The 110,915-nt window shown below is 69.9% G+C and carries 112 protein-coding genes and 1 tRNA gene (2 of these 113 only partly in view); 56 read left to right on the forward strand and 57 right to left on the reverse strand.

Annotation, left to right across the window (positions count from 1 at the left end):
- Both ABZ911_RS02390 and ald read left to right on the forward strand, forming a co-directional pair.
- On the forward strand, positions 1-68 hold the end of the coding sequence (locus tag ABZ911_RS02390; protein WP_358050755.1) for an aspartate aminotransferase family protein. 1,327 nt of this gene lie to the left of the window's left edge; 68 of the gene's 1,395 nt are visible here — the last part of the coding sequence; its start codon lies off the left edge, out of view; its stop codon occupies positions 66-68.
- Positions 69-96: 28 nt separating this feature from the next.
- The gene (gene ald, locus ABZ911_RS02395; protein ID WP_358050758.1) at positions 97-1,212 is read left to right on the forward strand and encodes an alanine dehydrogenase; all 1,116 of its coding nucleotides are present in this window, start codon (positions 97-99) and stop codon (positions 1,210-1,212) included.
- 63 nt (positions 1,213-1,275) lie between these two features.
- On the opposite strand, the gene ABZ911_RS02400 is transcribed toward ald, so the two are convergent.
- The 5 genes from ABZ911_RS02400 to ABZ911_RS02420 form a co-directional block, all read right to left on the reverse strand.
- Entirely contained in the window at positions 1,276-2,679 is a 1,404-nt protein-coding gene (locus ABZ911_RS02400; RefSeq protein WP_358050761.1) for a tetratricopeptide repeat protein, read from the reverse strand.
- Between the two features lie 87 nt (positions 2,680-2,766).
- Complete coding sequence (locus ABZ911_RS02405) at positions 2,767-3,672, reverse strand: sulfite exporter TauE/SafE family protein (protein ID WP_358050764.1); 906 nt, start codon at positions 3,670-3,672, stop codon at positions 2,767-2,769.
- Between the two features lie 2 nt (positions 3,673-3,674).
- The gene (locus ABZ911_RS02410; protein WP_358050767.1) at positions 3,675-3,875 is read right to left on the reverse strand and encodes a hypothetical protein; all 201 of its coding nucleotides are present in this window, start codon (positions 3,873-3,875) and stop codon (positions 3,675-3,677) included.
- A 107-nt stretch (positions 3,876-3,982) separates the two neighbouring features.
- Positions 3,983-4,630, reverse strand: a complete 648-nt coding sequence (locus ABZ911_RS02415) for a response regulator transcription factor (RefSeq protein WP_358050769.1) — start codon at positions 4,628-4,630, stop codon at positions 3,983-3,985.
- Complete coding sequence (locus ABZ911_RS02420; protein WP_358050772.1) at positions 4,627-5,739, reverse strand: histidine kinase; 1,113 nt, start codon at positions 5,737-5,739, stop codon at positions 4,627-4,629. Before ABZ911_RS02420 ends, ABZ911_RS02415 begins: the two co-directional genes overlap by 4 nt.
- Before the next feature lie 107 nt (positions 5,740-5,846).
- On the opposite strand from ABZ911_RS02420, the gene ABZ911_RS02425 reads away from it, so the two are divergent.
- Complete coding sequence (locus ABZ911_RS02425) at positions 5,847-7,574, forward strand: gamma-glutamyltransferase family protein (RefSeq protein WP_358050774.1); 1,728 nt, start codon at positions 5,847-5,849, stop codon at positions 7,572-7,574.
- Between the two features lie 393 nt (positions 7,575-7,967).
- Here the strand turns inward: ABZ911_RS02425 and ABZ911_RS02430 are convergent, their stop codons facing one another.
- The gene (locus ABZ911_RS02430) at positions 7,968-8,138 is read right to left on the reverse strand and encodes a hypothetical protein (protein ID WP_358050777.1); all 171 of its coding nucleotides are present in this window, start codon (positions 8,136-8,138) and stop codon (positions 7,968-7,970) included.
- A 106-nt stretch (positions 8,139-8,244) separates the two neighbouring features.
- Here ABZ911_RS02430 and ABZ911_RS02435 point away from each other — a divergent pair, with 106 nt between their 5' ends.
- Positions 8,245-9,033 (forward strand): SURF1 family protein, encoded by a 789-nt coding sequence (locus tag ABZ911_RS02435; protein ID WP_358050780.1) that lies wholly within the window; start codon positions 8,245-8,247, stop codon positions 9,031-9,033.
- Between the two features lie 5 nt (positions 9,034-9,038).
- Positions 9,039-9,344 carry a DUF3817 domain-containing protein gene (locus ABZ911_RS02440; RefSeq protein WP_358050783.1) on the forward strand — a complete coding sequence of 102 codons (306 nt, stop codon included), beginning with the start codon at positions 9,039-9,041 and terminating at the stop codon, positions 9,342-9,344.
- A 37-nt stretch (positions 9,345-9,381) separates the two neighbouring features.
- Here the strand turns inward: ABZ911_RS02440 and ABZ911_RS02445 are convergent, their stop codons facing one another.
- On the reverse strand, positions 9,382-9,576 hold the full coding sequence (locus ABZ911_RS02445; RefSeq protein WP_358050786.1) for a hypothetical protein: 195 nt from the start codon (positions 9,574-9,576) through the stop codon (positions 9,382-9,384).
- 241 nt (positions 9,577-9,817) lie between these two features.
- Here ABZ911_RS02445 and ABZ911_RS02450 point away from each other — a divergent pair, with 241 nt between their 5' ends.
- Positions 9,818-10,870: a Fic family protein gene (locus ABZ911_RS02450; RefSeq protein ID WP_358050789.1), complete on the forward strand. Its 1,053-nt coding sequence runs from the start codon at positions 9,818-9,820 to the stop codon at positions 10,868-10,870.
- A gap of 26 nt (positions 10,871-10,896) precedes the next feature.
- Here the strand turns inward: ABZ911_RS02450 and ABZ911_RS02455 are convergent, their stop codons facing one another.
- From ABZ911_RS02455 to ABZ911_RS02465, 3 genes are all read right to left on the reverse strand, one after another.
- Complete coding sequence (locus ABZ911_RS02455) at positions 10,897-12,201, reverse strand: protein kinase (RefSeq protein WP_358050793.1); 1,305 nt, start codon at positions 12,199-12,201, stop codon at positions 10,897-10,899.
- Positions 12,202-12,417: 216 nt separating this feature from the next.
- Positions 12,418-12,579 carry a hypothetical protein gene (locus ABZ911_RS02460; protein ID WP_358050796.1) on the reverse strand — a complete coding sequence of 54 codons (162 nt, stop codon included), beginning with the start codon at positions 12,577-12,579 and terminating at the stop codon, positions 12,418-12,420.
- Positions 12,563-13,402, reverse strand: coding sequence for an arylamine N-acetyltransferase (locus ABZ911_RS02465; RefSeq protein WP_358050799.1), 840 nt, complete (start codon positions 13,400-13,402; stop codon positions 12,563-12,565). Before ABZ911_RS02465 ends, ABZ911_RS02460 begins: the two co-directional genes overlap by 17 nt.
- A 72-nt stretch (positions 13,403-13,474) precedes the next feature.
- On the opposite strand from ABZ911_RS02465, the gene ABZ911_RS02470 reads away from it, so the two are divergent.
- Together ABZ911_RS02470 and ABZ911_RS02475 are read left to right on the forward strand one after the other, a co-directional pair.
- Positions 13,475-14,158 (forward strand): response regulator transcription factor, encoded by a 684-nt coding sequence (locus ABZ911_RS02470; RefSeq protein ID WP_358050802.1) that lies wholly within the window; start codon positions 13,475-13,477, stop codon positions 14,156-14,158.
- Entirely contained in the window at positions 14,155-17,772 is a 3,618-nt protein-coding gene (locus ABZ911_RS02475; protein ID WP_358050805.1) for a DUF4153 domain-containing protein, read from the forward strand. The genes ABZ911_RS02470 and ABZ911_RS02475 overlap by 4 nt, the downstream gene beginning before the upstream one ends.
- Here the strand turns inward: ABZ911_RS02475 and ABZ911_RS02480 are convergent.
- On the reverse strand, positions 17,769-18,962 hold the full coding sequence (locus ABZ911_RS02480; protein WP_358050808.1) for a glycosyl hydrolase family 8: 1,194 nt from the start codon (positions 18,960-18,962) through the stop codon (positions 17,769-17,771). The two genes, ABZ911_RS02475 and ABZ911_RS02480, sit on opposite strands and share 4 nt — an antisense overlap.
- 124 nt (positions 18,963-19,086) lie before the next feature.
- Here ABZ911_RS02480 and ABZ911_RS02485 point away from each other — a divergent pair, with 124 nt between their 5' ends.
- The 4 genes from ABZ911_RS02485 to ABZ911_RS02500 are packed head-to-tail and all read left to right on the forward strand — an operon-like array spanning position 19,087 to position 23,332.
- Positions 19,087-20,625, forward strand: a complete 1,539-nt coding sequence (locus ABZ911_RS02485) for an amidohydrolase family protein (protein ID WP_358050810.1) — start codon at positions 19,087-19,089, stop codon at positions 20,623-20,625.
- A gap of 15 nt (positions 20,626-20,640) precedes the next feature.
- On the forward strand, positions 20,641-21,738 hold the full coding sequence (locus ABZ911_RS02490) for an alanine racemase (RefSeq protein WP_358050815.1): 1,098 nt from the start codon (positions 20,641-20,643) through the stop codon (positions 21,736-21,738).
- 9 nt (positions 21,739-21,747) lie between these two features.
- Positions 21,748-22,128, forward strand: coding sequence for a Rid family detoxifying hydrolase (locus ABZ911_RS02495; protein ID WP_358050819.1), 381 nt, complete (start codon positions 21,748-21,750; stop codon positions 22,126-22,128).
- A gap of 16 nt (positions 22,129-22,144) precedes the next feature.
- A complete protein-coding gene (locus tag ABZ911_RS02500; protein ID WP_358050823.1) occupies positions 22,145-23,332 on the forward strand; it encodes a hypothetical protein in 1,188 nt (395 codons plus the stop codon).
- Here the strand turns inward: ABZ911_RS02500 and ABZ911_RS02505 are convergent.
- The 3 genes from ABZ911_RS02505 to ABZ911_RS02515 are packed head-to-tail and all read right to left on the reverse strand — an operon-like array spanning position 23,325 to position 25,462.
- On the reverse strand, positions 23,325-24,230 hold the full coding sequence (locus ABZ911_RS02505) for an alpha/beta hydrolase family protein (protein ID WP_358050826.1): 906 nt from the start codon (positions 24,228-24,230) through the stop codon (positions 23,325-23,327). The two genes, ABZ911_RS02500 and ABZ911_RS02505, sit on opposite strands and share 8 nt — an antisense overlap.
- A 52-nt stretch (positions 24,231-24,282) precedes the next feature.
- Positions 24,283-24,837, reverse strand: coding sequence for a TetR/AcrR family transcriptional regulator (locus tag ABZ911_RS02510; RefSeq protein WP_358050829.1), 555 nt, complete (start codon positions 24,835-24,837; stop codon positions 24,283-24,285).
- 10 nt (positions 24,838-24,847) lie between these two features.
- The gene (locus tag ABZ911_RS02515; protein ID WP_358051438.1) at positions 24,848-25,462 is read right to left on the reverse strand and encodes a LysE family translocator; all 615 of its coding nucleotides are present in this window, start codon (positions 25,460-25,462) and stop codon (positions 24,848-24,850) included.
- Positions 25,463-25,581: 119 nt separating this feature from the next.
- Here ABZ911_RS02515 and ABZ911_RS02520 point away from each other — a divergent pair, with 119 nt between their 5' ends.
- Positions 25,582-28,326: an AAA family ATPase gene (locus ABZ911_RS02520; RefSeq protein ID WP_358050832.1), complete on the forward strand. Its 2,745-nt coding sequence runs from the start codon at positions 25,582-25,584 to the stop codon at positions 28,324-28,326.
- Positions 28,327-28,552: 226 nt separating this feature from the next.
- Here the strand turns inward: ABZ911_RS02520 and ABZ911_RS02525 are convergent, their stop codons facing one another.
- Positions 28,553-28,939 (reverse strand): response regulator, encoded by a 387-nt coding sequence (locus ABZ911_RS02525; RefSeq protein WP_358050835.1) that lies wholly within the window; start codon positions 28,937-28,939, stop codon positions 28,553-28,555.
- A gap of 116 nt (positions 28,940-29,055) precedes the next feature.
- Here ABZ911_RS02525 and ABZ911_RS02530 point away from each other — a divergent pair.
- A tRNA-Arg gene (locus ABZ911_RS02530) sits at positions 29,056-29,127 on the forward strand.
- 135 nt (positions 29,128-29,262) lie between these two features.
- Here ABZ911_RS02530 and ABZ911_RS02535 read toward each other — a convergent pair.
- The 19 genes from ABZ911_RS02535 to ABZ911_RS02625 form a co-directional block, all read right to left on the reverse strand.
- Complete coding sequence (locus ABZ911_RS02535; RefSeq protein ID WP_358050837.1) at positions 29,263-30,627, reverse strand: site-specific integrase; 1,365 nt, start codon at positions 30,625-30,627, stop codon at positions 29,263-29,265.
- An 8-nt stretch (positions 30,628-30,635) separates the two neighbouring features.
- The gene (locus tag ABZ911_RS02540; protein WP_358050840.1) at positions 30,636-30,830 is read right to left on the reverse strand and encodes a helix-turn-helix domain-containing protein; all 195 of its coding nucleotides are present in this window, start codon (positions 30,828-30,830) and stop codon (positions 30,636-30,638) included.
- A 136-nt stretch (positions 30,831-30,966) separates the two neighbouring features.
- The gene (locus ABZ911_RS02545) at positions 30,967-32,178 is read right to left on the reverse strand and encodes a DUF3631 domain-containing protein (protein ID WP_358050843.1); all 1,212 of its coding nucleotides are present in this window, start codon (positions 32,176-32,178) and stop codon (positions 30,967-30,969) included.
- A complete protein-coding gene (locus ABZ911_RS02550; protein WP_358050846.1) occupies positions 32,175-33,128 on the reverse strand; it encodes a bifunctional DNA primase/polymerase in 954 nt (317 codons plus the stop codon). The genes ABZ911_RS02545 and ABZ911_RS02550 overlap by 4 nt, the downstream gene beginning before the upstream one ends.
- A complete protein-coding gene (locus tag ABZ911_RS02555) occupies positions 33,125-34,198 on the reverse strand; it encodes a phosphoadenosine phosphosulfate reductase family protein (protein WP_358050849.1) in 1,074 nt (357 codons plus the stop codon). Before ABZ911_RS02555 ends, ABZ911_RS02550 begins: the two co-directional genes overlap by 4 nt.
- Positions 34,199-34,484: 286 nt before the next feature.
- Positions 34,485-34,778, reverse strand: coding sequence for a hypothetical protein (locus tag ABZ911_RS02560; protein ID WP_358050851.1), 294 nt, complete (start codon positions 34,776-34,778; stop codon positions 34,485-34,487).
- 50 nt (positions 34,779-34,828) lie between these two features.
- The gene (locus ABZ911_RS02565; protein ID WP_358050854.1) at positions 34,829-35,086 is read right to left on the reverse strand and encodes a hypothetical protein; all 258 of its coding nucleotides are present in this window, start codon (positions 35,084-35,086) and stop codon (positions 34,829-34,831) included.
- A 37-nt stretch (positions 35,087-35,123) separates the two neighbouring features.
- Positions 35,124-35,378, reverse strand: coding sequence for a hypothetical protein (locus tag ABZ911_RS02570; RefSeq protein ID WP_358050857.1), 255 nt, complete (start codon positions 35,376-35,378; stop codon positions 35,124-35,126).
- The gene (locus ABZ911_RS02575) at positions 35,375-35,869 is read right to left on the reverse strand and encodes a hypothetical protein (RefSeq protein ID WP_358050859.1); all 495 of its coding nucleotides are present in this window, start codon (positions 35,867-35,869) and stop codon (positions 35,375-35,377) included. The genes ABZ911_RS02570 and ABZ911_RS02575 overlap by 4 nt, the downstream gene beginning before the upstream one ends.
- Positions 35,870-36,141: 272 nt before the next feature.
- Positions 36,142-38,205 (reverse strand): hypothetical protein, encoded by a 2,064-nt coding sequence (locus tag ABZ911_RS02580; protein ID WP_358050862.1) that lies wholly within the window; start codon positions 38,203-38,205, stop codon positions 36,142-36,144.
- Positions 38,205-38,612, reverse strand: a complete 408-nt coding sequence (locus tag ABZ911_RS02585) for a hypothetical protein (protein ID WP_358050865.1) — start codon at positions 38,610-38,612, stop codon at positions 38,205-38,207. The genes ABZ911_RS02580 and ABZ911_RS02585 overlap by 1 nt, the downstream gene beginning before the upstream one ends.
- Complete coding sequence (locus tag ABZ911_RS02590) at positions 38,609-39,028, reverse strand: hypothetical protein (protein ID WP_358050869.1); 420 nt, start codon at positions 39,026-39,028, stop codon at positions 38,609-38,611. Before ABZ911_RS02590 ends, ABZ911_RS02585 begins: the two co-directional genes overlap by 4 nt.
- A 5-nt stretch (positions 39,029-39,033) precedes the next feature.
- Entirely contained in the window at positions 39,034-39,327 is a 294-nt protein-coding gene (locus tag ABZ911_RS02595; protein ID WP_358050872.1) for a hypothetical protein, read from the reverse strand.
- On the reverse strand, positions 39,324-40,292 hold the full coding sequence (locus ABZ911_RS02600) for a DUF2637 domain-containing protein (protein ID WP_358050875.1): 969 nt from the start codon (positions 40,290-40,292) through the stop codon (positions 39,324-39,326). The genes ABZ911_RS02595 and ABZ911_RS02600 overlap by 4 nt, the downstream gene beginning before the upstream one ends.
- Positions 40,289-40,552, reverse strand: coding sequence for a hypothetical protein (locus ABZ911_RS02605; protein ID WP_358050878.1), 264 nt, complete (start codon positions 40,550-40,552; stop codon positions 40,289-40,291). The genes ABZ911_RS02600 and ABZ911_RS02605 overlap by 4 nt, the downstream gene beginning before the upstream one ends.
- Positions 40,549-40,932: an RRQRL motif-containing zinc-binding protein gene (locus ABZ911_RS02610; protein WP_358050881.1), complete on the reverse strand. Its 384-nt coding sequence runs from the start codon at positions 40,930-40,932 to the stop codon at positions 40,549-40,551. Before ABZ911_RS02610 ends, ABZ911_RS02605 begins: the two co-directional genes overlap by 4 nt.
- The gene (locus ABZ911_RS02615) at positions 40,929-41,168 is read right to left on the reverse strand and encodes a hypothetical protein (RefSeq protein ID WP_358050884.1); all 240 of its coding nucleotides are present in this window, start codon (positions 41,166-41,168) and stop codon (positions 40,929-40,931) included. The genes ABZ911_RS02610 and ABZ911_RS02615 overlap by 4 nt, the downstream gene beginning before the upstream one ends.
- Entirely contained in the window at positions 41,168-41,500 is a 333-nt protein-coding gene (locus ABZ911_RS02620; protein ID WP_358050887.1) for a WhiB family transcriptional regulator, read from the reverse strand. The genes ABZ911_RS02615 and ABZ911_RS02620 overlap by 1 nt, the downstream gene beginning before the upstream one ends.
- Positions 41,501-41,718: 218 nt before the next feature.
- On the reverse strand, positions 41,719-41,889 hold the full coding sequence (locus ABZ911_RS02625; protein WP_358050890.1) for a hypothetical protein: 171 nt from the start codon (positions 41,887-41,889) through the stop codon (positions 41,719-41,721).
- A 113-nt stretch (positions 41,890-42,002) separates the two neighbouring features.
- On the opposite strand from ABZ911_RS02625, the gene ABZ911_RS02630 reads away from it, so the two are divergent.
- From ABZ911_RS02630 to ABZ911_RS02645, 4 genes are all read left to right on the forward strand, one after another.
- On the forward strand, positions 42,003-42,413 hold the full coding sequence (locus ABZ911_RS02630; RefSeq protein WP_358050893.1) for a GntR family transcriptional regulator: 411 nt from the start codon (positions 42,003-42,005) through the stop codon (positions 42,411-42,413).
- Between the two features lie 86 nt (positions 42,414-42,499).
- Positions 42,500-43,675 (forward strand): hypothetical protein, encoded by a 1,176-nt coding sequence (locus ABZ911_RS02635; protein ID WP_358050896.1) that lies wholly within the window; start codon positions 42,500-42,502, stop codon positions 43,673-43,675.
- 4 nt (positions 43,676-43,679) lie between these two features.
- Entirely contained in the window at positions 43,680-44,240 is a 561-nt protein-coding gene (locus ABZ911_RS02640) for an isochorismatase family cysteine hydrolase (RefSeq protein ID WP_358050899.1), read from the forward strand.
- An 82-nt stretch (positions 44,241-44,322) separates the two neighbouring features.
- Entirely contained in the window at positions 44,323-44,814 is a 492-nt protein-coding gene (locus tag ABZ911_RS02645) for a hypothetical protein (protein WP_358050901.1), read from the forward strand.
- Positions 44,815-44,894: 80 nt separating this feature from the next.
- On the opposite strand, the gene ABZ911_RS02650 is transcribed toward ABZ911_RS02645, so the two are convergent.
- Positions 44,895-45,515 carry a hypothetical protein gene (locus ABZ911_RS02650; RefSeq protein ID WP_358050904.1) on the reverse strand — a complete coding sequence of 207 codons (621 nt, stop codon included), beginning with the start codon at positions 45,513-45,515 and terminating at the stop codon, positions 44,895-44,897.
- Positions 45,516-45,895: 380 nt separating this feature from the next.
- The gene (locus ABZ911_RS02655) at positions 45,896-46,972 is read right to left on the reverse strand and encodes a DUF3578 domain-containing protein (protein ID WP_358050907.1); all 1,077 of its coding nucleotides are present in this window, start codon (positions 46,970-46,972) and stop codon (positions 45,896-45,898) included.
- Positions 46,973-47,780: 808 nt separating this feature from the next.
- On the opposite strand from ABZ911_RS02655, the gene ABZ911_RS02660 reads away from it, so the two are divergent.
- The 3 genes from ABZ911_RS02660 to ABZ911_RS02670 all read left to right on the forward strand — a co-directional run bounded on the left by ABZ911_RS02660 (position 47,781) and on the right by ABZ911_RS02670 (position 50,305).
- Positions 47,781-48,182, forward strand: a complete 402-nt coding sequence (locus ABZ911_RS02660) for a hypothetical protein (RefSeq protein WP_358050910.1) — start codon at positions 47,781-47,783, stop codon at positions 48,180-48,182.
- A gap of 176 nt (positions 48,183-48,358) precedes the next feature.
- Positions 48,359-48,895 (forward strand): hypothetical protein, encoded by a 537-nt coding sequence (locus tag ABZ911_RS02665; protein WP_358050913.1) that lies wholly within the window; start codon positions 48,359-48,361, stop codon positions 48,893-48,895.
- An 864-nt stretch (positions 48,896-49,759) separates the two neighbouring features.
- Positions 49,760-50,305, forward strand: a complete 546-nt coding sequence (locus ABZ911_RS02670; RefSeq protein ID WP_358050916.1) for a hypothetical protein — start codon at positions 49,760-49,762, stop codon at positions 50,303-50,305.
- Between the two features lie 723 nt (positions 50,306-51,028).
- Here the strand turns inward: ABZ911_RS02670 and ABZ911_RS02675 are convergent.
- From ABZ911_RS02675 to ABZ911_RS02685, 3 genes are read right to left on the reverse strand one after another with little or no spacing between them, the layout of a single operon-like run.
- Complete coding sequence (locus tag ABZ911_RS02675) at positions 51,029-52,405, reverse strand: tyrosine-type recombinase/integrase (RefSeq protein ID WP_358050919.1); 1,377 nt, start codon at positions 52,403-52,405, stop codon at positions 51,029-51,031.
- A 2-nt stretch (positions 52,406-52,407) separates the two neighbouring features.
- On the reverse strand, positions 52,408-52,638 hold the full coding sequence (locus ABZ911_RS02680; protein ID WP_358050922.1) for a helix-turn-helix domain-containing protein: 231 nt from the start codon (positions 52,636-52,638) through the stop codon (positions 52,408-52,410).
- 12 nt (positions 52,639-52,650) lie between these two features.
- Positions 52,651-54,102, reverse strand: a complete 1,452-nt coding sequence (locus ABZ911_RS02685) for a YfjI family protein (RefSeq protein WP_358050925.1) — start codon at positions 54,100-54,102, stop codon at positions 52,651-52,653.
- Here ABZ911_RS02685 and ABZ911_RS02690 point away from each other — a divergent pair.
- Both ABZ911_RS02690 and ABZ911_RS02695 read left to right on the forward strand, forming a co-directional pair.
- Positions 54,067-55,092: a P1 family peptidase gene (locus tag ABZ911_RS02690; protein ID WP_358050928.1), complete on the forward strand. Its 1,026-nt coding sequence runs from the start codon at positions 54,067-54,069 to the stop codon at positions 55,090-55,092. The genes ABZ911_RS02685 and ABZ911_RS02690 overlap by 36 nt on opposite strands.
- A 292-nt stretch (positions 55,093-55,384) precedes the next feature.
- Positions 55,385-56,005 (forward strand): hypothetical protein, encoded by a 621-nt coding sequence (locus ABZ911_RS02695; RefSeq protein ID WP_358050931.1) that lies wholly within the window; start codon positions 55,385-55,387, stop codon positions 56,003-56,005.
- Between the two features lie 10 nt (positions 56,006-56,015).
- Here the strand turns inward: ABZ911_RS02695 and ABZ911_RS02700 are convergent, their stop codons facing one another.
- Positions 56,016-57,110 (reverse strand): winged helix DNA-binding domain-containing protein, encoded by a 1,095-nt coding sequence (locus ABZ911_RS02700; RefSeq protein ID WP_358050934.1) that lies wholly within the window; start codon positions 57,108-57,110, stop codon positions 56,016-56,018.
- A 177-nt stretch (positions 57,111-57,287) separates the two neighbouring features.
- Here ABZ911_RS02700 and ABZ911_RS02705 point away from each other — a divergent pair, with 177 nt between their 5' ends.
- A complete protein-coding gene (locus ABZ911_RS02705; RefSeq protein WP_358050937.1) occupies positions 57,288-58,235 on the forward strand; it encodes a nitronate monooxygenase in 948 nt (315 codons plus the stop codon).
- 81 nt (positions 58,236-58,316) lie between these two features.
- Here the strand turns inward: ABZ911_RS02705 and ABZ911_RS02710 are convergent, their stop codons facing one another.
- Together ABZ911_RS02710 and ABZ911_RS02715 are read right to left on the reverse strand one after the other, a co-directional pair.
- Positions 58,317-59,414 (reverse strand): P1 family peptidase, encoded by a 1,098-nt coding sequence (locus ABZ911_RS02710; RefSeq protein ID WP_358050940.1) that lies wholly within the window; start codon positions 59,412-59,414, stop codon positions 58,317-58,319.
- Complete coding sequence (locus ABZ911_RS02715; protein ID WP_358050943.1) at positions 59,414-60,031, reverse strand: TetR family transcriptional regulator C-terminal domain-containing protein; 618 nt, start codon at positions 60,029-60,031, stop codon at positions 59,414-59,416. The genes ABZ911_RS02710 and ABZ911_RS02715 overlap by 1 nt, the downstream gene beginning before the upstream one ends.
- Positions 60,032-60,142: 111 nt before the next feature.
- Here ABZ911_RS02715 and ABZ911_RS02720 point away from each other — a divergent pair, with 111 nt between their 5' ends.
- The 4 genes from ABZ911_RS02720 to ABZ911_RS02735 all read left to right on the forward strand — a co-directional run bounded on the left by ABZ911_RS02720 (position 60,143) and on the right by ABZ911_RS02735 (position 63,621).
- Positions 60,143-61,537 carry an APC family permease gene (locus ABZ911_RS02720; RefSeq protein ID WP_358050946.1) on the forward strand — a complete coding sequence of 465 codons (1,395 nt, stop codon included), beginning with the start codon at positions 60,143-60,145 and terminating at the stop codon, positions 61,535-61,537.
- A gap of 52 nt (positions 61,538-61,589) precedes the next feature.
- Positions 61,590-62,489, forward strand: a complete 900-nt coding sequence (locus ABZ911_RS02725; protein WP_358050949.1) for a cation diffusion facilitator family transporter — start codon at positions 61,590-61,592, stop codon at positions 62,487-62,489.
- A gap of 63 nt (positions 62,490-62,552) precedes the next feature.
- Positions 62,553-63,182 (forward strand): TetR/AcrR family transcriptional regulator, encoded by a 630-nt coding sequence (locus ABZ911_RS02730; RefSeq protein WP_358050952.1) that lies wholly within the window; start codon positions 62,553-62,555, stop codon positions 63,180-63,182.
- A 1-nt stretch (position 63,183) separates the two neighbouring features.
- Positions 63,184-63,621 (forward strand): thioesterase family protein, encoded by a 438-nt coding sequence (locus tag ABZ911_RS02735; RefSeq protein WP_358050955.1) that lies wholly within the window; start codon positions 63,184-63,186, stop codon positions 63,619-63,621.
- 34 nt (positions 63,622-63,655) lie between these two features.
- Here the strand turns inward: ABZ911_RS02735 and ABZ911_RS02740 are convergent, their stop codons facing one another.
- Positions 63,656-64,657: an SDR family NAD(P)-dependent oxidoreductase gene (locus ABZ911_RS02740; protein WP_358050958.1), complete on the reverse strand. Its 1,002-nt coding sequence runs from the start codon at positions 64,655-64,657 to the stop codon at positions 63,656-63,658.
- Between the two features lie 92 nt (positions 64,658-64,749).
- On the opposite strand from ABZ911_RS02740, the gene ABZ911_RS02745 reads away from it, so the two are divergent.
- Complete coding sequence (locus tag ABZ911_RS02745; protein WP_358050961.1) at positions 64,750-65,352, forward strand: helix-turn-helix domain-containing protein; 603 nt, start codon at positions 64,750-64,752, stop codon at positions 65,350-65,352.
- 7 nt (positions 65,353-65,359) lie between these two features.
- Here the strand turns inward: ABZ911_RS02745 and ABZ911_RS02750 are convergent, their stop codons facing one another.
- Complete coding sequence (locus ABZ911_RS02750) at positions 65,360-65,764, reverse strand: MerR family transcriptional regulator (RefSeq protein WP_358050963.1); 405 nt, start codon at positions 65,762-65,764, stop codon at positions 65,360-65,362.
- 46 nt (positions 65,765-65,810) lie between these two features.
- Here ABZ911_RS02750 and ABZ911_RS02755 point away from each other — a divergent pair, with 46 nt between their 5' ends.
- The 3 genes from ABZ911_RS02755 (at position 65,811) to ABZ911_RS02765 (ending at position 71,046) form a co-directional block, all read left to right on the forward strand.
- Positions 65,811-66,785 (forward strand): NAD(P)/FAD-dependent oxidoreductase, encoded by a 975-nt coding sequence (locus ABZ911_RS02755; protein WP_358050966.1) that lies wholly within the window; start codon positions 65,811-65,813, stop codon positions 66,783-66,785.
- Complete coding sequence (locus tag ABZ911_RS02760) at positions 66,775-68,181, forward strand: DHA2 family efflux MFS transporter permease subunit (protein ID WP_358050969.1); 1,407 nt, start codon at positions 66,775-66,777, stop codon at positions 68,179-68,181. The genes ABZ911_RS02755 and ABZ911_RS02760 overlap by 11 nt, the downstream gene beginning before the upstream one ends.
- Positions 68,182-68,442: 261 nt before the next feature.
- Positions 68,443-71,046 (forward strand): hypothetical protein, encoded by a 2,604-nt coding sequence (locus tag ABZ911_RS02765; protein ID WP_358050972.1) that lies wholly within the window; start codon positions 68,443-68,445, stop codon positions 71,044-71,046.
- 577 nt (positions 71,047-71,623) lie between these two features.
- Here ABZ911_RS02765 and ABZ911_RS02770 read toward each other — a convergent pair.
- The gene (locus tag ABZ911_RS02770) at positions 71,624-71,800 is read right to left on the reverse strand and encodes a hypothetical protein (protein WP_358050975.1); all 177 of its coding nucleotides are present in this window, start codon (positions 71,798-71,800) and stop codon (positions 71,624-71,626) included.
- A gap of 67 nt (positions 71,801-71,867) precedes the next feature.
- Between ABZ911_RS02770 and ABZ911_RS02775 the strand changes: the two genes are divergently transcribed.
- Positions 71,868-72,710, forward strand: a complete 843-nt coding sequence (locus ABZ911_RS02775) for a hypothetical protein (protein WP_358050978.1) — start codon at positions 71,868-71,870, stop codon at positions 72,708-72,710.
- A gap of 25 nt (positions 72,711-72,735) precedes the next feature.
- Here ABZ911_RS02775 and ABZ911_RS02780 read toward each other — a convergent pair whose 3' ends face one another.
- Both ABZ911_RS02780 and ABZ911_RS02785 read right to left on the reverse strand, forming a co-directional pair.
- Complete coding sequence (locus tag ABZ911_RS02780; RefSeq protein WP_358050981.1) at positions 72,736-75,087, reverse strand: DUF4132 domain-containing protein; 2,352 nt, start codon at positions 75,085-75,087, stop codon at positions 72,736-72,738.
- Positions 75,080-75,472, reverse strand: a complete 393-nt coding sequence (locus ABZ911_RS02785; RefSeq protein ID WP_358050984.1) for a hypothetical protein — start codon at positions 75,470-75,472, stop codon at positions 75,080-75,082. The genes ABZ911_RS02780 and ABZ911_RS02785 overlap by 8 nt, the downstream gene beginning before the upstream one ends.
- Positions 75,473-75,600: 128 nt before the next feature.
- On the opposite strand from ABZ911_RS02785, the gene ABZ911_RS02790 reads away from it, so the two are divergent.
- Complete coding sequence (locus ABZ911_RS02790) at positions 75,601-75,957, forward strand: nucleotide pyrophosphohydrolase (RefSeq protein ID WP_358050987.1); 357 nt, start codon at positions 75,601-75,603, stop codon at positions 75,955-75,957.
- 105 nt (positions 75,958-76,062) lie between these two features.
- Entirely contained in the window at positions 76,063-77,928 is a 1,866-nt protein-coding gene (locus tag ABZ911_RS02795) for a DUF2075 domain-containing protein (RefSeq protein WP_358050990.1), read from the forward strand.
- 10 nt (positions 77,929-77,938) lie between these two features.
- On the opposite strand, the gene ABZ911_RS02800 is transcribed toward ABZ911_RS02795, so the two are convergent.
- Genes ABZ911_RS02800 through ABZ911_RS02810 form a run of 3 tightly spaced genes read right to left on the reverse strand, consistent with a single transcriptional unit; the run spans position 77,939 to position 79,864 of the window.
- Entirely contained in the window at positions 77,939-78,376 is a 438-nt protein-coding gene (locus tag ABZ911_RS02800) for a hypothetical protein (RefSeq protein ID WP_358050992.1), read from the reverse strand.
- A gap of 37 nt (positions 78,377-78,413) precedes the next feature.
- Positions 78,414-79,160: an ABC transporter permease gene (locus tag ABZ911_RS02805; protein WP_358050995.1), complete on the reverse strand. Its 747-nt coding sequence runs from the start codon at positions 79,158-79,160 to the stop codon at positions 78,414-78,416.
- A complete protein-coding gene (locus tag ABZ911_RS02810; protein WP_358050998.1) occupies positions 79,157-79,864 on the reverse strand; it encodes an ABC transporter ATP-binding protein in 708 nt (235 codons plus the stop codon). Before ABZ911_RS02810 ends, ABZ911_RS02805 begins: the two co-directional genes overlap by 4 nt.
- Before the next feature lie 122 nt (positions 79,865-79,986).
- Between ABZ911_RS02810 and ABZ911_RS02815 the strand changes: the two genes are divergently transcribed.
- Together ABZ911_RS02815 and ABZ911_RS02820 are read left to right on the forward strand one after the other, a co-directional pair.
- Positions 79,987-81,114, forward strand: a complete 1,128-nt coding sequence (locus tag ABZ911_RS02815) for a sensor histidine kinase (protein ID WP_358051001.1) — start codon at positions 79,987-79,989, stop codon at positions 81,112-81,114.
- Entirely contained in the window at positions 81,111-81,761 is a 651-nt protein-coding gene (locus ABZ911_RS02820; protein WP_358051004.1) for a response regulator transcription factor, read from the forward strand. The genes ABZ911_RS02815 and ABZ911_RS02820 overlap by 4 nt, the downstream gene beginning before the upstream one ends.
- Before the next feature lie 4 nt (positions 81,762-81,765).
- Here the strand turns inward: ABZ911_RS02820 and ABZ911_RS02825 are convergent, their stop codons facing one another.
- The 3 genes from ABZ911_RS02825 to ABZ911_RS02835 all read right to left on the reverse strand — a co-directional run bounded on the left by ABZ911_RS02825 (position 81,766) and on the right by ABZ911_RS02835 (position 84,778).
- On the reverse strand, positions 81,766-82,716 hold the full coding sequence (locus ABZ911_RS02825; protein WP_358051007.1) for a TAXI family TRAP transporter solute-binding subunit: 951 nt from the start codon (positions 82,714-82,716) through the stop codon (positions 81,766-81,768).
- The gene (locus ABZ911_RS02830; RefSeq protein WP_358051010.1) at positions 82,713-83,948 is read right to left on the reverse strand and encodes a HAMP domain-containing sensor histidine kinase; all 1,236 of its coding nucleotides are present in this window, start codon (positions 83,946-83,948) and stop codon (positions 82,713-82,715) included. Before ABZ911_RS02830 ends, ABZ911_RS02825 begins: the two co-directional genes overlap by 4 nt.
- Positions 83,949-84,115: 167 nt before the next feature.
- Entirely contained in the window at positions 84,116-84,778 is a 663-nt protein-coding gene (locus ABZ911_RS02835; RefSeq protein WP_358051011.1) for a response regulator transcription factor, read from the reverse strand.
- A gap of 292 nt (positions 84,779-85,070) precedes the next feature.
- On the opposite strand from ABZ911_RS02835, the gene ABZ911_RS02840 reads away from it, so the two are divergent.
- On the forward strand, positions 85,071-85,763 hold the full coding sequence (locus ABZ911_RS02840; protein ID WP_358051014.1) for a response regulator transcription factor: 693 nt from the start codon (positions 85,071-85,073) through the stop codon (positions 85,761-85,763).
- Positions 85,760-86,392 (forward strand): GPP34 family phosphoprotein, encoded by a 633-nt coding sequence (locus tag ABZ911_RS02845; RefSeq protein ID WP_358051017.1) that lies wholly within the window; start codon positions 85,760-85,762, stop codon positions 86,390-86,392. Before ABZ911_RS02840 ends, ABZ911_RS02845 begins: the two co-directional genes overlap by 4 nt.
- A gap of 6 nt (positions 86,393-86,398) precedes the next feature.
- On the opposite strand, the gene asnB is transcribed toward ABZ911_RS02845, so the two are convergent.
- Complete coding sequence (gene asnB / locus ABZ911_RS02850; RefSeq protein WP_358051019.1) at positions 86,399-88,201, reverse strand: asparagine synthase (glutamine-hydrolyzing); 1,803 nt, start codon at positions 88,199-88,201, stop codon at positions 86,399-86,401.
- Between the two features lie 346 nt (positions 88,202-88,547).
- Here asnB and ABZ911_RS02855 point away from each other — a divergent pair, with 346 nt between their 5' ends.
- The 16 genes from ABZ911_RS02855 to ABZ911_RS02930 all read left to right on the forward strand — a co-directional run bounded on the left by ABZ911_RS02855 (position 88,548) and on the right by ABZ911_RS02930 (position 106,358).
- Positions 88,548-88,724: a thiomuracin/GE37468 family thiazolyl RiPP peptide gene (locus ABZ911_RS02855; protein WP_358051021.1), complete on the forward strand. Its 177-nt coding sequence runs from the start codon at positions 88,548-88,550 to the stop codon at positions 88,722-88,724.
- Between the two features lie 35 nt (positions 88,725-88,759).
- Positions 88,760-88,927 (forward strand): thiomuracin/GE37468 family thiazolyl RiPP peptide, encoded by a 168-nt coding sequence (locus tag ABZ911_RS02860; protein WP_358051024.1) that lies wholly within the window; start codon positions 88,760-88,762, stop codon positions 88,925-88,927.
- Positions 88,928-89,130: 203 nt separating this feature from the next.
- Positions 89,131-89,304 (forward strand): thiomuracin/GE37468 family thiazolyl RiPP peptide, encoded by a 174-nt coding sequence (locus ABZ911_RS02865; RefSeq protein ID WP_358051027.1) that lies wholly within the window; start codon positions 89,131-89,133, stop codon positions 89,302-89,304.
- Between the two features lie 328 nt (positions 89,305-89,632).
- Positions 89,633-91,573, forward strand: a complete 1,941-nt coding sequence (locus tag ABZ911_RS02870) for a hypothetical protein (RefSeq protein WP_358051030.1) — start codon at positions 89,633-89,635, stop codon at positions 91,571-91,573.
- The gene (locus ABZ911_RS02875; RefSeq protein ID WP_358051032.1) at positions 91,566-93,491 is read left to right on the forward strand and encodes a TOMM precursor leader peptide-binding protein; all 1,926 of its coding nucleotides are present in this window, start codon (positions 91,566-91,568) and stop codon (positions 93,489-93,491) included. The genes ABZ911_RS02870 and ABZ911_RS02875 overlap by 8 nt, the downstream gene beginning before the upstream one ends.
- Before the next feature lie 9 nt (positions 93,492-93,500).
- Positions 93,501-95,030: a SagB family peptide dehydrogenase gene (locus ABZ911_RS02880; protein ID WP_358051035.1), complete on the forward strand. Its 1,530-nt coding sequence runs from the start codon at positions 93,501-93,503 to the stop codon at positions 95,028-95,030.
- Positions 95,031-95,049: 19 nt separating this feature from the next.
- A complete protein-coding gene (locus tag ABZ911_RS02885) occupies positions 95,050-97,671 on the forward strand; it encodes a lantibiotic dehydratase (protein ID WP_358051038.1) in 2,622 nt (873 codons plus the stop codon).
- Positions 97,664-98,638: a lantibiotic dehydratase C-terminal domain-containing protein gene (locus tag ABZ911_RS02890; RefSeq protein WP_358051041.1), complete on the forward strand. Its 975-nt coding sequence runs from the start codon at positions 97,664-97,666 to the stop codon at positions 98,636-98,638. Before ABZ911_RS02885 ends, ABZ911_RS02890 begins: the two co-directional genes overlap by 8 nt.
- Positions 98,639-98,640: 2 nt before the next feature.
- Positions 98,641-99,747 carry a thiopeptide maturation pyridine synthase gene (locus tag ABZ911_RS02895; protein WP_358051044.1) on the forward strand — a complete coding sequence of 369 codons (1,107 nt, stop codon included), beginning with the start codon at positions 98,641-98,643 and terminating at the stop codon, positions 99,745-99,747.
- Positions 99,744-101,171: a SagB family peptide dehydrogenase gene (locus ABZ911_RS02900; RefSeq protein ID WP_358051047.1), complete on the forward strand. Its 1,428-nt coding sequence runs from the start codon at positions 99,744-99,746 to the stop codon at positions 101,169-101,171. The genes ABZ911_RS02895 and ABZ911_RS02900 overlap by 4 nt, the downstream gene beginning before the upstream one ends.
- Entirely contained in the window at positions 101,168-102,499 is a 1,332-nt protein-coding gene (locus ABZ911_RS02905) for a YcaO-like family protein (protein ID WP_358051050.1), read from the forward strand. Before ABZ911_RS02900 ends, ABZ911_RS02905 begins: the two co-directional genes overlap by 4 nt.
- Position 102,500: 1 nt before the next feature.
- Positions 102,501-103,139, forward strand: a complete 639-nt coding sequence (locus ABZ911_RS02910) for a TfuA-like protein (RefSeq protein WP_358051053.1) — start codon at positions 102,501-102,503, stop codon at positions 103,137-103,139.
- Positions 103,136-104,176, forward strand: a complete 1,041-nt coding sequence (locus ABZ911_RS02915) for an LLM class flavin-dependent oxidoreductase (RefSeq protein WP_358051056.1) — start codon at positions 103,136-103,138, stop codon at positions 104,174-104,176. The genes ABZ911_RS02910 and ABZ911_RS02915 overlap by 4 nt, the downstream gene beginning before the upstream one ends.
- A gap of 19 nt (positions 104,177-104,195) precedes the next feature.
- A complete protein-coding gene (locus ABZ911_RS02920; protein WP_358051059.1) occupies positions 104,196-105,131 on the forward strand; it encodes an ABC transporter ATP-binding protein in 936 nt (311 codons plus the stop codon).
- Positions 105,128-105,853, forward strand: coding sequence for an ABC transporter permease (locus tag ABZ911_RS02925; protein WP_358051061.1), 726 nt, complete (start codon positions 105,128-105,130; stop codon positions 105,851-105,853). The genes ABZ911_RS02920 and ABZ911_RS02925 overlap by 4 nt, the downstream gene beginning before the upstream one ends.
- Positions 105,854-105,866: 13 nt before the next feature.
- Positions 105,867-106,358 (forward strand): flavin reductase family protein, encoded by a 492-nt coding sequence (locus tag ABZ911_RS02930; protein WP_358051065.1) that lies wholly within the window; start codon positions 105,867-105,869, stop codon positions 106,356-106,358.
- 73 nt (positions 106,359-106,431) lie between these two features.
- On the opposite strand, the gene ABZ911_RS02935 is transcribed toward ABZ911_RS02930, so the two are convergent.
- Entirely contained in the window at positions 106,432-107,139 is a 708-nt protein-coding gene (locus ABZ911_RS02935) for a Sir2 family NAD-dependent protein deacetylase (protein WP_358051067.1), read from the reverse strand.
- A gap of 266 nt (positions 107,140-107,405) precedes the next feature.
- Between ABZ911_RS02935 and ABZ911_RS02940 the strand changes: the two genes are divergently transcribed.
- On the forward strand, positions 107,406-109,292 hold the full coding sequence (locus ABZ911_RS02940; protein WP_358051072.1) for an N-6 DNA methylase: 1,887 nt from the start codon (positions 107,406-107,408) through the stop codon (positions 109,290-109,292).
- A gap of 281 nt (positions 109,293-109,573) precedes the next feature.
- On the opposite strand, the gene fmdA is transcribed toward ABZ911_RS02940, so the two are convergent.
- Both fmdA and ABZ911_RS02950 read right to left on the reverse strand, forming a co-directional pair.
- Complete coding sequence (gene fmdA / locus ABZ911_RS02945) at positions 109,574-110,824, reverse strand: formamidase (protein WP_358051075.1); 1,251 nt, start codon at positions 110,822-110,824, stop codon at positions 109,574-109,576.
- Positions 110,817-110,915, reverse strand: partial view of an AmiS/UreI family transporter gene (locus tag ABZ911_RS02950; RefSeq protein ID WP_358051078.1) — the 3' end only. It continues 519 nt past the right edge of the window; the window shows 99 of its 618 coding nt (coding positions 520-618); its start codon lies off the right edge, out of view — the gene reads right to left on this strand; its stop codon occupies positions 110,817-110,819. The genes fmdA and ABZ911_RS02950 overlap by 8 nt, the downstream gene beginning before the upstream one ends.

Here is a 110,915-nt window from a genome sequence, read left to right on the forward strand (position 1 = left end):
CGAAGGAGTTCGACGAGATCGAGTCGATTCTCCGAGGCGTCCTCAAGGAAGCCTGGGCTCGGCTCTAACCCCCCAATTCCGAAAGGAAAAGAGCACATGAAGATCGGCGTTCCCGCTGAGGTGAAGAACCACGAATACCGTGTCGCCGCCACCCCGGCGGGCGTACACGAACTGGTTCGGAACGGCCACGACGTCCACGTCCAGCGGGGCGCCGGTCTCGGCTCACACGTCACCGACGAGGAGTACCTCGCGGCAGGCGCGAAGATCATCGACACCGCCGACGAGGTGTGGGCGGAATCCGAGATGATCCTCAAGGTCAAGGAGCCGATCGCGGCGGAGCACCACCGTATGCGCGAGGGCCAGCTCCTGTTCACCTACCTGCACCTGGCCGCCTCCCGTGAGTGCACCGACGCGCTGCTCGACCGCAAGGTCACCGGCGTCGCCTACGAGACCGTGCAGATCGGCAACGCCCTGCCGCTGCTCGCCCCGATGTCGGAGGTGGCCGGCCGGCTGGCCCCGCAGGTCGGCGCGTACAACCTGATGCGCTTCAACGGCGGCCGCGGCGTGCTGCCCGGCGGCGTGCCCGGTGTCGCCCCCGCCAAGATCGTCGTCATCGGCGGCGGCGTGTCCGGCCTGAACGCCGCGCAGATCGCGGTCGGCATGGGCGCCGACGTCACCGTCCTGGACACCAACGTCGACCGCCTGCGCTTCATCGACGCCATCTACCAGGGCCGCCTCAAGACGCTCGTCTCCACCTCCTACGCGATCGAGCGCGAGGTCCTGCAGGCTGACCTGGTCATCGGCGCGGTGCTGATCCCCGGCGCCAAGGCCCCGACGCTGGTCTCCAACGAGCTGGTCGCGCGGATGAAGCCCGGCTCGGTGCTCGTCGACATCGCCATCGACCAGGGCGGCTGCTTCGAGGACTCGCGTCCGACCACGCACGCCGACCCGACCTACACCGTGCACGGCTCGGTGTTCTACTGCGTGGCCAACATGCCCGGCTCGGTGGCCAACACCTCCACCTACGCCCTGACCAACGCCACCCTGCCGTACGCGGTCAAGCTGGCCAACCTGGGCTGGAAGGAGGCCCTGCGCGCCGACGCCGCGCTGGGTTCCGGCCTCAACACGCACGCGGGCCTGCTGACCAACGAGCCGGTCGCGGACGCGCTCGGCCTGCCGTACACCCCGGTGGCTGAGGTCCTGGCCGTCTGACAGACAACCACGAAGGGGTACGGCGCGCCGCGCCGTGCCCCTGTTCCGCCTCGGACGGCGCGACTAACGCACGCCGAGGCGCCGGCGCAGCTCGCGGGCGGTGGCCAGCACCTTCTCCACCTCGGCGGGACCAGGCCACGGGGCGGTGCCGGGGCGCAGCAGCGCGCCGCGGACCGAGGCCAGGTGCTCGATCGCGGCGGCGGGCAGACCGCCGCGCTCGGCCAGCCAGGCCACCACGTCCGACAGGTCGCGCAGCGGCCTGATGAGCAGGTCCCAGGTGCCGAGGATCTCGGTCAGGTCCGGCACCGGCGGCGTGACCCCGCCCCTGCGCCCGGCGGAGGCGACGGCGAGTTCGGCGCGGGCGCTCAGCTCGGGCTCGGCGGGACGGTCCCAGGAGGGCGGCGGCGGGTCGGCCAGCCACTGCTCGGCCTCGCTCGCCTGGCCGATCGCCGTCAGCAGGCCGCCCAGCTCCAGTGCCGCCTTGTGGTGCCCGGCCAGTGCGGCCTGGCGGAACCAGTGCTGGCCGCCTTGCAGGTCGCCGAGCTCGGCGATGAGCAGCAGGCCGAAGTTGAAGGCCGACTCCGCGTCGCCGCCCGCCGCCGCGCTGCCGAACCAGTGGCTGGCACCCTGGGAGTCGCTGAGCTCCACGCAGACGAACCCGGCCATCCGCTGGTCCTCCAGCCGCCCGGCGTGCGCGGCCCGCTCGAACCAGCCGCGGGCCGTCCGCAGGTCCCGGCGCGACAGCGCGATGCCGCCGAGCTGCGAGGCGGCGCCCGCGTGGTCACTCTTGGCGGCGAGCCGGAAGTACGCCTCGGCGCCCTCGGGGTCGCGCCCGGCCTGCAGCAGCAGGCCCAGATGGTAGGCGGCCTCGGCGTGGCCGCCGCGGGCGGCGAACTCCCAGCACTGGTGCGCCTCGTCCTCCTCACCCGCCTGGTAGGCGAGGAATCCGAGGTCGTACGCCGAGGCCATGTCGCCGTCGCCGGCCGCGTCGCGGTGCCAGTCGCGGGCCGCGGGGATCTCGCCGGCGTCCTCGCAGATGAGCGCGAGCCGCCGCGCGGCGGGCCGCGAGCCCGCCCGCGCGGCGCTCTCGAACCAGTGCCTGGCCTTGGCCACGTCGCCGCGCTGCTCCAGCAGCATCGTGGCCAGGTTGACCGCGGCCTCCACGTCGCCGGTGCCGGCGGCCATCTCGTACCACCGCACGGCCTCCTCCAGGGTGCCGTGCTTCTCGTGCCAGACGCCCAGGTTGTAGGCGCTGTCCACGTTGCCGCCGGTGGCGGCCCGCTCCCACCAGTGCCGCGCCGCCACACGGTCGCCGCGCTGCGTGCAGAGTTTGCCGAGCTGGTGCGCGGCCTGCGCGTCGCCGCACTCGGCGGCCACGATCAGCTCGGACTCGGCCGCCTCCCCGCTGTTGCGTGGCGACGGTACGGCCGGCGCCGCCACCCTCTGATCGCTCTGCCACCACGTCATGTGCCCTCCCCGGGTCCCGAAGCCTCAGGGTGGCATGTAATCACCTGATCGCGGAACGTAATCGGCGGGGTAATTCGGGGTCCATGGTCAGTGGAAGGTGATGAATCCCACGTACATCCCCATGGAGCAGACGAACCTCAGCTGACCCGGAGGTTGCGCCGGAAGGCTGACGATCCGCTCCCCGCCGGCCGGGAGGTCGATCTCCTGGCCCAGGAGACTCAGGTGACGGGTGCAGGCATGCCCGTCAAGGGTCCGGAAGATCAGGTCGACCGGGAGTCCCGCGCGAGCCTCGGACATTCCGGGCCGGTAGCCGCGGTCCGTCGCCCAGATCGTGATCTCCTGGACGCCTCGGGCGTCGAGTCTGGCCGTCGCGGAGGCGGGCGGCGCGTCGGCGGGCAGCCAGCCGCCCAGGCTCAGCCCCGAGCCGATCGTCCACACACCCACCGCCAGCGCCGCTATCCCCGCCAACGCGGCCAGCCTGGACGCCGCGCCACGCCGCAGGACGAACCCCAGCACGGCGAACGCGGGGGCGGTGCCGGCCACGAACCCGCCCATCACGGCCGCCCCGCCGAGCGCGGAGCCGCTGGAGACGGCGACCAGCTCCATGCCGATCGTCACGCCGCACGGGATGAGGATGGTGGCGGCCCCCAGCAGCGGCGCCGCGGCCGCTCGCCGGGGAGTGGGGGGATGCCGGGCGCAGTCACCCCCCGGGCGGCGGAGCAGCCTGACCGCGAACCAGATGACCAGGGCCCCCGCGGCGACCAGCAGCACCGCGCGCGCCTGCGGCGGCAGCCGTACGGCTGAGCCGAGCAGGCCGAGCAGTGCCCCGGCCAGGATGTGTGAGGCGAGTCTGCCCAGCAGGAAGTGCGCGAGCGCCCGCGGTGGAGCGCCCGCCAGACCTGCCAGCAGGCCGCCCTGCACGGCCGTGCACGACGCGGTCCCCGCCAGCAGCCCGGCGGCGAGGCCGCTGGCGAACAGGGCGGCCGGCTGCACGCTCAGCGGGCGAGCGCCAGGTCGTCCAGCGATCCGTTCTTGGCGGCCTCGACGATGGAACCGAACTGGTCCAGGCTCATCTCGACCCGCTGGCCGAAGTCGTCGGTGATGACCACCTGACGTTCTTCGGGTGCCGCGGGGTCGACGAACAACTCGGGGCAGCCACAACTGCACTGGCCGCAGAATCGGGCGATCGACCGCATACGATTCCCCACTCTCGAAGGAGTCCTGTACGGAACGTAACGTCGCTCGCCGAACGCGGCCAGTAACAGTTCCTTCACCTCGGGAGGAGGTTTTGGGTGCGGCGGGTTCAGAGCCAGCCGGGCCGGACGAGCCCCGACTCGTAGGCGATGACGACGAGCTGGGCCCGGTCCCTGGCGTGCAGCTTCATCATGGCCCGGCTCACGTGCGTCTTCGCCGTCGCCGGCGACATGAACAGCCTGGCGGCGATCTCGTCGTTCGTCATGCCGGTGCCGACCAGCGACAGCACCTCCCGCTCGCGGTCGGTGAGCTGGTCCAGGCCGTCGGCGGCCAGCGGCTCCTTGGCCCTGGTCGCGTACTCGGCGATCAGCCGCCGCGTCACGCTCGGCGACAGCAGCGCCTCACCGGCCGCCACCACCCGCACCGCCTGGATCAGCTCGGCCGGTTCGGTGTCCTTGACCAGGAAGCCGCTGGCGCCGCCGCGCAGCGCCTCGAAGACGTACTCGTCCAGCTCGAACGTGGTCAGGATGATCACCTTGGGCCCCGGTGGCATCGCGCGGGTCGCGGTCAGGCCGTCGGTGCCGGGCATCCGGATGTCCATCAGGACCACGTCGGGCCGGTGTTCGCGGGAGAGCTTCACGGCCTGGTCCCCGTCGCCCGCCTCGGCCACCACCGTCATGTCGGGCTGGGCGTTGAGCAGGGCCTTGAAGCCCGCCCGTACCAGTGCCTGGTCGTCGGCCAGCAGCACCTTGATCATTCGGACTCCTCGGGTATGGGCAGGCGGGCCTCGACCTCGAAGCCGCCGCCCGAAGGACCGGCCACCAGCGTGCCGCCCAGCGCGGTGGCCCGCTCGCGCATGCCGGGCACGCCGTTGCCGCCGCCCGCCTCGGACAGTACGGCGGGCGAGGCGGAGCCGGAGTCGGTGACCGCGATCAGCAGTTCGCGCGCACCGTACTGCAGGCGGACCGTCACCGTGGCGCCGGGGGCGTGTTTGGTGACGTTGGTCAGTGACTCCTGGACGATCCGGTAGGCGGCCCGTTCCACCCCGGTGGGCAGCGGGCGGGCGCCCGTACGGTTCAGCGTGACCTTCAGGCCCGAGCGTTCGATCAGGTCGTCGAGCCGGTCGAGGCCGGCGGTGGGGGAGCGGGGGGCGCCCTCGCGCAGCACGTTCAGCACCGAGCGCATCTCGCCGAGCACGTCCTTGGAGGCGGCCTTGATCGTGGTGAGCGCGGTACGGGCCTGCTCGGGGTGGTCGTCGATGAGGTGCAGCGCGGTGGACGCCTGCACGTGGATCAGCGAGATGTTGTGCGCCAGCACGTCGTGCAGCTCCTGCGCCATCGTCAGGCGCTCCTCGCTGGCGCGGCGCCGGTTCTCCTCCTCCACGGTCTGCTGGTGCTCGGCGCGGCGCTCGTTCCTCGCCCTGATCAGCTCGGCGGCCACCAGGATCAGCGTGATGACCGCCGCGACCGACAGGTTGTGCCACCAGCCCGCGGGCGGCCCGCGGTGCAGCCAGGTGGCGTAGATGACGAAGAACGCCAGGGTCAGCCCCGCGGTGATCCACGCCGCCCGCCTGCGGCCCTCGACGACCGTGGTGAACAGCAGGATGACCGGGCTGAAGAAGATCGGCCCGTAGGCGTAGCCGCGCCACACGAAGACGACGGTGACCAGGGCGGTGACGGCCAGGGCGGCGATCGGGTACCGGCGGCGCACCAGCAGCATCAGCGGCCCGACCAGCAGCAGCGCGTAGCCGAGCGCGTCGAGTTTGATCCGTTCCGACTGGTAGCCCTGCGCCCCCTGCGTCATCAGCACCTGCGCGACCGCGACCACGACGGCCAGGTGGGGGCTCAGGGACTGTCTCGCGCGCACCGTCCCACGCTAGATCACCGGCCTGACCAGCGCATCCTCCCTGCGTGTGACCGGCGGCTACCACGAGGGGTGTAGCCGGGAACGACCTTGTGCGTCATGGTGAAGGGATGCGTCGTCTCTTCCTCCCCGCGGTCGCCGCCTCCGTCGTCCTCATCGCCCCGCCCGCGCTGGCGGAGCACCAGCAGAAGGTCCCTGTCGCCGAAGGCCGCGGCGGTGCCGTCGCCACCGTCGACCTCGATGCCAGCAAAGCCGCGTTGGCGGTGCTCAAACAGGGCGGCAACGCGGTGGACGCCGCCGTGGCCGCGGGCGCCGTACTCGGCGTGACCGAGCCCTACTCCGCCGGTCTGGCGGGCGGCGGTTTCATGGTCGTCTACGACGCGAAGCGTCGCCGGGTGGACACCATCGACGGCCGCGAGACCGCCCCGGCCGCGATGAAGCCGACCTCCTTCGAGGGCATCCCGTTCGAGGAGGGCGTCACCAGCGGCCTGTCCACGGGCGTCCCCGGCGCGGTCGCCCAGTGGGACCTCGCCCTGCGCCGGTACGGCACGCTCTCGCTCCGCCAGGCGCTCAAGCCCGCCATCGAGGTCGCCGACAGGGGCTTCGTCGTCGACCAGACCTTCTACGACCAGACCGCCGCCAACGCCGCCAGGTTCAAGGACTTCACGTCCACCGCCAAGCTGTACCTGCCCGGCGGCTCCCCACCGGCGGTCGGCTCCACCTTCAGAAACCCCGACCTCGCCGCCACCTACCGCGAACTGGCCAGACGCGGCCCCGGCTGGCTGTACGGCGGGCACCTCGGCCGCGAGGTCGTCGCCACCGTCAAGCAGCCGCCCCTGACCCCCGGCGCCACCCGCAACGTCCGCCCCGGCCTGATGGAACTGTCCGACCTGCGCGACTACCGCGCCCTGCGCCGCGACCCCACCCGCGTCCGCTACAACGGCCTGGAGGTCTACGGCATGGCCCCGCCCTCCTCGGGCGGCTCCACGGTGGGCGAGGCGCTCAACATCCTGGAGGCGCTGCCCAAGGTCGGGCTGCACGAGTACCTGGAGGCCTCCCGGCTGGCCTTCGCCGACCGCAACGCCTACGTCGGCGACCCGCCGCTGAAGCCGGTCAGCGAGCTGCTGAGCGACGGCTTCGCCAAGGAGCGCGCCTGCCTGGTGGGCGGCACGGCGATGGCCCACCCGGCCGGCCCCGGCGACCCCGACGGCTCCTACGACCCGTGCCCGGCCCCGCTGGCCCCGACCGCCGAGCGCACCCAGCAGGAGGGCCCGGAGACCACCCACCTGGTGGTCGCCGACCGGTGGGGCAACGTGGTCGCCTACAACCTGACCATCGAGTCCACCGGCGGCAGCGGCATCGTGGTGCCGGGCCGCGGCTTCCTGCTGAACAACGAGCTCACCGACTTCACCTTCGGCCCCGCGCCCGCCGACCCGAACCTGCCCGGTCCGGGTAAGCGGCCGAGGTCGTCGATGGCGCCGACGATCGTGTTCGACCATGGCAGGCCGGTGCTCGCGGCCGGTTCGCCGGGCGGCGCGACGATCATCACGACCGTGCTGCAGATCCTGGTGAACCGCTACGAGCTGGGCATGAACCTGCCCGACGCGCTGGCGGCCCCCCGGGCCTCGCAGCGCAACGCCGCCACCACGCAGGCCGAGCCCGCCTTCCGGCAGGCCCACGAGGCGGAACTGACCGCGATCGGGCACCAGTTCTCCGCCACGCCGGAGATCGGCGCGGCCACGGCGCTGGAGTTCCTCGGCCGGGGCAGGATCCAGGCGGTCGCCGAGCCGACCAGGCGCGGCGGCGGCAGCGCGATGGTGGTCTCGCCTAGTAGATGAGCCGGTAGGCGCCGGGCTTCACCGTACGGGTGCGTGCCCAGTACTCGAAGTTGACATCCTCCACCTGCCTGATTGGCGGGGGATTCCAACGGCGACTACCCCACGGGGAGGAGGTCGTGTTGAGGTTCACGGTTCGCGGGCTGTACCCAGCCGACCTTCGGGACCCTCACCTCACCCACGTTGCGCGACACCCGGCGCACATCGCCCGCCTTGACCGCGACGATCCGGAAACCCTCACCCCGCCCGCGCCTACGCCACCTCGGCCTGCGATGCGTTCCGCCGAAGAAGCTCGCCGACGCCTTTCCTCCTGGGGAAACGCCGAAGTCGACCACCTGTCTCTTGGACAGTGGCCGTTCGTCCGATCAGGACCGCCTCCTGATCAGCGGTGCCCGGTCAGGCGAGCAGGAGGTAGGCCACCACGGCGATGATGGCGACGCCCAGGACGACCGCGATGATCGGCAGGGCGGCGGACCGCTTCGGAGCGGCGGCCTCCTGTTCGGACCCCTGGGCGAAGGCGCGGAACTGCTGGGTGTTCCCCGCTGGATCGATGTGCTGGTCAGACATGCGTTGAACTCTAGCCGGATCACCTGGTGGATTTGTGCCCTTTCGCATGACTCGGTGGGTGCGGGCTGGTTAACGGACCGGCCGGGCGGGCGGATAACTTGGTGGCATGCTCAGAACCCTGTTCTCTCCCCGCCTGCTCGGGCTGCACGCGCTGGTGGTCGGGGTTCTGATCGCGTTCAGCCTGCTCGGCCGCTGGCAGCTCGGCGTCTTCGAGGACTCGGGCAAGCCGGAGGCGACCAGCGATCCCGCCCCCGTGGCGGTGACCGGTCTCGCCCAGGTGGGCGTCCAGCTCGGCAACGACGCCGTGCGGCGGCAGGTCTCGGCCGAGGGCGTCTACGACGCTCGGCGGCAGTTGCTGGTGGCCGACCGGAAGCCCGACGTCGACCAGCCTGGCGGCAACGTGTCGAGGGGCGAGGGCTACTGGGTGCTCACCCCGCTGAGGTTCGAGGACGGCACGATGATCCCGGTCGTACGCGGCTGGGTGGCCAAGGCGGACGACCCGGCCGCGGTCGCCGTACCCGCCGGGCGGGTCGCGGTGAGTGGGCGGCTGCAGGCCTCGCAGGGCACCGACAGCGTGCAGCGGCGGGCCGAGGGCGTGCCCGAGGGGCAGGTGCAGACCGTCTCGACGGCCGAGCTGATCAACATCTGGCGCGGGGAGAAGGTACGCAACGGCTTCGTCGTCGCGCAGGACGCCCCCGCCGGGCTCACCGCGGTGAAGACCGCCCCGCCGCTGCAGGGGGGCACCCTGACCTGGCGCAACCTGGCCTACGCGGTCAACTGGTGGATCTTCGCGATGTTCGCCGTCTTCATGTGGTTCCACTTCGTCCGGGACGCGGTGCGGTCGGACAGGGAGAGGGACCAGAGCAAGTCCCCTGAATTGGTTCTGGAAGGTTGAAAACAGTGGAGTCCGCCCTCAAGCCCTTCCGGGTCCTCGCCTACATCGTCGGTGTCATGCTGCTCGTGCTCTGCACGGCGATCGTGCTGCGCTACGGGTTCGACGTCGAGGGCCCGTCGAAGGTCATCTCGCCGATCCACGGTTTCCTCTACATGCTCTACCTGGTCGCGGTCCTGAACCTGGGCATGAAGGGACGCTGGAGCTGGGGCTACATGGTCGGCGTCATGCTGGCGGGCACGGTGCCGTTCCTGTCGTTCTACTTCGAGCGACGGGTGACCAAGCGGGTGCAGACCTCGCTCGCCACCGCCTGAGCGGGGGCCCTGGTACGGGCCCCCACCTCAGGACGGGTCAGTGGCCGATGCCGCGCCTGCGTGCTCTCTTGAGCCGCTCACGCTGCGACGGGTCCAGCATCAGGTAGGCCGCGACCGGGGCGCCGACCACGCCGAGGACCACGAGCAGGGTGATGAGTCCGGTCCCGAAGAAGATCAGCGAGAGCAGGACCGCGGCACCGGCGCCGATGGCGTACTTCTGGATGGGCGACATCCTCTATCCCTCCGAAACGCGGAGCCTGTGCCCCGCCTCTCCCATTCTGCGTCGCCCGTTCAACTCTTGGACGGGTCGCCGCGGTTCCTTCCGAGATATATCGCAAATGCCGCACCACCGCCGTCGGCTCCGAGCACCCCTCTCTGTCGAGCGGATACTCAGAGATTCGCCCCCGGTCTCCATTAAACTACTTAATAACGAGACTGAATTAGGTAGTTTAGCGGCGGATTGGTGGGATCTTATGCGCAGCTTCGTGGACCTGGACGCGGTCGTGGGTCGCGTGCCCGCGTCGGTCGTGGTCCTCCTCAGCCAGGTGGACAGCGGGCGCGGCAGCGAGGCGATGTACCGGGACCAGATGCCCGGGCTCCTGTGCGAGCTGGCCCACCTCGCCAGGGTGGCCAGCATCACGACGTCCTCGGCGATCGAGGGAGTCGTCGTTCCCGACGAGGGGCGGGCGAGGCGGATCATCAACGGCGCGGTGACCTCGCTCCGGACCCGGAACGAGCAGGAGCTCGCCGGCTACCGGGACGCCCTCGACTACCTGTTCCAGCAAGAATGGCGCCCGGTGAACACCGGGTTGCTGCTGCACCTGCACCGCCTGCTCTTCGCGCACACGGCCGTGCCCGGAGGGACGTTCAAGCGGCAGGACAACCTGGTCGTCGATCGGTCTCCCGCCGGGGAGATCACCGTGAGGTTCCGCCCCGTTCCCGCCGTCGAGACGGACTTTCACGTGGGCGAACTCGTCCAGCGATACCTTCACGCCATGCGGGGCCGATGCCACCATCCGGTCCTGCTCGTCGGGCTGTTCGTCCTCGATCTGCTGGTCATCCATCCGTTCGAGGACGGCAACGGCAGGGTGGCGAGAGTCCTCACCAACGCCTTGCTCGCCGATGCCGGCTACGGCGTGGTGACCTACGTGAGCATGGAGGGCGCCATCGCGGCCTCCGAGGCGAACTACTACCGAGCCCTGCTCGAATCGACGCATGGCTGGCACGAAGGCCGCTTCGACCCTTGGCCATGGCTGACCTACTTCGTCGCCACCCTGGCAGGCGCCTACGCCACGTTCGCCGAACGAGCCGCCGCGGGGCCCGCCACCGGGAACAAGCAGCAGCGGGTGCGTGACTTCGTCCTGCGCCTCGGCCCGAGCACGGTGACCGTGTCCGACATCAGGGCCGCTCTGTCCGGGGTGAGCGACCAGACCATTCGTCTCGTCCTCAGCGGGCTTCGCGACGAGGGGCTCATCAGAGCGGACGGCACCGGGCGGTCGGCGAAGTGGCAGCGTCTGACGTCCTGAACCCCCGCTGCCTCTGTACGGCCCTGTCAGGACGACCTGTGGCGTGAGCGGTACGAGCGGGGAGTCGCGGCCACGGACTCCAGGTCGCGGCGTAGCGCGTCGGGGGTGGGGCGCTGGGCGGGGTCGCCGGACAGTAGCCGGAACAGCACCGGCGCCAGCGTTCCCGCCCTGGTGATCGGGGCGCCAGGAGACGGTGACACGCCCTCGACGGCGGCGAAGAGCGTGGCCCCCAGCGACCACAGGTCGGCGGCCGGACCCGTGCTGCCCTCCGGGGCGGTGTAGGAGGAGATGCCGGTCGGCATCACCGGGTCGGCCAGGCTGGCCACGCCGACGGGGTCGACCATGATGCTGCCGGGCCGTACATCGCCGTGGTGCCTGCCCTGCGCGTGCAGCGCGACCAGCCGGTCGAGCACGGCCAGCCCGATGACGGCGGCTCGTTCGGGCTCCAGCGGGCCGCCCTGGGACAGGATCCGGTCGAGTAGCTCCGGCGGCTCGTTCAGGAGATCGGGCACCTGGGGGGCGCCTGCGGGGGGCTGGGAGGTGGCGCGGCGGCGTTTGAAGGCGCGGCGGAGGGATGCGCCCGACAGCAGCGGCGCGTGGCCCCGCTCGGCCGCCGGAGCCGTGAGCGAGGCCGGGCGCCCGTGGGCCAGGTCGTCGAAGGCCGCCGCCACCACGCCCATGGGCGGCCTGGCCGAGGCGTCGGGCTGGAGCATGGCGTCCAGGACCGTTCCCAGCGGCCCCGCCGGCGGGTTCCCCGGCTCCGGCGGGCGGCCCTCCACGCCGAAGTGCAGGGTCGCCGCCAGCGACCACAGGTCGGCGGCCCGCCCGATGCCCGGCCGCTCGAACGCCGCGGCCAGCCCGAAGCGGGTGAGCACGGCCCGCCCCGCCTTGGTCAGCAGGACGGTGCCGGGCTGCACGTCACCGTGCACGATGCCCGCGCCGTGCGCCACGTCCAGGGCGGCGACGAGGTGGGAGCCGATCCTGGCGACCTGGGACGGCGGCAGCGGATGCCGTTCGGTGACGGCCTGCTCCAGCGTGCGGCCCGAGGGCAGGTCGGTCACCAGCCACGGGTGCCCGTCCTCGACGACCACCTCGTGCACGGTCTCGATCGACGGGTGCCGCAGCGCCGCCGCGAAACGCACCTCGCGTACGGTGGCCTCGCACAGCCGGGTCCGCTCGGCGGCCGGGATGCCGGGCGCGAGCCGTACCTCGTTGACGGCCACGTCGCGGCGCAGCAGGTCGTCGGCCGCGAGCCAGACGGGTCCCAGCCCACCCTCGCCCAGAGGGCTGAGCAGCCGGTAGCGCCCGGCCAGCCGGGGGTGGCCGTTCATGGTGTTCTCCCGTCGGACCGCATGTGGCGAACAGCACGATAGCGGTATGTCATGACACCCGCCCATTGGCGGCGGATCCAGATTCCGCAGTGTCGCGGCATTCACCCACGGCCTGACATCGACGGCACCTTCGTGGTGTCCGCCTAGGTCAGGTCCTCCACGCGTATGGCAGTCACGCGGTCGTGTCCGTCGACGCTTTGGCCGCCGCGCGCGGGCTCATGTGTCGCCCCATTCGGCGCGGGCCGCTGAGAGCTCTTGCTCGGTCGGTGGACCGAACTCCCCGGTCAGATCGTCGACGAGCTCGACGAGGCGATCATGGTCGAGCTGTAGCGCCGCCTCTCCCATGGAGAAATCTTCCTGCTCATTGCTTTCTGTCATGGCTCAGCCACTCCTCGTGAGATCGCCGCACCCGCTTCCACAGCATTCCCTTCTCCGTGGTCGTCAGGTCGTCGAGCGGGAGGTGGAAGACGTCGGCGAGGGCCGCGTAGTAGTCGGGTTCGGATTCCAGGGTCACTGCGGTGGAGCGGGTGCCGAGGCGGGACAGGACGGCGCCGCGGAGGAGGTCGACGCCCATGGCGTCGCGGCGCAACACGCTCAGGACGCGGACGAAGCCCGAGTCGGGAGAGGTGCACAGATGGTCGTGCATCTTCGTGAAGGCCGACATCTCCGCTGGTGCCGGGGCGAAGTCCATGCCGAGGAAGGAACCGCTCGGGTCGTGGTCGAAGCGCCAGCCGCCGGGGGCGACCTGGGAGGGGCGCAGGCCGTACTCGAAAGGGCCTTGCCGGTAGCGGCCCTCGGTGAGGGGCAGGGGCTCGTGCAGGGCGTCGCCCAGGCCCAGGTCGACCAGCCAGTCGCCGTCGGGGAGACGGACCGTGAGCGCCAGGTGGTTGCCGGTGACGCCGGGCTCGGCGCCGCGGTTCTGCACCCCGCCGACATGCCTGGTCACCTCGTACCCGAGGCCGCGCAGCAACTCCGCGAACGCCCCGTTGAGGTGGTAGCAGTAGCCGCCGCGCCCGCGCAGGATCCGCGCCGCCGACTCGAACGGATCGACGCTCGTCGTCCGCCCGAGCCAGATCTCCAGCGTCTCGTACGGCACCCGCTCGACATGGCCGACGTGCAACTCGCGCAGCGCCTCCGCGCTCGGCGGAGCGCCGAGGAGACCGGGCAGGCCGATGCGCCGCAGGTACCCAGGAATGTCCACGGGGACCAGTCTGCACGGGATGTTCACAAATTGGGCAGTGCCCTCTGCACGCCGCGCTTCTAGGCTGCGAACGTGGCAGACCAGCGACGCATCCTCCTGGTCGAGGATGACGAGACGATCGCGCTGGCCGTACGTAACCGGCTGGCCGCTGAGGGGTTCGACGTCCGGGTGGCGGGCGACGGCGAGGCGGCCCTGGTGGCGTACGGCAGGGCGGAACCAGACCTGGTGATCCTCGACCGGTTACTGCCCGGACTGGACGGCCTGGAGGTGTGCCGCAGGATGCAGGCCGCCAGGCCGGTGCCCGTCCTGATGCTGACCGCGCTCGGTGAGGAGACCGACGTGCTCGTCGGGCTCGGCGTGGGCGCCGACGACTACCTGGCCAAGCCGTTCAGCATGCGCGAGCTGGTCGCCAGGATCCACGCGCTGCTGCGCCGGGTGGAGCGGGCCGCGCAGCTCGCCGTCGAGGACACCGTGCTCAGAGTCGGCGAAGTGGAGATCGACACGGCCGCCCGGCGGGTGTTCGTCAGAGGCCTGGAGGCGCAGCTCACCAGGACCGAGTTCGACCTGCTGCGCCGCCTCGCCGAGCGGCCGGGCCAGGTCTTCGAGCGCGACCAACTGCTGTCGGACGTGTGGGGCTTCTCCGAGGCCGCCGCCACCAGGACCGTCGACAGCCACGTACGCGCGCTGCGCCGCAAGCTCGGCTCCGACGTCGTGCGCACCGTCCACGGCGTCGGCTACGCCCTGGTACGCCGATGAGACCGCTCGACTTCCTCGGCCGGATCAAGGTTAAGCTGGGGCTCGTCATCGTGCTCGCGGTGGCGACCGCGTTCGTGGTCAACGAGGTCGGCATCAACTCCGGCCTCTCCCGCGAGGTGCGCATCGCCGTCGCCGTGGCCCTCGCCCTGATCATGGTGCAGGTGCTGGCGCGCGGCATGACCAAGCCGCTGCGCGAGATGGCCGCGGCCGTCCAGGTCGTCGCCAAGGGCCGCTACGAGCTGCGGGTACGGTCCACCTCCAGGGACGAGGTGGGCGAGCTGGCCAGGGCGTTCAACGCGATGGCCGCCGATCTCGGCGAGGTCGACCGGCAGCGCCGCGAGCTGATCGCCAACGTCAGCCATGAGCTGCGTACCCCGATCACCGGCCTGCGCGCGGTGCTGGAGAACGTCGTCGACGGCGTGTCCGCGCCCGACCCCGGCACGCTGGGCACCGCCCTGGCCCAGACCGAACGCCTGAGCCGCCTGGTCACCCAACTGCTCGACCTGTCCCGGCTCGACTCCGGCGCCCGCCCCATCGAACCCGAGGCGGTCGCGCTCGGCCCGCTGTTCGACCAGGTGGTCCGCGAGGCCGCCCTGGCTCGCGACGACGTGCGCTTCGCGCAGTCGGCCCCCACCGGCCTCGCCGTCCGCGCCGACCCCGACATGCTCGCCCAGGTGCTCGCCAACCTCCTCGACAACGCGGTACGGCACAGCCCGCGCGACGGCGTGGTGACCCTCACCGCGAGCGCCGAGGGGACGGGCATCAGGATGGTCGTCGCCGACCAGGGGACGGGGATTCCCGAAGCGGCCAGGTCCAGGGTCTTCGAACGCTTCTCCCGGCTGGACGCCGCCCGAGCGGCCGACGCCGGGGGCTCGGGGCTGGGGCTGGCCATCGTCAAAGAGATCATCGAGCTGCACGAGGGGTCCATCCACATCGACGGCGGCGCGGGCTGCCGCATGGTCGTCGACCTGCCACGGAGGCTGATGGTGGAATCACCGCCCGAACACCCGCCCGCACTGGAACCGGTGCTCCTCGCCCCGGACACGACCATGCGCGCGAAGGACACCACTCCACGCGTGAAGGACACCACCGCACCAGAACCGGAGTCCACGCCTGTGCTCGTGTCCAGCACCGCACCGGATTCCCCGCTCGCACCGGAGTCCACGCCCACGCAGGGTTCCCTGATCGCGGCTGATTCCATGCTCGCGCAGGACTCCCCGCTCGCGGCTGGTTCCCCCTCCGCGATTGAGGCCGAGTCCGCGCCATCGCCCGAGTCCGAACCTGTGCCGGAGTCCGCGCTGGTGCCAGGGGCCGCACCCGCGCCGGTGCTCGGCATCGCAGCCCCACGGGCACCCGGGGACGATCACGTAGGTGCTCACCACCCCGGCCAGGCCGGCCTGAGAGATCTCGCGTCGGCGTCCGCCCTCCCGCCCGCGCCCGCGCTCGGGTCCGGGTCCGGGACCGAGCTTGAGCTCACCCAAGCGGCTGTGCTCGCACCCACGCTTGCCCCCGCTGGGGAAGTCGTGGCCGGGCCCGCGACCGTGCCCGCGGTGCCTGTACTCGTCGGGCCACCGCACTCCGCGCCCCTGTCCGTCTCGGGGGCGGGCAGGGTTCTGGGGTGGGGGTTCGCGGGGCTGGGCCTCGGGTTCCTCGGCGGGATCGTCGTCGCCTTCTTCGTCGGGCTGTACATCGGCGGGATAGCGGCGCTGATCACTTTGCTCCTGGCCACGATGGGCGGCGGAGCGGTGGGGGCCTCCTTGGGCTCCTCCCGCCACGATCTGCTCACCCGCCAGCGCCAGGCCGAAGCCCTGCAACGCGACATGGCAGCAAGCCGTGCCTCCCAGGGAGGCCCAGTAGGCCACACCGTCCCAGTAGGCCACGGCATCCCAGCAGGCCAGGGCATCCAAGGTGGCCAGGGCATCCAAGGTGGCCAGGGCATCCAAGGTGGCACGGGGAGCCATGTCGCCCAAGGTGGCGCGGCGGCGGGCCATATCGCCCAAGGCGACACATCACCGGGGGAGGTCCAGCAGGGCGGCGCCCCCGAGGGCCACACCCCGGCGGGAAGCGTCTCGCCCCCGTACCCCCCGAAACCGCCCACCTCCCCGTCCTTCCCCCCGCCCCCGCCGTACGTGCCGCCGCCGCTCTTCCCCAAGCCTGACCTGCCCGACGCCCCCCGCTGGCTGCTGGCCGCCGTCGCGGGGGTGGGTGCCTTCGCCGCCGTGGCGCTGCCGTACGCGCGGGCAGGGCTGGGGATCGCGCTGGTCGCCGTGGTGATGGCGGTCGCGGTGCTGCCCGCGATGCGCAGGCGGTTCACGCCGTGGACGGTGGCGTTCGGGCTGACGGGGCTCGCCCTGGTGGCCATGGTGGCGCTGCGGGACGCGGACTGGCTGGTCTTCCCGCTGGTGCTGGCGGGGTGGGTGCTGGGCGCGCTGGCCGTGTCGGGCGCGGGCGGCGGATGGCTGGGCGCGATCCGGGGCGGCCTGTCGGTGCTGATCGCGATGCTCCCGGTGCCGTGGTTCCTGGGGCAGCCGCTGAAGTCGCTGAGCGCCAACCGCAAGGTGACGCCGACCCTCGTCGCCACCGCGATCACCGTGGTGCTGCTGGTCGTCTTCGGCCTGCTGTTCGCCTCGGCCGACGCGGTCTTCGCCTCGTTCGTGGACCGCCTGCTCACCGCTCCCGACTGGGCCGAAACCCTGCCGACCCGGGTGTTCATCTTCGCCCTGTTCGCGGTCATGATGGCCGCGGCGGTGCTGGTGGCGATGCGGCCGGTCGACGACCCGGCCACGCCGTCGTTCAAGACCACGGTGAGCCGCAGTATCTGGATGGTGCCGCTGGTCGCGCTGAACCTGCTGTTCGCCGCGTTCGTCGCCGTCCAGGTGACCGCGCTGTTCGGCGGCAACGCCAAGGTGCTGCGGACGGCGGGGCTGACCTATGCCGACTACGCCAGGCAGGGGTTCTTCCAACTGGTCGTGGTGAGCGTGTTCGTGCTGGTGATCGTGGGTGTGGCGAGCGGGGTGGTGCGGACCGGCAAGAGCGACCGGGTGCTGCTGGCCTGCCTGCTGGGCGTGCTGTGCGCGTTCACGCTGGTCATCCTGGCTTCGGCGCTGCACCGGCTGGGGCTGTACACCGGCGCCTACGGGCTCTCAAGGTTGCGCGCCTCGGTGGGGGCGACGATCTGGTGGCTGGGCGCGGTGTTCGCCCTGGTGCTGATCGCGGGCGCGGTGCGGATGCGGGGCGGCGGTTCGGGCTGGCTGCCGAGGGCCGTGGTGCTGGTCACCGGGGTCGGCCTGGTGGTGTTCGCGGTGTGGAACCCCGACTTGCGGGTGGCCGAGACGCAGGTGGCGATCAGGGGCGTGGAGCGCATGGACCAGGACTACGTGGGCGATCTGGGCGCCGAGGCGGTGCCCGCGCTGGACCGGCTGCCGGAGCCGCTGCGCAGTTGCGTCCTGGCGGACGTGGTCGACGCGAACGGCCTGGCGGGCGGCGACGCCTGGAACGGCTGGAACCTGGCCAGGGTTGAGGCCAGGGCCCTGCTCGCTCAGCGCCCGATCGTGCGGGCCGGGACGTGCCCCGGCGTCGCCGACCGCTGGGCGACCATCCCCGACCAGGACTAGGGCACCCAGTGGTTCCCGGTCGCCGTGATCATTGACTGGAGTGTCACGGTGGCGGCGAAGTAGTCCTTCTTGTTCAGCTTGGTCGCCGTCACCGTCTTCCAGAGCGCGTCCAGCCACGCCTGGCCGGACGGGTCGGTGAGGGCGGCGACGGTGAACGGGGCGACGAAGGCGGGCTCGGGGCCCTCCTCCAGCGGGGTGCCGTCCAGCCGGTACCCGGCGGCGATCTTGGCGGGGTCGCCGCCGGTGGTGGTGGAGATCCACCTGCTGAGCTTGCGGGCCGCCGCCAGCGAGGCCGGGTCCCCGCTGGTCACCGCGTCGGCGCCGATCCGCCACGGGTCGCGCAGCGCGTTCCAGTTGTAGTCGCCGTCGTGCGCGTCCTCCAGCACCTCGCCCTTGACCGGCTTGCCGTTCTTCACGAAGTCGGGCAGCAGGCCGGTCTCGCCGGGGATGTCCGCGATCAGCTTCTGGTGCGCCTGCCGGATCGCCGCCCACGACGGGTCGACCTTCTCGAACGCCCGGAAGTGGTCGATCATCCAGTCGGAGGTGCGCGACACCTTCGACAGCGGCTCCTCGGCGGTGGCCCAGTCGCCGAGCTTGAGCAGCTTGGTGTCCGGGTTCACCTCCTCCGCCTTGATGGCCGCGATCCGCCGCTCCGCCTTGGCGCGGTAGTCGCCGCCCCACTGCCTGGCCGCCATGAGCAGGCCGTACGCGACGTCGAGGTCGCCGTCGGTCGCCGAGTCGGAGCCGTTGACGCTCTTGCACGAGGAGTTCTGCTCGGCGGCCAGCAGGTCGGGGTTGTTGACCGACGGGTGCGCCTCGACGTACCGGAGCAGGTCGTCGAACAGCTCGCGGTCGCCCATCGTGGCGGCGATCACCAGCCCGTACCCCTGCGCCTCGCCGACGTAGGGATGGTCGGCGTCGGGCGAGATCACCTGCCGCGAGCCGCACTCGGAGGTGACGAACGCCGCCTTCCACCGGCCGTAGTACTCCCGCACCTGCGCGTCCAGCGCCTTCTGGTCACCGGAGGGCCGCAGCGAGCCCGCCGCGTACGGCAGAGCGTGCGACCCGAACGGCACCCCCCGGTCGGCTCTCGGCACCTCCCGCGTGGCCTCCCTCGGTGCCTCCCGCATGGCGCATCCGGCCATCACCAGCACGGCGACGGACAGGGCGATGGTACGGCTGACACGCACAGAGATCCCCTTTCACCAACAAAGTCACAGGCTAGGGCGTTAAGGCCGCACCCCATGACGAGAACGGGCGAAATGGGTACCCGGCAACGAACCTGCCATTCCGGGATAGTGATTGAATCCTGGGGTGGCGTTCGACGTGGTCATCAGAGGCGGACGGGTGCTCGACGGCACGGGGGCTCCGGCCTTCCCGGCCGACATCGGGCTGACAGGCGACCGGATCACCGCCGTCGGGCGGCTCGACGGCGCCGAGGCGGGCCTGGAGATCGACGCCGAGGGGCGCTTCGTCGCCCCCGGGTTCGTCGACTGCCACGCGCACGGCGACGCCCTGGTCTTCGACCGGGAGGTGCAGCTCGCCGCGCTCCGCCAGGGCGTGACCACGTTCGTGCTCGGTCAGGACGGCCTCTCCTACGCCCCCGGCTCGGCCGCCACCGTCGACTACGCCACCCGCTACTTCGCCGCCGTCAACGGCGCCCACCCCGCCCTGCGCGGCGCGGTCTCGGTGGGCGAACTGCTCGACGGCTACGACGGGGCCACCGCGCTGAACACCGCCTACCTCCTGCCGCACGGCACGATCCGCTACGACGTCATGGGCCCCTCCACCGCCGCGGCCACGCCGGACGAACTGGCCAGGATGCTCGGACACGTCGAGCGCGGGCTGGCCGAAGGGGCCGTCGGACTGTCCAGTGGCCTGGAGTACCTGCCCGGACGGCACGCCTCGGCCGGCGAGCTGGCCGCCCTGTGCGCGCCGCTCGGCGGCCTGCCGTACGTCACCCACATGCGCGCCTACGGGACCAACGCCGAGGTCGGGATGGCCGAGGTCAGGGAGATCGCCGACCGATCCCGGGCGGCCGTCCACGTCTCCCACCTGCACGGGCCGGCCGACGTGCTGCTGCCGCTGGTCGAGGACCTGATCGCGCGGGACGTCGACCTCACCTTCGACACCTACCCCTACCTGCGCGGCAGCACGATCCTGGCGATGGTCGTGCTGCCCGGCTCGGTGCCCGCGGCGGAGGTCGACGCCGCCCTCGACATGCTGGCCTCGCGCGCCCTCGACGACTGGTGGCCGACGCTGGAGAGCTCCTGGCCGCGCATCACCGTCTCGCACGCGCCAGGCGAGGAGTGGGCCGAAGGACTCACCATGGTCGAGGCGGCCGAGCTGAAGGGGCTGGCCCCCGCGGAGTTCTGCCGCAGGCTGCTCGCCGACACCCGCCTGGAAGCCGGATGCGTGCTGGCCAGGCCCGACGAAGGCCCCGAAGGCGAGGAGTCGGTACGGCGGATCCTGCGCCACCCCGTGCACACCGGCGGCTCCGACGGCATCTACGTGGGCGGCCACCCGCACCCGCGCGGGTTCGGCGCCTTCGCCCGCTTCCTCGGCAGGCACGTGCGCGAGCTGGGCGACTGGACCTGGGAACAGGCCGTCGGCCACCTCGCCGCGCACCCCGCGCGCCGGTTCGGGCTGGCCGACCGGGGGCTGCTACGGCCCGGCCTGGCTGCCGACGTGATCGTCTTCGACCCGCGTACGGTCGCCGACCGCGCCACCTACGCCGAACCGCGCACGGTGGCCACGGGCGTCGACGAGGTGTTCGTGTCAGGGGTACAGGTGCTGTCGGGCGGCGGGCTCACCGGGGCGACTCCGGGGCGTGCGCTGCGCTCCCGGGCGTAGATAGGGTCGATTGCTGTGAAAGGGATCCTGCCTGGTGAGGATTGGCTCGGCCGCTCGCTGTTCGACGGGCCGTTCAGCTTCCCGCTGATGGTCGTGCACCGTGACGCGATCGAGCACAACATCGCCACCATGGCCGCCTTCACCCGCGACCACGGCATGCTGTTCGCGCCGCACGCCAAGACGCACCTGTCGCCGGAGATCGCCGCCCGGCAGCTCGACGCGGGCGCCTGGGCGCTGACCGCCGCGACGCCGAGCCAGGCGATCACGCTGCGCGGTTTCGGCGTGCCGCGCGTCCTCGTCGCCAACCAGGTCGCCGACCCGGCGGGGCTGCGCTGGCTGGCCGCCGAGCTGGAGCGGGACCCGGACTTCGAGTTCCTGTGCTTCGTCGACTCCGTCGCGGGCGTGGACCTGCTGGCCGCCCACGCGGGGGCTCGCCCCTTCCAGGTGCTGGCCGAACTCGGGCACGCGGGCGGGCGGGGCGGCAGCCGTACCCTCGGCGGGTTGCTGGAGGTCGTCGGGCGCGCCCAGGAGGCCGCAGGCGTGGAGCTCGTGGGCGTGGCCGGGTACGAGGGCGGGCTGAAGTCGGCCGAGGAGGTCGTCGGGTATCTCAGGCGGCTGCAGGAGGCCGTGGAGCACCTCAGGGTTAGGAACCCGATCCTGTCCGTGGGCGGCAGCCAGTGGTTCGACGTGATCGGCAGAGAGCTCGTCGCCACCCAGGCCAGGATCGTGCTGCGGGCGGGAGCGTACGTCTCGCACGACGACGGCTACTACCGCGAGCGGACCCCGTTCAACCGGATCGACGGGTCGCTGCGTCCCGCCTTCGAGGTCTTCGCGCACGTGCTGTCCACCCCCGAACCCGGGCTGGCGATCGTCGCGATGGGCAAGCGCGACGCGCCGTACGACGAGGGGCTGCCCATCCCCAGGCGCGAGGGCGTGACCGTGGTCGCCATGCAGGACCAGCACACGATCCTCCGCGACACCTCCGGACTGCGGGTCGGAGACCTGGTCTCGTTCGGCATCTCGCACCCGTGCACGGCCTTCGACAAGTGGCGCACCCTGCTCACCGTCGATGAGAACTACACCGTAGTCGGCACGATAACCACACATTTCTAGGGAGATCCCATGAAGAAGGAGCTCAGGACCACCGAAGGCGCGGCCCCGGTCGGCGCCTACTCGCAGGGCCTGGTGGTCGGCGACTTCGTCTACACCTCCGGCGCGGGCCCCCTCGACCCGCAGACCGGCGAGGTCGTCGGCGACGACATCGTCACCCAGACCCACCAGGTCATGCGGAACCTCGGCGCGATCCTGGCCGCGCACGGCCTGGGGTTCGACGACGTGGTGAAGTCGACCGTCCACCTGCAGCACGTCAAGCGGGACTTCGCCGCCTACAACGAGGTCTACCAGTCATACTTCACCCAGCCGTACCCCGTCCGCACGACCGTGGGCTCGGACCTGCTGGACATCCTGGTGGAGATCGACTTCGTCGCACACAAGAGCGTCTGACGCCGGAGGTCGGCCTGTGGACAGTTCCGTTTACGTCTTCGTCGAGGACCTGCGTGGCGAGGGCATGGAGAAGGTGCTCGACCGCGTCCGCGGGCTCGGCGTGACGGGCGTGACGGTCGGCGCGGTGCACCATGCCACCAGGGACGTCACCCCGCACGGTCTGTCCAGGCTGACCCTGCGCCAGGACGGCGCGCACTTCCCGCTGCCCGAGGACCTGTTCGCCGACCTGCGGCTGCGGCCCCCGGTGGGGTACACCGACGTCTTCGACGGGCTGCGCGCCGCCTGCGCCGAACGCTCGCTGAAGCTGCACGCGTGGACGGTGTTCCTGCGCAACGAGACCATCGGCGCCGAGCATCCCGACGTCACCGTGCGCAACTGCTTCGGCGACCGCGGCTACCCGACCGACCTCTGCCCGGCCCATCCCGACGTACGGCTCTACGCCGTGGCGCTGGCCAGGGCGGTGGCCAGGCTCGGCGTGAACAGCGTGGTCGCCGAGTCGCTGCACTACCGCCCGCTCAAGGCCGAGCGCTCGTTCGTCCCGCTCGGCCCCATGGACGCCTACCTGATGGCCCTGTGCTTCTGCGACTACTGCATGCGCAGGGCCGCCGACCTGGGCGTCAACGCCGAGGTGGCGCGCGAGGAGTGCGTCAGGATCGTCGGCGCCGTGTTCGACGGCCAGCCGCCCGCGCAGGGCGAGGTCACCCGGGCCGCGCTGACCGCCTACGCCGGGCCCGACGTCGTCGCCTACGCCCGCGCCCGCTCCGAGACCGTCACCTCGCTCGTCTCCGACGTCTCGGCCGCGGTCGCCGCCGAGGGCTCGCAGCTCGTCTTCCTCGACTACACCGGCTCGGTCAAGGGCTACAAGCACGGCCTGCCCTCGCCGGGGCTGGCCGCGCACGACGCCTGGCAGCTCGGCGTCGACCTGGTCGCGCTCGGCGACCTGGTGCCGTCCTTCGCCGTGCTCGCCTACGCGCGCGACGCCGCGCGGGTGGCCGACGACGTGGGCGCCTACCTGCGCTCGGTGGGCAAGGAGCGGGAGGTGCGGGCGGTGCTCAGACCCGGCTACCCGGACAGCGACACGGTCGACCGGCTGGTCGCGAAGGTGCGCGGGGCCAGGGCGGCCGGGGCGACGGCGGTCGACTTCTACGCCTACGGGCTGGTTCCGTATCCCGTGCTCGAACGGATCGCCACCGCGCTCAGCTGATCGCCCTCACCAGCATCGGCAGCGCGGCGCGCAGCTCTCTCGACCAGTACGGCCAGGAGTGCCTGCCCGGGCCGTACAGGTTCGCGGTCACCTTCACTCCCGCCTTGCGGGCGGCGGCGATGAACGCGCGGTTCTCGTTCAGGATGAAGCGCTCGCCGTCGTCGCGCCCGGCGCCCCTCGCGTCGAACGGGCCGGGGGTGCCGTCGCCGCACGAGACGTAGACGGGGATGTCCTTCAGTCTGGCCACCAGGGCCGTCGGGTTGTGCTCGGCGACGCGCGCGCTGTCCGGGCCCCACAGGTCGGCCGGGTCGTCGGGGGTCTGGCCGACGATGTGGCGCACGTCCTGGTCGCTGACGTCGACGAGGCCGGAGAAGGAGGCCGCCGCCTGGAACATGCCCGGGTGGCGGGCGGCGTAGGACAGCGCGCCGAAGCCGCCCATGGACAGGCCCGCCACCGCCCGGCGGTCGCTCGCGCCGTACTTGCCCTCGACCAGCTTCCTGACCTCGGTGAGATGGAAGGTCTCCCACTTCGGGCCGTTGAGCCAGTCGGAGTAGAAGCCCGCGTAGCCGCCCTCCGGGATCACCACGATGACGCCGGCGTCCTCGGTGATCTCGTCGGCGCCGCCCTCGCTGACCCAGCCGGGTCCGCCGCTGCCGCAGCAGCCTTCGAGCAGGTACAGGACCGGCCAGACGCCCCCGGGGCGCCACCCCTCGGGCAGCAGCACCTCGACCTGCGCGGTACGGCCCAGCGCGGGCGAGTCGATCTCCAGCTCGACCAGCCGCCCCTGCCTGCTCTCGCTGACCACCACCGCCTGCTTGGGTGCCGGGGGTTCGGCCGGACCGGAACCGCAGCCGGAGACCAGCAGCAGGAGGGAGGCGAGAAGCAGGCGAATCGGCAAGGCGGCTCCCCGAACGAGGGTGTCTCAGCGACCAATCCTGATTTATCAGCCTCTATCGCGCTAGAGGGAAGACCCCGTCGAGCACCGCCGACACCGCCCGCTCCGCGAAGTCGTCATCCAGGTCGAAGCCCCGGAACACCGCCCGCATCCATACCGCCCCGCCCAGCAGGTCCACGATCAGCATGGGGTCGGCGTCCGGCGCCAGCTCGCCTCGCCGTACCGCGCGCTCGAAGATCTGGCCCTCCCGGGTGAGCCGGTCGGTGAAGAAGCGGCGCGCATCGAGCTCGGGGTGGTGCACGGCCGCGCCGAGCGCGGCCACCGCCACGTCCTTGGCCGGGGGCCTGGTGAGCAGTCGGCGCACGTTCTCCACCAGGGCCGTCAGGTCGCCGCGCAGGCTGCCGGTGTCGGGCGCGTCGTAGGCGAGCAGGTCGGCGTCCACCAGGGCCGCGCCGAGCAGCGCCGCCTTCGACGGCCACCAGCGGTAGATGGTCGTCTTGTTGACCCCCGACCGCTCGGCCACCCCCTCGATCGTCAGCCGCTCATACCCCCGGTCCGCCAGCAGGTCCAGCGTCGCGGTGAAGATCTCGCGCTGCTTCCTCGGTGCCATGGCAGAGATGCTAGGCGGCCTTCCTGCCGGTGAACGCCGTGAGCACGCCGAGGCCCAGGTAGACGAAGCCGCTGATGTACCTGATGGTCTTGGCCTTGCGGGCCAGCCGCTCGCTGAAGGCGCCCGCGGTGAACGCGTAGAGCATGTCGGACAGCAGCCCGAGCGTCAGCGTGGTCAGGCCGAGGACGACGATCTGCAGCGTGGGCGAGCCGGCCGACGGGTCCACGAACTGCGGCAGGAACGCCAGGAAGAACAGGATGACCTTGGGGTTGAGCACGTTCACCAGCACGCCCTCAAGGAACACCGAGCGCAGCGGCTGTGGCTCGGGCGTCCGTCCGGCCACCTCGTCCTTGCTGGTCAGCGTACGGATGCCCAGGTAGACCAGGTAGGCGACGCCCGCCCACTTCACCACCCCGAACAGCGCGGCGGAGTTGGCGATGAGGTAGCTCAGCCCGGCGGCGGCCGCGGCGATGTGCACCAGCGTGCCCATCTCCACCCCGAACGCGCTGGCCAGCCCCGCGGCCCGGCCCTGGGCCAGGCCGCGCGCCGTGATGTACAGGTGGTTCGGGCCTGGGATCACGACCAGCGCGAGCGAGGCGCCGATGAACAGCACGAGCGTCGACATGGAGATCACGGCACCTGACCGTAGGGCTCTTTGGTCCGTCCGGTAAGGCCAATAGGGTCAAGGTTTCCTGGGCCAATAGGGATGTCCCGATAGCGTGGGATAGTGGCGTGGTGACCGGGGTGCTGATTGGCCGAACCGCTGAGCTGGGCGGACTGGTCCGCGTGCTCGAATCCGCCGCGACCGGCCTGGCGGGCGTCGCGCTGATCGGCGGCGACGCGGGGATCGGCAAGACCCGGCTGGTCGCCGAGGTGGTCGCCGAGGCTCGCGAGCGCGGCTTCCGCGTCATGCTCGGGCAGTGCGCCGAGCTGGGGGACGCGCTGCCGTACCTGCCGCTGAGCGACGCGCTGCGCGGCGCCGAGCCGATGATCCGCGCGGGGGTCGAGGCGCGGCCCATCCTCGGGCGGCTGCTGGAAGGGGAGGGCGCCGAGGCGGGGTCGGCGGGGCTGACGCAGCAGCGGCTGTTCGGGTCGCTGCTCGGGCTGCTCGCCGACGTACAGCCCGTGCTGTTCGTGATCGAGGACCTGCACTGGGCCGACCGCTCCACCCGCGACCTGCTGGTCTTCCTCAGCCGCATGGCGCAGAACGAGCAGGTCTGCCTCGTCGGCACCTACCGCACCGACGACCTGCACCGCCGCCACCCCCTCCGCTCCGTCCTCGCCGAACTCAAGCGCCTCCCCACGGTCACCCCCCTCGAACTCCGCCCCCTCAACCCCGCCGACATGTCCGACTATCTCGCCACGTTGGGTGACATAGGGGCTCGGGCGCTGGGGGAGGTCATCGACCGCGCCGAAGGCAACCCGTTCTACGCCGAGGAGCTGTTCGCCGCCGCCAGCGAAGGCGAGGCGCTGCCCGACGGCCTGGCCGGACTGCTGATGTCCCGCGTCGAGCTGCTGTGCGAAGCCGGGCAGGGCGTGCTGCGCGCCGCCGCGGTGGCGGGCCGCCGCGTCGCCGACGACCTGCTGCGCGAGGTCACCGGGCTGCCCGTCGGCGACTTCGAGGACGCCGTCCGGGAGATCGTCTCGCGCGGCCTGCTGCTCCCCGACGGGTACGGCTACGCCTTCCGCCACGCCCTCCTCCAGGAGGCCGTGTACACCGACCTGCTGCCCGGCGAACGCACCCGCCTGCACGCCGCCTTCGCCCGGCGGCTCACCTCACCCGCCGAACTGGCCCACCACCACCTCGCCGGACACGACCTCGCCGGAGCCCTCACCGCCTCCGCCGAAGCCGGACGCATCGCCGAACGCCTCGGCGCCCCCGCCGAAGCCCACAGCCACTACGACCAGGTACTCGGCCTCTGGGACCGGGTCGACGACCCCGCCGGGCTGGCCGGCGAGAGCCGGGTCGCACTCGCCCTGCGCAGCGCCGTCATGGCCGCCACCAGCGGCGACAACCACCGCGCCGTCACCCAGCTCCGCGCCCTGATCGGCACCGAGGCGCCACAGTCCGAGGTGCACGAACGCCTTGCCTACTACCTCCTCGACCTCGACCAGCAGCCCGCCGCCATCGCCGCGGCCGACACCGCCGTGAGCCTGGCCGCCGACGACCCGGCGCTCGCCCGCGCGCTGGCCACCCTCGCCCGCTGCCTGTCGTGGAGCTCCAGGCACCCCGAGCTCGAAGGCCACGCCCGCCGCGCCCTCCAACTCGCCCGCGCCTGCGGCGCCCGCGACGCCGAGGTCAGCGCCCTGATCACGCTCGCCTCCGCCGCCGAACTCCAAGGCGACTTCGCCCGCGCCGAAGAACTGTTCGCCACCGCCTGGCAGCAGAGCTCCGGCGACCTGGCCACCGACCTGCGCGCCCACTTCAACCGCGCCCGCATCCAGTACGAACTCGGCGACCTCGACACAGCCGCCGACTCCGCCGCCGCAGGCGTCAAACTCGCCTTCGAAACCGGCCTGGCCTGGAGCACGTACGGCACCGACCTGCGCTTCCTGCGCTTCATCATCCACTACGTGTCAGGAGAGTGGGACCAGGCCCAGGAGATGGCCCGCGGGTTCGGCGCCCGAGCCGGGACCGTCCCCGAAGCCCTCCTGTCCGCGTACGCGCTGTTCGTCGAAGTGGCCCGCGGACTGCCGACCGTCGAAGACCGGCTCGCCTGGCTGCGGCCCTTCTGGACCGACAACTTCACCGCCTACATCTCGCGCGGCCTGGCCGCCGAACACGCCCTGTGGCGCGGCGACCCCGCCACCGCCCTGGAACACGTCGAAGCCGTCCTCGCCATCCTCGCCCCCGGCGACCCCGGCGTCATCCGCATCTGCGCCGTCGGCCTGTCCGCCCTGTCCGCCCTCGGCACCCCCGCCGGAGCCGACGCCCTGATCGCCCGCGCCCGGTACGCCGCCGCCAACGGCCCCACCGGCGCCCGCGGCGACATGGGCCTCGAAGGCCGTGCCTGGCGCCTGCGCGCCGAAGCCGAATGGCACCGCGCCTGCGGCCGCCACGACCCCACCACCTGGCAGACAGCCGTCACAGCCTTCGAGTACGGCTTCGCCTACGAACAGGCACGCTCCCAATGGCGCCTCTCCGAAGCCCACCTGGCCACCGGGAACCGACCCGAGGCGCTGACCGCCTGGACCGCCGCCCGAGCCACCGCCGCAGGCCTGGGGGCCAGACCGCTGGAAGCCGCTCTGGTGGAGCTCGGGAAACGAGCCCGGTTCGTGGGCGGGGGAGTCGCGGGCGGGCTGACGGCTCGGGAAGTGGAAGTGCTGGCGCTGGTGGCCGAAGGGCTGGCCAACCGGGAGATCGCGGCGCGGCTGTTCATCGCGCAGAAGACGGTGAGCGTGCACGTATCCAACATCCTCGGGAAGCTGGAGGTCTCCACCCGGACCCAGGCTGCGGCGGTGGCGCGTCAGCAGGGGCTGCTGCCTTGAGGGGGCTGTTGGACCCGGCGATGTAACGGCGGCCAGCCGACGCGCCCGAGTAGCGTCGGACAGGCGGGGCCCGGCCCCGTGCCGGGCGGGGGAGGGTGGGGTGGCTTGCCGTATCTTGCGGATCCCCTGGCCCCGCGCGGGAACGCAGCGCGGTTCGACCTGCGAGGTCGCCCAGACCGACCTGCGGGGTCCGTCCAGACCGAATCGCGGGTCGCCCAGAGGTGGTTCAGGCGCGGGCCGTGGCCGCCAGATCGCGGACCACCTGGATCAGCTCCGCCGGATCGAACGGCTTCGTCAGATAGGCGTCGACCCCGATCCCGAGCCCGCGCCGCCGATCATCCTCCTGCGCCCTGGCGGTGATCAGCACCACCTTGATGTGGCTGGTGTCCTCCTCGCCGCGCAACCGCGACGCCGTCACCCACCCGTCCAGGCGCGGCATCATCACATCCAGCGTGATGACATCAGGCATCACATCCCGCACCCGATCCAGACAGTCCTGCCCATCGGTCGCGGTCGCCACCTCAAACCCCTCAAGGGTCAGATTGACCGCGATGAGCTGCCGGATGACCTCATCATCGTCTACAACCAGAACTCTGCCCAGATCCTCGCCCACGGCCACGAAGCTAACCCCTGGAAGGGGGGTCACGTGCGGTTTTCGAGGGATGTCCGAGCAGAGCTTCATGTGGTGCGGACCGGCCCCCGTTTACTGGTAGCCTTATGACGCGTCGCGCCCCCTTAGCTCAGGGGATAGAGCACCGGCCTCCGGAGCCGGGTGCGCAGGTTCGAATCCTGCAGGGGGCACACGATCCAGACCAGCGTCTTCTAGGCGCTGACCAGGGTGAACGGCATAGGAACGGGCGGGTCTCCAGTCTCACGGAGTCCCGCCCGTTCTCATTGGCGCTCACTGGCTGTGGGCCACCTGTGGGCCAACTTCGATCACGTCTTGAGTGCCGCTTCTATGCGCTGGTTGATCTGCTCGTCTCGCCCGTCCAGGCACTTGGCGTAGCGCTTGAGCAGAACTTCCACACTGTTGCCGGCGCGTTCGGCCACCGTCGTCGGGTCGACTCCCACGTTGAGCCAGGTGGACAGGGCCGCGTGCCGCAGGTCATAGGGCTTCCCCGCGAGAGGGGATGCGACCTGTTGCGGGGTGAAGGCGAAGCGTCGGGACTCCTCCCACGCTCGTGAGTAGGTGGAGGCGCCGAGTACGCCGCCGCGTTCGTTGCGGAAGAGCCGGCCGTCCGGGGCCGTGCCGAACTCTTCCAGGTGGGCGCACAGTATGGCCACGAGTTCGGGCGGGATCGGCACGAACCGTACGGCGCGTTCGTCGCGCTGCTTGAGTCCGCGTTTGTCGTGGACGTCCCCGCTGTCGGTCCATTGCTTCCCGCTGCTGGGACGCGTGATTTCGAGGGTGAGAAGTCCCCATCCGTTCTCGGGCAATTGGCAGTCGGCTTTCCTGAGTCCAACAGCCTCGGCGGGCCTTACGCCCGCGTAGTAGAGCGTGGCGAAGAATGCCATCAGGCGGCGGCCTCGGGCGCGGCGCCAGCTCCCGACGTAGGACGCGCTGATGAGCAGTTCGCGAGCCTGCGCAGGGTTGACCACGCAACGTCGGTCAATCGAAACGTCTCGGACGATCTTCTTTCGTTTCACGCGCTTGAGCGGGTTCTCTGACAGTTCATCGAGGTCAATGGCGTATTCGAGGGCGGTGTTCAGTCCTCGGCGGCGTCGTGCCGTAGTGTCAGCCGCGGCGCGTTTGCCGTCGCGTGTGAGAGCGAGTTCCTCACTCACCCGGCGTATGACGATGGGGTCTTCCAGCTCTCTCACGGCTAGCGTGCCCTTTCGGAGAAGCCGCACAGCGACCTCAATGCGGGGAGGAACGGCCGCGTCTTCCTCCCGTGGGATCAGTGCCCATTGCATCGCAGCTCTGATGTCCTTCTTAGGCAGGTCGGACGCTTCCCCGTCGAGCAGGGCGAATGTGGTGACGGTGAGGCTGTCCACGATGCTTTCCCTGGTCTTTGCGGCGGCGTCTTTCCAGCGCATGGCCACGTACTTGTGGGCGAAGTCGTACCAGCTCATGACAGCCTTTTCCGTCTTGAGCATGGATGCGGGCAGGCCGGTGACGGTATCGAACGACTCGCCCTTCTTAGCGGCCTTGAGCAGGTCGGCGCGGAAGTGGTCAGCCAGCGCACGTGTCAGAAACGACTTGGACTTCGGTTCGCTGCCGACCTTCCAACGAAGTTCGTACGGCTTCGCCCTGCCCTTGCGGTGCCTGATGTTCCAGATGACAACGTCCAAGGTCTCCATGGGGCCTCCTAGGCTGCGGTCTGCTCGAAGGTGGTAAGCCAGGCGTCCAGGTCGCCACGGCGGATCTTGCGCTTGCCGTTGGGGAGCTTGAGGGACTTGGGTCCGCGCCCTGTGTTCAACCAGCGGTAGAAGGTGGACTTCGGGACGTCGATCTCATCGAGAACGTCAGCGATGGTGAGCATGGTCTTGGCTCGCGTTGTCATGGTCGCGACTGCCTTTCGGGCGGGAGTCGGTACGTCTTGGACCGCGCAGGGGAGCTTTTGGCAGGGGTAGCCGTACCTGCCGTACCAGCCCTGTTTTGGCTGGTCAGGGCTGGTACGGCCTTTTCGGTGGTACGGCTTAAGCCGTACCGGGGATGTAAGCCTCATCGCCCTGACCTGCGCTGTTGACCGTGGTACGGCCGGTACGGCTTCCCCGGGTGAAGTTGAGCAACTCCCCCTCGGGAAGGGGGGCAATGGCCGGGCAGTATCGTGTCCAGGCGTCGGCGAAGTCGATGCGCTGGTAACCCTTGGCCTGCCCGGTGGGGAAGCGGATCGTGGCCGATCTGATGTCGTACTCGCGCAGGATCACGCCCAGCTTCATCGCGGTCAGTCCAGCGGGCCCGTAGTCGGCCCATGGGGCTTCCGGGTCGGCTTTGAGCCGCTCCAACAGGGTCGCGGTGGGTAGGGCGGTGTCGGTGGCGAACGCGGTGCGGCAGTCGGCCAGCAGCCGTACTCGGTTGGAGGTTTCGCCGTTGTCGTCGGCCTCGGCGGTGAGTGCGAGCACTGCGGCGCGGGCGCGGTCGGGCCAGTGTCCGCCGGCGTGGTCGGCGACGGCGACCAGGGGTTCCCAGGTGTCGGCGGCGCGGTCTTCGACGGGCATGGGCGGTTCGGCCTGTTCCAGGGTGGCCAGGTCGGCGCGTAGCCACAGATTGAGGTCTTCGGCGAGCTGGCGCAGCGCGGGCCGGTCGCGGCGGTGGCGGTAGGGGGCGACGGTTTCGCCGGGGCCGCGGCGGCGCATGCGGACGACGACGGCGCGGTCTTCGATGGTGTCGGGCATGGCGCCGATGCCGGCGAGTGCGGCCATGGCGAAGGTGGGGATGGATTCCACTCGGTTGGCGTTGGCGTCGTAGCGTTTGGCGGGCCGGTTGCGCTGGTGGCCGGCGTTGAGAAGGCCGCGCAGGTCCTCGTTCCCGTCGGCTTTCGGCCCGAAGATGGTGTCGGCTTCGTCTACGAGCATGGTGGGCGGGTCCTCGCTGATCGAGCGGTATACCGCGGCGGACGAGGAGTTGACGGTGATGAACGGTGCGTGGCAGCACGCCTCGACCACGTCGAGCAGCCGGGATTTGCCGCACCGCTTTTCCGGGGCGCGGATGACCAGGCGGGGGGCGTGTGCCCAGGCGGGTTGGGCGTGGGTGGCGGCGATCCACAGCACCACTGCGTCGGCGGCCTCAGGGCTGGGCAGGATGACGTAGCGGGTGAGCGCGGCGAGCAGGGCGTCCAGCAGGGTCGCGCCGTGGCGCTCGGGTTCGGGCATGGGGTCGGCTCCCGTGTGCGTGGGCGGGGTGGTCATGCGGCGACCGTCCGGGGGCGTTTGGCGCCGGCGCGTAGGCCGGAGGCGACGGTGCGGAGCGTTTCGGCGGGGCTCAGCCCGGCGGCGCCCCCCTCCTGTTCCAGCAGGGTTGTCACCTCGGACTCGGAGAGCGAGCCGCCGGCGACGAGTTGTCCCAGGGCGATGGCGGCGAGGTAGAGCGATCCGTTGCGCTGGCCTATCGGAGCGTCGGCGACGCGTCGCAGTTCGCGGGTGATGGCCGCGCGCAGGTAGGCGCCCTGCCGGGTGTCGGGCAGGGACATCCGTGCCGGTTGGGATGCCGGTCGGGGTGGGGGGACAAGCTGCTGAAACAGGAGGGGGGGTAGTGGGGCGGGGGTGGTGTTGTGTAGTACCTCGTAGGTGCCGGTGCCGTCGGGGAGGTTGACGTAGCTGCCGGGGCCGAGGACGTAGCCGCCGCATGCGCGGGTGTCGATCAGCCATCCGAGCCCGTTGCCCTGGTCGCCTTCGGTGTTGCCGAGCCGGATGTTGTCGGGGGCGCTGTAGTAGAGGTGGGTTCCGGCGCGGCGGGTGCGGACGGTGAAGGTCTCGAACGGCAAGGGCTCGTCGGCTCGGTCGAACAGCAGAGCAAGCACGTCCGCGCCTTCGGTCACCCCCGGCAGGTCCCAGGGGGACGGGGGGCGAAGCCCCTCCATTCCGGGTTTGGGTTTGTCGAGGTCCACCACGACCAGTCGGGAGGGGCCGCAGGCGATGCCGATGTTGTACGGGGCTCGCGTCCACCAGCGGCGGATCAGGTCGGCCTCGGTGGTGGCGTTGGCCTCCCAGTCGGTGAAGCCACGCGCGGGCGGCTTGTCGGCGACAGAGACGGGGAAGACGTGCCAGCCGCGGGCGGCGGCGGCCAGGGCGTAGCGCATCGGATTGGTGGCGGCGGTCATGCTGCCCTCCCCGCGCTCCAGGTAGGTGCGCCCGATCATGACCCGGCCTTTTGAACCGTGTGGAGGATGGCGGACTTGCCGGTGGTCGGGGTGGGAAGTTGAACCACGGTGGGCGGGGCGGGAGGTGTGCAGGAGGTGGGCGTGGCCGGGGTGAGAAGTCCTTGTTGGACCCACAGGTCCATCAGGTCGGTTTGCCCGGCCAGGGGCGCAGGACAGGAGGAGCACAGTCGTCCGGCGATGCTGCCGGGCGTGGGCTGGGTACCGCTGGGCGGGGCCTGGCCCCACTTGCATGCCGGGATCCCGGCGGCTTCGGCGCGCTTTTCCAGGGAGCGGATGCGGTAGGCGGTCTTGGGATAGAAGAACTCGATCTCCTCCAGCTCGTTCGGTTTGGCGTAGGCGCCGCACAGGCATTCGCCGGACATGTGCAGGTGGTCGGCGACCGGGTTACGCGGGATGAGGTAGCGGTCCCGGTACTCGCGCATCTGGGTGTTGGTCCAGTGCGCCAGCGGCGAGCACCAGATGATGCCGCCGTCGGGGTCGATCTCGGCGGCGGTGCGGAAGCGCCGGTCGGACTCATCCCAGCGCATCCCGGCCAGGTAGAGCACTTTGCGGGACCGGCCATGGGTGCCGACGATGGCGGCGCGGTTGCGTTGGAGGGGTTCGTTCTTCAGCCGCCGGTACATCACGCTGTGCCCGGCCGGGCCGGGGAAGCCCTTCCACACCGGGCGGATTCCGGCATTGGGGCCGGTGCGGGCGATGACCTGGCCGAGGATGAGGTCTTCGTAGGAGTCGCGCGGGTGCAGCTCCCGCAGCGGCAGGTTCCACGCGGCGGCGATGGCGCGGACGTGCTGGCGGGTGTCGTCGATGCCGATGCCGGTGTTGACGTGCACCACCGCGTCATCGGCAGAGGAGTCGAGGTAAGGGCGCACCAGGTGCAGCAGCACCATGGAGTCGTTGCCGCCGGACACGAGCGCTTGCCGAGCGACGATGGGATACCGGTCCAGGGCCTCGGTGATGATGTCGTGACTGCGGGCGATGGCCTGGTCCAGAGTGCGTAGCGGCGGCCGGGTTGCAGCTTTGAGGGGGCGACCGGTGACAGCGTCGGGCATGCCCGGGAGTGTCGGCATCAGCAACTGGCGACGGCCCATCAGGCAGCCCTCCTTTGAGTGGAAGTGACGTTCGGGGTGCGCGCCGGGAACGTCGACCGGGACGATGGCCCGGTCAAGGTCATGCAGTTGGTGCAGTTCTTCGGGTGGCGGGGTGGTGAGCCGGGGCGGGTGGCGACGTGTTCCTCGCAGCACAGGACGCAGCCGGTGCGGTGGCGCAGGAAGGGACGCTTGCTCCAGTCGAGGGAGACACGGCCTTTCCACAGCCGGTAGGGCTTGCCGTTTGCGCTCATGCGGCATGCTCCAGGTCCGAGCAGTGCGCGCAGGAGCGGAAGCGGATGTGCTCGCGGCCGGGGATGGTGGCGGACTGCCAGGGCTTCCACTGGTGGCCGTCGCGCTCGCAGTCGAGGTCAGCGACGCAGCCGGGGCACAGCTCGGGGGTGTCGGGGTTGCTCCACTGCCAGTCGCTGAACCAGGCGCGCACGTCGTCGATGGTGTCGGCGTGGATGGCCTGGCATTCGTCGTTGACCTCACCGCAGCGGGTGCAGGTGATGATCAGGCAGGTTCGGGCGGTGACACTCATGACGGTTCTCCTTGGGATGAGGCCGGTCGGTGAACTGGCGTGAGAGCCGGTCAGCTCATTGGGGGCAGGCACGCGGGGTAGGCCATGGTGGTCCGTCGGGTGCAGGCCCGGATTTGGGCGGGTGTGGCGGACCGTTCGAAGGCCGCCGCGCGGTTTGCGATGCCGATCATCAGGACCCGGTCGTTCTTGGTGCCCATGACGAGCCCGGCGCGGTCGGTTTTGGATGCGGGAGGAGGCGGTGGGCTGCCGCAGGAGGTGGTGGTCAGGGCGGCGGCCAGGAACACGGCTGTGAGCAGCGCGGAACTCATGTGGAGGCTTCCCTTGTCGATGTGGTGTGGTCGGGGGTTAGCGGATGTTGAGCAGGCGGACGCCGAGGCGGGTTCTGCGGCCGGTGCCGGTGCAGTCGGGGCAGTAGCCGAAGGAGTGCGCGAACAGGCGGCTGCGACGCTGGCCGGTGCCTTGGCAGGGGCGGCACTGGGTGTAGGGGTGGCGCTTGAGGCTGACCCGGTAGGACGCCAGGAGGATGAGAGCGAGCATCGCCAGGGCGGTCAGGCAGACGGCGATGGTCGCGAGCGTGGTCAGAATGGACGGGCTGGTCATGGCTGCTCCTGCCGGTTGAAGGGCTCGGTGTACAGGTGGCCGGTGCGGGTGAGGGCAAGTAAGGGAGCCCCGCCGCCGGGGACGGTGTGGACGAGGCCGTGCCGGTGGAGTTGGGTAAGGGTGTCGTCCGCGACGCCGGCGTCGTGCTGCAGCATCTGGGCGGGCTTGGGCCCGTAGGCGAGATGGAGCAGAGCGCGGTAGCCGGCATCAACGGTCGCGGCAGCGCTCTTACCGGCGGGGGTGAGGTGGATGCGCAGTTTCCGGCTGGCGCGGGCGCTGCGCACGGTGCCCGGGGAGGGGGCGTCGCCGCTGCCGTGCAGGCGGCCGGTGATGTGGCCGAGGTCGGCCAGGCCGGTCAGGTCGGCGTCGGTGGCGCCGGTAGCGGCGCAGAGCTGTTTGGTCAGGAAGCCGACGCGGGTGGCGGTGGCGCTGTAGGTGGCCAGGTAGCGCAGGGTGCGCCATTGGGGCGGGGTGAGTCGCAGCGGGTTCATGTCCGGGGTTGTCCTTCCGGGTGGGTGGGTGGGTGGGTGGGTGCGGGCAGGCTCGCGCGCACGGCTGCGCGTGGGATGCGTCCGCGAAAGTTTTTGATCTTGTTTTGAGGGGGCCACCAGGGGGGCCACGCCTCAGCCGATGGGGGGCCACGCAGGGGGCCACAGAGGGGGGCCACGCGGGGGGCCACGTGCTGTGGCCTCTGCTGTGAGCTGTAACTCTCTCCCCCAGCCCCCGCCCGTGGCCCCGCACGGGGGGCCACGGGATCTTGGCGTCAGGGCAGTTCGGGTCGTGTCTCCATGAGGTAGCGCTGCCGGTCGTCGTCGTAGGCGCCGATGACGCCCGCCTCCGACAGGCGTCTCATCTGCTTTTGGAACCAGGCGCGGGAGATGTCGGTGGTCTCCCACAGCACCTTGAAGTCGCCGGTGCCGACGTCGCGGGCGCCGTCGTCCCACAGTTCGTGCAGGCGGTCCATGAGCGCCGCGCCGCGCTGTTCCGGGGTCATCTTGGGCTCGGGCGGGGCGAAGGTCAGCGGCGGTTCCCCTTCGGGGAAGTCGGTGATCTCGTCATCGAGGCTGACGTTCACCTGGGGGTCGGGGTCGTCGGTGTTCAGGTACTCGGTGGCGACGTTGCGCACCTCCTCATCGTCGTCGGGGTCGTCATCGCCGGCCGTGTCGGCGGCGGTGCCGTCGTGGATGGCGGGCAGCGGTGCGGGGCTGGCCAGCGCGGTGGCCGACAGCCGGGACAGTCCGGCGGTCATGGGGTCGATCTGCTTGTGGATGGCGGGGAAGGCGGCGGCGTGGGCGCGCATCTGCTCGTTGGCGCGTTCGTCGTCGAAAGCGCCGGCGGCGGTCATGCCCCAGGCGTAGGTACGCATCGGCATCGTGATCCGGTCATCGGGAATGGACGGGGCGTCCAGGTAGGCCATGCCGGGCTGCTTGTTGCTCCACAGCTCCGGCCGGCACCCGGCATCTTCTTGGGCCTCGGACAGGCCGAAGGTCGCATCGGCGGCCGAATCGACGCCGAAGCACATCTTGGCGAGCTGGCCGCGGGCGATGGTGGGCATCTGGGTCCAGTCGCTGCGCTGCAGGGACAGCACCACGGTGCCGCCGGCGCTGCGAATCGCCTTGATCAGCGACAGGAACTGCTCTTGCTGCTTGTCGGTCAGGGCGTCGTAGATGTCGGGGAACTCCTCCAGCCACAGCACCCAGTAGGTCAGCCCGCACCCTTCGGTCCACTTCTGCAGGCCCTTGCCGGACAGCAGGTCGGTGCGCGGCTTGATCTTGGCCTGCATCTCGGTCAGCAGGTCCTTGGCGCCCTCTTTGGTGGTCTCCAGCCGGTGCAGGGCGGCCTTGAGCGGGCCGAGCGTCTGCTCACCCTTGGTGATGTCGATGGCGAACACGGCCACGTCCCGGCGGGTGACGATCTCCCCCAGCAGGTTCCAGGCGCCGCCGATGGACTTGCCCGCGCCGGTCTTGCCCATGATCTGCACGTGGTGGCCGACGATGACATAGGCGACTTCGTCCAGGTCCTGCCACAGGCCGGGCCGTACCGGCTCGGCGATGGAGACACCGACGCGGGACGGGCCGGGCCAGGGAACAGGCTGCTTCATCACCCGCGGATCGGAGATGACCACCTTGGCCTTGCTCGCGTCGTCGGGATCGACGCTGGTGACGATGGAGCCGGGCGGCAGCCCGATCCCCGATTCGACGTAGGGGACCTTCTTTTGCAGGTCATCGGCGACCTGACGGCCCTCTGCAAGCTGGACTTCGCCGGTCACCTTGTGCGCGCTGGCTTGGATGGTGCGGGCCTGCACCGAAGGCATGCCGGCCTTCTCGGCGCCGCGGCCGAACAAGAACCCCAGCGGGTCGGCCACCGCGCCGTTGACGTCGATCTGCTTGGTCCGGATCACGGTGCGGATGTTGAACGACAGCGCGAACGCCACCCCGCCGATCAGGATCAGCCGGCCGGTGACGGTGGTGGCGGGGCCGTTGATGGTGGCCGCGCACACCCACAGCCCACCGGCCAGCGTGGTCAGCGTGGTGTGCGCCCGCCCGGTCAGGCTACGAGCGTGCGACTGACGCCAGGTCAGCGCGGTGAGCACCAGCACACAGGTGATGACCAGCGCGGTGGTCCACGCCACGGTCTGCGGGTCATCGCTGCGCAGCGTGAAGTGGAAACCAGCGCCGAGCCCGAATAGCAGCAAGCCGACCAGCCAGGGCGGGAAGTACAGCAGTGCCTTGGACACCTCGCGCGTGGCCACCTGCTCCCAGGAAGAGGAGTCCGGGACCGCGGGCAGCGTCGCGGGCGGCGGCGTGGTCGTCGTGCGGCCGGCCATCAGGCTTCCTCCTTCCAGTTGAATTCCTGGCGCCGCTTTTCGGGCTTGGCCGGCGGCAGCACCTCGACGAACTCCTTGCGGAACTGGGCGTGGAACTTCACCAGCTCCACCCCGGCGCCGCGCTGCAGTTCGGCGGCGCGCTTGAGCCGCTTGACCACCCGGCGGGCACGCCGGCGCACGTCCGGGGCGCCGAACACGCTCAGCACCGGGTGGCCCTTGAAGCTGCGGATCAGCACCGCATACAGCTCATCGCTGCCCAGAGCGAACTCTTCACCGAGGTCACGGGCGAGGTTGCGGCCGACCTGGGCGTAGCGGGTGATCGCCGAAGGGCCTTGCCACGGGATGGACGACAGCTCCGGGATACGGCTCCGGCCCGGCTTGGCGGTGTTGTTGTCGGGAGTGCTCACGAAGGGTCTCCTTCTGGAGAAGAGGCATCGTCGTCGTCCCGGTCGGCGTCGGCGGGCCGGGAGGAGGTTCGGGTTTCGCGTACGGCCTGGCGCAGCAGAGCGGCCAGATAGACCAGGCGGCGGGTGCCGAGCATGGCGGCCACCAGCGCATCCAGCGCGCCGAGCACCAGCCCCGCGAACGCTCGCATACGGGCCAGCCGCGGCCAGGTGAGCCAGCCGAGCACCGCGCCGTACAGCCACCAGCGGCAGCCGTACACATCCGGGATCAGCCCGTACACCAACAGCAGGGCAGCCACCGCCACGACAGCGCGCACCAACACACTCACCCGGCGTACGGGGCGGGCGTGTACAGAACCGGGGCAAGCCGTACGCGGAGCGGCGTCGGTGATGACGTACACCGTGCGGGGTTCGGACATCACTATCACCGACCTCCGCGCCGTGTACGGGCACCCGTACGGTTGCTGCCGTCCGTATGGGCGGCAGCGGGACGCGACAGCCGTACGGCCAGCACGCCAAGCCAGTGGACCAGCGGGGCGGCGATCAGCCCGGCGGTGAAGCCAGACAGCCACACCGCCACCGAGGGGGGCCACGGGGCCAGCAGGCCGACCAGCAGCCCGACCGTGGCCGACAACACGGCCAGCTTGATCAGATGCCCGACCGTGGCCGACAGGATGGCCATCGTGACCAGCAACGGGCTATTACGGCGGCGGCTCACTGGGCCACCTCGCCCTCACCGGCGCCATATCCGGTGTGCTCGTCAGCGTCATGGGAGCTGTTCAAGCTCTCGGCGGTGGCCGGCTTGTCATGGGCGGCCAGCGTCCGCGCGTCCCGTACGGCCTTCTCACACCACGAGCGGCGATATCCCGAACGGGCCTCAAGCTCGTCGTAGTCCGGCTCCCACCGGCTGCCGGCTGCTTCGGCCGTACGGATCTGCCACGCAAGTTCGGCGATGAAGGCCGTACGGTCCACACGCTCCGTACGCTCCGCCTTGCCGGTGGGCGTGGCGTCCTGCTTGGCCGTACGGTCGGCCCGTACAGTGGCCAGCTCCACCACGCCCGTGCGGGCGGCGGCCACCGCTCGCGGCGCCGGACCCGTATCGGGCATGGTCGCCGCGTACGGCAGGCGGGTGAGTTCGTCTGCCCGTACGGATTCCTGCCATACGGGCGCCGGACGTGACGGCTCCGCTGTAGGCGCGTCGTCCGTACGGGCCGGGGATACGGTGGGCGCGGGTTCGGTGTGGGTGTCGTCGCGGGCGCACAGCGCCATCAGGTGGGCCAGCGCACCGAGCGCCACCGGCGGCACCATGCTGACCGCCACCACCAGCACCCACCGGGAACTGCCCAGCAGCAGCACCTTGGCTTCCAGAGCGTGATAGATGGCGTTGCCGATGATGGACACCACCACGGCGCCGACCGCGTGGATCAGCGCATGCCGGCGGGTCTCAGCGCTGTACTTGGCGTTGACGGTGATCCGGGTGGCCACCGCGCCGTAGGCGTCCACACACAACGGCAGCAGCCACGACAGCGAGATTTCGAGGCCGCCGGGCAGGGGCAGGGCTGCATCCCATCCGGCCAGGCGTCCCAATCCCGCTTGAGCGGTGAAGGAGGCGATGACCGCGGCGGCGGCAACGACACCGACGCCGGCGATCGTCCACCAGTCGCGCCGGGTGACGGTCTTCACGTGACCACCGCCGGGTGAACGGAGTAGTGCAGCACGACGGAGTTGCCGCGCAGGTGCTCGGGGATGCGCTCCTTCATCACGTGCGTCAGCAGGTCGTTATGGCGCATGCCGACCGGAACGATCAGGTCGTGGCTAGTGGTGGATATCTCCCCGCGGCCGCTCTGCACGGTGACGAGGATGCACAGGGCGCGGGTGGCCTGCTTGGGGTCGGCGCCGTTGGTGGACGGGGCATTGCTCGCGGTGTTGGTCGGGGTGGTCATGCGGCGCTCCTTTCAGCGCAGTCGTTGCAGATGCCGAGGTGGCGGGCCAGCACGTAGCCGACGTCCCGCGTACAGGCGGGGCAGGTGCGGCGGGCGGCCAGGGCCTTGCCCAGCGCGTGCAGTTGGCGGGGGGTGGCGCTGCGCTTGGGCAGGGCCAGACGCACGTCATACAGGTAGGCGGCACGCACCCCGCCGCGGGCGTGGTAGCGGCGCGAGGCCCACAGGATCTGTCCCTGCACCTCCTGACCACCGGGGCGAAGCCCCCGCGCGGCCAGCTGGCGCATCGTGAGCAGGTGCGCGGGCGCCATCTGCCACGGCCACGACGGCAGCCCGTACCGCTTGCCGGTCGGGTCGAAGAATCGGGCGAGGATGCGGCTCATTGTTTGCCCCCGTCCTGCTGGGTCGTGGCCCAGTCCGGGGCCGGGCCGAAGCTGACGGTCAGGGCGTTGCCCAGCGCCACACACAGCGCCCACGCTTCGTCGGTGGACATCCCGGCGCGGTTGTTGCCGACGCATGCGTACATGTCGTAGGCGCCGCCCGTCCGAACCGTAATCTTGGCCTTGCCGGACTTGTTCCACGGCGCCGGCGCCGTGACGGTGAAGTAACGGACGTCCATCACGCCACCCCCCGCGCCGAACCGGCGGCCTCCGGCGCGGACATCGCTCGGAGTTCCTCGGCTGTCAGGCCTGCCCACACACCCGTCTGCGGGCGCGTGTCCAGGGCATAGAACAGGCACGAGGCCCACACCGGGCAGCCCGCGCACACTTCACGGGCCACCTGCTCCCGCGCCGCCCGCTCGTCGGCGGGCTCGTCGGTGAAGGCGTCCGGGCCGGTGTGCAACTCGGGATCGAACCCGCAGGCCGCCTCCTTGGTGAGATGGCGCGGCATGCCCACGGTCAGTGCCTCCAGCAGGGCCAGCGCGGGGCGTCGACGCGCGGGGCCGGTCACCGGTTGTCCTTGACAGCGCCGTTGTTGTCCTGGCAGAACGGACATGGATATGGGCCGGAAGCCGGGTTCCAGATCTGGCCGTTGCGGCAATCCGACGTACATCCGTCGGACTTGGCCACGCTGAACGGGCGGGTCATGATGGTTGTGCTCCTTTGCGGGAGTGAAGGGGCGGCCCTGGGTCTTGGCGGATTGAGGGTCGCCCCGTTTGCGTGGATTGATCAGCCGAAGCTGGAGGCGAAGGTCACCAGCGAGTCGGCCGCGGCCATCAGGCCGTTGACGGCGTGCGTTGTGAGGACCGCAGCTTTGGCCGGTTCGCGGATGACGAAGAACAGGGCGAGAGCCGCGAGCAGGATCAGCAGGAAACGGCGGGGGTTGCGGTCGGAGTACACGGTGATCCCTTCGAGACGAGTGTCTTGAGACGCTCTATCTGTCTTAAGACAGTAATTAGAGGTGGGTAGCCCGTCAAGCCCTCTGTCGTAAGACGGTTAAGTACGCTTGATCCGTGGAGAAGCAGAGTCCTCGCGAGGATGCAGACCGTCATGCGAGCAAGAAGCTCGCCGCGGTTCTGCGCACTGACATTGCAGAGGGACGGTTGGCCCCCGGTACTCGACTGCCCTCCTATCGGCAGCTTGCCGAGAGGTACGGAGTCGTGGTCAACACCGCTCAAGCGGCTGTGCGGCTGCTTCAAGCTGAAGGCCGAGTGACGATCCGGCCGGGCAGTGGCACCGTTGTTCGGTCGGCGCCGGACATGCTGCCGGAAGATCTGAGGGGCGAGTTGGAAGAGGTTCGTGGACAGCTGCGGCAGACTCGGGAAGCTCTGTCCGCAGCTGAGAAGGCTGTGACAACCCTCTTGGAACGACTTCCTGCCACGGCTTCCGCAGAGGCTCGGCGGGAGCCGGGCAACTCCGGCTGATCTGGCGTTTTCTTTCACGCCTCAAGAGTTGCTGTGACGTCCGGTAAGCAGTAGACGACGCGAATAGACGCGAAGGGACATCCCCCATGTCCGGAGAGAGCGTACGTGCCGGCAGTAAGCAGTTCGCCCCGAACAACGTCCTGGTTGCCAAACGTCAGGCGCTCGGATGGAGCCGCAATCGGGCAGCGCGGGAGCTTGAGCGGGTTGGCAGGGATCGAGGGCTAAGCGTCCCGGAGCTTGGGACGATCGAAAAAGCCCTATATCGGCATGAAACGGGCCGTGCTGCTTGCCGAGACCCGCTCTATGTCGAGCTGTACTGCCTTGTCTACGAGGCCACGGTCCAGGACCTTTTTGGAGACATCGAACCGGCTTCCCCTACTAATGGCGAAGAGTTCGGGGTCCGTTCTCATAAGTTCGTTGCGGCTTACATTGGCGCTGAACAGGTTGACGCGCTTGTCGCCAGGGGAGTAGTCGCCGAGAATCCTCCCCAATGTGGTCTTGAATGTCATGCGGCAGACATGGTGCACGCCGAGGGAGGATGTCGCCTCTACGTATGGCCGTTCGGCGTTGCTATCTTCCATGTCGTCGAGGAACTTGAACTTCCCAACATCGCACGCTTGGCCGTATGGCGCAGGAAGACATACGCCAGAGAGTTGGAATGGGCCTCAAGGCGCCTTTCTGATCTGACAGGAGCGTTGGTCGAGGCATCCTATGTACTGAGCACTTATTGGCTTCACCGGCCGTCATGGCCAGGGCATGAGATGGATGCAGCGCTCCGCATCATGTGTGCGCCACGAGTGCTCTTAGAAAGAGACTCAGAGGCTACAGAGGCGTCACTCGCGCATGCGGAACTGGTTGAACGCTCCTTGCTGGCCGAAGGATACGAGCCAGCGGAAATGATTCCCTTTGGAATCAAGGGGATATCGATCGGATACGCCTCTTGGTCTGGAGTCGTGTACTGCCCTACCGCCCCCCGGCGTGCGCTGGCCGAAGACGAGCTTGTCACCATTGAGCTGGCTACCCAAGCCATGTGGGCGTACTGCGAGTACATCAACCGGCAGGTAGAGCAGGGCATGGACCCTGAAGTACCCGAACCGTATAGCTGGCGTTTCCTGCGGGGCGTCCGCTCCCGATTGACGAACGCCCGTCCACAAGAAACCGGGCAACATAGGTCTATGCGCACTGCGATCCTGGACACGAGCGGCCTTATCGGCCACCTTTCCCAAGCGATCGACATCCTCAGAGAAACCAGCGAAAGGTAAGCCCGTGTTCAACAGTTCCGCGGTTCTGGTCGTGGTGGATGTCCAGAACGGGTTTGTGCGTGAGCAATCGGCCCACGTGATTCCAGTCATCGTGAACGTAGTGAGTCGCTGGCAAGCTGCGGGCGGCGATGTGGTTTTCACTCGGTACTTCAATTATGCGGGAAGCAACTTCGAGCGGCTGTTCAAATGGTCCAAGCTCATGGGATCCCCCGAAACAGATATCGTCGCCGAACTTATCCCATACGCGAACAAGGCAACGGCTGTAGTCGATAAGACCGTATACAGCTTTTTCAATGAAGAAGGAATAGCCCTCGTACGCAGCCACGGATGGACCGATATCTATGTCTGCGGAATCGCAACGGAAAGCTGTGTCCTTAAAACCGCGGTTGATGCATTCGACTACGGTGACCATCTGACGCCATGGCTCATTGAGGATGCTTCGGCGAGCCATGCGGGTCAGGCGGCTCACGACGCTGGGGTCCTGGTGGCATCCCGATTCATCGGCCCTGATCAGATCATCGAGGCCGCTGACATCCCATGGGCGAAGCTCACCGCAGTGACGTAGCGGAGTATCGGCCTATGTCGATGGAATATAATAATGACGCAGACCTTGCGCAGCCGTAGCTCTTGGCGCGACCCTGTCCTTTATGTGGCCACAGATCGTTTCAGGGGTCATCGGTGGAGTCCTAGCCCTACTGGGAGTCCTCGTCACCCAACGCAGAGCAGATCGACGTGAGTTGAAGCAGTGGGAACGTGAGCGTGAGCGTGAACGTCAAGTATGGGCCCGTGAAGACGTTGCCCGATCGTATGATCACCGGCGCGAAGCCTACATAGAATTCATGCAGGAGTGGGAACGCCATTTTAATATGGTGTACAACGCCCGTTATTCAGATTCTGGATACAATCCAGAACCTGATCATGATTGGATGGACTCTCTTCAAGAGCGTTATGTGGCAGTTCAGCTCTTTGGTACAGAGCCGGCAAGGAAAAAGGCTCTTGAGGCCATGCTTTCTCTCGACAAGGTTGCTAGGCTAGATGAGGAATTCCTCAGCGCTCGAACAGTCCTTGAAGAATTCGGCAGCCAGGCGCGAAGTGATCTGAAAATTCCCGATGACCCAGTTTTAAAGTTGACGCAATAGCGATGCTAGATTAGCCCCTATAGGGCGCCCTCTGTGATGCCGAATGGGTGTCGCGGTATCGGGAATGACCATTCAATCGGTCATCGTTGCGCACGTGCATTGAATAGCATAATTGTATGCTCCAATAAGCGGTCGCACCACATCGCTACTTCGTCAAGATTTGTGTCGTCTATGACTACGCCAATCCATGCCCCGTCCTGTATGGGAGTAGCACTAGTGACCTCTGAACTGCGCAGTGTCGGCCACAGCTTGCCGTGCGCGAATGCTGAAGCCATGCGCCAGGCAGCAACCGCTTGATCGCCTGAGTGGCCCATGAAGTCTACGGCTTGCCGAATTGTTTTACTAATATACAGCTCGTTGCCGACCCGATCCGCTGGTAGCCCCAGGCTCTTTGCATGCGCGATTACTTCGTCACGGCGATCGCTGCCGCTTTTGGCGGGCGGGACTACCACGTGCCCCACGGCCGTCTCGTAATTTTGCCGCTCTTTGTAGTCGGAGGCCCAAGCTTGTAAGATTCGTGTGCGTCGTTCTTCTCGTGTACTTCCGCTAAGTAGCCATACGGTTTGCGCGAATGACTCCAGAGAACTTCTTAGGAGGGAGTATGGCGCGTAAGTGTCGATGAAGTTAAGTTCAAGAATTGTTCGGCGTAACGTATAGACATGCGCGATGCCCGCACCGAATGAGCGGTTGATTAGCGACATGATCCAATAGTTCTTCAGTGCAACTTGATCCGTTGCGAGAGAACTTCTTTCCTGTGGAGCAGGTAAGGGTAGGACGCGGTTATGGCCTATGAATGGATCACTGTGTTCGAAGAGCAACTTCAGGTGAGGGCAGTCAAGCAGTGTTTGCATGTCTAAAGAGTGTGCCCTATTGGAGGAAAATCCGCCACTTGGTTTAAGTTCCACCGGTAGGACTCGGGTAAGGGTTCGCAGAATATTCTTCTGGATTTGCCGGCGACTGGCCGACTTGACTCGCCTAAGGCTCCCCGCGCCTGGTCATGTCGAATTTATACCGAAATAACTCTTTGGTGGGTATTTCTGCTGGTTAGGGTAGTTTCACGGCAGGTCTGCAAAGCCGTCGACTACGAGCAGAGGTCGGCAGATTTCGCGGTCTGAGAGCCGGCCCAACCGGCACCCTCGCGCCACACGCTGGAGATATGCAACGTCTCCAAGAGATCAACACAGGCATCGCCGATGTTCTCGTTGAAGACTGCGAGCATCTTGACCTTGTCCGTACGCCCTGGGTAGAGGAAGTGCCGGTAGGCCAGTAGTTGGCCGATAGCCTCCCGAGTGGCATTAACAGCGTTGCCACGCCGGACTACCTTGACCTCCATCAGCCATTCGTCACCGCTATGGACAACGGTCATGTCCCGCGGGTGCACCGCAGTGTTAGGTGTCAGGCCAATTTTGATCAAGAACTCGCCGTACTCGCGGACGACCGTTTCGTGCATACGGCTCTTAGTGAGCGTCCGTGCTGTGACGGTCGCTACGTAGTCGGCCGCGTTCTTGGGCTTGAACTCCCCCGGCTTGTCAGGTGCAGGCGAAGGGTTTTGGATGGTAGTGACGATCTTGCCCGGTGTGGTCTGCCGGATTTCTTCGCGGACGGCGAGAGCTTCTTGGTACAGGTGAACGAACCGCTGAAGGTCCGCAACCATGGTGTTCTCGTCAGGCAGGTCGGAAAGCTTGTAGGTCGAGGCCAGGATGTTGCCGTACTCATAGTGGAGCGGAAGCGGAGCCCTAGTGTTCAGGTTGATCGTCGCATCGAGCCCTACGGTCAGTTCTGCGGGGAGAGCGGCCCTGATGGCGTCGGCCTGATCCTTGAGGAGTTGCCTGCCCCGGGCCGTTCCGTATCGATCGACGAGCTCGGTGACCCCCTGGTTCAAGCCCAATGAGACGGTCTGCATGTCCTGTGCGAACAGGTAGACGACGTACATGCCGTGCCTGGCCGTGTCGGTTTCGTCCCGATCGAAGATGGAGATCCAAGGGACGAAGGCGGCGGCCCCCTTGCCTCCGCTGCCAACGGGGAGATAGCCGGCCGGGATCCACTGGCGAAGTTCAGTGCCGGCTTGTCGCAAGAGTTGCTGTGCCTCGCCCGACATCCTGAGTGAGCGGTCGTAGGTCTCACCGATGCGTCCGATGAGCTGTCGCAGCTCCATCATGCATTTCCTCACTCTCGGGGGTGCCGACCACTGTATGGCGACCCACCGACAGTTTTGATCACATCGACGATCCAGGTGTCATCACACCACGAGGTCACTAGAAGCTTGATCGTGGGCCACTTGTGGGCCATCCTCATTGAGGATGCGAATCTGCTCTAGAAGTTGCAGGTCAGAGCCCTGTTGTAGAGGAAGCCGTAACCCTCTCCGGAGCCGGGTGCGCAGGTTCGAATCCTGCAGGGGGCACGTAACCAGACCAGTATGAATAGGTCGCTGACCTGCAAGAGGACGTCAGAACGGGCGAGACTCCAGTCCCACGGAGTCTCGCCCGTTCTCGTTGGCGCTTGAGCAGCGCAGCGTGGGCCGACGCAGCGAGGCTGCGGGTCGCTGCCGGCCAGGCGGCGCAGCCAGGGGACCGCGGGTGCTAGCCACCAGCTGCTCGCCTCGGCAAAGACCATGAATGCGACGCCGAAGGAACCGAACATCTCTCACTCGGCGGCGATATACAGGAGAGAGCGGCGCCGTGCTCTGCACCCTTCACACATCTGGGTCGGGTCTGTTTCGCTCAGCCTGCCCAGACGTCGCATGGCGGTTTGTGCGTTCAAAGCCGTCCCCACTGACCACAGCAAGCCGAGTACGTCGCCAGGAGCGATCACGCCGTCCCTCGGCTTCTCCGCCTGGGCTTCTCCTTCGCCCACGGTCTATGTGGTCCAGGGCATGCGCGAGGGCGAGGCCCTCCCTGTCAAAATAGATAGAGGTAACAAACAGGCATGAAACTCTGTGCTGAGGGCGGGGAAGGAGACATCCCTTCGTGGGAGCAAGTGAACAGGATCCACCGATCCCTGACCCCCAGGTGCGCGAGCGAGCCACGGCACGCCGCTACACCGCCGCTTACAAGGCCCGGATCCTGGAGGAGTACGACCGGCTGGACAAGGCCGGCAAGGGCGCGTTGATGCGCCGCGAGGGCTTGTACTCCTCGCTGATCTCCAGTTGGCGAACCGCGCGGGATCATGGCGCCGAGCAGGCGCTGGCCCGGCCGGTCGGCCGGCCGAAGGCCGACCCGCGGGACAAGAAGATCGACGCGCTGGAGGGGGAGGTCGAGCGGCTTCAGGCAACGCCCGCAATTGTCCGCAGCTTCTTCCAGGATCGAGACCTGCTCTACATCACGCGGCCAGTCACCGAGCTACGGTCCAGTAGCCCAGTTTCTCCTTAGTACGCGAATCCCTGGCCACGCTCATCCGCCGCTGCGCCGACCTGCCCGAATCCGAGGCGGACGACATTCACACCGCCGCCACCGGCGTGCTGCGCACCCTCGCCCGGTCGGCTTGGATGGACGTCATGTGTGCTCTTCTTCGCCCGAACCCTCAGTACGGCACCCGCGGTTCCGGAATGATTCTGACGTTCTTCGGCACCGTCTGGTGGCTCGTCGGCTCCGTCGTCCTGTACGGCTCCGCCCGTACCGCCGCCCTCGTCGCCGGAGCCGTCCTCGCCGCGACCCTGCTCGTCCTCGCTGCCCGCCGCCTCGACGGAACCGGCGGGCGCGAGGCGTACGAACGCAGCGCGCGCACCTTCAAGTGGAGTAACGTCGGCCAGGGAGTGGGGATCGCGGTCGTCATCGCGGTCGGGAACATCACCGGCGGGTACAGCTGGATACCGGCACTCATCGCGATCGTGGTCGGCGCGCATTTCTTCCCGCTGGCGCGACCGTTCGGCCGCCTCGAGTACCGCTGGACCGGCAGCCTGCTCATCGTCGTCGGCGTGGCCGGCTGCGCCATGGCGCTCTCCGGGGCCTCGGAGTCCGGGGTCCAAACCGTGGCCGGTCTGGGCTCCGCCACCGTCCTGTGGGCCACGACGGCGTGGTACCTCGTCTCCGGCGTCCCTGGCGTATCCACGCCGCGACAGCAAAGCGCCGACACAGGTTCCTGATATGTGTCACGGCCGCGATCGCTTCGATCCCGCAGCGGCCAGTCCTTGTAGTGGTCGACCACGGATGTCAGGCCGCGCTCGGCCAGGGCAATGATGTCGGGCTCGCCGACGTCCAGGCCGGTGGCCTCGCTGAGCATCTCCGCGCATCTGCGCGCGCCCAGCGGCTGCGGCGGAATCGCCTGGCGCAGCTGGGTGGCCCGGCCGGCCAGGTCCTCGGCGACTCTTAACGACACCCCAACGCAGCCGGAAAGCTTGCCGGGCGCCGGGGAACAAGCCCTCGTCTGCCTCGTGACCGGCCCCGTAGCCAGCCCCGAAGCGAGCACGGCACGTGCGCAGGACCACCTCGTGCGCGTGGAGTTCGACGCCGAGCCCGGCGAGGACGCTCGGGCGGCCGGGCTGAGGCACCTCGGCCAGGCATGCCGACAGCTCGGCGCCCAAGGGCTTGAGCTCTTCGACGTGCAATTCCAGATCCTTTATATCGGCCGGTCAGGCAAGCCTTGCCCGATGGAAGAGGCTCGCAGGGGCACGGCGTCCTTCACAGCTCGGACGAGGCGTCGGCCCGTCAGACGCAGCGGAGTATTGCCAGCCCCGGCCCCCTTCTATTCAGGCAACCTGCTGGAAGGGTTGGCTGCGGCGCCGGCCCGGTCGTCTCCGGCGACGCCGAGACGTGCGGTCGGTCGCTTGCCGGTCGATCATGGCCACCGGAGCGGCGACTCCCGCTCACCACGAACGCGGTCCTCTTGGGGGATGACCCCGATCGCGACCTCCGGAGGATCTCGTCGAGACCTGACGACGACGTCCAGGGCACCCTCGCGGTGGCAGATTGGCGGAACCGTAGAACGCAATCTACCGAGGGAGCGCGACGTGACCGATACGAAAAAGCTGTGGGGACGACGTGGAATTGCCGGACTGGCTGCCACGCTTGCGTTGATCACCGGAACGGCGACGGCGTCCTTCGCCGGAACCGCGCCTTCCGACCCTGGGCCCCGGCTGTCCGGATCCGCGGGCGGCGAACTGACCAAGACGTTCGGATCTTGGGCCGGGGACCCGGTGAAGTTCCAGATCGAGGCCCGTGGCGGACCCGGCACCACGAAGGGGACTTTCAAGGTGTTCCACGGGAAGGGCCGGACCGGTGGCGTCGTCGCCGAGTTCGAGGGGAAGATCACCTGTCTGCTGGTGGGCGGTGAGGTCGCCGTCGCCACCGGCGTTATCACCCGTGGTTACGCGAACCTTACGGATGAGAAGAACGCGGACATCGCCGGCCAGAAGGTCTCGTTCACCGTGCACGACAACGGCCGTTCCGACAGGCTCTACTGGATGTGGGGGTTCATGAACGCGCCGATCAACGATTGCCAGGGCACGGCGCCGATTCTCAAGACGAGCCACGGGGACTTCAAGGTCCATGACTGACAGGGCAGGCGATCTGGCGCACGTCGGGCGAGGTCGCGCACCCTGCATCCGCGCGGAGGTGACTGCAATGCCGTAGACGCCGTCGCGACCTCGGGAGGATCCCGCGGCGACCTGAGGACGATGTGCGGGGCGTCGCCGCAGCGGTAGATTGACAGGAACGCCGGGGCCCTGGGATGTACCCCGATGGATGGCATGGGGCCGGTCCCAATCTTGCCAAAAAGCCGCTACGGTCCCACCGATTCCCGATGTGTTCCCACAGAGGCGGGGGGATCTTTAAAGGTGCAGGTCAGAGCATTCTCGCGGAGGAACTGTAAAACCGTCGGCTCAGGACGACAAGCATGCCTTCTGCTGATCGCTGACCGTAGTCATCGCATCGGACCAGGCGCAAGTCTCAGGTCGTGAACATGGACCGACTGTGGACCAAGAGTCGGCGTGGGTGTAGGTCATAAGGCGTATCCCCTGGTCATGGCCCTTGGAGGGAGAGAATCTATAGCCCTCTCCGGAGCCGGGTGCGCAGGTTCGAATCCTGCAGGGGGCACTCGCGATCTACATCGAAGAACGCGCTATGACCTGCGGAAACGCAGGTCATTCGTGTTTCTGGGGTGTGCCACCGGATGCCAGTGACGGCAAGCGAATGCCCATGATCACGTACCAGCCGCGTACCGATCAACGAGACAGGGCCAGCCGTGCGGCTGGCCCTGTGATTCACGCGTCTGGTTGCGGCTAGTCGCCGTCGTCATCCCCGAGTGCGTCGTCGAGCATGTTGTGCCAGAGGTGGTCTTGGCCGTCGATGCACTTGGCGTAGATCTTCAACAGGACTTCCACGCTGTGTCCTGCCCATTGGGCGACCTGGGTGGCGGGAACTCCCGCGTTGAGGCGCAGGGAGACGCCGGCGTGGCGTAGGTCGTACGGGCGCTTGGCGAGTTGGGAAGCCGATTGCGCGGGTGTGAGGGCGAGAGTGCGGGCCGTTTTCCAGGTGCGGACGTAGCCGGACTTGTACAGGGTGCCGCCGCGCTCGGTGCGGAACAGGCGACCGTCTTGGGCCACGCCGAAGCGCTGAATGTGATCGCGGAGGATGGCGACGAGTTGCGGAGGGATGGGGATAGACCGCTTGGCCTTGCGTGGGCGCCCTTTGAGACCGCGCTGTTCGTGGGCTTGGCCGTTGTCGGTCCACTTGGTGCCCACGGTGGGGGCGGAACCGCTGAGGAGGAGCCGTCCCCATCCGTTCTTGGGCAGTGTGCAGTCGTCCTGACGCAGGGCCGCGACTTCGCTGGGGCGCATCATGGCGTAGTACATGCAGGCGAAGAACGCCACCAGGCGGTCACCTCGCCGCCATCCCGCGTAGCTGACGGCTGTCAGCAATTCGCGGACCTGAGCCGGTGAGGCAACGACGGCGGGGTCTATCTCTTCGCACACCTCCGACTCGGGTGCCTTCCAGTCCAGTTCTTCAGTGAGTGGGTTCTTGGTGAGGCGCTTCTTTGCGACGGCGTAGCGAAGGACGTTGAACAGCACTCGTCGTCGGCGGCTGTAGTAGCCAGGGGCGGCGGCGGTTCCGTCGAGCTTGCGGGCGCAGGCTTCCAGAGCAGCCGTGATGTGGTCGTACTCGATGAGTTCGGCAACCGGAATGGATGCCTTGGCGATCCATTCGAGAGCCTGCGCGATCTCGGCGGGCTGGTCGGCCTCGCGGTGCTGCTGGTTGAAAGCCCACTGGTAGAGGGCCGTGCGCAGGACGTGGGGATTGGGTGCGCCGCGGAGGTCACGGACAAGGGCGGGGGTCACTGTTACGAGCGTCTCGGCGATGGAGATGCGTTGCCTACCTGACACGTTGGGCCAGCGGGCGGCTACGTAGTCGCAGGCGTGGGCGTACCAAGTGATGGTGTTCCGGGTGCGGGTCTTGGAGTCCGGCAGGCCGGTCTCCGTGTCGAACGCTTCGCCGTTCTGGGCGGCCTTCTTCAGCTCCGAGCGGTAGCTGTCAGCGAGTTCCCAGGTGGCGAAGTGCTCGGAGAAGACCTTCTCTTCGACGACCCAGCGAACCATGTACGGGCGGTGCCCCGCCTTCTTGGTGGAGATCTTCCAGATGCGAACGCGGTAGCTCTTCATGGTCAGCTTGCCTTTCGCTTCTCGGCCAGGGAGTCGAGCCAGGTTTCGAAATCGCGGCGCTTGATCCGGAGTTCGCCGTTAGGCAGGCGGTGGCAAGGTGGTGTGCGCCCAAGTGCGCGCCAGCGCTGCCATGTGCGCCGCCTGATGTCCAGTTCGTCGAGCAGCTCGGGGACGCTCATCCAGGTACCGGTGCGGTTGCTGGCACGGCGGATGTCAATGGCAGATGGCTTCACTTCGTCGTCCCTTCAAGACCCTGGCTGGTGGAGGTTGGGATGGACGGCGTAGGCGGGGGAGGGGCGGCGACCGGGCCCGGTACGTGGTGGGTCGGGCTCTCGGCGGATCCAGCCGAGTTGTTCGAGCAGGTCCAGGGCTGGTTCCAGTTCGGTGACCTTGCGGAAGCGGCTGCGGGGTAGGGCGGTGAAGGCTTCGCGGACGGTGAAGCGGGTGGTGTGGGTGCGGTGTAGCCAGGCGTGGACAGTGCGGGCGGCTTCGACGTCGGGGTCTGCGCCCATGGCGTCGAAGGTGGCCAGGGCGTGGGCGGTGAAGTACTGGCCGAGGGTGATGGCGGCGTGGACGGTCTGGGCGCTGATGGGGCGTCGCCAGCCGTCTTCGACGTGGGTGGCCAGGTGGAGGAGTCCGGCGATGCGCATGACTGCGCCGTCGAACTTGCCTGCCCAGTCGGTGATGTGGCCGAGGTCTCCGGAGTGGGGGCGTAGCCGGGTTTCGGTCGTGCGGCGGTGTTCGGTGAAGACCTCGGTGGCGTCGGGCGACAGCAGCAGTCGTGCGGGGTCGTCCCAGTCGTGCATGCCGATCGTGAGCTGTTGCAGGTTGGCGTCGTAGCGCGCGGCGACATGTTCGGGTACCGGGGGTGGGTCGATGCGCCGGTATCCGATGTTGCTCGTGGGCAGGCTGTACAGGATGCGGCCGAGTAGCCCTTTGCCGCGGAAGCCGGGCATGGTGGCGATGTCGGCGATGATCTCGGGTTGTACGGCCAGGCCGAGGGTGAGCGCGGCGTCGTCTACGCGTTCGGTTCGGCCTCGCCGGTCGATGATCAGGGCGTCACCGGCGTGCCCTTTGAGGAACAGGTCGAGGTTCGGTGTGCCGGAGTAGCGTCCGGCGAGGGTGGCGAAGATGCCGCCTTCGGCGCTGAGGATGGCCAGCCGGCCACCCTGCTCGGAAAGCAGGCTGGCGGCTGTTTCGGGTGTGATGTCGTCGGCCACGAGCCGAGGCAGAACGGGCACTTTGATGCCCTCGACGGTCAGGGCGGCGCTTTGCGCCTCGGCTACCGCTTCCGGGGCGGCTTCGCCGCGCGCGGCGCTGGCCGTACGGGCGGCTTTCTCGGCGACGTCTACGGCCAGGCGGCGCGCGACCTCGGCCTCGGTGATCGAAGGCGAGCTGTCGTGCTTGCTCCCAAGCGCGCGAGTGGGTAGGGGCGTCCGAGGATGCCGCCGCGTTCGTTCCGGAACGGCCTGCCGTACTCGGCGGTGCCGTACTTCTCGATGTGAGCGCTTCCTGTTCGTGTCGGGCGAGGAACGCAACAGTGGGCAGGTCCTGGATTGCCGTCCCAAGCGGGGCCTCTTCTTTCGGTCGTCACGACAAGAGGCCCCTCCCGGCGAAGGCTCAGAATCCAAAGGACCGCACCATGAGAGAGGGGTCCTATCTTGGTTGACTTCGCGGAGCAGCAACCGATTGCCCATCGTCTGCGAGACTTCGGGCACCTTGTTGGACGTCTGGAGCCGGGCACTCACAACGCCATCACGGATGTAGCGGGAGTACTCGTCGGTCAGACCACCCTTCTGGACCAGGAGAAGGGCGTCTACTCCGGGGTGACGGCCATCGTGCCGACCGCGCTCTCCGAGGCCCGAACCGTTCCGGCTGGGTTCAATGTCGGGAATGGCTATGGGAAGTTCGTGGGTGCCACGCAGGTCATGGAGCTTGGCGAGTTGGAGACCCCCATCCTGCTGACCTCGACGCTTTCCACCTTCCGCGTGGCCGACAGCCTGCTGAGCTGGATCATCGACCGCGCGAGTGAGCCCGTTCGCTCGGTGAATCCCGTCGTCGGTGAGGTCAATGACTCCTGGCTGTCGTCCGTGGAGCGGCCCGTCACCACCGAGCATGTCTATGCGGCGCTGGACGGAGCGCAAGGCGGCGCCGTGGCGATGGGCAACGTCGGCGGCGGCACGGGAGCCATCGCGCTCGGCTTCAAAGCAGGCATCGGTACGGCTTCGCGAAAGGTGGCGCTTCGCGATCGGCAGGCGACCGTTGGCGTACTGGTGCAGGCCAACATGAGCGGGGACCTGCGGCTCCTGGGCAGCACGATCACTCCCGAGAGCCTGGGCTTCCGTCGGCCCGGGTATGTCGCTGAACGCGGCTCCTGCGTCGTAGTGATCGCCGTCGACGTCGCCTGCAGCGCCCTGCAGCTGTCGCGGATCGCGGCCAGGGGTGTCTTCGGGCTCGGCCAGGTGGGTGCGGCGTTCAGCCACGGGAGCGGTGACTACGGTCTGGCGTTCTCGTCCGAGGCCTCCGAGACGCCCAGGACGCTGGATCCGGGCGAGCTCGACGGCGTCTTCGCGGCCGTCATGGAGTCGGTCGAGGAGGCGGTGATCGACGCCCTGCTCGCCGCACGGACGGTCCGTACTCTCTCGGGGCGTGAGGCGATCGCCCTACCCCACGAGGTGCTGAGGTGACCGCACCCCACGAGGTGCTGAGGCCGCCCGACGCCGGGCGCCTACCAGCTCACCATCCACTGCGACACCCCCACCGCCTGATACCGGGCGCTTACCGGCTCACCATCTACCGCGACACCCCCACCGCCTGATATCGGGCGCCTACCAACTCACCATCCAAAAAGACACCCCCACCGCCTGAGCAGGAGCCTCACGCAGGGTAGGGCACTGGCGGCTCGTCGAACGATCCTCTCCCTCCTGCGACCAGGGAACCGGGGCGAACTTAGCGAGAAGATCTCGTATCTCAACAGATGTGATCAAACAAGTGATGGCGACGGCGTTGGTGATCGGATCGGTGGTGGGTGGAACCGGTGTGGCTCACGCGGGCGTCGCCGAGATTCCCAAGGGGTTCCTGCTGACCGAGGCTGCGGCGGTTGCGGGGCCGGTTGTGGAGGACGAGGAGTGGTGGAAGATCAGCAACAGTCTGGCCCGGCAGCTTGAACTCAATCCCTGTCCCAGGAAGGGGAAACCCCGCGACGGCCGGGTCGTGATGCGCACCATCCTGTACTCGAGCAGTGCTCCGTCCGGTAGCAGCGAACAGCTCGTGCTGTACAGGAGCACCAAGGCCGCCCAGGCCGCTTTTCGTCAGCTTCGGGCGGATCTGACCAGGTGCCCTAAGCAGGCATCGACGAAGCGCACCACCAGGTACGGCTATGTCGGCAAGCCGTTGCGAGTCGGAGACGAGGCTCTGTCTGTCGCAGGCTACTTCTATAAGGAGCGTGATCCCGGCGAGCTGGGGGTCGTCGCCCGCCGGGGTACCGCCTTGTTCTTCTACACCGACGTCGGCAATGGCGCGGCGGCGGGAAAGAAGATCGTCGGCCAGGCGAAGAAGATGGCGAAGAAGGTGTGTGACCTGCCCGGAGTGTGCGGGTGAACCGCCCGTTTCAGGAAGAGGGTGCAGGCTCCCTGTCGAGGGTGAGTGTCTCGGCGCCGATGAAGGGGCGGAGCCGTTCGGCCTCCTCCAGGAGTGCACTCGCGGCCTTGTCCGGCAGGGGCTTGAGAGGGGTGAGTCGCAGGTTCTTTCCCTTTGCCGACCAGGTTCCGTGGACGAAGCCGTCGATGAGGAAGGTGGGCAGGACCATGGCGCCGCCCGGCATCACGACCTTCCTGGCGGCGTCGGAGATGATCCTGGTTCTGTCCGCGTGACCGAGGAGCAGGTTGTCGAAGGCGGGCAGGAATCGTACGGGTGCGGGGAGGTCAGGGTCGGCCAGTGGGGCGCCGGGTAGGTCGACGAACTGTTTGCCCTGCTCGTCGTGGAGGATTCGCAGGTCCAGTCGCTCGACCGTCTCGCACAGCCGGGTGAGCCCGGACCAGGACTGGATGTCCTTGACGGTGGCGGGGCCGAAGGCGGCGAGGTAGCGGGTGATCACCTCGTCCGTGCGCGGTGTTCCGTCGAGCGGTCGGCCGAGCCAGTCCTCGGCGAGCGCCACCGGCATGCCGGGCCTGGTGCCCCACCCTCCCCAGGTGCCGCCCGGGTTCGGGTGGACGATGGGGGTCCTGAGCTCCACGGCTGCGGCGAGGATGGATGCTTTGCGGCCGGGGAAGCGTTCGGCCAGGAGCGTGCCGTACTGCCGGCGGGTCAGTGTTCTTCCCGTCAGTAGTTCCCTGCCGGCCTGTAGTAGTTCGGCGAGGTTCAGGTCGGTGGTCTGGTCGGTGAAGTACCGCGCGCGTGCCGTGCGGTCGAGGGCCGGTTGGACGACGGGTCTGAGGGTGGCGAAGAGTTCGGCGGTGGCCAGGTGCTGGGTGGTGCGGATCATGGTGGAGCGCACCACCATGCGGTCGTCGAGCAGCGCGGTCAGGTCCGCGTGCGTGAAGTTCGCCAGCCTGGTCCAGAGGCCGATGTAGGGCCAGTTCGGTTCCTGGGACTGCATCGCGAGGAGATGGCCGACCATCTGGAGCGCCGAGAGTGTGGTGCTGCGTTCCAGGAGGTGCTGCCGCTGGAGCAGCGTTCTGTTGAGGCGACGAAGGGTGAGGACCATAGCGGTCACCCTACGAACCATTGCGGAACGTTTCTTTCCGCGATTCTTCGTAGGCGGCCTGTCCTCCTGGACGTACTACGAAGAGTGCCGATCGAACAGGCCGGGGTGAGGCATGCCTGACGGAGAGTCACGGATTCGGGGTGAAAAACTACTCTCAGAGATCTGGAGGAGGCGATGATGCGTACCTGGTTGACGGACAGGTTCGGACTGGATGTGCCTGTGGTGGGCGCGCCGATGGCGGGGGTGGGGGCCGGGCGGCTGGCCGCGGCGGTGTCCGCGGCGGGCGGGCTCGGGATGGTCGGTGTGGGGGCCGCCGCCTCGGGCGAGTGGGTCACCGAGCAGGCCGAGATCGCGGGTGCGGGCGGCCGGCCGTACGGCGTGGGGCTGATGGCCTGGGTGCTGGCCGGGAAGCCCGCGCAGATCGAGGCGGTGATCGAGGCGCGGCCGAGCCTGGTGTCGGTGAGTTTCGGACCGTACCTGGAGCATGTGGAGCGGTTGCGCGCGGCGGGCATCACGGTGGCCACTCAGGTCGGCACGACTGACGAGGCGCGCGCCGCCGAGCAGGCCGGAGTGGACGTGGTGGTGGCGCGCGGGGCGGAGGCGGGCGGCCACGGGCGCGACGACGTGGCGACGCTGCCCCTGCTGCAGAGCGTCCTGGACGCGGTGCGGACCCCTGTGCTCGCCGCGGGCGGCATCGCGACCGCTCGCGGGCTGGCCGCGGTGCTGGCGGCGGGCGCGGCGGGCGCCTGGGTGGGGACGGCCTTCATGGGCTGCGCCGAAACGGAGACCCCGCCGCAGGCCATGGAACGGCTGCTGGCGGCAGGGGAGACCGACACCGCCTACGGCCGGGTGTTCGACATCGCGCAGCGCCTCTCCTGGCCGCCGGAGTACGGCGGGCGCGCCTTGCGCAACACGTTCTTCGACGAATGGGCGGGCCGGGAGGAGGACCTGGCCTCCGACGAGCAGGCTCGTACGAAGATCGAGACGGCCCGCCGGGAGGGCGACTTCGACGTCGCCGTCATCTATGCGGGTCAGGCGGTGGGAATGGTACGGCGGCAGCGGACGGCGGCCGATGTGATCGCCGAACTCTCCGGGGCCGAGCAACTGCTGAGGCGCTTCTGCTAGGTGCACCCCGCGCAGGCCCTGCACCAGCGCCGCGGGCAGCCGGCCGTACCTCCCCGCCCCGGTCAGCTAACGACTGACGGATCATTCCTGCTGAGGGGGCGTGAGTCTGGGGCTGAGCAGTTCGAGGAGTTCAGGGATGGGGAGGGCGGGGGAGCGGTGGCCGTTGCGGCCGATCATGGTGTCGGCGGCGACGAGGGCGTTGAGCACGGCCTCCTCCACCGCGTGGACGACGGCCTCGAAGAAGGCGTCCAGGCGGTTCCAGGGGATAAAGCGTAGGTGTTCATAGCCGGGCTCGCCCTGGGGGAAGGTGGAGTCGAGGGCGCCGGGGTTGCCGGTGGAGAAGGCCAGGAAGATGTCGCCGGAGAAGTGTGATCCGGTGGTGCCGGTGCGGGCCAGGCCGAGCGGGACCCGCCGGGCGAGCGCCGAGCACTGGAGCGGCAGCAGCGGCGCGTCGGTGGCGATGACGACGATGACCGATCCCGCCCCCTGCGGGGTCCTCCAGTCGGTGTCCCGCATGGGGTCGTCGGCAGCGAGCGCCTGGCCGACGGGGACGCCGCAGACCGTGAGCTGCTTACGGGAGCCGAAGTTCGCCTGGACGAAGGCGCCCACCGTGTAGGTGTCCGGTCCGTACTCCACCAAGCGTGAGGAGGTGCCGCTTCCGGCCTTGAAGCCGTAGCAGTTCATCCCGGTGCCGCCGCCGACGGAGCCCTCGGCGACCGGGCCCGGCCGGGCCGCGTCGATGGCCGCCATGGCGTGGGACGGCTGGATGTGCGGGCCGTTGATGTCGTTGAGGTAGCCGTCCCAGGTCTCGGCGACCACGGGGAGCAGCCACTGCGCGGCCACCGCCGGCTTCTCCCGGGCGACCCAGTCGATCACGCCGCGGTGGCAGGGGCCGATGGCGTGGGTGTTGGTGATGAGCACCGGGAGCTTGAGCGAGCCGGTCTCGGTGAGCCAGGCCGTACCCGTCATCTCGCCGTTGCCGTTGAGTGAGGACCAGCCCGCGGCGCATGGCACGTCGAAGTCCGCGCGTCCGCGCGGCAGGATGGCGGTGACGCCCGTGCGGACGTCGTCGCCCTCGATCAGGGTGGTGTAGCCGACCTCCACGCCCGGGACGTCGGTGATGGCGTTGGCGGATCCGGTACGGCCGGGCAGTGGCAGGCCGAGTTCACGTGCTCGCATCAGTGTTCGTCGAGTCCTTCCAGGTCACAACCGGTGGTGTCGGCCGCGTAGGCCACCAGGAGGCGCTCCGCCTGGTCGCGGTCGAGGGTGGGCACGGCCTGGGTGATGTGGAGGCCGAGGCCGTCTTCGAGCATGACGAAGCCGCGGGCGATGGCGCCGGCGTCACGGGTCAGGGTGAACACCCCGGTCGCCGCGCCCGCTTCGAGGATGGCCGCGTACAGGGCGACCTGCCGTTCGCACAGCAGAATGTGCTGGGCGGAGTAGGCGGGATCCCGGCGCGCGTACGTGCCGAGTTCGAGGAGTAGGACGCACAGCTCGTCGTCGCTGCCGGTGGGCAGGCCGGCGCGGATCATCCCGAGCAGGCGGCGCCTCGGGTCGGGCTCGCTCCGGGCGGCCTCCTCCCGGTCGACGCAGAACCGTTCGACGGCCTCCCGCTGTACCTCGCGCAGCAGGTCGGTCAGGGCGGGGAAGTAGTAGAGCACCGAACCCGTGGACATGTCGGCCTGCTCGGCCACGTCGCGCAGGCGCAGGTCGGCGATGCCGCGCCGGAGCAGCGCCTGGCGGGCCGCGGCGACGAGCTCGGCGCGCCTCTCATGGGCTCTGCTGGGTCGGGCCATGCCAGCGATTCTCTATACATCGCTCAATGAACGCAAGCGAGACCCAGTGTGGTATTGACGACTTCGCCAGGCAGTTCTTTGATACTTAATCAAAGAACCCAAGGAGGCGTCGTGGCCGCTACCGACCAGATCCCGCCCGCCCGCCCTCGCCTGCACCGTGGCCTGAGAGTCCTGGGAACCCTGCTCATCACACTGTCGGCGATCACTCCCGCGTCGTCGGTGTTCATCATCGCGCCGGGCGTCATCGGCCAGGCGGGCACGGGCGCGTTCCTGGCCTTCGTGGTCGCGGGCGTGGTGGGGGTCTTCATGGCCTTCGTCTACGCCGAGCTCGCCTCGGCCTATCCGCTCAGCGGGGGCGAGTACGCGATCGTGGCGCGCACCCTCGGCCGCCTGCCGGGCTTCGTCGTCCTGGGCCTGTTCATGGTCACCCAGCTGCTCATCATCGCGGTGATCGCGCTCGGCGTGGGCATCTACCTGTCGGTGCTCTTCCCGGGCTTACCCGCGCAGACCGTCGCGGCCGTGACCACGCTGGCGGCCACCGCGCTGGCCGTCTTCGACATCAAGCTCAACGCCTGGGTCACCGGCACCTTCCTGGCCATCGAGATGCTCGCCCTGGTGGTGGTGAGCGCGCTGGGATTCCTGAACCCCCAGCGTTCCCTCGCCGACCTGGTCGCCCATCCGGTGGTCGCCGGCGCGGACGGCACCATCGTCGCGGCCTCCGTCGGCGTCATCGGAGCCGCCACCGCGGTCGCCATCTTCTCCTACAACGGGTACGGCGCGGCCGTCTACCTCGGCGAGGAGATCCAGGACGCCCGCCGCGGGATGGCCAGGACCATCCTGTGGGCCCTGGGCATCACGGTCGCCTCCGAGCTGATCCCGGTCACCGCCGTCCTCCTCGGAGCGCCCTCGCTCACCGGGCTCTTCGGCGCCGGCAACATGATGGAGTACTTCGTCACCGCCCGCGCCGGATCGGCGGTGAACGACGTCATCAGCCTCGCCATCGCGCTGGCCATCCTCAACGCCGTGCTCGCGATTGTCCTCGTCACCGCCCGCATGGTCTTCAGCACCGGCCGCGACGGCACCTGGCCGTCGCCGGTCAGTCGGGCGCTCGCCGCGATCCACCCCCGGTTCGGCAGCCCGTGGATCGCCACCCTCGCCACCGGGGCCATTGGCGCCGCGTTCTGCTACGCCGACGAGCGGTTCCTGCTGGTGGTCACGGCCACCACGATCATCGCCATCTACGCCGCGCTCTGCCTGTCGACGATCATCGGCCGCCGCAACGGCTCGACCGCGCACGCCGCCTACCGCATGCCCCTGTTCCCCGTCGCCCCGATCCTGGCCCTGGCCGCCATCGGGTACGTCGTCTACCGGAACCTCCTCGATCCCGAGGTTGGACGGCCCAGCCTCTACACCACCGCCGGCATCGGCGTCGTCTCCGCCGGCTACTACCTGCTCGTCCTGCGCCGCCGCCCCGGCAGGTGGGACCTTCAAGGACCGGACGACTGACACGCTACTCTGTTCATATGAACACTTATTCAGATGTTGAGCGGAGCCTCTGATGGGCGCGGGACACGGGCACGGGCACGCCGCGGGGCGGCACCGTTGGCGGCTGGCGGTCTCCTTCGCCCTGATCGGCGGCTTCTTCGTGGTGGAGCTCGTCTTCGGCCTGCTGTCGGGGTCGCTGGCGCTGCTGTCGGACGCCGGGCACATGGCCGCCGACGTGGTCACCCTCGGGGCCGCGCTGGTCGCCACGAAGATCGCCGTCCGTCCCGACACCACCGGCCGCCGCAGCTACGGCTCCTACCGGGCCGAGGTGTTCGCCTCGCTGCTGGCCGTGGTGCTGATGCTCGGCGTGGCGCTCTACGTGGTCGTCGAGGCGGTCGGCCGGATCGGCGGCCCCGCCGAGGTCTCCTCCGGGCCGATGCTGGTCGTGGGCGCCATCGGCCTGATCGTCAACCTCATCGCCCTGCTGCTGCTGCGCTCGGGCGCCAGCGAGAGCCTCAACGTCAAGGGCGCCTACCTTGAGGTCGTGGCCGACACCGCCGGTTCGGTCGGCGTCATCGCCGCCGGATGGCTCGTCGCCGCCACCGGCCAGCCCTTCTGGGACACCGCCGTCGCGCTCGCCATCGGCGTCTTCGTCGCCGTGCGCGCCGTCGCGCTGGGACGCCAGGTCTTCGCCGTACTGGGCCAGCACGTCCCCGACGGGATGGACGCTGCCACCGTCGCGGCCGACCTGGCCGCCCTCGACGGTGTACGGGAGGTCCACGATCTGCACCTGTGGACCCTGACCTCCGGGATGAACGTCGCCACCGCCCACCTCGTCACCCGCGACCAGGGCGACGGCCACGCCGTCCTGGACCAGGCACGCGACCTGCTGCGCCAACGGCACGGCGTCGCCCACGCCACCCTCCAGGTGGAGCCCGCCGACCACCGAGGATGCGACGAACCGGGCTGGTGAGATCGGGGGCCCCCGAGAAATATTAGCGACTGGTCGGTCATATTGTTTGGTAGGGTCGAACGCGTGATCGACGGACGACTTGTACGCGGAGAGCGGACCCGGCTGGCCGTGCTCGACACCGCAGTCTCGCTGGCCTCGGTGGAGGGCCTTGAGGGCCTCTCCCTCGCCCGGCTCGCGCAGACCTTGGGCGTCAGCAAGTCCGGGCTGTTCGCGCACTGGCCGGACAAGCAGCGGCTCCAGCTCGCGATCGTCGAGCACGCCCGGCAGCAGTGGGTCGACCAGATCGTGCGGCCCGCGCTGAAGGTCCCCAGAGGACTACGGCGGCTGTGGGCACTGCACGAGCATCGCCTCGCCTTCTACCAAGCCGGGACGCTCCCCGGCGGCTGCTTCTTCGCCGCGGTCGGCCCCGAGCTCGACGACCGGCCGGGTCCCGTCCGCGAGTCCGTCGCCCAAGCCCACGACGACTGGATGGACCTGCTCGCCAAGCTCGCCGCCCAGGCCGTCGAGCAGGGGGAGCTGCGGCCCGGCACCGACGCGGGCCAGCTCGCCTTCGAGATCCAGGCGCTCGGGGAGACCGTGGTCGTGCACGCCCACCTGCTCCGCCGCGACCGCAGCTTCGCCTACTCGCGCCGTGCCGTACTCGAGCGGCTTCGTGCGCTCGCGACCGACCCCAGCATCCTCCCGGAGGCCTGACATGACCACCGTCCTGCGGATCGGGCACATCCAGCCCGTCCCGATCCACTTCGAGGACCTCGACGCGATGGGCGTCGTGCACAACGGCCGCTACGTCCTGCTGCTGGAACGCGCGCTGTCGGCCTACTGGGCCGGGCACGGCTGGCCGTTCGACCCGACCCGGCCGCAGTTCGCGGAGATCTTCTTCGTGGTACGCGAGTTCGCCATCACCTACCACCTCCCCGTCACGACGGTGGGCGAGGTCGCGGTGCACTTCTGGGTCGAGCACCTCGGCACGACCAGCGTGGTGTACGGCTTCCGCGTCCTGTCGGGCGACCAGACCGTCGTGCACGCCGAAGGCCGGCGCGTCCAGGTGAAGATCGACCCGGCCACACTGCGCCCGAGCCCGATCGGCGACACCGTGCGCGAGGCCATCGCCACGCTGCTGTCCACTCCCTGATCGCGACGGACACCGGGCCCGGTCCTGGTCGGCGTCACCGGCTTCCCGAAGGGGGTTCCGGTGTCTCCTGGAGTCCGGCGTCGATCATGGCTTGGAACTCGGCGCGGCCCGCCGAGCCGAAGGCTCCGCCGAGCGCGTCGGCGAGTTTCTCGAAGGGGTCGTCGCGGGGGAGCCGCTCCAGGCTGTCGGCCAGTTCGTCGACGGTCCACAGCCCGCCTTCCTTGTCGGCCTGCGCGCCGCGGTGCCAGCCATGGTTGACGATCACCGAGCCGCCGCGCACGGACACCACCTGGCCGGTGTACGAACACCTGCCGTCGGCCAGGTAGGCGGCCACGGGGGCGATGGTGGCGGGGTGGCGCGGGTCGAACTCGCCCGCTGGAGGAATGTCCCGCATGCCCGGCACCGGTAGCGTCATCCGGGTCCGGATCATGGACGGGACGATGCAGTTCACGCGCACGCCCAGGGGGCCCAGTTCCAGGGCGTGCACGATGGTCATCGCCGCGACGGCGGCGTTGCCGGCGGCGTAGTTCGACTGGCCGGGAAGCGGGTTGAGCAGGCCCGAGCCGGAGGCGGTGTTGACGACGGCCCGGTCGGCTTCGCTGCCCGCCCGCCGCTGTGCCCGCCAGTACCGCACGGCGGCCCGGGTCACGGCGAAGGTCCCTTTCAGCTTTACGTCCAGGACGAGGTCGAAGTCCTCCTCCGTCATGAAGTACATCGCCCGGTTGCGTTCGATCGCGGCGTTGTTGACCACGATGTGCAGGTCGCCGAAGGCTTCGACGGCGGTGTCCACCATCCGCTGGGCGCCCGCCCAGTCGGTCACGCTGTCGGTGTTGGCGACCGCCTGCCCGCCCAGGGCGACGATCTCCCGCGCGACGGCCTCGGCGATGCCGCGATCCGGCCCGGTCCCGTCCACGGCGACGCCGGGATCGTTGACGACGACCTTGGCGCCCTGGGAGGCGAAGTACAGCGCCTCCTCCCGGCCGATACCCCGGCCGGCTCCGGTGACGAGGGCGACCCTGTCGGTGAGGCTTGCCATGCGTGCCACTCCTTCCAAGCGGAGGATTTCACTTCATCGACTGTAGCAATGCATTGAGTGAAGCGATACAGGCACTGTAGTAGGGTCTGGTCGTGGCCGAAGACCTCGGGATGAGAGAACGCAAGAAGCGGCGCACCCGCACGGCACTGATCGACGCGGCGGCGCGGCTGTTCGAGGAGAAGGGGTTCGAGGACACCACGGTCGCGGACATCGCGGCGGCCGCCGACGTGTCCGCGCGGACCTTCTTCCTACACTTCCCGGCCAAGGAGGACGTGCTCTTCGCCGACCCGTGGGTGCGCGTCGACCTGGGCCTCAGGGTGATCGCCGACCGTCAGCCGGACGACCCGATGGCCGAGGTCCTGACGCGCGCGATGGAACAGATGATCGCCAACACCTGGTCCGGCGACCTGGTCACCGGCATGGCGCCGCTACGCGCCCGCCTGGTCCTGGCGGAGCCCGCGCTCCTGGCGCGGATGCTGCACCTGCTCTTCGAGGCCCAGACCCACCTGGCCGCCGCGCTGCGACGGGCGTACCCGGCCGAGTTGGACGACATCGACGCCGCCGCCATCGTCGGCGCGCTCATGGGCGCGGTGAACGCGGCGGCCATGGCCAGCCTGCGGCGAGGCGACGAGCCCGATCAGGTGCGGGCGGCCATGCTGCGCGCCACCGGCCTGGTCGTCCGCGTACCCGAGTAGGGGGCGGTCAAGACGGCAGCACGCACGTGTCCTCCCGGGGATTCCATGCCTCGGCCACGCGCTGGTAGTCGGGGCACTGGGTGAAGTCGTCGGCCCGGCACCGCATGATGTGCTCGATCAACGCCTTGGACGCCGAGATCTCCTGAAGCCGGCGCTCCAGCTCGGCGTGCTGCCGCCGGAGGAGTTCCCGGCGCTCGGCCGGGTCGGAGACGCTGAGCATGTCCCGGATCTGCTCCAGGCTCATCCCGCCCGCCTTGGCGCGGATGATCGTCATGACCCGGACGATGTGGTCAGGGGTGTACTGACGGCGGCCGTTCACCCTGGCGGCCGGGATCAGCAGGCCCATCGCCTCCCAGTGGCGAAGCACATGCGGCGCGAGATCGAACCGCTCGGCGAGTTCGCCGATGCGCATGGGCCCACTTGACTTCATGTTGACATTAACTTGCAGACTTCTCGCCATGTCAAGCAAGAAGACGTTCGACGCCGTCGTGATCGGCGGAGGCCCGGCCGGGATGTCCGCGACGCTGACGCTGGGCCGGGCCCACCGCGAGGTGCTCCTGCTCGACGCGGGCGAAGGCCGCAACGCCCCGGCCGAGGCGGTGCACAACTTCCTCACCCGCGACGGAACCCCACCCGCCCGCCTGCGCGAACTCGGCCACCACGACCTGTCCGCCTACCCGGGCGTCCGGACGCGCCACGACACCGTCACCGGCGTCACCGTCCTGGACGATGGCGGGTTCCGCCTGTCCCTGTCCGGCGGCGGCACGGCGGACGCGCGCCGCCTCCTGCTCGCCACCGGCCTGGCCGACGAACTGCCCGACCTGCGAGGACTCGCCCCTCTCTGGGGCAGATCCGCCTTCCACTGCCCCTACTGCCACGGCTACGAATGCACCGGCAAACTCGTCGCGGTGATCGGCGCGGAACCGCCACGGGTACGGCTGGCCCTGCAACTCAGCCGCTTCGCCGCCGACGTCATCCTCTGCACCGGGGACGCACCGCTCGACCCGGCGCTGCGAACCACGCTGGAGACCCACGGCGTCACGGTGCGCTGCGGAGCCCTCTCCCGCCTGGAGGCCGACGGCGACCAACTCGAACAACTCGTGTTCGAGAACGGCCCGCCGCTCGCCCGCGAAGCGGTGTTCATCGCCAACGTGCCGCGCCAGCGCTCCGACCTGGCCGCCCGCCTCGGCTGCGCGACCTTCCCCGACGGCTGCGTCGAAGTGAACGAGTTCGGCCAGACCAGCGTGCCCGGCGTGTACGCGGCCGGGGACATGGCCCGGCGCGCCACCGTCCCCATGCCGATGGCCGCCGTCATCGTCGCCGCCGCCAGCGGCACCGTCGCCGCCACGGTCATCGACCAGGACCTGCTCAGCGCGGACTTCGGACTCGCCAACCCGTTCCCGCAGCCAGAGGCCGAGCGTCATGTCCCGTGAACTCCACGCCCCGGCCCGCGGCGGCAGCGTTCCACTCGCCACGGCCGGCCTGCTGATCGGCATGCTGCTGTCCGTCCTGGACCAGACAGTGGTCGCCATCGCGCTGCCGGACATGGCCGCCGACCTGGGCGGCATGGACGCGATCGGCTGGGTCGTCACCTCCTACGTGCTGGCCTCGACCACCACCGGCGCCCTCTACGGCCGCCTCAGCGACCGCTTCGGACGGCGCGACGTCTTCGTCGCCGCCATCGTCGTGTTCCTCGCCGGCTCCGCCCTGTGCGGCGCGGCGCAGTCGGTGCCCCAGTTGGTGGCGGCCCGTACGCTGCAGGGCGTCGGGGCGGGCGCGCTGTTCGTCCTGCCCACCATCGCGCTGTCCGAGCTGTACCCGGAGCGCCTGCGCAGCCGGATCCAGGGATTCACCGGCGGGATCTTCGCCCTCGCCGCCGTCGGCGGCCCGCTCGCCGGCGGGGTCATCACCGACACCGCCGGCTGGCGCTGGATCTTCTACATCAACGTGCCCCTCGGCCTGCTCAGTGCCGCCCTGGTCGCGTACGCGCTGCGACTGCCCAAGGCGGGCGGCGGGAAGGGGATCGACATCGCGGGTTCCGCTCTGATCGCGGGGGCCGTCGTGAGCCTGCTGCTGGTCGCCGAGTGGGGCGGTCGTGCCCACGCGTGGACCTCCGGCACGATCCTCGCCCTCGCCGGGGCCTTCGCCGTACTGGTGGCGATCTTCGTGTGGTGGGAGGGGCGCGCCGCCGATCCGCTGCTTCCGCCGAGGCTGTTCGCCAACCCCGCGCTGCGCGTCGCCCTGCCCGCCACCGCGCTGCTCGGGGCGCTGCTCGGCGGCTCCATCGTGTACCTGCCCACCTACCTGCGGAACGCCTACGACATGAGCGCCACCCAGGCGGGCCTCGCGCTCAACCCGTACGTCATCCCGTTCATCGCGGTGTCCGCGCTCGCCGGGGCGCGGATCGGGGCGAGCGGGCGGTTCAAGCCCTACCTGCTCGCCGGGGCGGCGGTCGTGGCGCTCGGGTTCGCGCTGCTGAGCCGGCTCGAACCCGGCACCGCCTACACCGTGCTCGCCGTGGAACTCGGCGTCCTGGGCGTGGGATTCGGGCTGATGATGCAGAACCTGGTGGTCGTGGCGCAGAACGCGGCCACGCCCGCGGACCTGGCGGCCGCCACCTCCGCCGCGGTGTCGGTCCGGGGGCTCGGCATGTCCCTCGGGGTGGCGATCTTCGGCAACCTGCTCACCCGCGAACTCCAAGCCCAGCCCCCAACCCCCGAGGCGACGGCCACCGCCATCCCCGCCGTCCTCACCTGGGGCATCCCGGCGGCCCTCGCCTTGCTGGCCCTCGTCGCCCTGCTACCGCCCTCGCCGTCCCAATCCGCGTGACCGGATACCACGACATGTTCGACGATGAGGTGCGTGTCCGGCTGATCAGCGGAGGCTGGCCGCCGACTGTGTCGCTATTGTGCGAAATGAGAATATTGAAGTGCTTTAGGGTAGTACTGCTTGCGGAGGTTCCGAACGGTTTTCCAGTGAGCTGGGCAGCTAATGTCTTCCCGGGTGGGTCTGTCGCATTCCGCGGGTAGTCTTCGGCCTTATGTTGTGAAATGCTCATGCTGGCCTTCCCTGAAGGCCATAATTCTGTGCATGGACGGTGAGTACCGGTATGGCGACGCGGTGCGCCTGCTGGGGGGTGTCGACCCGCTGATTAGATCCCTGGACACCGCGCTCAGTGTCGGCACGCTCGGTCTCTGGGATCTGATCGACGCGAAGAACGAGCTAGTCAAGGTCTGCAACGACCTTCTGGGGAGGTGGCGAGAATGGCGCTCCGACGGTGACTGGCTCAGTCGAACCAAGCGGATTGAGGCCGCGAACACCATTCTGGTGGTCGCGTCTTTTTTCGAGGCCGTGGATGGTCTGGACCTGCCCTTCAGTTCTGGAGAACTGAAGGGCAGGGAAGATGGGATGATGCGGTTCGGTCGAAACAGGGCAGCGGCGATTCAACGGCATATGATGATGCGGTTGGAGGCGCTCGAAATCCCAGCGTGCCCGTCACCGCAGTATCCATTCGAGGCCATCAAGGCAAGGGTTGGCGAGCAGTATCGCGATTGGGTCCGACAGCTTCTCGCCTTCTTGCGGGGACTCGCTGTCAGTGACCAGCTCAGGCCGCATGAGTGGGAGGCCGTCAGCGGCCAGATAAGAATACGCCTACCTGATCTCGCGGTCGCCCGCTACGAGGACAGTTACCGGCGGCTGTCTGTGGATGTCTCGGAGTTCGCTATGTGGGCGAACATGGTCGAACATCAAGCCACTCGCGCGGGCTTGGCCGAACTGGAGCGCCTGCTGTCGCGTGTGACCTCTGGCCAAGCGCTGCCTGATCAGCTTGAGGGGCTGAAGAGAAGACATCGTTGCGCGCTGGGACACAGTGTGGCCGAAGGGGGTGATGTGCCGTCTGGGATGCAACTACCCACCCTTGAGGAGGCGTACATCACACAAAGATTTCGTACCGGCGAAGTGACAGCCGGAGACAATCCCAGCTTGGAGTCATGGTGGATTGGCAAAGAGGTCCGCGAGGACTTGGCCGGGTTTCTTGCCGGATTTCTCACGAGATCCGCAGCGAGTCAGGTGCCGCTGATCGTGCTCGGACAGCCTGGCGCGGGTAAATCCGTTCTCTCCAAAGTGCTCGGGGCTCGCCTTCCCGCTGACTTCCTCTCCATTCGAGTGCCACTTCGTGAAGTCTCGGCGAACGCCGGCATCCAGGAGCAAATCGAGGAGGCCATCTACAACGCGATCGGTGAACATTTGTCCTGGCCTGAGCTGGCGAGGTCCGCCTGCGGGGCGCTGCCTGTGGTGATTCTCGACGGGTTCGACGAGCTGCTGCAGGCCACCGGATTGAAACAGTCTGACTACCTCGCCAAGGTGGTCAGGTTTCAAGAGCAACAGCTGGCCATGGATCGTGCGGTGGCGGTCATCGTGACGTCCAGAACGGCCGTCGCGCATTGTGCCAGGATTCCGTCGAAAACTGTTGTCGCTCGACTTGAGCCGTTTGACGAGGGGCAGATCGGCCGATGGCTGCGTGTATGGAATCAGGCTAATGCTATCTATTTCCTGCAGAATAATTTAAAGCCATTCGCGCTCGACCTCGCCTTGGCTCGCCAGGATCTGGCCGCGCAGCCTCTTCTGCTGCTGATGCTGGCCTTCTACGATGCCGACGGCAACGCGCTGCGCAGCGTCATGTCCAGGTTCAGACAGGCGGAACTGTATGAACGGCTGATGATTCGCTTCGCCGAACGGGAGCTGGAGAAGACCTATCCACCGGACCGGGTGGCCGATCAGGTGGAGCAGGAGCTACAGAAGCTGGCGTTCGCCGCCTTTTCCATGTTCAACCGGCGTCGGCAGTGGGTCGCCGTTGAGGAGTTGGACGGCGACCTCGATGTGCTTCACTCGCCGTCGCCACGCGGATCCGGCTTCGCCACCCCGCTCAGCGCGAGCGAGCGTGTGTTCGGCCGCTTCTTCTTCGTGTACGAGGCGCAGGCCACCCGTGACGCCGATGTCCTGCAGACGTACGAGTTCCTGCATGCGACGTTCGGCGAGTTCCTCATTGCCCGGCTGGTCGCGTCGCTCCTGAGCGAAATGGTCGCCCGGCCTCGCGGTCGGCTCCTCGCGGATCTGAACGACAGCCTGCTCCGTTCCCTGCTGTCCTGGTCCACCCTCTCGTCCCGCGCACCACTGGTCGGTTTCCTGCAGGAACTGGCCGAGATGAGGGGAGAGAAGGAGCGCTGGCGCGATCTTCTGCTTGAACTGTTCCATGAGATCGACGTGCGGAGCGACACCTCCTCGCAGGCGTACCTTCCACGCCGGGCGGGTCAGGCCCGGAGGTATGCGTACTATTCGGCCAACCTCGCCCTGCTGGCGGTGATCTCGTCAGATCAGGTGAACGCCAGCGCGCTGCTGCCCGGCCATGAAGACCCGCGTACCGAATGGGAACGCTACTTCTTCCTGTGGAAGTCGCAGTGCACCGTCGACGAGTTCGAGAGCCAGATACGCGCAGTCGCCGCGACCCCCAGAAAGGGGAAGGACAACAAGTGGGGCCTCACTCTGCGACTGGCTCGAAGGGGGACGGGCGAGGCGAGGGACTTGAGCGGCCAGGTGGTCGGCTCCGCGAACCCGTTGACCATGTTCACTCAGAGTCTTACGGGTTTGGAACTGCTAGCCGCCAGCCGTGACGAACCTGATGACGAGCAAGACTGAGCAGGGGCGGCGAACACTGTCAGGGGCGAAGGTCGGCCAGGACGTCCGTGGCGATGACGCTTCGCCCCTTGCAGAGCGAAGCGTCATCGCCACCGCCAGCCTCCCGGCCCACGGAGCCTCCGAGGGACGACCGCTAAACGGCGCGGTCGAGGGCACCGACCCGTAGGAGTCGGTGTCGAAGCGCCACGGCCGGAACCACAGCTCACGGGTTTAGGAGCGGTCCCGCACGCTGTTCGGCCTGCCGCGACGCTCGTAGGAGCCGGTGCGGCAGATTTGCGGCGAGATCCGGATGGCGGCGCTTCTCGCCAAGGTGTGGCGGCCGGGGTCGGACGGCGTGGCACGCGGTTCATCGCCCTTAAGGAAAGGTTGATCGGCTACATCAACCGGTTCATCGCGGACCTGGCCAACTCCGGCGCCGCGGATCGCCATCCTGCTCTCCCGGCTGGAGGGAGGCGGACCACAAGAGGTTGTTACGGCTGGCCGTACAGTGGGAAGGCGTCGGACGCGATGCCGGAGGGCGCCGACACGCCAGGGCGGACGCCAAAGCGGAAGAGCCGGGGGTTGCTCAACGGTTGGTTCAGCGCCTGGGCGAGTGGTCGTCGCTCTCCCTGCGCAGTTCGGCGGCCACGTCCTCGGGGCGCAGGGGTGCGATGAAACGCTCCTGGCACGGGCGAAGGCGTGAAGCACCTGTCGTGTTGGGGACGCTCAGGTGGGTGAAGGGCTGTGCCACATGGGCGGGACGGTCGCTGATCAAGCCCCTCCACCATGTGATGAGATGGTGGATTTCCGCATGGACGTTCTGCCCCCGGAGGCCGTGCACGATGAGCGAGTACCAGTACTACGAGTTTCTGGCAGTGGATCGGCCGCTGGACGCGGGTGAGCAAGCTGAGGTCCGCACGCTGTCCACCCGGGCGAGGATCAGCGCCACCAGTTTCACCAACGAGTACGAGTGGGGCGATTTCAAGGGCGATCCCGGCCGGATGATGGAGCGCTACTACGACGCGCACCTGTATCTGGCCAACTGGGGCACGCACCGGATCATGTTCCGCCTGCCGGGCACCCTGCTCGATCCGGACATCGCGCGGCAGTACCGCGTCGGGGAACTGGTGTCGTCCTGGACGGCCGGCGATCACGTGATTCTTGAGTTCACCAGTGAGGATGAGTCCGGTGAGTGGGACGAGCACCTGGAGGTGCCTCTGTCGGCCGTCGTCGGTATCCGGGCCGAACTCGCCGCCGGGGACCTGCGGTCGCTCTACCTGGCCTGGTTGTCGGCGTACGGCAGTTGGGAGAGGGACGAGGAGGCCTTCGGGTATGAGGCCGAGGACGTGCTGGAGCCGCCGGTGCCGGCGGGGCTGGGCACGCTCACCGCCCCGCAGCGGGCCCTGGCCGACTTTCTCCGTCTCGACTCCGACCTGCTCGCCGTCGCGGCTGACGGCTGTGCCGAACTGCGGGCCGTACAAGATGACCCGGGGGAGTTGGCGGCTTGGGTGGTGGGGCTGGACGGGGAGGAGAAGGATCGGCTTCTGCTGCGGGTTGTGCGGGATCAGGCGGCTCAGGTGCGGGCGGAGATGCTGCGTCGATTCCGTGGGGTGGGCAAGGGACGGCCGCGGCGTACGGTGGCCGAGCTCCTGGACGGGGCGGCGGAGCGACGGCAGGGAGCGTGAACGCTGGCATCGCGCGGGCCCCTGTTCACATGTGGATCTGGCGGGTGATGGACGGGTCGGTGATGGTGGTGTCGGCGGCCAGGAGGAAGGCCTTGGAGAGGATGATTGACAGGGTGCCGCCGTTCTCCTCGAAGGGGAGGAAGAGGGGGTCGGTCGTGTGGTGGGGGACGATGCAGAGGTAGGCGTCGTTGGGGTCCATGAGGATGTTGCCCGAGCCGAGGTGGATGCGGTAGGTGCGGAGGTCGCCGCGGACCTGCAGGAAGCGGTCCGTGAGCGTGCAGCGGGCGGCGATGGCGAGGCGGGGCAGCAGTCGGGTGAGGGCATCGTGGCGGACTTGAGCGGTTTCGGTGAGAGGGCCGAAGCTGTACGAGTGCCAGTACTCGCCGTGTCCCGCCGGGTCCAGTCCGGTGGAGGTGACCCCGACGGCCAGGTCGGCGTCCCGTAGGGCTTCGGACAGGACCAGGGGCGGCACCTCGGACAGCGGCGCGCTCTCGCCGCCCCGGAGGAAGCGGATCCGGTCCGTGACGCAGGCCGACACCGTCCCCCAGTTGTCGGCTTCGGCGTCCGAGCAGACGCTCATGCTCCACTCGATCGTCCAGCCGGCCAGCTCCTTGACCGCCTGGCACTGGCCGGCGCCGCCCGCGTAGTCCCAGTGTCCCAGGGACACGCCGGTCCATCCGCGCTCGGTCAGCAGGGCCTTCGCCTGGCCGTACCGCAGGATGTGCCGGGCGAAGCGGTTGGAGTAGGTGTGGGTGCGTTCCTCGGCCGGGGTGAGGAGGTAGATCTCGCGGAAGGCCTGTTTGAAGGGCTGGCGCAGGCCGAGGGTGAGGAGGTGGTCGCGCCAGGCGCGTACCTCGCCGACGGTGTGGAAGATGGGGTGCCAGAGTTTGACCGGCGTGCCGGGGTCCGGCTGGATGCGGCGCCCGGCGGGGTCGGTGAGTTCCCAGACGCCGTCCACCTGGACGGGGAGCCCGGCGGGGCCCTGGAGGATCTCCCAGATCAGCGTCCTGCTGTACGGCCCGGTGACCGGATGGTCGAGGTAGTGCTCGCAGACGTCGCGCCAGCGCCAGATGCGCTCGGTGGCCAGCGCCCGCTCGATGCGGAACCTCTCGGCGGGCAGCGCCTTCTTCAGCTCCTTGGCCGTCGCGCGCAGCTCGGCCAGCAGGTCGGCGCGCTCCTGCCGGATCGCCTTGGGGATGGTTTTGCGGCCCTCGTAGGTGATCGTCCCGTCCAGGGACAGGCGCAGGCCGTGCTCGGTGCGGGTGCCGTCCGGCCCGAGGCCGAAGGCGGGCACGGTCCTCTCCAGCAACTGCTCGGCAGACATACCGGTCTGTACGGCTATCGCCTCCAGCGTCTTGTCGACCCTCGCCAGAATGGCCTTCTTCCGCACCTTGGCCTGCACCCGGGCAAGCTGGGCGATCACCTCCAGCCCGCCGCGCCGGGCGAGCACCCCGATGGCGGCGTTGGCCAGCCGCTCGCTGCGCGACTTCGAGCCCGACCCGCCCATCCCGGTCCCGGTGGCCACCGCCACGTCGCCCAGCAGCGCGGTCACCCACGGCTCGTCGACCAGCTCGCAGGTCCACACCATGCCGCGCAGCGTCAAGGAGGTGAACTCGTTCAGGTAGACGATCTCGGTGCGGTCGTAGTAGTGGTGGCGCTGCAGGGCGCTCTGCTCCCGGTGGGTGACGAGCAGCGACAACACGTCCCTGAGCACCGCGACCGCGTCGGCGGACAGCAGGTCGCCGGTGCGCCTGAGCCAGCGGGGGCTGGGATTGGCGGCGGTGGCGGTGGTCCAGTGCCGCAGCAGGGGCAGGACGCCGGGCGCGGCCAGGCGCGGGGCGTACGCGGAGATCAGCCGTGTCGCGAACGGGTCCTCCTCCCACATGGCGAAGCGCACGAGCTCCGCGGGATCGTCGGTCTCCGGCTCGGCCAGCAGCGCCTCGACCTGCTCCCGCAGGAAGACCCAGGCGGACGGCCAGGACTGGGCGAGCCACATCGGCGTCCCGATCAGCGTGGCGCGCCGCTCGTAGTAGGGGAGCTGGGCCGCGGCCGCGAGTGGCCCCCGATACAGCTCGGCGTAGTCGATGGGCTGGTCGGCCATCCTCGTGGCCGCCGCATTCCACAGCAGGTGCATCTCGCGGCGGGACCAGCCGGGACGGTTCGCCGCTTCCCGGATCACCTCCATCAGGTGTACGCCGTCGTCACATTGCCGGCCGAGAGGCAGTCGCGTCTGCGCCCATATGCCGAGCATCCGCCATTCGGCGTCGTCGCACCCCTCGCCGAGCGGCCCGGTCGTGGCGTCGAGTCGCTCGAACGTCGCCCGCTCCGCGTCGTTCAGGTGATACGAGTGGAAGAGCTCCAGGTCCACCTCAGCCACCGACCAGCGGGACCAACTTGATGAAGGACACCACCGGGTCGGCGGTCAGGTCGACCTCCTCGTCGAGGTCGTCGAGCTGGCGGTCGCCGATGAGCAGGATGAAGCCGTTGCGGGCGAACGCCTTCTCGGCGGCGTCGGCCTGCTTCTCCCAGTCGAGCCTGCGGGCGGCGCGCATGCGGTAGCCGTTCAGCTCGGCTTCGGCGTCGGTGGGCTTGACCAGGCCGCGGAAGTGCTCCGAAGGGGCGGCGTTGTGGCGGGCCACCTCCTCGCGCACGCGCAGCCGTACCAGCTCGCGGGCGGAGATCCGGTCGGGCAGGTCGGGCAGGGAGAACTCGTCCAGCGCCTTGCCTGTCGCACTCTCATCGCGGAAGGTGACGAACGCCATCGGCCTATCCCTAGGTTGTCGGGGTGATGGCGCCATGTATAGCAACCGGGGCCGACAGAATCTCCGTACGGGAAAGCTGGTGCGGGACACGCACCTCGCGTGAGGTGGGGCGGGTATGGTCGCGTGGTGTGACGACGGAACTGGAGCGGCTGGCCGTACGGCTGCGTGAGTTCGCGCGGGCCCGGGACTGGGAGCAGTTCCACACCCCGAAGAACCTGGCCATGGCCCTCTCCGGCGAAGTGGGCGAACTGGTCGCGGAGTTCCAGTGGCTCACGGCCGCCGAATCCCAGAACCTCGACCCGGCGACCCTCGCCAAGGTCCGCGCCGAACTCGGCGACGTACTCCTCTACCTGGTACGGCTGGCCGACACGCTCGGCATCGACCTCACCGCCGCCGCCAATACCAAACTCGACGAGAACGCCCGCCGCTACGACCCCGCCTCCTATCACGGTTCCGCGAGGAAGGCGCCCCCGCTAACCTCTTGATGACCATGTGATGCGGCCCGACGGGCTTCCGCGTTCGTACGGCTCACGCCGGAGCGGATAGGCCCCCACCCGCACGAGTTCTCTCGTGCTGCCTGGGGGAAGCCCGTGACGGCGTTACGGCTGTCTGTCGAGAACCTGCTCGCCTCGCCCAACGAGGCCGCGCTGGCGGAGGTGATCGCCGAGCACGTGCGGATGACCACCGGGCGCGGGCCGTCCCCGTCCGAGATCAGGTCCTGGGGGCGCAGCCTGCCCGCGCTCGCCCGCGATCTGGCCGACGCGGGGCTGCACGAGGTCGAGATGCTGGTGGAGTACAAGCTCCCGCTGACCAGCAAGCGCGCCGACGTGGTGCTGGCCGGGGTGCACCCGAGGACCGGCGAGGACTCCTATGTCGTGGTCGAGCTCAAGCAGTGGACCCGCGCGGAGCCGTCCGACCTGGGCGAGCACCTGGTCATCGTGGAGGGCATGCCGGGCGGCGAGACGCTCAACCCGGCCGAGCAGGTCCGCCGCTACTGCGAGTACATGCGCGACTTCCTCGGCGTCCTGCGGAACCGGCCCGACGCCGTGTACGGCGCCGCCTACCTGCACAACGCCATGGACCTGGACGTGGACGGCCTGTCCGACCAGGTCCGCGACGAGTACAGCCGGCTGTTCACCAAGCAGCGCCGCGGCGACTTCCTCCGCTACCTGGGCGAGCGGCTGGCCGGCAAGCCCGGCGCCGGAGCCGCCGACCGGCTGCTGCACAGCGCGGTGGCGCCGAGCAAGCAGCTCATGACGTACGCGGCCAAGGAGATCCGCGAGCGCGAGCAGTTCACCCTGCTGGACGAGCAGCAGGTCGCCTACGAGAAGGTCATGCGCGCCGTCGAGAGGGCCCGCCGCGCCGACCTCAAGCAGGTCGTCATCGTCACCGGAGGTCCGGGCAGCGGCAAGAGCGTCATCGCGCTGTCGCTGCTCGGGGAGCTGTACCGGCAGGGCCGTACCGCGCTGCACGCCACCGGGTCGCAGTCCTTCACCCAGACCATGCGCCGCTACCCGGGCCGGGGCAGCAGCCGGATCAAGAACCTGTTCATGTACTTCAACAGCTTCACCGACGCCGAGCAGAACGGCCTGGACGTGCTGATCTGCGACGAGGCCCACCGCATCCGCGAGACCTCCACCAACCGCTTCACACCGGCTGCCAGGCGGACCGGCCGCAGCCAGCTCGACGAACTGCTCGCCGCGGCCCGCGTACCGGTCTTCCTGCTGGACGAACACCAGGTGGTACGGCCCGGCGAACTCGGCACCGTGGCGGCCATCGAGACCTGTGCCCGCGCCAAGGGCTTCGAGGTCCAGGTGGTCTCCCTGGACGAGCAGTTCCGCTGCGGCGGCAGCCGCAAGTACGAGACGTGGGTGCGCCGCCTCCTCGGCCTGGCCGAGGGCGGACCGGCGACGTGGGACGGCGACGAGGACTTCGAGGTACGGCTCGCGCACACCCCGCACGAACTCGAGGCCGCCCTGCGCGCCAAGCCCGGCACTGCTCGCATGACGGCGGGCTTCTGCTGGCCCTGGAGCGACCCGCTCCGCGACGACACCCTCGTCAACGACGTGGTCATCGGCGACTGGGCGCGCCCCTGGAACGTCAAGAAGGATCGCGCGGTCGGCGACGCCCCGCCCAGCATGCTGTGGGCCAGCGAGCCGAACGGCTTCGGCCAGGTGGGCTGCGTCTACACCGCCCAGGGCTTCGAGTACGACTGGAACGGCGTCATCCTCGGCCCCGACCTCACCGTCCACGACAGGCGGCTGGTCACCGTGCGCAAGGAGAACAAGGACCCGGCCTTCAAGAGCCACAAGACGGTCCCCGACACCGAATTCGACCCACTCGTCCGCAACGTCTACAAGGTGCTGCTCACCCGCGGGATGCGCGGCACGGTAATCCACGCCGTGGACCCCGCCCTGCGGGACTTCCTGGCCAAGCTCATTCCTTTGGAAGGGTGACCGGCGCAGGTCACAGCTTCCAGGTGTCGTTGTATTCGACGTGGAGGAGTGCGGCGCATGTGCCGCCGGACACCTCGCCCCAGCGTCCCGCGTTGATTTCCGCGCAGAGGTGGTGGTTCGCGTCCGTGGGGGTGTTGGTCAGCAGTGGCAGGAGATGGGCCGAGTGGTGCATGAGGACGATGTCCAGTGGCTCCGGCACGTCGTGGAGGCCGTCGGGTGGGGTGTTGGTCCGGATGGGCAGGTAGACGAGGGAGTGCCGGGATCGGGTGGCCAGTGCCCAGGCGGTGGCCAGGACGTGCACGGCCGCGCGGTCGGCGTACATGGCCAGCGCCCATCTCCGGTCGTCGTGCAGGAAGGCGCGCAATGGGGGGCGGGCTGGGCGGAGGACGCGGTAGTCGTCGCGGCCCAGCCGTACCCGGCTGGCCCGCACCCGCAGGGGCTGGTTCACCGGCCGCAGGGTAGCCGATCAGGGTGAGCGGCGGGGGTCAGGTGACGTCGCGGCGCAGGGTGGTGCGGCTGGCGAAGGTGGCGGCGAGGAGGGTGTAGCCGATGAAGAGCAGGCCCCCGGCCCAGGCGGGGAGGAGTTCGCCGGTGGACAGGTGCATGCCGCTGACCGCCTTGGCCGCGCCGCCGGGGAGCCAGCGGGCGTACTCGGGGAAGAAGGCGATCAGGGCGTACTCCATGTAGAAGAACCAGGTGAGGGAGAGCGCGATGGCGACGGCCTGGTTGCGGATGAGGGCGCCGATCGCGACCCCGAGCACCGCGAACAGCAGGCTGCTGGCCACCGCCCCCAGCAGCACCAGCGGTACGGCGGGCGCCACCACCGCGCTCCCGCGCACCGACAGGAACAGCGCGGACGCCGCCGCCGTGGTGACCGCGCACACGACGCCGACGATCAGCCCGAGCACCCCGTAGGCCAGCAGCTTGGCGATCACCACGTGGTCGCGGCGGGGGGAGACCAGGAACGACCAGGTGATGGTCTGGTACCGGTACTCGCCCGACATCCCGACCAGGCCGAGGAGCAGCGTGAACGGGAAGGCCATCTGCGCCATCTGGTAGACGTTGGTGATCTCCTGCTCGGCCGACATCGTCTCCTGCGCGGCGCTGCCCAGGAAGACCAGCGCGCTCAGCGCGGCCCATCCGGCGCAGAAGAGGACGGCGGAGACGCCGAGGTACCAGGTGCTCCGGGTGGCGCGGATCTTCAGCAGCTCCGCCCGAATGAGGTCGATCATGACTGCGCCTCTCTGGTCAGGTGGAGGTAGGCGTCCTCCAGCGTCCGCCCGGCCGTGAGCTCGCCCAGCGTCCCCTCCCACACCAGCCGTCCCGAGCGGATGATGACGACGTGGTCGACGACCTGCTCGATCTCGGCGAGCACGTGACTGGAGACGAGCACGGTGCGGCCGGACGTCGCGTACGAGCGGATGAAGGCGCGCATCCAGTGGATGCCCTCGGGGTCCAGCCCGTTGGCGGGTTCGTCGAGGATCAGCGTGCGGGGGGAGCCGAGCAGCGCCGAGGCGAGCGCGAGCCGCTGGCGCATGCCGAGCGAGAACCCGCCGACCCGCCGGTCCGCCGCCGAGGTCATCTCGACCTCTTCCAGCACCTCGTCGGCGCGGCTCAGCGGCAGCCGGGCCGCCTTGCACAGCACGTGCAGGTGGACTCGGGCGGTGCGGCCGGGGTGGAAGGCGGTCGCTTCGAGGACGGCGCCGACCTGCGTGATCGGTGAGGCGAGGTCGGCGTACCGGCGGTCGTGGATGAGGGCGGTGCCGCTGCTCGGCTTCACCAGCCCGAGGAGCATGCGCAGGGTGGTGGTCTTGCCGGCGCCGTTGGGGCCGAGGAATCCGGCGATGGTGCCCGGCTCCACGGTGAACGACAGGTCGTGGACCGCCTGGACGGCCCCGAAGGACTTGCTGAGTCGGCTCACGGTGATCGTGGACATGTTCCGACCATCGCCCACGCCGGCCTCGGGGCCACGGTCCCACGGGTGGATCTTCGTTCCACCCGTGGGTGGAAGCGGGAATCCATCTTACGCGCGGGCCATCTGCCGCATATCGTCAACTTATGATCGAATCGGCGTTCCCCGAGGCGATCTCCCACCCGTGGGTGCGCCGGGTGCTCGGCCCGCTGTTCGCGCTCTGGTTGCTGTACGGCCCGCTGTTCGCGGGCGCGCACGCTGTCGGGAAGCTGGGCTGGCCCGGCACCCTGCTGGCGCTGGCGCTCGCCCTGATCGCCGGGTTCGGCTGCCTGCTCGCCCTGTGGCGCAGGTGGCGCCGGTGGGTCGTGCCGCTGCTGGTCGTTTCGGGCGCGTGCGCGCTCGGGTTGCACGCGCTGGTGCCGTACAGCGGGTTCGCGTTCGTCTTTCTCATCCCGTGGATGGCGATGTTCCTGGCGCCGCCGAGGCAGGCCGTCGCGGTGGGGCTGCTTGACGCGCTGGGTGTGCTCGCGACGGGCACGATCGTGGGGCTGCCGTTCGAGCAGAACGGTTGGTCGGCCGTGGGGGTGGTGTTCCAGATCCTGTTCGCGGCCATCGCCCGGCAGCTTGTCGAGGCCCGCCAGCAGGCGCTGGCGACGGCGCAGGCGCGCTCGCGCGAGGCCGTACTGGCCGAGCGGACCAGGATGGCCAGGGAGATCCACGACATCCTCGCGCACTCGTTGTCGGCGCAGATCGTGCATCTGGAGGGGGCCCGGCTGCTGCTGGAGCGCGACGGCGACAAAGCGGCGGTGCTGGATCGGGTGGATCGGGCGGGTGGGCTGGCCCGTGGGGCGCTGGAGGAGGCGCAGCGGGCGGTGGAGGCGCTGCGCGGCGACGAGCTTCCGCTGGCCGAGCAGTTGGACCGGCTCGCGGGGGAGTTCCAGGCGGCGGTCGGCTCGGCCTGCAAGGTGACCGTGACCGGCAGTCCCAAGCTGGTGCCGGAGGCGCGGCTCGCGGTGGTGCGTACCGCTCAGGAGGCGCTGACCAACGTGCGCAAGCACGCCCCGCGCTCCCGGGTCGAGCTGACCCTGCGCGACGACGGCGAGTGGTGTGAGCTGGAGGTGCGCAACGAGGGCGGGAGCCCTGGCGAGCTGGTCGACTCCGGCCAGGGGTACGGCCTGATCGGCATGCGGGAGCGCGCCGAGCTGATCGGCGGCGTCCTGGAGGCCGGGGTGGAGGGCGAGGGGTTTCTCGTGCGGTTGCGGGTGCCGGCATGACCAGGGTCATCGTGGTGGACGACCAGACCGTCGTGCGCGAGGGGCTGGTGCTGCTGCTCGGGCTGCTGCCCGACATCGAGGTGGTGGGCGCGGCGGCCAACGGCGAGGAGGCGCTGCGGCTGGTGGCCGAGCGGCTGCCCGAGATCGTCCTGATGGACCTGCGGATGCCGCGCATGGACGGCGTGGAGGCGACCCGCCGGATCCGGCAGGCCCATCCCGACATCCAGGTGGTGGTGCTGACCACCTACTCCGACGACGCGTCGGTCTTCGCCGCGCTGACGGCGGGGGCGCGCGGCTACCTGACGAAGGGCGCGCACGCCGAGGAGATCGCCAGGACGATCGCCTCGGTACGGCAGGGGGCCGCCCAGTTCGACCCGGTCATCCAGCGCCGCCTGCTGGAGGCGGTGGTGTCCGAGCGGCAGGGCCGCGCTCCCGCGCTGCCGGACGGGCTCACCCCGCGCGAGGCCGAGGTGCTGCGGCTGATCGCGGAGGGCAGGTCGAACGGCGAGATCGCCGGGGAGCTGTGCATCTCGGAGACCACGGTGAAGACGCACATCAACAACCTGTTCGCCAAGACCAACCTGCGCGATCGGGCACAGGCGGTCGCGTACGCGTTCCGGCACGGGCTGGCCGCTCCCGGCGGGTGAGGGGTCAGCCCGCGGTGACGGCCGTCTTGGCCTCCCGGTAGAAGCGCACCGCGCCCGGATGCAGCTCGATCGGCAGCGTCTTGATGGCCGAGCTCTCGTGCAGGTAGCGCGCGGCGACGTGGGTGGTCGCCAGCACGTCCCGAAGCGAGAACACCATCCGGGTCAGGTCATAGGCCGCGATCTTGGTCATCGCGCTGTTGACCACCAGGATGTTGGCGACCCCGATGGTGGGGGTCTCGACGGTCGAGCCGTAGGTCCCGGACGGGATCGAGCGCCGGAGGTAGACGTTGTCGTAGCGCTCCTGGAGCTGGTCGAGGTAGCGGTCGGTCGGCACCAGCCGGATGGGCATGCTCCTGGACAGCTCGGAGATGGCCGGCGCGGGAAGGCCGCTGGTGAAGAAGAACGCCTGGATCTTCCGGGAGCGGAGCGCCTCGGCCGACTCGGCGACCCCGAGGCGGACGAGGGTGACCTCGCCGGGGGACAGGCCGATCAGGTCGAGCAGCCGCAGCGCGAGCAACTCCGTCCCGGAGCCTTCCGAACCCACGGAGATGGTACGGCCGCGCAGGTCGGCCAGCGTCTTGACGGACTCGGAGCGGCTCACGACGACCTGAAGGTACTCGTCGTACAGCCGCATCAGCGCGACCACCGGGGACGGCGAGGTGAACGGGGCCTGGCCGCTGGCGGCGAGGGCGGCGGCGTCGATCGTGGTGAAGCCGACATCGGCCTTCCCGGCGGCGACGAGTTCGAGGTTGTCCAGCGAGGCGCCGGTGATCCGCTCCTCTATGGGGATGTTCCAGCGCCGTTCCATCTCTTCGGCGAGGGTGTGGCCGAGCCGGTTGTACACGCCGCCGAGCCCGCCGGTGGCGATGACGAGGCGGTTCATCGAGCGGCCCGCGCAGCCCGCGCAGACGAGCAGGATCGCGATCGTCACCGCGACGGCGCCCGCCCGCCTCATGTCACGGCTCCGGCGGCCGACGGCAGGCGGATGCCCGCCGCCAGGCCGTGCGGCTCCACGGCGCGCAGCGCGACGTGCCCGCCGCAGCGGGCGGCCAGGGTGGCGGAGATGGCCAGGCCGAGGCCCGAGCCGTCGATGTTCTGCGTGGCGGGGCCGCGCCAGAACGGCTCGGTCGCGCGGCTGTGCTCGTCGGGCTGCAGCCCGGGGCCGTTGTCGATCACCCACGCCTCCTTCCAGCCGTCCGCTCCCGCGTCGACGCGCACCTCGACCTGGGCTCCGCAGCCGGAGAACTTGATGGCGTTCTCGATGAAGGAGTCCAGGACCTGGTCGATCACGCTCGCGCCGGCCATGACGACGGCGCTGTCCACGCCGGTCCTGCGGATGGCGATGTCGTTGCGGCAGGCGGTGGCCTGCCAGTGGGTCAGCCGCTCGTCGGCGATCGCGGCCATGTCCTTGACGGTGAGCGCCATCGCCTCCGACTCGGTGTGGGCGAAGGCGAGCAGGCCCTTGCACAGGTAGCCGAGCCGGTCCACCTCGTCCAGGATCGCGGCCAGCTCGTGCGCGTCCTCGCCGTCCAGCCCGGCGCCGAGGTTCTCCAGTTGGAGCCGGATCACGGTGAGGGGGCTGCGGAGCTGGTGGCTGGCGTAGGAGACGAACATGCGCTGCTTGGCGATCGTCGCCTCGACGATGTCGCTCATCCCGTTGAACGACTCGACCAGCCCGCGCAGCTCGGCGGGACCGGAGCTGATGCGCGCCCGGGAGGACAGCTCGCCGCGCGCGATGGCCTTGGCGGTCTGGTCGAGCTCGACGATGGGGCGCAGGATCCAGCGGGCGAGCCAGGGGACGGCGCCTCTGGCGGAGAGCAGGGCCAGCAGGCTCAGGCTGAGGAAGATGCACCAGGTGCCGAGGGTGTACTGGCGTAACTTGATGGTGGCCGAGATCGTCACGGCGGCGCCGACCGTCTCGTCACCGGAGATGACCGGCGCGGCCACGACCAGCGGGCGGCTGTCCCACGGCCAGATGGTGTCCCGCAGGCTGGGCTGCTCGCCGGACAGGGCCACTTCGAGACCCTTCTGGATGTCGGCGGTGATCGTCAGCTCGGGGCGCGAGCGGGCGACCAGCTTCCCGTAGCGGTCGAATAACGCCGCGTCCACCTCGAAGAGTTCGTGATATCTGGCGAACTCCGCTTCCATGGCCAATGGACGGCCCGTGCGCAGCGTCAGCTCACCCAACTCGGTAAACCGCGTGGTATCGGCTTGCCGGTCGATGAACATGGAACGTGTTAATGAGTTCGCCGATGTTACAGCCAACGGTACGGCAAGACAGATGGCCGTCACAGCGGTAAGTGTCTGGAATATTATTCGAATACGTCGATGCACCGTCAGACCTGCCCTGACACTCACGCTAATTTTCCGTCAGTGGAGAGGCGGTAGCCAACTCCGCGCACCGTCTCCACCGGACCGGGTTTTCCGAGCTTGGCTCGCAATGTCGTGATATGAACATCGAGGGTACGGCTGGCGCTGGTCGAACTGTCCTTCCAGATCTCCCGCAGCAGGCACTCCCGGCTGACGATCGCCCCGTGGTTGCGCGCCAGCCTGGCCAGCAGGGCGAACTCCTTCGGCGTCAGGGCGACCAGCCGGTTCTTGTAGCGCACCTCCCTGGCCTCCAGGTCCACCTCCAGGCCGCCGCAGGTGAGCCGCCCCGGCTGCCCGCCGTGCGACCTGCGCAGCACCGCCTGGATGCGGGCGCCCAGCTCACCCATGCTGAACGGCTTGGAGACGTAGTCGTCGGCGCCGGAGCGCAGGCCCACGATGCAGTCGTGCTCCTCGCCGCGCGCGGTCAGCATGATGATCGCGACATCGCTGTACTCGCGCACGTGCCGGCAGACCTCCAGCCCGTCCTCATCGGGCAGGCAGAGATCGAGCAGCATCACGTCGTAGTCCTTGGCCGTCCGGGCGGCGGCGCCGGTGGCCGCGTAGGCGACCTCGTAGCCGAGTCTGGCCAGGCCCACACCGAGGGCCCTCGCCAGGCGCCTGTCATCCTCCACGACGAGAACTCGCATCTAGCCTCGCTAGGCCGGCGGTCAGACGATTTCCCCAGAGACTACGATCATGTAATGCGGGGAAGCAAGACACATCCTAATTTCATGTTAAGTCTGGATTTGTGTGGTTGACCTGTCAGTCAGAGGCACATAGCTTACGTACGAATCTTCGGAACCCCTCCCCGGGGAGTCGCCCCGTCCCCGCTCCCCGAAGATCGACGGCTATTTCCAGCGGCGCCAATATACTTTGGCGCCCGAATCCAAGAGAGCTGGAAATTCGATGTCCCTGGATCGCGACCCCGCATCGGTTGTAGTGATCGAAGACGATCTGGTGACGGTGGAGAGCCTTATCCCGGCGCTCTGGGACGAGGGCTACACGGTCTCCCTGGTCACCGTGTACGGCGAGGTGCTCGACCGCGGCGGCGGCGCCCGCCTGCTGATCTTCAGCCTGGACCTCGGGGCCGACGGGCCGGACACGGTCCGCCGCTTCCGGGACAGGAGCGCGGCGCCGGTCCTGGCCACCAGCCGTTCGGCGGAGCTGGCCGACAAGCTCGCCGGGTTCCGGGCGGGCGTGGACGACTACCTGGTCAAGCCGTACAGCATGGAGGAGTTGTTGATGCGGGCCAACGCGCTGATCAAGCGCGGGGAGCGGCTCGCCCCGCCGCGGCGGCTGCAGGTCGGGCGGCTGGCCCTCGACCTCGGGCAGCGGCAGGTCAGCTGGGACGGCTCGCCGCTGGAGGTGACGCCGACGCAGTTCGCCATCCTGCACGCGCTGGCGAACACGCCGGGGGAGGCGGTCAGCAAGTCCCGGCTCGTGGACCAGATCTGGGGGGCGACCCCACGCGGCCAGAACGTGATCGAGGTGCACGTGTGCGAGCTGCGCCGCCGCCTCGCCGCGCTGGGGATCAACGTCGTGCACACCGTACGGGGCTTCGGGTACATGCTCTCCGACCAGGTGGGGGCGGACAGGCTGGAGCGGGTCGGACACCACGAGGTGACGCCATGAAGGTGACGATCGCGGAGAAGTTCCTCCTCATGTCCCATCGCGCGAACGACGGCAAGCCGCTGTGCAGGGTCGCCGAGATCGATCTCGCGGTGGCCGGCGCGCTGCTCGCCGAGATCGCCCTCTCCGGCCACCTGCGGATCGAGGACGGCGACCTCGCCGCGCAGCGGGGCTGGCTCGGCGACGGGGTGCTGGACGAGGTCCTGCGCCGCGTCGACCAGGAGCGCCCGCGCAGCGCCGGCTGGTGGGTCCGCGCGATCGCGTCGAAGGCGCTGCGCAGGCGGCTGTTCGAGCGGCTGGTGGGCAACGAGGCGGTGCGCGAGGTGCACAGCAGGTTCCTCGGCATCTTCCCGTCCACCCGCTACCTCCAGCGCGAGCCGGCGCTCGCGCACGACGCGATCGAGCGGGCCAGGGGGGTCGTCGGCGGCCTCCGGCACGACCCCGAGGCGACCGTGCTCCTCGCGCTCGCGCACGAGTGCAGGCTGGAGAAGAAGATCATGCCGGACGTGCACCGCCGCGACGCCAAACGCGCCGCGGCGGCGGAGTCCCTGGACGAGACGACCAGGGCCGTCCTGCTCGCCGCCCGCAAGCGCATCGCCGCGGACCGGGCCGCCGCGCACTCCACGGGCTGAGCCCGCTCAGCGGATGCGCACCTTGTACATGCGCAGCCAGGTGTCGAAGCTGAGGAACGACGAGAGCTGCATGGTCCACTGGGGGGAGGCGGGCGACTCTCGCACGCGATCCACCAGCCAGGTCAGGAACGGCACGTTCAGCAGCGGCCGGAGCGGGGACTCGCGGTCGTGCAGCAGCGCCTCGATGCGGTCCCAGACGGCCTTCTGGTAGGCGGCGCCCTGTGGTGAGGGGTAGCGGCTCTTGGTCCTGGACCGTACCTCCTCGGGCAGCAGGCCGGTGGCGGCGTGCCGGAGCAGCGCCTTCTCCTGGCCGCCCGCCGCCTTCATCTCCCACGGGACGTTCCACATGTACTCCACCAGCCGGTGGTCGCAGTACGGCACCCGCACCTCCAGCCCGACGGTCATGCTCATCCGGTCCTTACGGTTGAGCAGCGCGGGCAGGTGCCGGGTGAGGCCGAGGTAGGTGATCTCGCGCCTGCTCCGCTCCTCGGCCGACTCGCCGGCCAGCCTGGGCACCTCGGCGACGGCGTCGCTGTAGCGGTCCCTGACGTAGTCCTTGAGCTTGAGGATGTGCACCAGCGTCGGATGCAGCCACGGGTACTCGTACCCGGTGACGAGCCACGGGAAGGTGCCGGAGGCCGGGTCGGTGTGCCAGGGGTAGCCGCCGAACACCTCGTCGGCCGACTCCCCGGACAGCGCAACCGTGGACTGCCGGCGCACGGCGCGGAACAGCAGCAGCAGCGAGATGTCGATGTTCCCCATGGACGGCAGGTCCCTGGCCCGCACCACGGTCTCCTCGTGCGCGGTCATGTCGCCGGTGTCCAGCACCACGTCGGTGTGCTGGGTGCCGAGGTGCTCGACCATGCGCGCGACGTACGGCGCGTCCAGCGTCGGCGTGTCCCGGTGCGCCTGGAAGTCGTCCCGGCTGCCCCGGTAGTCCACCGAGAACGTGGCCAGCTTGCCGTTCCCCTGCCGCCCGGCGGCCAGCGCGGTGATCGTGCTGGAGTCCAGGCCGCCCGAGACCAGCGTGCACAGCTGCACGTCGGCGATGAGCTGGCGGCCCACCGCGTCCTCCAGGAGGTCGCGCACGTTCCGCGTGGTCTCGTCGAAGCCGTCGGTGTGCGGGCGGCTCTCCAGATGCCAGTAGCGGCGCAGCGCCGTACCCTCGGGCCGGTGCACCAGCACATGCCCGGGAAGCAGCTCGCGCATCCCCCGGTAGACCGCCTCGCCGGGCGTGGTGAACGGCCACATGCCGACGAGCTCGGCCAGTCCCTGCTCGTCGATCTCCGGCTCGAAGCCCGGATGGGCGAGGATCGCCTTGGGCTCGGAGCCGAACAGCAGGCCGGTGCCGCTCTCGGCGTAGTAGAGCGGCTTGATGCCGAGCCGGTCGCGGGCGAGCAGGAGGGTCTCCGACCGGCCGTCCCAGATCGCGAACGCGAACATCCCGTTGAGCCGCCGCACGGCGTCCACGCCCCAGGTGAGGTAGGCGCGCAGCACGACCTCGGTGTCGGAGCGGGTGGTGAAGCGGTGCCCGCGCCCGCGCAGTTCCTCGCGGAGCTCGGTGAAGTTGTAGACCTCGCCGCTGAACACGAGGACGACGGGCGCGCCCGCGTCCTCGCGCATGGGCTGGACCCCGCCCTCCAGGTCGATGATCGCCAGGCGCCGGTGGCCCAGCAGGGCGTGCGGCCCGGCCCAGAGCCCTTCGTCGTCGGGACCTCGGCAGGCCATCGTGGCCGTCATCCGCTCGCCGGTCTCCCGTTCGAGCCGAAGATCACGCTCGCGGTCGACCCAGCCGGCGATTCCACACACGGGCGTCCCCTTACGAATTATGTTTTCCTAAGGACTCTTAGGGTTTCTTATCTTCCTTAAGAAACCTTATGAATTACGCATTACGCGTTCCGTCCATGTGGTATCACATCCGGCCCGGCAAGGGAAATGCAATTCATTTGTTGACAGTGCCGGAGAAGTGGACTATCCATTAGTCAACCGCCCGGTGCGGTCGCGCCCCACAAGGCCGGCCGGCGGCCAAGCGACGTGGTCAGGACTACGACTGTCGCCTCCGTGATGCCCTCTGAACTGGGCATCTCGCCCTCGTTCCAGCGTCCGCGGCGCACTTCCCCGCCGCTGCGCTCGATCGTGTCAGAAAGGAGGTGAAATGCAGAAGAAGATTTCCGCGTCCTTGGACCTGGCCGACGTCGACATCGAGAGAATCGTTGTCCCGTCGCTCGGCGGGACGTCCCTGGAAGCTCTTGCGAGTGGCCACGGAATGGATGAGATGGCAGCGTCCGTCCTTCCCTCCTGGTGCTGCAGCTGTCCGTGCTGCTGCTGCTGAGAACCGCGGGGGAAAACCCCAGAAAGGATGATCGAATGCCTGCGAAACTGGCACTTGATCTGGACGACCTGGCCGTGACGCCTCTTGAGGCCGCCGCCCCCGGCGCCCAGACTCTCGAGACCTTCGCCCACGGGCAGGGCCTGGAGGTCGGGGCCTCCTCCATCTCGTCCAACGTCGTCCTGTGCAGCTGCTGCTGCTGCTAGGCGAGGAGAGTCCATGAACAGGAATCTCGCTCTGGACCTCGGAGCCGTCGAGGTCCAGCCCCTCCGGATCGAGAGGGGGGACGACGCGACGTCCTTGGAGTCGCTGCTCGGCGGTCATGCCATGACGGAGGTCGCCGCTTCCTGCACCCCCAACTGCAGCTGCTGCATCACGTGCTGCTGCTGCTGCTAGGAGAGGAATTCCGATGAACAGGAATCTCGCTCTCGACCTCGGTGCCGTCGAGGTCCAGCCCCTCCAGATCGAGGGGGGAGCCGGCGCGGTGTCACTCGAGTCGCTCGTGGGCGGCCACGCGATGGCGGAGGTCGCCGCTTCCTGCGAGGTCTGCAGCTGCTGCGTCACCTGCTGCTGCTGCTGCTGACCAGCCGAACGAGAGGGCATCGACATGTCCGTACGCAAGAGTCTCGCCCTTGACCTGGCGAGCCTCGACAGTGAACCCCTGGAGCCGATGGGCGCCGACGGGCTGCGGCTCGAGTCGCTCATGGGCGGCCACGCCATGGCCGAAGTCGGGGCTTCCTACGCCCCGAACTGCACGGGGTGCTGCAGCTGCTGCATCACGTGCTGCTGCTGTGGCTAGTGCCTGAATGAACCACGGTGCGGCTGGTGTGCCGCCGTACCGAACCCGGCCGGGTCGAGACGGATCGGCCGGGTCCCTTCCCCGTACCGGTGCCGAAGGATAGGTCGCCGCCATGAAGCCCAAACTCAAGCCCGACGTCTACTGGGTGCCGAACGCCGAAGGCGTGGTGTTCATCCATCCCAGCCGATATCTCCATGTGAAGGGGCGGACAGTCCTCCCGCTGATGGACCGGCTGGCGCCGCACCTCGACGGCTCCGTCTCGCTGGAGGAGCTGGTCAGCGAGCTGCCGCAGGAGAAGAAGGACATGGTCACCACACTGGTGACCGCTTTGCACGAAGCCTCCCTGGTGAAGGACGCCCAGGACGACCGGGCGCACGATCTCGGCGAGGAGGAGCTGGCGGCCTACGCGGCGGAGATCGCCTATATCGACTATTTCGCGGACTCGGCCGGCTGGCGTTTCCAGCGCTACCGCGAGACGCCCGTGGTGTGCGTGGGCGCGGGACTGTCGCTGGCCGCGCTGGTGCACGCGTGCCTGCGTTCGGGGGTGCGCACGGTGACCGCGCTGGTGGGCGAGGAGTGCCCGACCGACGTCGAGCGGCTGGACGAGTACGCCGAACGGCTGTGCGACGCGCGGCAGACCTTCGCCCGGCGCGCCCTTGACGACCTGTCCGCCGTGGTGGAAGCCGGTCAGGCGGTGCTGCACGTCTCCGACCTGCCGATGGCCGGGCGCGCCGCCGAACTGGCCGAGGTGTGCCGCCGCTCGGGGCGGGTGCTCGTGCAGGGCGTGATGGAAGGGGACACGGCCTGGACCGGCCCGGTCTCCGCGCCCGAGGGCTGGGAGTCCTTCTGGTCGCGGCGCCGCGCCAACCAGGCGCCCGGCGCCGGGGAGGCCGTCAGCGACTACCTGGCCGGGCCGACCGCCTCCATCGGGGCCAACCGGGTGAGCTTCCTGCTGTTCCGGCACCTGACCGGCATCGCCGAGGTGACCGGCCAGCGGACCGACTCGGTCAGCCGGGTCGACCTGGAGACGCTCCAGACCAGCGAGCACCGCTTCCACCCGCACCCCGCCGCCGAGCCGGCGGAGGAGGACACCGAGGGGGCGTTCGCCGAACGCTACGCGGGCTTCCTCAGCGCGACGGAGTTGGACGACCAGCGGTTCTCCGAGGTGGTCGCCGGGTGCTTCGACCCCGAGACGGGCCTGCTGGGCAGACTGGCCGAGGAGGAGATCACCCAGCTCCCGCTGTTCGCCTGCACGGTCACCGTGTCCGACCCGTTCACCCTGCTGGACCTCGCCGGGGGCCCGGTGACGGTCGGCGGCGGCGGGCCCGACCTGCGCACCGCCCGGCACCGCGGCGCGACCACCGCCCTGCTCGCCTATGCCGCCCTCGCGGTCGACCGGCGCAGGCTGAGCGGCAGCCGGGTCTACGCGCACAACCTCACCCTGGACAAGCCGGAGCTGATCGAGGCGCGCACGGCCTTCCCCGCCCTGGACGCGGCCGGGTCGCCCGCCGCCTCCTTCCGCCCGCCCGTCGGGCTGGCCGCCGGGCGGGATGCCGACGCCGCGCTCACCGCCGCCTTGCTCGACCACTGCGTGACGATCACCGCGGCCGCCGCGCCGCAGGCCGCCGAGCCCTTCCCGCGGCTCGACGACCTCCCGCTGGACGAGCTCGGCGGGCTCTACCGCGAACTGCTGCGCGCCGCCCGGCTCCCGGTGGAGGTCTACGACGTGACCGGCGCCCTCGGCGTCCCGACGTACGCCCTGTGCGCGGGCGCCAGGACGGTCGCCTACGTCGCCGCGAGCGCGCTGACCGAGGGCCTGGAGCGCGTCCTGCTCGACCACCAGGGCGCCCTCACCTCACGCGAGGTCCCCCAGCTTCCTCAGCCCCTGCGCGGTGAGGCGGGCACCCCCCGCCCGGCCACCCCGCTCACCTGGCAGGAGCTGCTCGAAGCCCTCTCGGCCCAGGGCTACCAGGTGCACGCCCTGCCCGCCGGCCACGACCCGGTGCTGACCGGCGTGCTGCCGACCGTCGTCCAGGCGGTGGTCCATGTATGACCGGTTCGTAGTCGGCGTCGCGGGAGCGGACGGGCTCGGCCACGCCGTGGCCGATCGGCTCCAGCGCGACGTGGACGTCGACTGGCTGCGCGCGGGCGCGGCGGCCCCCGCCGGGCTGTCCGCCGTCGTGACCGTCGGCGACACGCAACCCCCGCCCGGCCTGCCCTGGCTCCCCGTACGCGTCGAGCTGGGCACGGCCTTCATCGGCCCCGCCACCCTGCCCGGCACCCCCGGCTGCCCCGACTGCGTCGCCTCGCGGCGGGACAAGGCCGTCGCGAACGCCACCGAGCTGCGCGCCGCCCGCGACAGGTTCGCCGACGGGTTCGCCGCCCCCGAGATCCGGCTGACCCGGTTCGCCGTGGACGCGGTGACCGAGCTGGCGGCCGACGAGCTGGCCCGGCTGCTGCGCGGCGAGCCCCGCACCCGGAACGCGGTGATCCACGTCGAGCTGGACACCCTGTCCACCGGCGTACACCGGTTCCTGCCCGAGCCGGCCTGCCTGCGGTGCGGCGGCCTGCCCGACGACGACCCCGAGGCGGCCCGCGTCCGCCTCACCCCGCACCCCAAGGCGACCCCCGTCACCTACCGCGTCCGCGACCTGCACCGGGAGGCCGACGCCCTGCTGGACGTCTACGTCGACCCGGAGTCGGGACTGATCAGGACGCTCCAGCGGACGATCTACGGGACCTACCCCACCACCTCCGCCCCCATCGCGATGTCACCGACCCAGACCGAGACCGGCTTCGGCCGCGACCTCGACTACCGCACGGCCCAGATCACCGCGGTGACCGAGGCCGTGGAGCGGTACGGCGGCGGCCGGCCGGGTGGCCGCCGCACGGTGGTGAAGGGCAGCTACCGGGAGCTGGCCGACCGGGCACTGGACCCGAAGACGCTCGGCCTCTACTCCGACGAGCGCTACGCCCAGCCCGGCTTCCCGTTCGAGCGCTACCACGACGACCTGGTCATCCCGTGGGTCTGGGGGCACTCCTTCGCCCGCGACGAGCCGATCCTGGTCCCCGAGTGCTGCGTCTACTACCGGATGCACCTCGTCGACCACTCCTACCGCCCCTTCGTGTACGAGATCTCCAACGGCTGCGCCCTCGGCGGCTGCCTGGAGGAGGCGATCCTCTACGGCATCCTGGAACTGGCCGAACGCGACGCCTTCCTGATGACCTGGTACGGCAGGCTCCCGGTCCGCGAACTCGACCTCTCCTCGGCGACCGACCCCACGGTCCCGCTGATGGTCGAACGCTTCCGGCAGACCTGCGGCTACGAGGTGCGCGCCTTCGACACCACCATGGAGCACGGCATCCCCAGCGTGTGGGTGATGGCCGTGAACCCGGACGCCGAGACGGACGCCAAGGCCTTCTGCGCCGCCGCCTCCGGTTTCGTGCCCGAGCGGGCGATCGCCAACGCGCTGCTGGAGCTGGCGCCGATGGTGGAGTGGCGCTCGGAGACGACCGACGAGGACCGGGCCAGGGCGGCCCGCATGGTCGAGAACCCGGGCGATGTCCGCGAGATGCACGACCACGCCCTGGTGAACGCCCACCCCGACGCCTTCCCCCGGTACGGCTTCCTCTTCCGCGACGAGAAGCCGCACACCATCGAGGACTCCTACGCCGGCGCCTTCCTGCCGCGCCACGACGACCTGACCGACGACCTGACCGCGACCGTGGCCCGCTTCCTCGAACGCGGCCAGGACGTGGTGGTGGTGGACCAGACCATGCCCGAGCACACCGCCGGCGGCTTCCGCTGCGTGAAGGTGCTGATCCCCGGGCTGCTGCCGATGACCTTCGGCCACTGGGCCAGGCGCACCGACGGGCTGCCCCGCCTGCTGGAGGTGCCGCACCTGCTCGGCTACCGCGCGGCGCCGCTGCGGCCCGACGAGATCAACCCTCACCCGCACCCGTTCCCCTAGGTCAGGCCCATGAGCAACCAGGATCTCGCGATCGGCAACCGCTACTGGAACGACACCTTCGTCGACACCATGAGCCTGATGTCCCGTGGTCTCGGCGAGGAGGGCACCCCCGACGAGCCACCGAAGTTCAAGAACTACCTCGACCGGCCCTCGCGGCCGTTCCCGCAACGCCTGCCCACCACCCTCGGACCGGTCACGCGGGCCTTCACCGGGGGGCCGCCCAGACCGCTGGACCTGGGCACGCTGCTCTACTACGGGTACGGCTTCTCCCGCGTGGACGTCGGCGCGATCAACGGCTGGCCGTACCACCGGCTGGTGCCGTCGGCGCGATGCTTCTACCCGACCGAGCTGTACGTCGTCACCGGCGACGGCGTGCACCACTACGACCAGTTGCACCACGCGCTGGTGGAGCTGCGGGGCGGGGATCACCGGGAGATCGTGGCGCGGGCGGCGGGGGCCGACCTGTCCGGTGCGGAAGCGGTGATCGTGCTCACCTCGCACTTCTGGAAGACGGCCTTCCGCTACCGGCACTACGCCTACCGGCTGTGCACGCAGGAGGCCGGGATGGTGGCCGGCAACGTCCTGATGGTGGCGGCGGCGCTGGGCCTGACCGGGCACGTGCACTACCAGTTCCTCGACGCGGCCCTCGACCACCTGCTCGGCCTGGTGTCCGGGGAGGAGCGGACGGTCGCGGTCATCCCGCTCCACCCGGCGGGGCAGGTGCCCGGCGCGCGCCGGGAGCCGGTGACGGCGGCCGAGCTGATCGCCGCCCTGCCGGAGATCAGGCCGCCGTTCACGGACGTGGGTAAGGACACCACGCTGGCCGGGGACGTCTACCTGGTGGACGGGCACTCGGTGCTCGACAGCGCGGCGGAGTTCGGAGCCCCGCCGCCTGACCGGCCGCGGCCGTTGGGCGGGGCGCCGGTCGCGCTGCCTCCCGCGGGCGCGGAACCGGATCTGGCCGACGCGCTGCGCCGCCGCCACTCGGGCGGGAGCCTGTTCCGCCCGCGCGGCGAGAGCATCCCGGCGTCGAGCCTGACCCGGCTGGCCCGGCACCTGCTCCAGCCGTACTCCGCCGATCTGGGCGGGGCGCCGCTGGGTGAGGTGTACCTGGCGGTGCAGCGGGTCGAGGACCTGCGGCCGGGGGTGTACCGGCTCAACGCGGACGGCTCGGGGCCGTGCCCGGTGGGCCCGCTTCCGGAGGGGCGGCTGGACGCGTCCATGATGCTGGGCCCGCCCGTGGTGGACGTGCCCTCGGTGAACGTCTGGTGCTACGTGGTGACCGACCGCGAGCGGGTGACCGGAGCCTGGGGCAACCGGGGCTACCGGATGGCCAACATGGACGCCGGCGTGGTCGCCCAGCGGCTCTGCCTGCTCGCGGGCGCCGAGGGGCTGGCGGCCAGGCCGATCAACGGCTACGTGACCGCCGACGTCCAGCGGCTGCTCGGGATCGGGGAGGCGGCCCGCACCCCCATCTTCCAGATCGCGTTAGGCCGGCGTACCTCGACGGCCCAGTACGAAATGCCCGTCGTCTTCTGACTGAAAGCGAGGTGGGAGCGTGCAGGTCGCGATCCGAGTGGCCGCCCTCCCCGCGTCGGCGCTGGAGGAACTGCGATTCCACAGGAGCTGGGCGGCCGTCAGCGAGATCGTCGCGCTGGGGCAGTGGCTCAGGGAAGAGGGGACGCTGCTGTCGGACGAGCTCTACCCGATCATCGGCGGCGCCGCGGCCGCCTCGGTCAAGCCGAGGCTGGTGGCGCTGCGCCGGGCCGTGTACGGTATCCGCCGGCTGCCGCCCCGGATCTGGAACACCGAGGTCAGGCTGGCCCTCCCGGTGGGGCTGGGCGCGCGGGTGGAGGCGTGGGACTCCCGCTACCGGGACCGTGAGGCGCTGCTGGCCGGGCTGCCGGAGCTGATGGAGGCCGAGACCGTCACGGCCAACGCGAGGCTGCGCGAGTCGCTGCGCGACCCGGCCTTCCGCTTCGGTCTCGTGCAGGGCAGCTCGGTGCTGTTCGAGGAGCTGACCAAGTGGCTGCGGGACCCGGGGGAGGGCGCGCCGCAGCGGCAGACGCTGCTGCGGCTGGCCAAGTACCTGGCCCGGGTCGTCGCCAAGACCAGCCCCTACAGCACCTTCACCGTCAGCGGCCTGGTCCCCTGGCGGGAGGAGGTGGACCAGGCGCTGCGGCCCACCGGCGCCTTCGACTGGACGAGCGTCGCCGAGCTCAACGTCTGGCTGGTCAAGCGGCTCACGGACGCGCTGCTGCGCGATCCCGCGCTGGTCCGCAGGATCGGCCTGCGGGAGAACCCGAGCCTGGTCCAGCACGGTGAGCTGATCAGGTTCCTCGGGCCGGGGCCGCAGACCCCGCTCGTCACCGTCAGGGACAGCCCCGCGCTGGGCGAGTGCCTGCGGGCGGTCAGGGAACGGGAGGGCGTGACGCTGGCCGAGGTCTGCCGCCACCTCATCGAGATCGACCCCGCCCTCGCCGAGGAGCAGGTGGCCGCCTTCGTGGGCAGGCTGGTGGAGACCGGGCTGCTGCACGCGGTCTCGCCGTACCCCGACCAGGCGGGCGACCACCTGGGCGAGCTCATCGGCTGGCTGGAGGCGGCCGACGGAGCGGACGCCGACGCGCTGGTCAAGGAGCTGCGGCTGCTCCAGGAGGAGCTGCGCGGCTATCCGGAGATCAGCGAGTCGGAGGCGCGGCTGGAGCGGCACGAGCGCGTGTACGGCCGGTTCAGCGGGCTGGTCGCCGGGGCGGAGGAGGCGCCGCAGCCGGTGCCGCGCAAGAACCTCTTCCACGAGAACGCCGTGTTCGTCACCCCGGTGGCCGAATGCGGCCCCCGGGCCTGGGCGCCGATCATCGACGACCTGACCAGGCTGCGCGACGTCGTCACCGTCTTCGACCCGTGCCTGGCGGGGCGGCGGGCGCTCGGCCACGTGTTCGCCGCCACCTACGGCGACGGCGGCACCGCCTCCTGGCTGGACTTCTACCAGCTGGTCGGCCGGGTCATCGCGGCCGGCGACACCGAACGGGTCGGCGGGCTGACCGGGACGACCCTGCAGACCCTCTGCATGGGCCCGCTCAACACCGCCGCCGAGCAGTGGCGGGACCTGCCCTTCGCCGCCGAGCAGGCCCTGGCCATCGAACGCGCCACGGCCGCCGTCATCGACGCCGGAGCCGACGAGCACGGCGTCACCCGGATGACCGCCGAGGCCCTGGAGCAGGCGATGGGCCCGGCCCCGCGCGCCCCCGGCCCCGCCGGCCCCCTCGCCTGCTATCTCCAACTCCTCGGCACCGGCACCGAACCACGCGCCGTGGTGAACGCGGTGATCACGGGGTACGGCAGAGCGCACAGCAGGATCGTCCGCCTCATGCGCCAGGCGGACGCCGCCGAGGCCGTGGGCGACTGGCCGCTGATCGACCGCACGGCGGGCGGCGACCTGCTGGCCGAGTCCAGCGGCCTGTTCGCCAGCAACCTCAACCTCCGCGCCGCCGTCGCCGGCCACGAACTGGACTACCCCTTCACCACCCCCTCCACCTCGGACCGCCCCCGCATCCCGCTCCGCGACCTCGACGTCGCCCACGACCCGGCCACCGGTCTGCTGCGGCTGGTCTCCCGGGCGTCAGGACAGGCGGTCCTGCCGATCCACGGCGGCATGATGGCCGAGTTCTGGCTGCCGGGCCCGGTACGCCACCTCGTCGAAGCCTTCGGCCCCGCACCCTCCTACCTGCACGCCAGCGTCCCGATGTTCCTGCCGCCGGAGGTGGACCCGCGCGCCGGAGGCGTGCAGATGCTGCCCCGGCTGGAGGTGGGCAGCGTCACGCTGATGCGCAGGTGCTGGGCCTTCCCCGCCGCCGACATGCCGTCACGGCGCGGCGGCGAGTCCGACGGCACCTTCTGGCTGCGCCTGGCCGACTGGCTGGCCGAGCGCGGCATCCCCGAACGGTTCTACGTCCGGGTGATCGCGAACGAGCTGAGCTCGTACCGGGTCGAGCTGAAGTCCCGCAAGCCCACCTACGTCGACTGCGCGGTCTGGCACCTCGTCGCCCTGCTCGAACGGAGCATCGGCGACCCGCGCGACCTCGTGGTGTTCACCGAAGCCCTGCCCGACCTCGCCGACGCCCCCGCCTACGGCACGGCGCGGCGGGTCACCGAACTGATCGTGGAGGTGCCCGGTGACTGACTGGGTGAGCGTGCACGCCTTCCACCAGGAGGACCAGGACGCCCTGCTGGCCGAGGGCATCGCCCCGGCCGTGGCCGGGCTGCGCCGCGACGACCTGGCCCGCGGCTGGTTCTTCCTGCGCTACTGGGAGGGCGGACCGCACGTGCGCGTCCGGGTGGCCGCCGCGCCCGGCCACGCCGCCGCGGTCGAGGCGACGCTGCTCGACCGCGTCGGCCGCTACCTGCGGGCGCACCCCTCCACCGAATGGCCGGACGCCGAGCGGTACACGCACCTGGCCGCGGGCCTGGCCAAGCGGGAAGGGCTCGACGGCGCCGACACCGTGTTGCGCCCGAGGGACACGGTGGCGGTCGTGCCGTACCGGCCCGAGCACCAGGTGTACGGCACGGGCGCGTCGCTGGCCTGCGTCGAGCGGCACTTCGTGGAGTCCAGCCGCCTCGCCCTCGACCAGATCACGGCCGGCACCCCGCAGAGCAGGCGGTGCGGGCTGGCCCTGTCGCTGAACCTGCTCACCCTGGCCGCCTGGGAACCCGACCTCGACCGGGTCCCGCAGACGCTCGACCCGGCGGGCGGCCTCGACTGGCGCTCGTTCGAGAGCCCCGACCTCGAAGCCGCCTACCTGGGGCAGCGCGACCGGCTGCGCGAGCACGCCCGGGGGCTGTGGGAGCTGGCGGGGCAGGGCGGCGACGACGGGGAGCCGCTGAGCGGCTGGCTGCGCTCGGTGAAGCGGCTCAGGACGTCGCTGGACCTGCTGGCCGCCGAAGGAGAGCTGGCCGTGCAGGTGCCGCGATCGCCGTACACCTGGCGGTTCGACCACCTGCGCGGGCCGCAGCGGGTCGTCGCGGGCATCCTGCTGCGCTGCGCCCACCTGGCCTGCAACCGGCTGGGCGTGCCGCTCGCCGACGAGATGTACGTGACGTACCTGGCGGCGCGGATCCTCGCCGACCTGACCCCCGTGAGAGGAAAGTGATCATGGATTCGGCCCGATGGCACAGCGCGCACGTCCATCACCACGACGTCACCGGTTTCGACGGTCTGCTCCTCGACGCGGTCCGGCCGCTCTTCGCGGCCCTGCCCCCGGCGGCCACCGGCGCCTTCTTCGTCCGGCACTGGCGGCGCGGACCGCACATCCGGGTGAACGTCAAGGCGAGCGATGCGGCCTGGGTGGGGGAGATCCGGGCGCTGGTCGACAAGTTCGCCGGGGGCTACCTGAGCGAGCACCCGTCGGCGGGCTGCCCGTCGCCCGAGCGGGAGGCGATGATCCACGAGCGGCTGGCCGAGCTGGAGCAGGAGCGGGGGCCGCTGTCGCCGTGGTGCCCCGACAACTCCGTCCAGTACCTGCCCTACGACCGGCGGCTGCACGTCCTGGGCACCGAGGAGGCGGCCGACCTGCTGGCGGACTTCCACTCCGACACCACGCCGCTGGCCTTCGAGATCCTCGACGACGTCCGCGCCGGCCGCCGCGAGCTCCTGGACACCGGGGTCGCCCTGATGATCGCCACCGCCCAGGCCATCTGCCCGCCCATCACCAGGGGGTTCGTCTCCTACCGCTCGCACGCCGAGGGCTTCCTGGCCAACTGCGGCGACCCGCAGGGGCTGCGCGCCCGGTTCGACCAGGTCTACGCGCGCAACGCCGACGGCCTGGCCGAACTCCTCGCCGAGGTGGTCGCGGCCGTCGACGACCGCTCCCTCCCGCTCGTCACCGCCTGGGTGGACCTGCTGCGCGGCTACCGCGACCGCGTCGAACACCTGTACACGGCGGGCCTGCTGCCGCTGCCCGACTCCCTCCCGGCCGCCGTCCGCGACGAGGGCCCGCCGGCCCCCGGCTGGGACACGATGAGCGACTTCCACCAGGCCCTGTACGGCAACGCCGAAGTCCGCCGCGAACTGTCCTCGTCCTGGTTCGCCGTCTACCGCACCCTGCTCAACTACCAGTACCTGCTGCTCAGCCGGCTCGGCGTCACCCCCGTCCAGCGCTTCATGCTCTGCCACCTGGTCGCCACCACCGTGGAGGCCACCCACGACCTGCCCCTGGGCATGGTCATCGACGCCCTCCGCTCAGGCTCGGTGGTCCTGTGAGCACGGCCGTCCGGCGCTACCTGGCGGTCTCGGAGAGCCAACCCGTCGAGGCCATCATGGCGACGGACTGGACGCTGCTGCCCGCGCTCGTCAAGCGCTACCCGCGCGCCGCCGCGCAGCCGCCGCCGCCCGCCCTGGCGGACCTCCTGCGCCGCTCCTACGGGTTCACCCGCTACCAGTGGGACAACTGGCACTCCATCGCCGGGCAGGAAGGGCTGGGATCGCTGGCCATGGGCCGGGCGCTGCGCGCGGTGCCGTCCGGCGGCGGGCTCTTCCCGACCGAGCTGTACCTCGTGGGGTCCGCTCCCGGACTGCCGTGCGGCGCCTACCACTACGACCCGGCCGCCGACGCGCTCGACCTCGTCCGGGCCGGAGCGCACCCCCGCGACCTGGGGCTGGACGGGACTGACCTGTGCCTGGTGCTGGGCAGCGTGCACGCCAGGACCGCGTTCAAGTACCGCGAGTTCGCCTACCGGCTGCAGTGCCTGGACGCGGGCGTGCTCACCGGGCAGCTCCTGGCCGTGCTCGACGCGGACGGGACGGTGGCCGAGGCGGTGCTGCGGTTCGACGAGGACGCGGTGAGCCGGGTGCTCGGCCTCGACCCAGGGGCCGAGGCGGTCATGGCCATGGTCGCCGTACGGAGACACGAGGCGGATGAGGCCAAAGTGGTCTCGGAGGGCAGGGCCGCTTGGGGGGACGCGTCGGAAGACGTGGCCGTGCCCACCGAGCGGACCAGGCCGCCCGCGTTGCTCGATCAGCTCCCGCTGACCCGGGATCTCCGGGCCGCCGCCCGCGCGTCGGCCCGGGACACGGCCCCGGCCGTGCCGCCGCTGGCGCCGCCCGCGGGGGAGGCGGTCGAGCTGCCCGAGGTGGCCGTACGCCTGACGGACGGGTGCGCGGAGCGGCGGTCGCTGGACGGCAGGTTCGCGGCCGGGCCGCTGACCGCCGGGCAGCTCGCCGCGCTCACCGCCGCGGGCGCGGGCGGCTGGCACGGCGACGTGGGGCCCGGCCACCTGCTGCTGAGCTGCCTCGTGCACGACGTCGCCGGGGTGCCCCCGGGCGCCTACGTCTACGACCGGCACCGGCTGAACCGGGTGGGGGAGGCCGATCGAGGTCTGCCCCGGCCGCCCGTGCTCGGCGACCACGGCGGCGCGGTCGCGCTGTTCCCCGTCGGCGACTACGAGTCAGGCACGGCGGCGCAGGGGGACGGCTGGTACCGGATGCAGAACGTCGTCGCGGGCGTCGCCGTACAGCGGCTGCTGCTCGCGGCCGCGGCGCTCGGCCTGGGCAGCCGGGTGCTGTGCGCCTACGACACCGGCGACGTGGCGCGGCGGCTGGGCCTCGGCGGCAGCCTCCGGCCGCTCTGCCAGGTGCTCGTCGGGCCCGTCGGCAGCACCATCTCGTACACACAGGAGATCAGATGAAGTTACGCGAGAGCGTCCCGAAGAAGTCGGGGCCGGGGGTCCACCGGGAGGTCTCCGCCGCGGAGACCCTCGATCGCGTCACCCCGTACCTGCGCACCATCGGAGTGACCAGGGTCGCCGACATCACCTGGCTGGACCGGCTCGGCATCCCCGTCTACAACGCGATCATGCCCCGCTCCCCGGACGTGATCTCCGTCTACAACGGCAAGGGGGCGACCCCCGTCGACGCCAAGGTCTCGGCGGTGATGGAGGCGTTCGAGCGGTTCAGCGCCTGGCAGCCGCGCGCCGCCGAACTGATCGCCTCCTACACCGACCTGGCCGCCTCGGGCGCGACCGTCCTCGACCCGCTCACCCACAACCTGGAGATCGACCGGCGCTACCACCACGACCTGCCGATCTCCTGGACGTACGGCTACGACCTGCTCAACGACGAGCAGGTGCTGATCCCGCTCTGCCTGGCCGGATACCACCGCCGCTTCCACGAGGTGCAGTGCTACCGGATCACCACCTCGAACGGCATCGCCTCCGGCAACTCGCTCGAAGAGGCCCTCTGCCACGCGCTCTGCGAGGTGATCGAGCGCGACTCCTGGACGATGGCCGACCTGGTCTCCAACCGGCTCAAGCACGTGGTCAGGGACAAACTCGGCAAGGCCGCCCCGCCCGGGGCCGTCGAGTGGCTGGAGGAACTGCACCCCAGCCTCGACCTGGCGACCCTCCCGCAGGCCGCGCAGCGCTACGTCGCCCTGTTCGAGAAGGCCGGGGTACGGCTCGTGCTCCGCGACATCACCTCCGACCTCGGCGTCCCGAGCGTCGCCGCCATGGCCGTGGAGGACGTCGCGGAGACCTTCTCCGGCACCCACGGCGGGTACGGCGCGCACCCGGACGCCGAGGTCGCCGTGCTGCGCGCGCTCACCGAGGCCGCGCAGAGCCGCGCGGTCGACATCCAGGGCATGCGCGAGGACCTCAGCATGCACGACGACCACGTGGAGTCGTGGGACCTGCACGCCCAGCGGGGACCGGCGAACGAGCGCCCGCTGTGGCCGTACCGCGAGTCGGACGTCCCGGCGCCCTTCCAGGACCTGCCCAGCAGGCCGAGCGGCGACATCATGGCCGACCTGCGGTTCATGCTCGACCGGCTGCGCGCCCGCGGCCTGCCGAGGGCGCTCGCCGTCGACCTGTCGGTGCCGGGCATCCCGGTCACCGTCGTCAAGGTGGTCGTCCCCGGCCTGGAGTCGTGGGGGCTCGACCGCAGCCGGTTGGGCCCGCGTTCGGGCGCGCACTGGGACGGCACCCTCAAGACGCTCATCTCACAACGTGACGGAGGATGAGATGCGGATCGTCGTGTTCGCCGGGCCGAGCATCGAGCCCGAAGCCTGCGCACGATTCCCGGTGGAGCTGCGCGCCCCGGTCAGGCGGGGCGACATCGACGCCCTGGTCGCCGAGGAGACGCCGCCGGACCGGATCGGCATCGTCGACGGCCAGTTCCTCCAGGGCCTGATGCTCTCGCCCAAGGAGGTGCTGCGGGCCATGGACGACCACGGCGTCCAGGTCTACGGCTCCTCCAGCCTGGGCGCGCTGCGCGCCGCCGAACTGGCCGGCCACGGCATGAAGGGGGTCGGGCAGGTCTTCGAGCTGTACCACTCGGGCCGGGTCGACGCCGACGACGAGGTGGCCATCACCTTCGACCCGGACTCGCTGCGCGCGCTGTGCGAGCCGATGGTGAACATCCGCATCGCCATGGCCGCCGCGGCGCAGAGCGGCGCGGTCACGGCGGAGCTGGCCGACGCCGCGCTGGACATCGCCAAGACGCTCTACTTCCCCGACCGCACCTACGCCCGCGTGCTGCACGAACTGGCCGCCCAGGCCGGCGAGGCCGAGCTGCGCGACCTGCGGGCCTTCCTGGAGAACGGCGCGCCCAACGCCAAGCGCGCGGACGCGATCACACTGCTGGAGGAGATCAGCGCATGAAGCACGGTGTCTCGTTCCTCCCCGACTCGACGCCGGCGACCCAGTCGGCCACGGCGTACTTCGACGGCGCCCTCCAGGTCTGCGAGCTCGCCGACCAGGTCGGTTTCGACTACGTCAAGATGACCGAGCACTACCTGCACCCCTACGGCGCGTACTGCCCGAGCCCGCTCATGTTCCTGTCCGCCGTCGCGGCCAGGACCCGCCGCATCAGGCTGATGACCGGCGGGATCATGGCCTCCTTCCACCATCCCGTGCAGATCGCGGCGCACGCGGCGATGCTGGACGCGCTCAGCGGCGGACGCGCCGACATCGGGTTCGCCCGCGCCTGGCTGCCGCACGAGTTCGACCTGTTCGAGCTGTCCATGGACGAGAGCAGGGAACGCTTCGTCGACACCGTCGAGGCCGTGGTCCGCGTCTGGACCGAGGAGAAGGCGTCGGCCGACAGCCGCTTCTTCCAGTTCTCCGACGTGGACCTGCTGCCCCGGCTCGTCCAGCGCCCGCACCCGCCCGTCTGGGTGGCCGCCGTGCAGTCCCCGGAGAGCTTCACCTGGATCGCCGAGCACGGCTTCGGCCTGCTGGTCACCCCGGGCCTGCGCGGGTACGGCGCGCTCGCCGAGATGATCGGCCTCTACCGCGACGCCTTCCCGGGCCCCAACCCCCAGGTGGCCCTCAGCCTGCCGCTCGTCGTCCGGCCCACCACCGGCGAGGCGGTCGAGGACGCCGACCGCTACCTGTCGCACTACCTGGACGTCTGGACCGACGCGGCCACCCAGTGGGACCGCCGCAGCTCGACGGACTACGCCCGCTACACCGGCGTCGGCCACGTGCTGCGCCAGGAGTCGGCGGCCGGGATGCGCGAGCGGGTGGCGGTCGTCGCGGGCGGCCCGGACGACGTGGTCGACCAGATCCACCACCTGCGCGCCGAACTCGACCCTGACGTGCTGCTCTGGCAGATCGACACGGGCGCGCAGGGGGCGGAGAGCGGGCTGACGTCGGTCCGGCTCTTCGCCGAGAAGGTACAGCCGAAGCTCTACTGAGCGTTCTGGACGGAGCGAGATGACTTCAGTCACGAATGAACCCCGCGGGACCCTGACCACGCTGGACCCCGCCGCGCTGGTGAGCATCAGCGGGCTGCGCAAAAGCTTCGGGGCGGTCAAAGCGGTCGACGGCATCGACCTGTCGATCGTGTCCGGCGAGGTCGTCGCCCTGCTCGGCCCCAACGGCGCGGGCAAGACGACGCTGCTGGACCTGATCCTCGGCCTGCAGAGCCCCGACTCGGGCCAGGTGCTGCTGCACGGCGGGACCCCGTGGAAGGCGATCCAGGCCGGGCAGGTCGGCGCGGTGCTCCAGGAGGGCAAGTTGCTCACCGGCGTCACCGTGCAGGAGCTGCTGGCCGGCATGTCGGCCATCCAGCGCGAGCCGATGCCGCTGGCCGAGGTCATCGAGCGTGCCGAGCTGGGCGACCTGCTCGACCGGCGGACCGACCGGCTGTCCGGCGGCGAGACCCAGCGCGTCCGCTTCGCGCTCGCCCTGGTCGGCAACCCGGACCTGCTGGTGCTGGACGAGCCCACGGCGGCGATGGACGTCTCCGCCCGCAAGGCGTTCTGGACGGCCATGCGCGAGCTGGCCGCCGACGGCCGCACCATCCTGTTCAGCACCCACTACCTCGAAGAGGCCGACGTGGTCGCCGACCGCATCGTGCTCGTCGCCGCGGGCCGGGTGGTGGCCGACGGCCCGACCACCGAGATCCGCGCGGTCGCCGCGTCGCGGCTGATCAGGTTCACCCTGCCCGGCGCCGAGGAGCAGTCGCTCAGGTCGCTGCCCGGCGTGATGGACGTGACCGTGCACGGAGCCGCCGTGACCATCAAGACGGTCGACTCCGACACCACGCTGTACGCGCTGATGACCGCGTGGACCGAACTCAAGGACATCGAAGTGGTCGCCGCGCCGCTGGCCGACGCGATCCTCGCCCTCACGGAGGCCGCCGCATGATCCCGTACCTGCGTCTAGAAGTGGTCCGCACGCTGCGCAGCGGCGCCTACATCGGCTACACCATCGGCTTCCCCACGGTCTTCTACCTGCTGTTCACCACACTCTTCAAGACCGGCCCCACGGACGGCGGACCGGGCTACGCCGCCTATTTCATGATCTCCATGGCGCTGTACGGCACGATCGGCGTGGGCCTGACCTCCTCCGGTGCCCGGATCGCCCACGAACGCACCACCCAGTGGACCCGCCAGCTCGCGCTGACCCCGCTGCGGCCCAGCGCGTACGTGAGCGTCAAGGTCATCTCCGCCGCCCTGCTCGCGGTGCCGGTGATCGGCCTGATCATGCTCGTCGGGCGCTTCGTCAACGGTGTCGAGCTGCCCTGGTACACCTGGGTGGCGCTGTTCCCCGCGCTGGTCGTCGGCGGGCTGCCGTTCGCCGCGCTGGGCATCGCCATCGGCTACACCTTCCGCGACGAGGTGGCGCAGATGGTGTCCCTCACCGTCTACTTCATGCTGTCCATGGCGGGCGGGCTGTGGATGCCGGCCTCGGTCTTCCCCGGCTGGCTGGAGACCGTCGCCACATCGCTGCCCACCTACCGCGCGGGCGAGCTGTCCTGGCGGCTGTTGGACGGCCTGTCCCCGCTGAGCTGGGGCTCGCTCACGCTGCTCGGCTGGTCGGCCGCGTTCGTCGGGCTGGCCGCCTGGCGGTACCGGGTGGCCCGGTGAACGGACGGCGGGCATGAAGCGCCTGTCCCTGGTGGCGCCCGAGCAGTTCAGGGCCGCGTTGGGGACCTACACCACCGGCGTGGCGGCGGTGACCGCGTTCGACGAGGAGACCCGCAGGCCGTACGGCATCGCGGTCAACTCCTTCACGTCGGTGTCGTTGTGCCCGCCGCTGGTCGCCTTCTGTGTGGCGCACACCAGCACCACCTGGCCGCACATCCGGCACCTCGGCGCGATCTGCGTCAACATCTTGGCCGAGGGGCAGGAGGTGGTCTGCCGTGAGCTGGCCTTCCCCGGGGAGGACAAGTTCCGCAACCTGTCGTGGTCGCTGTCGCCGGGCGGCGGCCCGCTGCTGCACGGGACGCTGGCCTGGCTCGACTGCGTGATCCAGCGCGAGTACCTGGCGGGCGACCACACGATCGTGGTCGCCGAGGTGCACGACCTGGAACACCGCGAGGAGGCGCTGCCCCTGGTCTTCTTCCGCGGCGCGTTCGGCCTCCCAGCCTGAGGCCCGGCCGGGGGCTGGACGGCACGGAGAAGTACCGCGCCCTCCTGGGCATCGCTAGGCGGCGAGTTCGCCGCTAAGTGGTGAGTTCGGCGAGTAGGCGGGGGACGGCGACGCCGATCGGGTCGCGGATCACCTCGGCGGCCAGGTCGTCGTAAGGGGTGGGGTCGGCGTTGACGATGACGAGGCGGGCGCCCGCCCCGGCGGCCATGGCGGCGAGCGAGGCGGCCGGCTGCACCTGCAGTGAGGTGCCGACGGCGACGAACACCTCGCTCTGCCTGGCGGCCCGGACCGCCTCGGTCACGATGTCGTGGTCGAGGGCCTCGCCGAACATGACCGTCGTGGTCTTGAGGATGCCGCCGCACTCCAGGCACGCCGGGTCGGCCTCGCCCGCGTCGATCCGGTCGAGCGCCTCACGCAGCGTGGAACGGGCGGCGCAGCCGACGCAGACCACCCCGAACATGTTGCCGTGCAGCTCCAGCACCTCGCCCGAGCCCGCCTTCTGGTGCAGCCCGTCGACATTCTGGGTGATCAGCCGGTCGACCTCGCCCGTCTGCTGGGACGCGGCGAGCGCGAGGTGGGCGGGGTTGGGCTCGGCGCTCCAGGCGGGACTGGCACGGCGGAACTCCCACGAGCGGCGGCGGATGTCCGGGTCGGCCAGGTAATAGTCGATGGTGACGAGCTTCTGGTAGTCCGGATCGGCCCGCCACAGCCCAGCGGCGCCCCGATAGTCGGGAATGCCCGACTCGGTGGAGATACCCGCCCCGGTCAACACGGTGATCATGCCCGGCTCCGCTCGCTCGCCAGCCCAGAGCAGCACGATATCCCCGCCAGTCCGCACGCCGCCCACCCGAGGGGCGTGCCGGTGCCATGCGCAAAGCTGCCTCCTTTACGGTCCGCATGGACAAGACCGTGCCACATTTCGCGACGAATCGATGCAAAAGGTTGGCCGTGAGTTCGATTCACGGTCATGGACGCCAGGGAGTGACCTCCGTTAGCGTGTGGCGTCGAGGCGCGTCCAGCGGCCGGAAGACGAGTTTGGGGAAGTGCATGCACGACAGCGCCACGGTCGCAGCGGCCGACATCGCGAGGCTGGCCGGGGTCGGGCGCGCGGCCGTCAGCAACTGGCGTCGCCGCTTCGACGACTTCCCCGCTCCCGTCGGCGGCACCTCCAGCAGCCCGCTGTTCTCCCTGGCGGACGTGGAGGGCTGGCTGCGACGGCAGGGCAAGCTCTCCGAGGTGCCGCTCGACGAGCGCGTCTGGCAGCAGCTCCGCGCGGGCGTCGAGGACCTGCGCCTGGCCGAGGTCCTCGCCGAGGTGGGCGACTTCCTCCTCCGCACCCGCGCCGCCGGCGAGGGCGCTTCGATCGCCGGTGAGCAGCGCGTCGCCGCGCCGGTGCTGCGGGCCGTCGCCGAGCTGGCCGAGGAGCGGGGGGCGGCGGAGACGTTCGACTTCCTGTTCGCCCGTTACCTGGAGGCGCACTCGCGGCGGGTCGCCACGCTGCCCGCCGAGGCGGCCGACCTGATGACCCGGCTGGCCGCCCCCGACGGCGGCACGGTCTTCGACCCGGCCTGCGGGCTCGGCACCCTGCTGCTGTCGGCCGTACCGGCGGGCGCCGCCCGTCTGCGCGGGCAGGAGCGCGACGAGGCGGCGGCCAGGATCGCCGCCGCGCGCCTGCTGCTGCACGGCCACGACGCCACCGTCCGCGCGGGCGACTCGCTGCGCGCCGACCGGTTCGCCTCGGCCCAGGCCGACACCGTCGTGTGCAGCCCGCCGTACGGCGAACGCAACTGGGGATACGAGGAGCTGGCCAGCGACCCCCGCTGGCAGTACGGCCTGCCCCCGCGAGGCGAACCCGAGCTCGCCTGGGTCCAGCACTGCCTGGCGCACGTCAAGCCCGGCGGCCACGCGATCGTCCTCATGCCGTCGGCCGCCGCCGACCGCCGCTCGGGCCGCCGCGTCCGCGTCCAACTGCTGCGCACCGGCGCGCTCAGGGCCGTGGTCGCGCTCCCGGCGGGCACCGCGCCGCACGCCCTCGGCTCCCCCCACCTGTGGATCCTGCGCAGGCCGGAGGCGGGCGACCCGACCCCCACGCACGTGCTCATGGCGGACGTGTCGGAACGTTCCTGGCCCGACCTCACCGCCACGGTCGCCGACCGGTGGCGGGCCTTCCGCGCCTCACCCGCCGTAGAGGGCGCGGTGCCGCTCATCGACCTGCTCGACGAGGAGGTCGACCTCACTCCCGCCCGCCACACCGGCACCTGGCCGGAGGGCGGCGCCGGTGTGGCGTTCGTCACCTCGTTCGACGCCGTGGAGGACTCCATGGCCCGGCTGCAGCAGGCGCTGGAAGGTCTGCGTGGATTCACCGCCGATCACCTCGACCGGCCGCGCACCACGATCGCCGAGCAGGTCAGGGCGGGGGCCATCGCGCTGCACCAGGCGCCCAGGCGGCAGGGCGCCCCGGGCCCGCACCCCGTGCTGACCGTCGACGACGTGATCGCGGGCCGCCCGCCCAGCGGACGCGCGTCCGTCACGCCCGACTCCGTCAACCTGCGGCCCGGCGACGTGGTCGTCCCCGCCGGGGGGCGGGTGTTCGTGGCGCGGGTGGTCACCAGGGCCGGGGCCGTACTCGGCGGCGGGCTGCACCTGTTCCGGGTGGATCCGGACCGGGTGGACGCCGCGTGCCTGGCGGGGTTCCTGCGCATCGCCGGTATCCAGGCGGGCGGGCGCAGCCACTCGGGCACCTCGCGCTCCGACATCCGGCGGGTGGAGATCCCCCGGCTGCCGGTCGAGGAGCAGCGCTCGCTCGGCCGGGCCTTCCAGCGGCTGGAAGGTCTGGAGGAGGTGGTCGGCAGGCTCGCCGACCAGGGGGCGGAACTGGTCACCACGGGATATCTCGGGCTCGGCGACGGGACACTGCGACCGGCTGGACTCTGACACGGTGTCATGCCGGCAGAGCCCTGGTGGCGCAGTTCCCCCCGACCTGGCCGGGAGCACCGTGCTGACCGTTGAGCACGCGCTGACGACGACGGCCTCTTCTACGGCTACCACTGGTACGTCGGCGCGGACTGGTTCGGCGGGTTCGGCAACGGCGGCCAGCGGCTGTACGTGCGGCCCGGCCTCGGCCTGGTCGTGGCGATCAGCTCAGGCCACTACGACCGGCCGGGACCGGAGACCGACATCCTCGCCGAGGTGATCCTCCCCGCGATCACCTGAGATCACTGGGCCACCGCGCAGCGGCCACGCTCGGCCTTCGCCGGGCCCTCGGTGTTGGGCCTGATGTCGAAGTCGAAGATGGCCGTCGGCAGGTAGAGCGAGCAGCACGCGTTCGGGATGTCCACCACGCCGCTGACCCGGCCCTCGATCGGCGCGGCGCCGAGGATCAGGTACGCCTGCTCCCCGCTGTAGCCGAACTGCTTGAGGTACTCGACCGCGTTCAGGCACGCGTTCCGGTAGGCGACGGTCGCGTCGTTGTAGTAGTTGACGTTGGCCTTGTGGTCGACCGAGAGGCCGATGAACGACAGGTACTCGGTGTAGCGCGGCTCGACGTTGCCGGGCATGAAGATCGGGTTGGTGGTGACGCCGTACTTCTGCATGCCGCCCTTGATCAGGTCGACGTGCATGTCGATGAAACCGCCCATCTCGATCGCGCCGCAGAAGGTGATCTCGCCGTCGCCCTGGCTGAAGTGCAGGTCGCCGCCGGACAGGTTGGCGCCGGGCACGTGCACGGGGTAGAAGACACGCGAACCACGAGAGAAGTTCTTGATGTCGTGGTTGCCGCCGTTCTCCCGGGCGGGCACCGTACGCGCGCCCTCCTGGCCGACCCGTTCCAGGTCGGAGCCGGTCAGGCTGCCGGCGAGCACGCCCTGGCCCAGCGGTGGCAGGGCGAGCGGAGGCACCCGGTCGGGGTCGGTGGCGATGAGCGTCCGCTCACGATCGTTCCACTTGGAGAGCAGGTCGTGCGAGGGCGCGGTGCCGAACAGGCCGGGGTGGGTGATGCCGGTGAACCGTACGCCGGGAAGGTGGCGGGAGGTGGCGACCTGGCCGTGGAAGTCCCAGATCGCCTTGTAGGCGTCCGGGTAGTGGTCGGTCAGGAAGCCGCCGCCGTTCTCCTTGGCGAAGATGCCGGTGTAGCCCCAGCCCTGGCCGGGTGCATCGCCGCCCTCCTGCTGGGGTACGGGGCCGAGGTCGAGGATGTCGACGACGAGCAGGTCGCCGGGCTCGGCGCCCTCGACGGCGATCGGGCCGCTGAGCATGTGCGCCACCGTCAGGTCGACGTCGCGGACGTCCTTGGCGGTGTCGCTGTTGAGAATCTGGCCGTCGGTCCACTCGCGGCATTCGATGCGGATGGACGAGTCCGGCCGTACGGTCGTCACCGCGGGAATATCGGGATGCCAGCGGTTATGGCCGGGTACGGTCTGGTCGCGCATGGACAAGGACTGGTCGACGGTGAAGACGACTTCAGGCATGGGATGGCTCCCGTTCTCTGAGAATGCTGGACCTGGCGAACAGCCACAGGGCGACGAAGGCGACGACGCAGACCACGGCCAGCGCGACCGC

It is taken from the genome of Nonomuraea sp. NPDC046570, assembly GCF_040645915.1.
Taxonomy (GTDB): Bacteria; Actinomycetota; Actinomycetes; order Streptosporangiales; family Streptosporangiaceae; genus Nonomuraea.

What these genes read in the sequence shown, in the direction of transcription:
- ABZ911_RS02870 (WP_358051030.1), top strand. Translation starts at nt 89,633, where the DNA reads ATGAAGCCCAAACTCAAGCCCGACGTCTACTGGGTGCCGAACGCCGAA.
- ABZ911_RS02915 (WP_358051056.1), top strand. Translation starts at nt 103,136, where the DNA reads ATGAAGCACGGTGTCTCGTTCCTCCCCGACTCGACGCCGGCGACCCAG.
- ABZ911_RS02565 (WP_358050854.1), bottom strand. Translation starts at nt 35,086, where the DNA reads ATGAGTTCCGCGCTGCTCACAGCCGTGTTCCTGGCCGCCGCCCTGACC.
- ABZ911_RS02775 (WP_358050978.1), top strand. Translation starts at nt 71,868, where the DNA reads ATGAGCGAGTACCAGTACTACGAGTTTCTGGCAGTGGATCGGCCGCTG.
- ABZ911_RS02475 (WP_358050805.1), top strand. Translation starts at nt 14,155, where the DNA reads ATGAGACCGCTCGACTTCCTCGGCCGGATCAAGGTTAAGCTGGGGCTC.
- ABZ911_RS02560 (WP_358050851.1), bottom strand. Translation starts at nt 34,778, where the DNA reads ATGAGTGTCACCGCCCGAACCTGCCTGATCATCACCTGCACCCGCTGC.
- ABZ911_RS02550 (WP_358050846.1), bottom strand. Translation starts at nt 33,128, where the DNA reads ATGATCGGGCGCACCTACCTGGAGCGCGGGGAGGGCAGCATGACCGCC.
- ABZ911_RS02445 (WP_358050786.1), bottom strand. Translation starts at nt 9,576, where the DNA reads ATGTCGCCCATCCAGAAGTACGCCATCGGCGCCGGTGCCGCGGTCCTG.
- ABZ911_RS02825 (WP_358051007.1), bottom strand. Translation starts at nt 82,716, where the DNA reads ATGAGGCGGGCGGGCGCCGTCGCGGTGACGATCGCGATCCTGCTCGTC.
- ABZ911_RS02725 (WP_358050949.1), top strand. Translation starts at nt 61,590, where the DNA reads ATGGGCGCGGGACACGGGCACGGGCACGCCGCGGGGCGGCACCGTTGG.
- ABZ911_RS02860 (WP_358051024.1), top strand. Translation starts at nt 88,760, where the DNA reads ATGCCTGCGAAACTGGCACTTGATCTGGACGACCTGGCCGTGACGCCT.
- ABZ911_RS02755 (WP_358050966.1), top strand. Translation starts at nt 65,811, where the DNA reads ATGTCAAGCAAGAAGACGTTCGACGCCGTCGTGATCGGCGGAGGCCCG.
- ABZ911_RS02535 (WP_358050837.1), bottom strand. Translation starts at nt 30,627, where the DNA reads ATGGAGACCTTGGACGTTGTCATCTGGAACATCAGGCACCGCAAGGGC.
- ABZ911_RS02765 (WP_358050972.1), top strand. Translation starts at nt 68,443, where the DNA reads ATGGACGGTGAGTACCGGTATGGCGACGCGGTGCGCCTGCTGGGGGGT.
- ABZ911_RS02685 (WP_358050925.1), bottom strand. Translation starts at nt 54,102, where the DNA reads ATGGGCAATCGGTTGCTGCTCCGCGAAGTCAACCAAGATAGGACCCCT.
- ABZ911_RS02460 (WP_358050796.1), bottom strand. Translation starts at nt 12,579, where the DNA reads ATGACAGAAAGCAATGAGCAGGAAGATTTCTCCATGGGAGAGGCGGCG.
- ABZ911_RS02495 (WP_358050819.1), top strand. Translation starts at nt 21,748, where the DNA reads ATGAAGAAGGAGCTCAGGACCACCGAAGGCGCGGCCCCGGTCGGCGCC.
- ald (WP_358050758.1), top strand. Translation starts at nt 97, where the DNA reads ATGAAGATCGGCGTTCCCGCTGAGGTGAAGAACCACGAATACCGTGTC.
- ABZ911_RS02540 (WP_358050840.1), bottom strand. Translation starts at nt 30,830, where the DNA reads ATGACAACGCGAGCCAAGACCATGCTCACCATCGCTGACGTTCTCGAT.
- ABZ911_RS02925 (WP_358051061.1), top strand. Translation starts at nt 105,128, where the DNA reads ATGATCCCGTACCTGCGTCTAGAAGTGGTCCGCACGCTGCGCAGCGGC.
- ABZ911_RS02515 (WP_358051438.1), bottom strand. Translation starts at nt 25,462, where the DNA reads ATGTCGACGCTCGTGCTGTTCATCGGCGCCTCGCTCGCGCTGGTCGTG.
- ABZ911_RS02935 (WP_358051067.1), bottom strand. Translation starts at nt 107,139, where the DNA reads ATGATCACCGTGTTGACCGGGGCGGGTATCTCCACCGAGTCGGGCATT.
- ABZ911_RS02435 (WP_358050780.1), top strand. Translation starts at nt 8,245, where the DNA reads ATGCTCAGAACCCTGTTCTCTCCCCGCCTGCTCGGGCTGCACGCGCTG.
- ABZ911_RS02430 (WP_358050777.1), bottom strand. Translation starts at nt 8,138, where the DNA reads ATGTCTGACCAGCACATCGATCCAGCGGGGAACACCCAGCAGTTCCGC.
- ABZ911_RS02635 (WP_358050896.1), top strand. Translation starts at nt 42,500, where the DNA reads ATGTCCGGAGAGAGCGTACGTGCCGGCAGTAAGCAGTTCGCCCCGAAC.
- ABZ911_RS02570 (WP_358050857.1), bottom strand. Translation starts at nt 35,378, where the DNA reads ATGACCAGCCCGTCCATTCTGACCACGCTCGCGACCATCGCCGTCTGC.
- ABZ911_RS02545 (WP_358050843.1), bottom strand. Translation starts at nt 32,178, where the DNA reads ATGACCACCCCGCCCACGCACACGGGAGCCGACCCCATGCCCGAACCC.
- ABZ911_RS02555 (WP_358050849.1), bottom strand. Translation starts at nt 34,198, where the DNA reads ATGCCCGACGCTGTCACCGGTCGCCCCCTCAAAGCTGCAACCCGGCCG.
- ABZ911_RS02880 (WP_358051035.1), top strand. Translation starts at nt 93,501, where the DNA reads ATGAGCAACCAGGATCTCGCGATCGGCAACCGCTACTGGAACGACACC.
- ABZ911_RS02645 (WP_358050901.1), top strand. Translation starts at nt 44,323, where the DNA reads ATGTGGCCACAGATCGTTTCAGGGGTCATCGGTGGAGTCCTAGCCCTA.
- ABZ911_RS02715 (WP_358050943.1), bottom strand. Translation starts at nt 60,031, where the DNA reads ATGGCCCGACCCAGCAGAGCCCATGAGAGGCGCGCCGAGCTCGTCGCC.
- ABZ911_RS02940 (WP_358051072.1), top strand. Translation starts at nt 107,406, where the DNA reads ATGCACGACAGCGCCACGGTCGCAGCGGCCGACATCGCGAGGCTGGCC.
- ABZ911_RS02785 (WP_358050984.1), bottom strand. Translation starts at nt 75,472, where the DNA reads ATGGCGTTCGTCACCTTCCGCGATGAGAGTGCGACAGGCAAGGCGCTG.
- ABZ911_RS02575 (WP_358050859.1), bottom strand. Translation starts at nt 35,869, where the DNA reads ATGAACCCGCTGCGACTCACCCCGCCCCAATGGCGCACCCTGCGCTAC.
- ABZ911_RS02905 (WP_358051050.1), top strand. Translation starts at nt 101,168, where the DNA reads ATGAAGTTACGCGAGAGCGTCCCGAAGAAGTCGGGGCCGGGGGTCCAC.
- ABZ911_RS02425 (WP_358050774.1), top strand. Translation starts at nt 5,847, where the DNA reads ATGCGTCGTCTCTTCCTCCCCGCGGTCGCCGCCTCCGTCGTCCTCATC.
- ABZ911_RS02455 (WP_358050793.1), bottom strand. Translation starts at nt 12,201, where the DNA reads ATGAACGGCCACCCCCGGCTGGCCGGGCGCTACCGGCTGCTCAGCCCT.
- fmdA (WP_358051075.1), bottom strand. Translation starts at nt 110,824, where the DNA reads ATGCCTGAAGTCGTCTTCACCGTCGACCAGTCCTTGTCCATGCGCGAC.
- ABZ911_RS02835 (WP_358051011.1), bottom strand. Translation starts at nt 84,778, where the DNA reads ATGCGAGTTCTCGTCGTGGAGGATGACAGGCGCCTGGCGAGGGCCCTC.
- ABZ911_RS02740 (WP_358050958.1), bottom strand. Translation starts at nt 64,657, where the DNA reads ATGGCAAGCCTCACCGACAGGGTCGCCCTCGTCACCGGAGCCGGCCGG.
- ABZ911_RS02810 (WP_358050998.1), bottom strand. Translation starts at nt 79,864, where the DNA reads ATGTCCACGATCACCGTGAGCCGACTCAGCAAGTCCTTCGGGGCCGTC.
- ABZ911_RS02845 (WP_358051017.1), top strand. Translation starts at nt 85,760, where the DNA reads ATGAAGGTGACGATCGCGGAGAAGTTCCTCCTCATGTCCCATCGCGCG.
- ABZ911_RS02410 (WP_358050767.1), bottom strand. Translation starts at nt 3,875, where the DNA reads ATGCGGTCGATCGCCCGATTCTGCGGCCAGTGCAGTTGTGGCTGCCCC.
- ABZ911_RS02865 (WP_358051027.1), top strand. Translation starts at nt 89,131, where the DNA reads ATGAACAGGAATCTCGCTCTCGACCTCGGTGCCGTCGAGGTCCAGCCC.
- ABZ911_RS02910 (WP_358051053.1), top strand. Translation starts at nt 102,501, where the DNA reads ATGCGGATCGTCGTGTTCGCCGGGCCGAGCATCGAGCCCGAAGCCTGC.
- ABZ911_RS02700 (WP_358050934.1), bottom strand. Translation starts at nt 57,110, where the DNA reads ATGGTCCTCACCCTTCGTCGCCTCAACAGAACGCTGCTCCAGCGGCAG.
- ABZ911_RS02930 (WP_358051065.1), top strand. Translation starts at nt 105,867, where the DNA reads ATGAAGCGCCTGTCCCTGGTGGCGCCCGAGCAGTTCAGGGCCGCGTTG.
- ABZ911_RS02895 (WP_358051044.1), top strand. Translation starts at nt 98,641, where the DNA reads ATGGATTCGGCCCGATGGCACAGCGCGCACGTCCATCACCACGACGTC.
- ABZ911_RS02705 (WP_358050937.1), top strand. Translation starts at nt 57,288, where the DNA reads ATGCGTACCTGGTTGACGGACAGGTTCGGACTGGATGTGCCTGTGGTG.
- ABZ911_RS02610 (WP_358050881.1), bottom strand. Translation starts at nt 40,932, where the DNA reads ATGAGCCGCATCCTCGCCCGATTCTTCGACCCGACCGGCAAGCGGTAC.
- ABZ911_RS02580 (WP_358050862.1), bottom strand. Translation starts at nt 38,205, where the DNA reads ATGGCCGGCCGCACGACGACCACGCCGCCGCCCGCGACGCTGCCCGCG.
- ABZ911_RS02920 (WP_358051059.1), top strand. Translation starts at nt 104,196, where the DNA reads ATGACTTCAGTCACGAATGAACCCCGCGGGACCCTGACCACGCTGGAC.
- ABZ911_RS02815 (WP_358051001.1), top strand. Translation starts at nt 79,987, where the DNA reads ATGATCGAATCGGCGTTCCCCGAGGCGATCTCCCACCCGTGGGTGCGC.
- ABZ911_RS02650 (WP_358050904.1), bottom strand. Translation starts at nt 45,515, where the DNA reads ATGTCGCTAATCAACCGCTCATTCGGTGCGGGCATCGCGCATGTCTAT.
- ABZ911_RS02400 (WP_358050761.1), bottom strand. Translation starts at nt 2,679, where the DNA reads ATGACGTGGTGGCAGAGCGATCAGAGGGTGGCGGCGCCGGCCGTACCG.
- ABZ911_RS02510 (WP_358050829.1), bottom strand. Translation starts at nt 24,837, where the DNA reads ATGGCACCGAGGAAGCAGCGCGAGATCTTCACCGCGACGCTGGACCTG.
- ABZ911_RS02655 (WP_358050907.1), bottom strand. Translation starts at nt 46,972, where the DNA reads ATGATGGAGCTGCGACAGCTCATCGGACGCATCGGTGAGACCTACGAC.
- ABZ911_RS02450 (WP_358050789.1), top strand. Translation starts at nt 9,818, where the DNA reads ATGCGCAGCTTCGTGGACCTGGACGCGGTCGTGGGTCGCGTGCCCGCG.
- ABZ911_RS02805 (WP_358050995.1), bottom strand. Translation starts at nt 79,160, where the DNA reads ATGATCGACCTCATTCGGGCGGAGCTGCTGAAGATCCGCGCCACCCGG.
- ABZ911_RS02590 (WP_358050869.1), bottom strand. Translation starts at nt 39,028, where the DNA reads ATGTCCGAACCCCGCACGGTGTACGTCATCACCGACGCCGCTCCGCGT.
- ABZ911_RS02605 (WP_358050878.1), bottom strand. Translation starts at nt 40,552, where the DNA reads ATGACCACCCCGACCAACACCGCGAGCAATGCCCCGTCCACCAACGGC.
- ABZ911_RS02615 (WP_358050884.1), bottom strand. Translation starts at nt 41,168, where the DNA reads ATGGACGTCCGTTACTTCACCGTCACGGCGCCGGCGCCGTGGAACAAG.
- ABZ911_RS02875 (WP_358051032.1), top strand. Translation starts at nt 91,566, where the DNA reads ATGTATGACCGGTTCGTAGTCGGCGTCGCGGGAGCGGACGGGCTCGGC.
- ABZ911_RS02675 (WP_358050919.1), bottom strand. Translation starts at nt 52,405, where the DNA reads ATGAAGAGCTACCGCGTTCGCATCTGGAAGATCTCCACCAAGAAGGCG.
- ABZ911_RS02820 (WP_358051004.1), top strand. Translation starts at nt 81,111, where the DNA reads ATGACCAGGGTCATCGTGGTGGACGACCAGACCGTCGTGCGCGAGGGG.
- ABZ911_RS02750 (WP_358050963.1), bottom strand. Translation starts at nt 65,764, where the DNA reads ATGCGCATCGGCGAACTCGCCGAGCGGTTCGATCTCGCGCCGCATGTG.
- ABZ911_RS02710 (WP_358050940.1), bottom strand. Translation starts at nt 59,414, where the DNA reads ATGCGAGCACGTGAACTCGGCCTGCCACTGCCCGGCCGTACCGGATCC.
- ABZ911_RS02415 (WP_358050769.1), bottom strand. Translation starts at nt 4,630, where the DNA reads ATGATCAAGGTGCTGCTGGCCGACGACCAGGCACTGGTACGGGCGGGC.
- ABZ911_RS02855 (WP_358051021.1), top strand. Translation starts at nt 88,548, where the DNA reads ATGCAGAAGAAGATTTCCGCGTCCTTGGACCTGGCCGACGTCGACATC.
- ABZ911_RS02735 (WP_358050955.1), top strand. Translation starts at nt 63,184, where the DNA reads ATGACCACCGTCCTGCGGATCGGGCACATCCAGCCCGTCCCGATCCAC.
- ABZ911_RS02760 (WP_358050969.1), top strand. Translation starts at nt 66,775, where the DNA reads ATGTCCCGTGAACTCCACGCCCCGGCCCGCGGCGGCAGCGTTCCACTC.
- ABZ911_RS02665 (WP_358050913.1), top strand. Translation starts at nt 48,359, where the DNA reads ATGATTCTGACGTTCTTCGGCACCGTCTGGTGGCTCGTCGGCTCCGTC.